Here is a 115,343-nt window from a genome sequence, read left to right as displayed (position 1 = left end):
CACCAAGCGCCAACTTCTCGACCATGTCATAACCGGTCGCCACTTTGCCGGAGCAGATGATCCGAATCTTGTCACGCACTCCGACACCGCGCAAACAGTTGCTGACAAAGATCAAGGCTTCGTTCAGGGGCATACCCAACCGGTTGGTAAATTCCACCGGGGCTGCGCCTGTGCCCCCTTCTGCCCCGTCAATCGTGATGAAATCCGGCAAGATACCCGTTTCAAGCATTGCTTTGCAGATCGCCATGAACTCGGACGGCCTGCCGATGCACAGTTTGAAACCGACAGGTTTGCCACCTGACATTTCCCGCAGGTGCTGGACAAAATGCATCAAACCCGTGGGCCCATCGAATGTGCTGTGGGTGGGCGGAGAAATCACATCCTGATGTTCTGGCACACCGCGTATCTCGGCAATCTCAGCATCAACTTTGGCAGCAGGCAGAACACCGCCGTGGGCGGGCTTTGCACCTTGTGACAGCTTGATCTCAATAGCCTTGACCACGTCCTTTCTTGCCTTTTCGGCAAACTTGTCCTTGTCAAATCCACCAGCCGGGGTCCGGCACCCGAAATAACCCGTCCCGATCTGCCAGATGATGTCTCCGCCTTCAGCCAGGTGATGCGGTGACAGACCGCCCTCTCCGGTGTTATGCGCGAACCCCCCATCCTTGGCTCCTCCGTTCAGCGCGCGGATGGCGTTGGCGCTGAGCGCGCCAAAGCTCATGGCAGACACATTAAGACGCGAGGCGCTATATGGTTGCGTACATTGTGGACCGCCCAGCAATATGCGTTCTTCACTTTTGTCTACATGTTTGGGGGCAAGTGAGTGGTTGGCGCGATGATACCCGGTTTCGGTAATGTCGTATTGCGTGCCGAACGCCTGTGTGTCCACCTGCCCCTTGGCCCGAGAATAAACCAGCCCTCGGACAATTCTGTTGAAAGGCCGTCCACTTTCGTTGGTTTCCACGAAGTACTGGCGAATTTCCGGACTTACAAATTCCAACATGTACCGGAAATGGCCAAGAACCGGATAGTTGTTCAGGACGTTGTGCCTGGTCGTCAAAACATCATAAAGACCGATGATCGCGTACGGCACCAAAATGATCAGAAGCCAATGGGCAGGCGACCAGAAGAACCCAAGGATCAGAACCACTGGCAGACAGACACAGCTTAGAAAAAAGAAAATTCTGCGTACAATCATGTTCCAAACTCCTTGTGTTTTTATCGGGCTGATGAGCCATGCTGTCAGAACTCAACGTGAAACAGATTGAAATTTTATTTCAAGTGTCAGCGGTAAAATGTCTGCTGAGGGACGCAAATGTGAAATCATGTTACGAACGGACCAACTGTTGAACCCAGTGCAACCAGCGGATAAATCACGCGAACCGGACGACAAAGGGCCGATCCTTGGCAAACACACACTCCCACCTCTGGCGTGAACGAAAAAGCGTGATGTTTCTGTCCGTCTTCGTCGGTGGGGCGCTTGGGTCGTTGATGCGTGAGGCGTTTGCACTAGAAATCCCCGGCCTCAGCTTTCTAACTTCGACTTTCGGCATCAACGTGACCGCCTGTTTTGTTCTGGGCTGGCTGTATTCCGTGCGCCATAAGGTGCACGCGCATGTTCTGCATCTTGGCGCCGTCGGATTTTGCGGCGGATTGTCGACCTTCTCATCTTTTGTTGCTGATCTTGAACGTATGGCCGAAGGCGGCCTATGGGTAACGTCCCTGGCAATCGGGCTGGAAGTTTCATTTGGCCTTGCGGCCGCGCTGATTGGCGAAAGCCTTGGTCGTCATTTTCACTCTGAAAAGTCGCCGTCATGAGCGAATTGTATCTTCATTCCATGTTCGCGTTGGGTGGGGGTCTGGGGGCCGTGATGCGCCATTGGCTGGCGCTGAAAATTCGGCACGACTTGCCACTAGCAACCTTGCTCGTAAATGTATTGGGCAGCTTGTTGCTGGGGATCTGGGTGGGGTATTTGGGAGGTCCTGTAGACATAGCCGAGGACCAAAAACGCCTTGTTTTCGGGTTTTGCGGCGGTTTTACAACCTTTTCCAGCTTTGCCTACCAATCGCTCGAGCTTCACCGCGAACGCACATTGTTTTTGGCAGCAGGCAATATTCTGTTCAGCCTTGCTCTGTGCTGGTTCGCTTTCTGGCTTGGCCTGCTGTTAACGCGCTGAAGCTTACCAAGCCGGGCAATAAACTCGAACACTGATTTGCTTTTCTTTCCGACCAACGTTGGGTCCCAAGCCACGCCAACGCTTTGACAAATAAAGAGTTTGAAAAGACTTATTGCATTAAGCTGAACTGCATCGAGTGTTCTGGTGTGTGAGCAATGGCCTGTGTCCTTGACCCGGACATGGGCCATTTCTTAATCGGATCAGACCCCATAACGGGCAAGAAACATATCCACGGCTTGTGTCGCCACTTCGGTGATTTCTTCTTTGCTGAACGAATTCTGAATTCCAAATGCGGCCCGGGTCCAGATTCTTACCTTGCAAAGCTCGGAGAACTGCTCAGCCGCGATATAAACATCTTCAATCGCCAACTCACCTTTGGCCACGGCTTTTTCAAGATATTCCGCCATTTGACGCTGGCCATTTTGCGGCCCCGCTTCATAAAATGCGCGGCCAAGTTCCGGAAACCGGTCCCGTTCGGCAACACAAATCCGAAAAACTTGCTGCGCGAAATCTGAAACCAGAAACGCCGTCAATTGCGTGGCCGCGATCATCAGCACTTCGCGGGCGGGTTTGGTCTCGTCAATCATCGCGATGATCCGTTCAGCCATCAGACAGCATTCCGTTTGCGCAACTTCCATGAACAAAAGACGCTTGTCCGGGAAATAGCTGTACAAGGTTGCTTTTGACACCCCAGCCGCGCGTGCAATATCATCCACGCTTGCGCCCTCGAATCCATCCGCCATGAAAACCTCTCGGGCCCCGCGCAAAACCTGATCGAACTTTCGGCCTGTGCGCAGGATGGTGGCGGTCTGGGTCATGTCATCTCCTTGAGCAATACCTGACACAGTTTATAAACCGTTCGGTTCAGGTACAAGGATTCTCGTATTTCGCTAATATCTGGCAATGCTCTAATTGTGCCGCAGGTCTCTTGCGACGGTTTCAAACCGTGTTAGGACTTGGCCCATGGCCGATATCTTTTTGCGTACACTTCCCTTTTTTGCGATCATCGGCCTTGGCTTTTGGGCTGGGCGCACACGGTTCTTTACGGCCGAAGCAACCGCATATCTGACCAAGTTCGTATTCTTCTTCGCACTATCGGCAATGCTTTTTCGATTTGCGGCGACCCTGCCCTTTGCAGAGATTTTTAACGCAAGACTGATCTTCGGTTACCTCATAGGCACCGCCGCTGTTTATGGCATAGCCACTTGCGTAGCGTGGATTCGCAGCCTTGATGTGCCGACTTCGGCGGTTGAAGCACAGTGCGCTGCCATTGGAAACGTTGGCTTTCTTGGCCTGCCAATGCTCGCGGTGCTGTTCACCGAAGCAGCTATTGGCCCGGTCATGCTGGTTCTGACCGTAGATCTGGTTGTATTCTCGTCTCTGATCGTGATCCTGATCAACGGTGGGCGTGACGGAAGGCTGACGCCAGCCACTTTCAAACTGATTGGAATGGGTCTGCTCAAGAACCCGATGATTGTCTCGATCTCTGCCGGGCTCGTCTGGTCATCCCTGCAAATCCCGGTTCCCGATCCGCTGAACAGCTTTCTGACCATTCTCGGTGGTGCCGCTACCCCCGGAGCGCTTTTTGCAATCGGCGCGTCCCTGGCTGGCAAATCCGCAGAAAGAATTCAGATCGCAGCCTGGTTGAGTTTCTGCAAGCTGGTGCTCCACCCGCTTTTCGTGGCAATAGCCCTGATCTGGCTGATCCCGGTCGAAACATTCCCGGCAAGCGTTGCAATTGCGGCGTCCGCTCTGCCCGTAGCAGGAAATGTCTATATGTTGGCCGCGCATTACGGCATTGCCCCACAGCGCGCCTCGGCTGCTATTTTGCTGTCGACGCTCGTCAGCATTGTCACAATACCGCTTGTTATTGCGACTCTAGGAACTCCCTGACTTTCACCTTTTTAAAAATACTCACTCCAAAGGCACTCGGACTTTACGCCGGGTCCGTGGATCGTTAGCCATGTTGCGACTCTAGAATAAGGACGATGCCTGATGGAAACCCTTTCGGAAAATGCCTGTTTCGGCGGAGTGCAAGGCGTGTATCGCCATGCTTCGTCGGCATGCCAATGCGACATGACCTTTGGCCTTTTTCTTCCGACCGAGGCGAAAGATGGCCCGGTTCCGATATTGTGGTATCTGTCTGGTCTGACCTGCACTCATGAAAACGCGATGACAAAAGCCGGCGCACAGGCGTGGGCTGCGGAACTGGGCATTGCAGTGGTGTTTCCCGACACTTCGCCACGCGGTGAAGGTGTTGTGGATCACGACGACTACGATTTGGGCCAGGGCGCTGGGTTCTACGTGAACGCCACGCAGGAGCCTTGGGCGCCGCATTTCAGGATGTGGGATTACATTTCCGACGAACTGCCCGCCTTGCTGTTCGAGAACTTTGCCATCGATAGCGAACGTCAGGCCATTACCGGTCATTCCATGGGCGGGCATGGTGCATTGACACTGGCCATGAACCTTCCGGGACGGTACCGCTCGGTTTCGGCCTTTGCGCCCATCTCGAACCCGACGGGTGCAGACTGGGGGCGCAAACAGCTTGGCGCGTATCTGGGGGATGATAAATCCCTTTGGGCCAAACACGATGCTTCCCTGTTGATGAAAGAAACCGGTTTCGACGGTCCCGTCCTGATCGATACGGGCAGCAATGATCAGTTCATGGACCTGCTGCGCCCCGAAACGCTTGCCCAAGCCATCGCTGAGCGTCGCCAGCAAGCAACCTTCCGCCTCCAGCCAGGGTATGACCATTCGTACTTCTTCGTATCCACCTTCATGGAAGACCACATCGTTTTTCACGCCGAAGCGCTGTACGGAGACTGAGGTATGAGCAAATACGACTATGATCTGGTCATCATCGGATCCGGGCCTTCGGGGCGTTCCGCTGCCATTCAGGCTGGCAAGCTCAAGCGACGGGTTCTGGTGATCGACCGCAAAGACCGTTTTGGCGGAGTATCCGTTCACACCGGAACTATCCCATCCAAGACATTGCGTGAAACGGTTCTGAATCTGTCGGGCTGGCGCGAGCGCAGCTTTTATGGCCGTTCCTATCGGGTCAAGGACCAGATCCGCGCCGAAGATCTCAAAGCCCGCCTGCACATGACCCTTGATCACGAGGTCGACGTGCTGGAACATCAATTCAACCGGAACCATGTCGATACGTTGAACGGTCTGGCAAGGTTCATTGGACCGCACGAAGTGGAAGTCGCCACTGATGCTGGCGAGACTACCCGAATAACAGCCGCCAAGTTTTTGATTGCGACAGGAACCAAGACTTATCGCCCCGATTACGTTCCGTTCAACGGCAAGACAGTGGTCGATGGCGACGAATTTCTGGAAATGGCAGAAATTCCGCGTTCACTGGTTGTTATCGGTGCCGGGGTCATTGGCGTCGAATACGCCACGATGTTCTCGGCGCTGGACGTTCGGGTTACGCTGATCGAGCCGCGGGATACGTTTCTGGATTTCATCGATAGCCGCTTGATCCATGATTTCACCCATCAAATCCGCGAAAACGGTGTTGATCTGCGGTTGGGATCGGCTGTCGAAAAGATTGAAGATGCGGGCGAGCACGTCGAAGTGACCCTAGAAAACGGGCGCCACGTGCGGGCGGAAATGCTGCTGTTTGCCGCCGGGCGCATGGGCGCAACATCGAAACTCAATCTGGATTCTGTCGGACTTGAAACCGATCACCGCAACCGGATCAAGGTAGACCGCAAGACATATCAGACCGCTGTTCCGCATATCTATGCGACCGGTGATGTGATCGGCCACCCTTCGCTGGCTTCTACTTCACTGCAGCAAGGGCGCGTGGCTGCCTGCCATGCGCTTGAGACACCTACACTGCCGGAAAGCCCATGGTACCCCTATGGCATCTACTCTGTTCCCGAAATTTCCACCTGCGGCATGTCAGAGGAAGAACTTCAGGAGCGCGGCATACCCTATGAGGTCGGCGTTGCCCGATTCCGCGAGACCTCACGCGGGCATATCATGGGTTTGGAACACGGCATGCTGAAGATGCTGTTTTCGCTGAAGACCCGCCGTGTCTTGGGCGTGCAGATTGTGGGCGAAGGTGCGACCGAACTGATCCACATTGCTCAGGCGGTGCTGAACCTGAAGGGCACTGTCGATTACTTCGTTCAAAACACGTTCAACTATCCAACTCTGGCCGAGGCTTACAAGATCGCCGGGCTGGATGCTTTCAACCGGATGCCGATCCCGGAGGAATTCAAGGTGCGGAAGAAACCTGCAGAACCGGAGAAAAAAGAGGCCAAAAAGGCGTGACAACGCTCTATGTCGATGGCGATGCCTGCCCTGTAAAGGCCGAGGCCGAACGGGTTGCTACGCGACACAAGGTGCCTATGGCACTGGTGTCGAATGGCGGTCTTCGACCGTCAGCAAACCCGCTTGTACAGGTCATCGTGGTCTCGGAAGGTGCTGATGAAGCGGACAAATGGATTGCAGAACGCTGTGGCGCAGGGGATGTAGTTGTTACCTCCGATATCCCTCTGGCCGCGAAATGCGTCGCAGCGGGTGCCCAAGTTTTGCGCCCGAACGGCGAAGCTTTTACGGCAGCGAACATAGGCCAGCAATTGGCAATGCGTGATTTGATGGCTGACCTGCGGGCCGCCAATCCGCTGGGGGCCGGAGGCGGCGGCCGACCATTCAGCAAAGCAGATCGTTCAAGGTTTCTGGATGCGTTAGAGCGGGAACTTCGCGCAGCGACCCGAGGATAAGTGCAATCATCTGCAAGCTAAAATGCGAGCCTGCAACCAGAAACGCCCGTTTACAAGCCCGCTGAAAGAACGCAGGCTGCGAAAGACTTCTGATCAGGCTATTCGCAAACGGAGACCGAATTATGAAAGTACAGGGTGCTCATTACCGGTCAATTTGGTGGGACAAATCGGCAGGTGAGGTTCGGATTATCGACCAGCGATGGCTGCCCCATGACTTTCGGGTGGTTACCCTGAAAACGCTGGGTGAATTTGCGACAGCGATCCGCGACATGTGGGTCAGGGGTGCGCCACTGATTGGTGCAACAGCCGCGTTTGGAATTGCCGAACAGATGTCCCGTGACAGCTCTGACGCTTCGTTCGACGCCGCATATGACGTATTGCACGCGACCCGGCCAACGGCTATCAACCTGCGATGGGCTTTAGACAGATGCCGCGACGCGCTGATGCCACTTGCCCCAAGTGATCGCGCTGAACGGGCCTGGGCACTGGCACAGGAAGTTGCAGACGAAGATGTCGAGATCAATGCATCGATAGGTCGCCATGGGCTGCAACTGATCAAAGATATTGCAGCCCGAAAGCTTGCAGGTGAACCGGTGCGGCTATTGACGCATTGCAACGCCGGATGGCTGGCAACGGTGGATTGGGGAACGGCGACAAGCCCAATGTATCATGCGCATGACGCGGGCATTCCGCTTCATGTCTGGGTGGATGAGACCCGACCGCGTAATCAGGGGGCGCTGACATCCTGGGAGCTTGGTGAACACAGCATTCCCCATCGTTACATCGTGGACAATGCAGGCGGTCACCTGATGCAACACGGTTTGGTTGACGCGGTCATCACCGGTACAGACCGGACCACGGCACAAGGCGATGTCTGCAATAAAATCGGTACCTACCTGAAAGCCTTGGCGGCGCGGGACAACGGGGTTCCGTTTTACGTCGCCCTGCCCTCACCTACGATTGACTGGACGGTTCGGGATGGAGTGTCGGAAATACCGATCGAAGAACGCGATACGAAAGAAGTGACCCATGTCATGGGTGTGGTTGGACAAGGGGGTATTGCCGACGTTCGCGTCACCCCGAACGGGACGGAAGGTGGCAATCCTGCCTTTGATGTCACACCAAACCGGCTGGTGACGGGGCTTATTACCGAGCGTGGCGTCTGTGCCGCCTCTGCCGAAGGCCTTGCCGGTTTGTTTCCGGACCGAGCCGGCTAGATTTACACCCCACGCGGCATGACCGCTGGCACGCTCACATAGTTCGAGAGCGAAACGTCACCTCAGGCAGGGACTGCCAGACGGTTCTCTCGGATCGGTAGATGAACGATGGCGCTGAAAGCCCCTATTGCCACACCGATCCACCAGACAAGGGCATAGTCACCATATTGGTCATACATACGTCCCCCCAGCCAGACGCCCAGGAAACTGCCAACCTGATGGCTGAAGAAGATTATGCCATAGAGTGTTCCCATGTAACGCAGACCATAGAGGTGCGCGACAAGACCCGACGTAAGCGGAACGGTGGCCAGCCAAAGTGACCCCATCACCAGCGAGAATGTAATAACGGACAACGGCGTTATCGGGAAAATGATGAACAACGCCGCAGCAAGCGTCCGACCGGCATAGACCGAGGCCAGCAAATATTTCTTGGGAAAATGATTGCCAGCCCAGCCCGCCAAAAGGGTCCCGGCGATATTGGCCAAACCAATCAGTGAAATCGATACCGCGCCAAGTGAGGACGTGGATGTGATGCCGATGGAATGCAGCACGCTGCCGGGTTGGATCGGGCCGCACATTTCGGTCACGAATGCGGGGAAGTGAGCCGTGATAAATCCCAGCTGGTAACCGCAGCTGAAAAATCCAATAAATATCAAAGCGTAAGAGGGGTCTCGGAACGCCTTGCCCAGAATTTCGCCCATGCTTTCTTGCAACGCTGCCTTTGAACCTAGCTGAGGCGCCCGCATGAAGGGCAAGGTCAATACAAGCGCTAGAATCGCAGCCGCAAACACGACGAAGACCTGTTGCCAGGGCAGGAATGACAGCAACCACTCAGCTGCCGGCGCGCCCAAAACCTGTCCGAAACTGCCCGCCGCTGTAACGACGGCCAGCGACATGGACCGATTTTCATCAGAGGACGCACGACCGACCACAGCCAAAACCACGCCGAACCCGGTTCCGGCAATGCCAAACCCCACCAGCCACGCATAAACCTGATGCCCAAGCGGTGTGACGGACCAGGCCGACAGAACCAGACCGGCAGCATAGGTCAAGGCACCGAGGACAATGGCCTTTCGGTCTCCTACTTTCTCAGCGATAGCTGCAAAGATCGGTTGACCGATGCCCCAAGCCAGATTCTGGATGGCGATCGCCAATGAGAAATCCGTGCGCAGCCAGCCAAATTCGCTGGCAATCGGAATCTGAAACACGCCGAAAGACGCGCGCACGGCAAAACTGACCGTTATGATGATGCATCCAACGATCAGGATCGGGTTCAACATGCGGGTGGATTGCGGCATAGCGACCTCGGGTAGTTTGGTCCGACGGACCGTACTGCATTTACGGATCGCGTCAATTCAACAGATTTGCGGTCACGAATAAGCAATTTTGATACGTCAGGGAAATGGCATCTTTTCAACGCGCTGGGTCACGGGTAAGGCTCTGGGTCATGACGGATCTGATTTCGCTTTACGAAGCCCGCGTTGCGGATGGAACTCTGACGCGCGACGACGCTCAAGAAGCCGTTTTGCCCCAGTTTGATCGCATCCGCGCGGCACTGGCCGAGCCGGTAAAACGAGGGTTTTTCCGCAAGGCTCCGCCAACGCCCAAAGGCCTGTACCTATGGGGCGGCGTCGGACGTGGTAAATCGATGCTGATGGACATGTTCGTCGACACGCTGGGTGAAGTCCCCGCACGGCGCGTTCACTTTCATGCCTTCATGCAGGAAATCCATGCCGGAATGCACAAGGCCCGAAAAGAGAACGTCGAAGATGCTCTGGCACCTGTGGCGAGAGAGGTTGTGAAATCCGTCCGCCTGCTGGCCTTCGACGAGATGCAGATCACTGACATTACGGATGCGATGATCGTTGGCCGCTTGTTTGACCTGCTGCACGAGGGTGGCGTTGTTGTTGTGACCACGTCGAACAGGCATCCGGACGAGCTGTATAAGGATGGGTTGAACCGGCAATTATTCTTGCCTTTTATTGCCCATATCAAAGACCAGTTGCAGGTATGGGAACTGGTATCGCCCACGGATTACCGTCAGAACAGACTAGAAGGTGCTCCGGTCTATTTTACACCCATCGGGCCCGAAGCGCGGCAGAAAATACGGGATGTCTGGAAAGATCTTGCAGGCGGTCCTGCCGATCCGTTGATATTGCAGGTCAAAGGCCGCGCTGTCGAACTGCCCGCATTTCGCAATGGTGTTGCACGGGCTTCGTTCTATGACCTGTGCGGCCGGATGCTGGGACCGGCAGACTATCTGGCTATCGCAGAAGCAATTAAAGTGCTGGTGCTTGAGGACATCCCCCGTCTGTCGAGAAATAACTTCAACGAAGCCAAGCGCTTTGTCATCCTGATTGATGCGCTCTACGAGGCAAAAGTTCGGTTGATCTGCTCGGCTGCGGCAGAGCCCGAGATGTTGTATGTCGAAGGTGAAGGCACCTTTGAGTTTGAGCGTACTGCGTCGCGCCTGCGGGAAATGCAGGACCAGAACTGGGGGAAGTAGGGGGCTCTGCCCCCGTCGCGCTGCGCACGCCTCCCCCGGAGTATTTGCGAAAAGATGAAGCTTAACCGTTTTCTCGCAGGATGTTTCCGGCAAGATAAAGGGAGCCGCAGATCAGGACACGCGCCTGTGGGTCTTGATCCGTGATTGCCTTCAACGCATCCGAAACGCTTGCAGCGACCGAAGAGGGCAAGCCAACTTTGGCGGCGGCGGCGGCGGTTTCATCGGCGCTGAGCGTGGCCGCCTCGCCCGGTATGGAGACGGCAGTCAGACTTGCAACCTGTCTGGACAGTGGCGCGAGATACCCAGTCACGTCTTTCGTGTTGAGCATACCGCAGATTAAATGCGTGGGACGTTGCGGCATTTTCGCCAGCACATCAGCCAGCGCGATACCTGCGGCCGCGTTATGCCCTCCATCCAGCCACAGTTCGACCTGAGGGGCTTGCTCGGTCAGCGGGCCGGTTTTGAGACGTTGCATACGCGCAGGCCAATCGGCATTGGATACGGCAGCCTCGTAGGCCGCGTCACCCATTGAAAGATGACGCAGAACCGCTAAGGCGGCACCGGCATTCTGGAACTGATGTGCACCCAGCAGGTTGGGTAGCGGCAGATCACGCAGCCCGGTTTCGTCCTGATAGATCAAGCGCCCGTTTTCTTCATGAACGTGCCAATGCTGGCCATGTACAAGCAGCGGTGCGCCCAACCGGGCGGCTGTGTACTCGATCACCTCCAGCGCCTCGTCTTCTTGCGGGCCGACGATGCATGGCACACCAGGTTTGATAATGCCCGCCTTTTCGGCGGCAATCTTTCCCAGGGTGTCGCCCAGATACTGTTCATGATCGATTGAAACCGGCGTAATGACTGTCACCGCCGGTTCATCAATCACATTTGTCGCGTCAAGCCGCCCGCCCAGACCGACCTCGAGCAGAGTGTAATCTGCTTTGCAGCGAGAGAAGGCCAGCAAGGCGGCGCAGGTTGTGATCTCGAAATACGTGATGTTCTCGCCGCCATTCGCCGCGTAGCACTCATCCAGAACCGCGGTCAGGCCGGGTTCCGAAATCAGTTCGCCCGCCAACCGGATACGTTCGTGAAATCGCGCCAGATGGGGCGAGGTATAGGCATGAACGGAACGCCCTGCCCCTTCCAAGCCCGCCCGGATCATGGCCTGGGTCGAGCCTTTACCGTTGGTTCCGGCAATATGGATAACCGGAGGCAGCTTGAGCTGCGGATTGTCCAAAGCGGCCAGCAATCGCCAGACGCGATCCAAGGTCAAATCAATGATCTTGGGGTGCAGCGCCATCATCCGGTCGAGGATGGCGTCAGATGTCTTGGTGTTCATTTTTTCCCGGTCTCTTCGGCCTGAGCGACCTTGGCCGTTTCATCCGGTGCCGGTGCCGGCAGATCACCTTTGATCGCCGGTGGTTGGTTCATCAGCATCCGGGTGATGGTGATCAGCTCATCACGCATCTCGGTGCGTTTGGTGACACGGTCCAGCATCCCGTGATCCAGCAGGTACTCGGCGCGCTGGAAGCCGTCGGGCAGCTTTTCGCGAATCGTCTGCTCGATAACTCGGGGACCGGCAAAGCAGATCAACGCGTTCGGTTCCGAGATGTGGACATCGCCCAACATCGCATATGACGCCGTCACACCTCCGGTGGTGGGATGAGTCAGCACAACGATATAGGGCAGATTTGCTTCTTTCAGCATTTCGACGGCTACGGTTGTGCGCGGCATTTGCATCAGGCTGAGAATGCCTTCCTGCATCCGCGCACCACCAGCTGCCGAGAACAGGATCAGTGGGCGCTTTAGCTTAACCGCTTCTTGAGCGGCCGCGATGATTGCGTTGCCCACATACATGCCCATTGATCCGCCCATGAAGGAGAAGTCTTGCGCTGCTGCAACGATAGGCGTGCGCCCGATTTCGCCTTTGGCAACCAGCATCGCCTCTTTTTCGCCGGTCTTTTTCTGCGCCGCTCGCATACGCTCGGGATATTTCTTCTGGTCGCGGAAATGCAAGGGATCGTCTTTGGGGGCTGGCACTGCAACCTCAGTGAAAATACCGCCGTCGAACAGGTGATTGAATCGCTCGCGTGGGGTAATCGCCATGTGATGGTCACATTGGGTACAGACGTTCTGATTTTCCGCAAGTTCACGATGAAACAGCATCGTTCCGCACTCGTCACATTTCTGCCAGAGGTTTTCGGGCACTTCGCGGCGAGAGAAGATCGAGTTGATCCGGGGGCGGACGTAGTTTGTGATCCAGTTCATGTCGGAACCTTGGCTTGTGCGGTGTTGACGTCAAATAAGACGCCACGGGAAGAATTGCAATCAACGCCTGAGCGCAAGCCGCGCTGCCAGCCAGCATACGAACATCACAGCCAAATCCACCATCAGCCAGGGACGAAGCTGTTCGGCGTCAGATGCATCGAACGGAAGCGAGAAAAGCGCCAGCCCACTCAAGTTATCTGGCAAAGAAATGAACAATAATGCGATGATGTTATTGAAGAAATGCAAGGCGATAGCTGGCCCCAATGTGCCTGAGCGCGCTGTGAGATCGGATGCAAACAACCCAAATATTAATGCCCAAAGCACAAACAGAATTGCATTTTCTCCTGCCAGTTCCGGTGTGTAGTGGCCGGCGGCAAACAAAACAGACGGAACCCCCATCCAAATGACGGGCGATTGAAACCTGGCTGCAAGAGCTTGCTGAATGTACCCTCGAAACAGAACTTCTTCGGCGCTGGTCTGAATCAGGACAACCAACATCGAGACCGGAAGCAACAAGAGCCAAGTTGAAAATGGCAGATTCTTTGACAGAGATTCCCCCAAGCCGTAGGGCGGCAGCAAGACACCGACGGCGCCCAAGATAAGCAGGGCTTTCAGCACTTTCAGAAATTGGGCCGCAACCAGACCCCGTTGGCCAAAAATTGATCGCAAAGATCGGTGCTGAAGCTGACGCGCGGCCACTGCCACGCCAAGAATGATGAACCCGAAACTGGCCAGCATCAGAAGCAGCGCCAAAGGTGTGTTGCCTTGTAAAAGTTCCTGAGACCACTTCGCTGGGCCCAACCCCGCGATCACGGTAAAAAACACCAGGTTCAAAACGCTGACCAGCGCGGCGATCAATGCCAGCCCCAGCAAAAGACGCCAGAGTTCGGGTCTGGCGCGGGCTGTTTCGACCAAACGCGCATGAGCCGAATACGCTCTAGGCATTCTTACCAATACCTTCCTGCGCCGTTTCATCTGTCACGGGCGGAAACATGTCTTCGGCGTTCTGGGCCACGCTGATCCTGTTCGAGAGCGTCGTCAGATACCCTGCAACCGTCTGCAGCAACTGCATAGCGACCGAAGCATCGCTTTCAACAACGGCACGCAGCTCTTCTGCGCCGATACGCAAGAAGCTGCTATCTTCCGTCGCGACCAGATCCAGCTGCCGTGGTTCCCCGGTAATGATGGACAGGTCGCCGATGAGCCGTCCGGGTTCAATGATCGAGATTGTCCGTTTCGTTCCATCCTCGTTGGACCAATCCAGTTTGGCCTGTCCTGAAATGCACAAATAGGCCGCATCCGGCGCCTGACCGCGGGAAAAGATGACTTGTCCGGCGCTGGCCTCGTACCATTGCGCCGAAAACGCCAGCAGCCGCTGGTTTCTGCCATCCAAGCCAGAAAACAGCTGCGTTGCTGACAGGATCTCGAGTTTCCGGCTCAGATCGTCCGAAGTGCTGTCCTCATGCGCTGGCCTGCTCCGCGAGACGCCGTCGATCCGTCCATCCTTTATTTCTACAAACAAGTCATAGGCTTCGGGGTGCGCAAAATGATCCTCCATGAAAATCATGATGGAATCGGGCAGCAACTCCCGCAGTTTCAGGCGCGTGCGCAACCGGCTTTCCGAGTCGTGGCTGGCCAACGCCTTGTCCAGGATCAGAATGTCGGGGCGTTTGATGCCTGCGCGCGAAAAAGCGGCACGCTCCTGAAACACGGTTGGAAGGTTGTTGCCGCCCAGCCCGGACGGAAGGTCATAAATAATGGCCGCTGCTCGACGGCGCAGACCGGCTTCGTTCATGGCCTCTGCAACGATGTCTTCGATATCTTCGGCATGGGCACCTGCCATCAAAGATATCCGGCCATAGATCGCGTTTTCCATCACGGTCAGGCGCGGCACATAGATGTCAGGCGCCACAGACATGAACAAACCGTCCATTGCACCACGCAACCGTTCAGCCTGGGTCTTGCGGATAGCAAGGATTTTTTCCTTGTATTCCTCTGGGAAATCAGGACCGATCTGTTCTGCGGTCAGAAGGAAAGGCACTGTCAGTAGCAAGGCGCGCTCCTGATCGCTCAGCGCAGCATTCCCTTTGGCTTTGCGCCGGTCCTGGATGTCAAGCAGCCGATGATACATGTCCTTGGACATGCCAAGCCGCAGAAACAGGGGATGGTCAGCCCCATCCCGCCCAAATGTCTTGCCAAGAGTATCCATGACGGCATTCGATATGCTGATCGCGTCATCTGCAAGATCATGGGTGCTGAGCAATTGTACAAACCGCGCGTCGCCAGCCAGAATGTCTGGAGAGATGTCGCGCGACGGTGCCGCGAACAACAGGTTTCCCCCAAGCGGGACAGCCGGGTTGAACTGGTTGGGATCGAACCGATAAACATACCGATCCAGTCCTTTTGCCTTCAGCCGTTCAGCGATGGAGTCTCTCAGCCTGACTATTTCCTGTGCCAGTATCGGGTGTATCTCTGGATCAAACTGGGTGCGCAGAGTGCGCCGGAACATGAACTCGTCAATCCCCATGGCTTCCACCAGTTGGAACCACCAATCACGTATTCCATCAATATCGTCCAGACCGGCCAGTCCCGGATCGATCCACTCATCTTCCAGCGAGTCTGGTGGGTTACCGGCCCGAACAGACTCGATCTGACGACGGGACGGGGTTCTTATGGCATCTGCCTCGTGCTGTGGATGGGTGCGCAATGACATCATGAGGTTATCGCCCAAAGTCCCGTCAAACAGATACGGGCGAGAATAGGCATAACCGATCCGGGCCGCGATAACTGATTGGTGCAATTCGTCCAGCCTGTGGCCAGCTATGATCACATCGCCCTGAACAGGCAGAACCTCGCGGGTCAGTAACTGGCCCAATGCACTGCGTTCCGATGCATGGGTGGATTGAATCGCCACACGCGCGCCACGTGGGATAGTCAGATCAATATCCTCTAGAATGGTTTTGCCATCGCCATCGCGTACGGTCACATTGCGCAATTCGATATCACCGGTCAGATGCGGAATGGTTTCCGGCTCACCGATGAACAGCTCTTCGGGAATCATGTTGTCCGGGGCAAATCTTTCAGTAACCACTTCCCATCGCAGGGACATATCCTGTACCTGGTTGTAGTAGGTCAGAAGGTCTTTCCAGGGCCCGCTAAGGTCTTTGTACGCACCCAACGCGGCAACCAATGCACCTACTGTCACCTCGCCCGTGATCGCCAGGTATCCGCCCACCGAATAAAACAAAAAAGGCGTCATCTGAGTGATCAGATTGTTCAGGAACTTCATAAAGAATTTCTTTTTGTAGATCTTGAACCGGATCTCGAACAAGGTTCCCAGCCTGTGGCTGAACTGTGCCAGACGATACCGCCAGCCGCCATTCGTGCGCAGGTCGCTGATGCCCGCCGCGCTTTCCCCGATTTCCGAGCTCAGGCGCCGAACCTCCTGAATACGGTCCTTGTTCAGCAAATTGATCTGGCGTTGCAACTTGGGGATCAACCAGGCCTGAAGCGGGATCAGCGCGATGCTTGCCAGACCGAACCAGAGGCTTTGCATGAACAGAAAGGTGACGATTGTCATCATTTGGCCGAACTGAAACACCGGTTGCGCAATCGCATCCCCCATCAAGCCGCCCATCGGCTCGGCCTCGGATGTGATCATCGAGACCAGCTCTCCTTGGCTGGTGGTCGCGAAATAGGACTTTGGGAACCGCATCGAGCGTTGAATCAGGGTATAGCGAAGACGGCGCAGCATACGTTCGGACAAGATGCCTTTCATCGTATTGATGCGCATCTTCATCAAACCACTGGCGATCACAGTGGCCAGAAATAGAAAGCACAGCATCATCAGATACTGAACTTGAGACACTGTGATGCCCCAGACTGTCACCGTGTCGCCCGGCGCACCAATAGCGTCATTGATGATTTGTTTCGGCAGCTCCAGCGACGCATATAGAAAAGGGAAGGACAGGACCGTTAGCAGCAACAGGACAAGTTGCTGTTTTTTCGAATACTTCCAAATAAAAGAAAATAATGTGGGCTCCATAGCCTGGCCTTATCGATAGCTGAACTGATGTTTGGCTTTTCTGGGGTAACCCATTTTTAGGAAACAGACGGTAAGCACTGACCTGACGTATTGCAAGAATTGACGGCATCAGCCCCCCAATCCGGCACCTATCTTTTTTACGCTTACCCACCAACCTGAAAACGTAGCGCTCAAGTAGTGTTTTTGTGATTGCGGGTTTATTCCTACTCATTTCTTTGACTAAAGAAGGACATTATCGGACGAAGAGACCATGCGCAGGATTCTGGATCGCTATATTCATCGCCGGACGCTCGGCCGCTGGAGCCGGGCTGTGCGGCAGGCGCCAGATTCGGCGCAAGCCGAGTTGCGATTGAAACGCGATCAGGCACGCAGTCTGCGTGGGCAACTGGATCGCCTGATCCAACTGGCGGATGCGCGCCTGCTCCGTCCGAAAATAGGATCAACTCAGTTTCACCGGCCTGTCGGCACCGACTGGAGCTGGCGGCCCGGACTTTGGCGCGCGCCGTTGTTGCAATCCGGCATGGCCTCTGTTCCCCGTAAAACGGTTATGGACGATCAGGTCAGCTTGTTTCACGACTGCCCATTGACCGAAATCGTCGTGCGGCAAATCCGCAACCGGGGAGCAAGTGATCTGGCTCCGTTCAGTCTGGAGGTCGAGGTCTTTGGTTTCGAGGGGTCGTTCCTGTCGGTTTCGATCGACTTGCCGCGTGAGGCCGCCCGCGACCTGACACGCGAGCATCTGATCCGGTTGGAAACCCTGATTGACTGCGAAAAACCATCGGGTGTGTTCGCACGTCTCAATGTTCAGCACGGACCCAACATGGAGCAGGTTTTGCGGCAACTGAACCCTTCTGACGCCGTGAACGCAGTTGAGTTTGACTTGGCTCACCTGCCCCTGAATGAACGCAGGATCGAAAAGATCTGGCTGGATCTAATTTTTGAAAAACCGGAAATGAACCGTATGAGTGTACGAGACCTTACGTTTTGCCGTTTCCATCGCGCCGACTTGTGAGACGATCAAAGATGACACAAACATCCCTGACCTTCATTCGGTTCGAAAACGGTATTTGGCACGGTCATGTTGAGGCCGAGCGGCAACCGGGATTGGAGGTTCGATATCTGGGGAAAGCACTGGAGGGAGTTGAGCTTTCGCCCGCAGACAACGGATGGGACCTGAATGTTCCGGTACCCGTGACAGCCCTGTCCGAAGGCGTGCACAGCTTCGTCATAGTCGACGCAGACGGCGTTGAGAAACTTGGGAGTTTCTCCATTATTGCAGGTGAACCAGCCGCCGATGATCTCAGGGCTGAAGTGGATCTTTTGCGCGCGGAGCTGGATATGCTGAAACGCGCTTTCCGACGGGTAAGCCGAGGAGACGGCTGAAACGCTTGCGAAGTCCGATGATCCATTCAGTTATGTGCACTAAGCGCGGTGCCTGCGTATTGCGCTGCTGGATGATGAAATAATATCCCGCGAGCCAGAAAGAAAAGGGCCGCGTTGTACGCGGCCCATTGGTTTGGTTATTGGGACGGCCCGTGCGGGGTGAACGCTGACAAGCCTTTAAGGATGTCTATGGCATATGCTAGTTGATAATCCTCTTTCCGCAGCTCCGCCGTGGCTTCGGCCCTAGCGCGATCTTCCTCAATCTGGCGAACTTCATCCTCGCTCAGGCTGTCATTGTTCAGGCTGCCGCGCAGGTCAGCTTCGGACCGGGTCCGCACATTACTCTCATCCTCTTCTTGTGCAGGTGCCGGGCGAGGCTGCTCAACAATGATGTCTGGACTGACGCCAAGGGCCTGGATCGAGCGTCCTGATGGCGTGTAATAGCGCGATGTGGTAAGGCGCATGGCACCGTCACCGCGCAGTGGCATGACCGTCTGCACGGATCCTTTACCAAAGCTCTTGGTGCCAACGACGATAGCGCGGCGATGATCCTGCAACGCACCGGCCACAATCTCGGACGCCGAGGCCGAGCCGCCATTGATCAGCACCACAATCGGCTTGCCTTCGGCCAGATCCCCGGGGGTTGCATTGAACCGCTCACCTTCGTTCGGATCGCGGCCGCGCGTAGAAACGATTTCGCCTTCGTTCAGGAACGCGTCCGACACTTTGATCGCCTGAGTCAACAGGCCGCCTGGGTTGTTGCGCAGGTCCAGAACAAAGCCGTTCACCTTGTCGATGCCACCTGCTTCGGCAATCTGCTCCTGCAAGCCTTCTTTCAGGTTCGGGAAGGTCTGGTCGTTGAACGTGGTTACACGCAGCACGACACTGGTGCCTTCGGTCCGTGCGCGCACAGCGGTCAACTTGATTGTGTCACGGATAATAGTGACGTCGAAGGGATCAGGTTCACCCTCACGTACGACGGTGATGATAATTTCGGACCCGACCGGGCCGCGCATCAGGTCAACCGCTTTGTCCAGCGTCAGGCCCAGAATGCTTTCACCGTCCACATGGGTAATGAAATCCCCGGCTTCGATTCCGGCTGCGTCGGCGGGGGTATCGTCAATGGGTGAGACGACTTTTACAAAGCCTTCTTCCTGCGTGACTTCGATACCCAACCCACCAAACTCGCCCCGGGTCTGCACGCGCATTTGTTCGGCATCGTCAGGAGAAAGATAACTCGAATGCGGATCAAGTGATGTCAACATGCCGTCAATCGCCGCCTCGATCAGTTCTTCGGGCTCAACCTCTTCGACATACTGTGCACGGATACGTTCAAAAATGTCGCCGAACAAATCCAGCTGTTCATAGACGCTTGCCTTGTTCTCGGCCTCCTGCGCCAGCAGGGGTCCTGCGATCTGAGTTGTTGCAAGAATACCTGCCACAGTTCCAGCCAGACCGGCCACCACAAATTTCTTCATACGCGTTTATCCATCCTTGTCGGTCCGAAACCACGATTCCGGGTCCACGGGGCGATTATCTTCTCTTACCTCTATATAGAGCGTTTCTGAGCGGTCAGTTCCAGTGCCATCACTGCTTGTTGACAAAATTGCGCCGATTTCCGGCATTTCACCGGGCATCAGGCCAACCGGTGTGCCCTCCGGGATCACCTGACCTGGCTGGCCATAGACCTCCTGCAAACCGGAAAATACGAACAAAAGACCCGATTGAGGCTCAAGGATGATTAGGTTCCCCAGGTCCAGCAGCGGCCCGCGATAGCGAATTGTCGCCGCGGTGGGCGAGGTGACCAAGGCGCGCGGGCGTGTACCCACAATCAGGCCGGGGCGCGTGACACCGGCGGCGTCCGTTTCACCGGCCTTGTGCAGCAAGATTCCCTGTACCGGCATTGATATCCGGCCTTTCCTGTCCAAGACACTGGCATTGCTGTCGAGGATCTCTCCCTCCGAGATCTCGGACAGACCACTTGCAAAGCCATCCAGTGTTTCGGTCGACGAGATCAAAATGGCCGTACGCACCGGGTCTTCCACGAAACGGCGGGGCAAATCCGTGCGGTCGGCGATTGCCTCGCTCAGACGGGTACGGGCCTCCTGAACGCCCGTTAGACCCTCTGTCAAAGTTTCCGAGGCCTTTTTCTGCAAGACACGCAATGTCTGCACTTCATTCAGGTCCTGCGCCAGTTCCTGCGCGCTGGCGTTCAGGCCAGGGGTGACCTCGGACAGTATAATACCTGCACGGGCCGCCCCCAACGGGCCGGACGGATGTAACATCAAGACGGGTGGTTCGGTCGTTTCAATGGTTTGCAGAACACCAAGCAATCGCCGGATTTCCTTTTCGCGCGCCCTCAATTCGGCACTCAATTGCGCCTCGCGGGTTGCCGCTTGGCGCAATCCCACCCGCATCGCGCCCAACCCGGCCTCATAGGCATGGATCGTCTCCGTAAGAGCATGGACCCGGTCCCGGGCGCTTTCGGCCTCGGATAACGCGATGGACGCCTGTTCGAGCATCTGCGCTGCGTCCAAAGCGGCCTTGGAGGCGTCTGGCTGGGCCAGTGCCGGCAAGGCTAAAAACAGACACACTGCCAGAGCAGCCATTTTCATGACAGCAGGCTTTCCCCGGTCATTTCCGGCGGTTTCGGCAATCCCATCAGCTCAAGCAGGGTCGGGGCAAGATCGGACAAACGTCCTTGGCGCAATTTCGCACCTTCAGGCCCGCCAAACAGCGCCACGGGAACAGGATTGAGCGTATGGGCCGTGTGCGGGCCGCCGGTCACAGGATCGACCATGACTTCGCAATTACCGTGATCGGCCGTGATAATCATCGCTCCCTTGACCTTTTCAAGAGCCGCAATGACTTGCGCCAACCCCTGATCGACGGCTTCACACGCTTTGATCGCAGCATTCAAATCACCTGTATGACCAACCATATCGGGATTGGCATAATTTGTAACAATCAAGTCATACCCTCCTTCGATGGCTTCGATAAATTTCGCCGTAACCTCTGCGGCCGACATTTCGGGCTGTAGATCGTAGGTCGCCACTTTCGGCGAGCTCGGCATAAAGCGATCCTCGCCTAGTTCGGGCGTCTCCTTACCGCCATTCAGAAAGAACGTAACATGCGGGTACTTCTCGGTTTCAGCCAGTCTAAACTGCCGAAGCCCTTGCTTGGCGACCCATTCGCCCAGCGTATTCACAATCGAGCGCTTTGGAAAAACCGTGGTCATGTAAGCATTATGTCCATCGGAGTATTCGACCATGCCCAGCAGAGCTGAAAGCTTCGGGCGCGGTCCTGTCGCAAACTCGGAAAATCCTGGCTCTCCGATGGCGCGCAGAATTTCACGGGCACGGTCGGCGCGAAAGTTCAGGCAAAAGAAACCATCGCCATCGTTAATACCGTCATACCCCGTTAATACGGTTGGTGTGACGAACTCGTCAGATTCGGACTGGTTATAGGCGTGATCAACCGCGCCATGGGCACTGCTGGCCATTCGGCCCTGCCGGTTGACCATTGCACTATATGCTTCACTGACACGCTCCCAGCGATTGTCGCGATCCATGGCAAAGTACCGCCCGCTTACGGTGACGATGCGTGCGTTGTCGGGCAAGCGTTCTTCCAACTCAGCGATGTAAGTCAGAGCTGACCTTGGCGCGACATCACGCCCGTCCGTCACTGCGTGTAGTGCAACCGGGACACCGGCATCCGTTATGGCAGTGGTTGCGGCAACGATATGGTTCAGATGACCATGCACCCCACCATCCGAGATCAACCCCATCAGATGCGCAGTGCCGCCAGCGGATTTGACGCTGGCGATGAAAGCTTGCAGCGCTTCGTTTTCGAAGAAAGTCCGGTCTTCAATGGAAAGATCAATCTGGCCCAGATCCATGGCGACCACACGCCCTGCACCGATATTGGTGTGCCCGACCTCTGAATTTCCCATCTGTCCGCTTGGCAGACCCACATCGGGGCCGTGGGTGATCAGGGTTGAATGCGGACACTCAGACAGGATCGCGTCAAACGTCGGCGTGTTTGCCAGATAGGGTGCGTTGGCTTTTGTGTCCTCGGACAGGCCCCAACCATCAAGAATGCACAGGACAACAGGTTTGGGGGTGGCCATTGATGTACTCCGTTTTCTGCTCTTGGGTCACCTTCTATCCTTTGGACTTCAACGGGTGAACCACCTTTGCAATGATGAACAATTTTAACCGACACAGAGTGTGTTAGTCTTTTAGATAGCACCGGAATGGGCGCGCCTTGCGATTGCGGTATTTGACGGTCAGGTCCAACGGCGCATCGTTTTCATCATAAACGCCCAGAACAACACCCCTGCCCCGACTTTTGGTTCGCATTTCAATCAATTGCTGCTCGGACCGGGTTGTGCGCTGTGACGCCCGCCGCGTCCAGGCGAACAGGTGCTCGTACATTTCAGCGATTACACCGGCATGTTCCGCGCTGTCACCCAGATCGTTCAACTCATCAGGGTCGTTTTCCAGATCGAACAGGATTGGCCGGTACCCACCTTCACAATGGATCAGTTTCCATTTCTTGCTTGCGGCCATGAACATCACCGCATCGCGGACCGACACGTCCAAAACATTTGCGATTGGTGAAGCCGAGTAGTCATATTCGCAGATCACCACATCGCGTGGCAATGCGTCCTTCTCCCCATAGAGAATAGGCAACAGGGAGTGACCTACCAGAATATGCGTCGCCACTTCCCCACCAGCCGCATCGACAAAGGTCGGTGCAAGGTCGATGGATTCCACAAGCGCATCGCTGACGGTACCGCGTGTCGCGTCCGCCTCGGGCGACGGGTCATAGATGATCAACGGCACCCTGGTGGAGGCGTTGTGGAAGAAGGTCTTTTCCCCCATCCAGTGATCGCCCAGAAAATCACCATGGTCTGATGTCAACACGATCATCGTGTTTTCCATCCGCCCGGTTCTCTCCATCCAGTCCAACAGGCGGCCCATCTGGTCATCTGCTTGCTTGATCAGCCCCATATAGGCTGGGATAACCGCCTCACGCACGTCCTGCCGCGAAAAGGTCTGGCCGATCTTTGTGTCCATGAAGGCTTTAAGCACGGGATGCGCATTCTGACGTTCCGCCTCGGATCGCACCACAGGCAGCACATGTTCCGGTCCATACATCGAGGCGTATGGGTCCGGTACGATGTACGGCCAATGCGGCTTGATAAAACTCAGATGACAGCACCACGGGCCATCATGCGTTTCCATGAACTCTATCCCGCGACCGGTCAGATAGGGCGTTTCGCTGTCTTCCTCGGCAATATTAGCGGCTTCGGGTGAATTCTTCAGAAACCAGCCTGACAGAACGTTGCCATTCGCATCCAGCCCGGAATTGGCAAAGTCATGCCAGGGATTGTCGCTCTCATACCCTTTGGCCTTTAGGAATTTGTTGTATTCCTTTGCCCCTTCCGGGTCATAATACCCATCCGGACCTTCGGGCAGCATACCGTCATCCCGTTCGTACACGTCGAACCCACATTCGGCGACGCGGGCCCCGATCAGGCTGTCAGGCTCCAAGCCCAACCTCGCCATCCCTTCGGCATCTGCACGCATATGAGTTTTGCCAACCAGCCAGCAATCCATCCCCGCCTTACGCAGGTGATCGCCCATTGTAATCTCACCGACTTTCAACGGAATTCCGTTCCACGACGCCCCGTGAGAATGCACATAGCGCCCGGTATAAGTGGACATGCGGGAGCTGCCGCAGATCGGTGATTGGATATAGGCGCGGTTGAAGCGCACGCCTTTGGCTGCCAGACGATCGATATTTGGGGTATGCAGATGCGGATGGCCGTAACAGCTCAGATAATCCCATCGCAGCTGGTCGAACATGATGAACAGGATGTTTCTTGCCTTGGCCAAGTTGACGCCCTTCCCCACAAGTCACGAGGACCTAGTTAGCCATTTCTATCCGCAGAGCGAAGCAAAACCTGCGTCAGGCCTGGCGGTCCATTTGCTCCAGCATCTTCTTGGCACGTTTGCATTGCAGCTTGTCGCGCAGTGGGCTGTCGGGGTCGATGTCTTTTTGGCAAACAACGCATTTATCCGCGCCCGAGATCGCGTTTAGACCACCGCAGCTGCCTTTGATGGTCTTGCCCATCAGCATGACACCCAATGACATGCCCACCATGACGAGAGCGAGAAGAATGAAGGCCAGAATAAAGGTACTCATCTCAGCTCCAACAGTCAGTTCGATCCCAGCGCGTCTTTGAACGCTGTGCTATGGGCAGTGATATAGGCATCTTCGCCGCCTGTCACATCCCGCGAGATGAAATACACTGCAAGTTTATGCTCCTCTGCCAGAGCTAGCCCTTTTTCCTGCCCCAAGGCCAGCATGGCTGTTGCCCAGGCATCGGCCATCATCGCGTTTTCGGCCAGCACGGTGACCGAAGTGGTGCGGTGCGTGATCGGACGGCCTGTTGTCGGATCGATGATATGCGAATATCGCACACCATCTTTTTCAAAGAAATTCCTGTAATCGCCCGAACTGGCCATGCCCCTGTCATCCAAAGAAATGATCAACTGGATGGTTTGCGAACCCGTTTCAGGTTTCTCGATACCAATGAGCCACGCTTCGCCCTTGTCATTCTTACCTTTGGCCACAAGATCGCCGCCAATTTCAACCAGATAGTTTTCGATGCCAGCGGCCTGCAAGGTTTCCGCAACAGCGTCAATTCCATAGCCTTTTGCAATCGCGGACAGGTTAATGCCTACACTGGCGTTTGACTTGGCAAGCGTACCAGCATCCGTATCGAGCGCTAGCAGGCGTTCTTGACCTACACCATTCAGCGCGGCGTTGATATCCGCATCTGATGGCACCGGGTCTTCGGGCTTGCGTGGGCCAAAACCCCAAAGTTCGATCAGAGGGCCGAGGGTTACGTCGAAAATGCCACCGGATTTCGAGTGCACTTCGTTCGCTGCCGAAAGAACCAGCGCGAGTTCGTTGGACACAGGCATCGGATCTGTGCTGGTCGATGCGGAAAAAACAGAAACTTCCGAGTTCGGATCCCAGTTGGACATCTTGGCATTCACTGCTGCCAACTTATCACTGACGGCCGCGGCCAGTGCGTCTTTGTCAAGGTCCTCGCCAATTGCGGTGATATTGTAGGTCGTGCCCATTGTCTCGCCGGACAGACGAACTTCTTCGGGTTCCTTGTCAAAAAGACAGCCTGAAAGAAGGGTGAAAAAGGCCAGTACGGGCAAAAGACGCATTGGGCGTTCTCCGGGACATTCTTTGCCCGGCATATGACAGCGGTCCCCGCCAGAGTCAAATTGGCATTACAGTTTCAATGGAAGGAAACCCAACAGCAGAAGACCAGTTCCAGCCGGAATTCCGAACAACCACGCGCGTTTCCGCCACCCGGGCTTCTGTTGCTTCCACGCCATACGAAAGTTGTGACCGCACACAACAGCCGCAAAGAAGATCAGCGCGGCAACCGGGGGCGTAAGATAGAGTTCATTCAAAGGCTTAAGCTCCCTCTGCTGACCTGCGTTTGGCCAACTCGTGCAATTGCACCCTATACAGGTCGTTTAGCTGCGCTAAAGTGAAAGGGAAAGACTTTGCAAGAACCATAAGGAGATTGCTCATGGCCCCAACTTCTTATCAGTCGCCGTCGCGCGGTGACAAGGCTGACAAGACAACCTACAGCCAATCAGCGGAATCAAACCTGTCGCATTCGCAGACGACCGTGGCCAAACTGCTTGAGGGTAAAGGGGATGCGGTGTTCTCGGTGCGACCTAATGATACCATCCATTCGGTAGTGAACACGCTCAAGGACAAGCGAATTGGTGCTGTTCTAGTGACCGATCAGAACGGGGCATTGAAAGGAATTTTGTCGGAACGCGACATCGTGAGGCGCATGGCCGATACGCCGGGACAGACCCTGCCACAGTCGGTCGAAGACCTGATGACCAGGGATGTAAAAGCCTGCATGCCCGAGGATACGCTGAATGACGTGCTGAAGACCATGACCGAGGGACGTTTCCGCCATATGCCGGTTCTGCGTGATGGCAATTTGTGCGGTGTCATCACTATCGGTGACGTAGTGCATTTCCGCCTGAGGGAATTGGAGTATGAAGCGCTTCGCATGAAGCAGATGATCGTAGGCTAGTTTCAACCGGTGGAAAGAAACCCGATGCTACCGCTGTCTAATTCAACGGCAGTTAATCTGCCCGAGGCAAAGGCACCGGTATCAATCGACACAACCCGGTTTTTAACCCGGGGTTGGTTTACAATTGTATGACCGTGTACAACCCATTGCGCGTCGCTGCGTGCAAGCCGTGGAAACATCGGATGACCCCATAGACAGATTTGGCGATCCTGGGATTGAATGGATTGCCGCGGATCAAGCGCCGCGTGGACAAAGGTGACGTTGCCGCTGGTCCAGGTCAGCGGCAGATTTGCAAGCCAGTCCAGCAAGCTGTCGCCCATCTTGTGCCGCAGACGCTCTGCCAGTTCAGGCAGATGCTTGCCACTGTGCAACTCGTCGGGACATACGAGGCCGAAAGATGCCAGAGTTTCCGCTCCACCGTTATGAAACCAAAGCCTGGCGTAGCGTTCCGGGTCGTTTACAAATTGCAGCAGCATCTCTTCGTGATTGCCAAGCAAGCATTGCACCCGCCCGTCTGACGCTTCACTCAGGTGATGCAAATGCCGCAGTACCTGCGCGCTGTATGCCCCCCGGTCGATGTAATCGCCCAGAAAAACCAGCGGGCTTTGATCGTCGAGTCGTGGCAAAACCGCCTGAAGCAGATCAAGACGACCGTGAATATCGCCGACAGCTGTCACTTTTTCTGCTGGTGCCACGTCGCATGGCATCGCATTGGAGCTTTCCCTCGCCGCGGATTGGAACCGCCGTCTGATCCAGTCTTTCATCATGGCATTTGATCCCTACCCGCCCCGCTCGGTGGTCGCAATCAACAACTGTTTGAATAGGCAAAGTGTTGACCACGAGCCTTAGATTGTCCGATATGCCCGCAGGATGTTCGCAAGCAGTTGATCTGATGATTGGATCAGCCTTCCAGCCAGCGATGAATTTGCAGTGAGTTCTGAGGGTTTTATGAAACGAGTATTGATTACAGGTTCTGCCGGGTTCATCGGATTCCATCTGGCCAAGTTGCTTTTGGCAGAAGGGTTTCAGGTACACGGCTACGACGGGATGACCGACTATTATGATGTGACCCTGAAACAGCGTCGACATCAGATACTGCTTCAAACCTCAGGATTTACGGCAACTGAAGACCGTTTGGAAAACTTTGATCGGCTTGTGCAGGTCGCTGAGGAGTTTCAGCCCGATGTCATCGTACATCTGGCCGCGCAGGCTGGCGTGCGGCACAGCCTTGAATATCCCCGCAGCTATATCGAGTCGAACGTTGTGGGCACGTTCAATGTGATGGAAATTGCGCGTCAGCATAAGGTGGAACATCTTTTGATGGCGTCGACCTCATCGATCTACGGTGCAAACGAAGACATGCCGTTCATCGAAACAGAAAAAGCCGACACCCAACTGACGATCTATTCCGCCACCAAAAAGGCGAATGAGGCGATGGGGCATTCCTATGCCCATCTGTGGGATTTGCCGACCACGATGTTTCGGTTTTTCACCGTTTACGGCACTTGGGGGCGCCCCGATCTGGCCTATTTCAAGTTCGTCGCTGCGATACTGGATGGCAGACCAATAGACATCTACAATCATGGCGATATGTATCGCGACTTCACGCATGTAGAAGACCTTGTGCGCGGGATCAGGTTGCTGATCGATGTTCCACCGGTTCGCCCGATCAGCCGCGCGGATATCGAAGACGGTGACAGCTTGTCGCCAGTTGCACCGTACCGCATCGTCAACATTGGCAACGGAGACAAGGTGCGTCTGATGGATTTCATAGAAGCCATCGAAGAGGCTGTTGGCCAGAAAGCGGTCAAAAACTTCATGCCAATGCAGATGGGCGATGTTCATGCCACCTGGGCTGACAATCGGCTGTTGCAGCAGCTGACGAATTATCGCCCGCAGACCGACTTGAAGGACGGCATTGCCCAATTCGTCGCCTGGTATCGGGACTATTACGGAAAATAGGTCGACCTGGTGCCGGAATGAAAAAACCGGCGCACTCAGCGCCGGTTTCATTATTTACCCGCCAAAATCGTCGAGCATGATATCTTCTCGATCCACGCCCAGATCCAGCAGCATGTTGATAACCGACTGGTTCATGATTGGCGGTCCACACATGTAGTATTCGCAATCCTCAGGTGCCGGGTGGTTCTTGAGGTATTCTTCGAACAGAACGTTGTGGATGAAGCCGGTATAGCCTTTCCATTCATCCTCGGGCTGGGCGTCTGACAGAGCGACGTGCCATTCGAAATTGTCGAACTCTTCCGCCAGCTGATCGAAGTCCTCGACAAAGAACATCTCTTTCTTGGATCGTGCGCCGTACCAAAAACTGATCTTGCGGTCACGGTTCTCAAGGCGTTTGAGCTGGTCAAAGATGTGGCTGCGCATCGGTGCCATGCCGGCGCCACCACCGATGAAGACCATTTCCTTCTTGGTTTCACGCGCGAAAAACTCGCCAAATGGACCCGAAATAGTAACTTTATCGCCCGGCTTCAGGTTGAAGATGTAGGACGACATCTGGCCCGGCGGAATTCCTTCTGAGCCCGGAGGCGGTGAAGCTACCCGGACGTTAAGCATGATCATGCCCTTTTCATCCGGATAGTTGGCCATCGAATAGGCGCGTTCGATCGGTTGTGTCACAACCGACTCATATTGCCACAGATTGAAGCGATCCCAATCCTCGCGGTATTCTTCCTGCACGTCGAAATCGGTGTATTTCAACTGATGAGCGGGCGCTTCGATCTGGATGTAGCCCCCGGCACGGAATTTCACGTCCTCTCCTTCGGGCAGGTCCAGAGTAAGGGCCTTAATAAAGGTCGCAACGTTGTCGTTCGAGCGAACGGTGCATTCCCATTTCTTGACGCCGAAGACCTCTTCTGGAACTTCGATTTCCATGTCCTGCTTGACCGCCACCTGACAGGACAGACGGTCGCCACAGGAGGCTTCGCGCTTTGTAATGTGACTTTCTTCGGTCGGCAGGATCGAACCGCCACCCGAATGCACTTTCACGCGGCACTGGGCACAGGTACCACCACCACCGCAGGCTGACGGAACAAACAGTTTTTCGGCCGCCAATGTTTGCAGCAGTTTGCCACCCGCCGGAACCGAGATAGTCTTTTCACCGTTGATGGTGATGTTGACGTTGCCGGTTGACACCAACTTTGACCGAGCAGCCATAATGATGGCCACCAGCGCCAGAACAATCAGGGTGAACAGGACAACGCCGAGCGAAAAGGTTTCCATTCTCTCGCCCCCCTTACAGTTTCACGCCTGAGAAGGACATAAAGGCCATCGCCATCAGCCCGGCGGTGATAAAGGTGATGCCCAGCCCCTGAAGCCCGTCCGGCACATCCGAGTATTTGAGCTTTTCGCGCACGCCCGCCATCGCGGTGATCGCCAACGCCCAACCGAAGCCGGATGAGATGCCATAGGTGGTCGCCTCGGCAAAGTTATAATCCCGTTCGACCATGAACAGCGAACCACCTAGAATGGCACAGTTCACAGTGATCAAAGGCAGGAAGATCCCCAGCGCGTTGTAGAGCGGCGGGAAATACTTATCGAGAATCATTTCGAGGATCTGAACCATCGCTGCGATCACGCCGATATAGGAAATCAGCCCGAGAAAGGTCAGATCCACATCCGGGAACCCGGCCCATGCCAATGCGCCCGGTTTCAGCAGGAAGGACAGCAACAGGTTGTTGGCGGGCACGGTGATGGCCTGCACCACCATGACCGATATTCCCAGGCCGATGGCAGTCGAAATCTTTTTCGACACGGCGATGAAGGTACACATGCCAAGGAAAAAGCTGAGCGCAAGGTTTTCGATAAAGACGGCCTTCACGGCCAGAGAGATAAGCCCTTCCATCAGTGCGCCTCTACCTGCTGGATTTTGTATTCACGTTCTTCGACCTGGTTCGGCTTCCACGTGCGGAAAGCCCAGATCAGCAGGCCGATCACGAAAAACGCCGAAGGTGGCAGCAGCAACAGGCCGTTGGGTACGTACCAACCGCCATTATTGACCGTTTGCAGGATTGTCACGCCAAACAGGCTGCCCGATCCAAACAACTCCCGGATAATGCCCACCAGCATCAGGATCAGGCCATAGCCCATGCCGTTGCCAAAACCGTCGATGAACGACGCTACCGGCGGGTTTTTCATGGCGAATGCCTCGGCTCGGCCCATAACGATACAGTTGGTGATAATCAGGCCGACAAACACCGACAGGGTCTTGGAAATCTGAAAGGCATAAGCCTTGAGGATCTGATCCACCAAAATCACTAGCGAGGCGATGATCACCATCTGCACGATGATTCGGATCGAACCGGGAATCTGATTGCGCAAAATCGAAATGAACATCGACGAAAACGCAGTCACAAAGGTCACCGCCAGCGCCATGACAAAGGCCACCTGCAACGACGAAGTCACCGCCAAAGCTGAACAGATGCCCAGCACCTGCAGGGTGATCGGGTTGTTGTCGACAAGGGGGTCGACCAACAGCTCTTTCTTGGTCTGCGACATCAGATCTCTCCTGCTTGCAGTTTGGCCAGGAACGGCGCGTAACCCGCATCGCCCATCCAGAATCTCACCAGGTTGTCGACACCGACAGTGGTCAGGGTCGCACCTGCCAGGGCGTCGATGTAATAGTCGGGCCCGGCCGCAGGCTGCGACTTGGCGACGGTGATCTGCAACACTCCCGCGTCGTCGCGCAGCTTCTTGCCGTTCCACAATGTCTTCCAGCGCGGGTTGTCCACCTCAGCACCCAAACCCGGTGTCTCACCATGCTGATAGAATTGCAGGCCGAAAATGTCGTTGCCGTTCTTTTCCAGCGCGATGAAGCCGTAGAGCGTAGACCACAACCCATAGCCATGCAGCGGCAGGATCACCTTGTCCAACGCTCCGCTGTCGTCGCGCAGCAGATAGATGACCCGATACTTTGCCTTGCGACCAATGCCTGCGGGATCGTCGTCAAGCGCGACGCTCAGGTCCGGATCGCCGGCAGCGGCCAAATCGTCAAAGGTGGCCGGCTCGAACTGATCGTCCACAAAATCGCCCGTTGCCAGGTCCAGCACATGCGGCTCGAATGCGGCAAATGCTTCGGTGACATTGACGCCGGGTTCATACACCCCCGCCACCTGCAGGATATTGACCTGCTTGTCCTTCAGCTTGTTGGCCTCCTGCACCGGGCGCAGGCTGACCGCGGCGGCCGACACGATCATCGAGGCAACGAGACAGACCGCAACAGCAATAAAGATCGTTTTGCCAACTGAATCTGGTGAGGCCGCCAGAAACCGGGCAATCGCGCCCTTGCGTTCAGGGGATTGCGTATCAGACATGGCGACGCGCCCTCCGTTTGATGTTGGCCTGAACGACAAAATAATCGATCAGCGGTGCAAAGACGTTGCCGAACAGTATGGCCAGCATCATACCTTCGGGAAAGGCTGGGTTGATCACACGTATTAACACAACCATGACACCAATCAGGGCGCCATAGACATAGCGACCGGCATTGGTGTGGCTGGCCGAGACCGGCTCGGTCACCATGAAAGCCAGACCAAAGGCGTAACCACCCAATACGACATGCCAGTACCAGGGCATAGCGAACATCGGGTTCGTCTCGGACCCGATCAGGTTCAGCAGCCAGGTGAACGCAATTGTGCCTGCCAGACATCCCACAATCAGCCGATAGTTGGCGATCTTGGTGATCAGCAGGAAGGCTAGACCGATGATGCAGGCCAGCGTCGAGGTTTCCCCTATACTGCCTTGGATGGTGCCATAAAACGCGCTCCACCAGGTGATACCGTCAGCGGCCAGCGCCTGATAGCCTTCGGCAGCCGACACAGCCAGAGCCGTCGCACCGGAAAACCCGTCGACCGGGGTCCACACGGCATCGCCCGACATCTGCGCGGGATAGGCAAAATACAAAAACGCCCGCCCCACCAAGGCAGGGTTGAGGAAGTTCTTACCAGTGCCACCGAAAACCTCTTTGCCGATCACGACACCAAAAATAATTCCCAGGGCAACCTGCCACAGAGGCGTAGTTGCTGGCATGATCAGGGCGTAAAGCATCGAAGTGACAAGAAAGCCTTCATTCACCTCATGCCCGCGGACCGTTGCGAAAATGACCTCGAAAATACCGCCTGCCACCAACGTGACGACATAGATCGGCAGGAAGTACATGAGCCCGTGCATGACATTGGCAAAGATGCTGTCCGGACTAAGCGAAATGCCAAAAACCTGAAGAATTGCAATTCGCCAGCCGGTTGCCGACTCTGGGCCAAGCGCGGCAATGGCCGAATTTGCCTGATAACCGGTGTTCCACATTCCCCACAGGATGCAAGGAATAGTGGCAATCACGACATATGTCATGATCCGCTTCATATCTACATAAGACCGCGCATGAGGAGCAACGGTGGTTACGGTTTTCGGAGTGTAGATGAAGCTTTCCACCATCTCGTAGATCGGAAAAAGCTTCTCGTACTTGCCGCCCTTGGTAAAGTTCGGCTCGATCCGGTCAAAGAAGTTACGCAATCCCATTCGGATCAGCCCTCCTTTTCAATCTTGTTCAGGCAGTCGCGCAGTGCCAGCCCGTATTCGTATTTCGCCGGACAGGCAAAGCCCACAAGGCCCAGATCCTCTTCGTCCAGTTCAAGCGCACCCAGTGCCTGAGCCGTATCCGTATCCATCACCAGCAAGGCCCGAAGCAATTGTGTGGGCAGGTAATCCTGCGGCATCAACTCTTCGAACACGCCTGTTGGCACCATTGCACGGCGGCCACCGTTCAGGTTGGACGTAAAAGCATAGAGTTTCCTGGAAAAGGACGAGCCCAATACAGGCTGGACGGAATACTTGGAAGGCATTGGTCGGATCCAGCCCATCGGAATCTGATCGTGATCCTCTCGGATGATACAGATTTGACGGGCAAACCTCCCCAGATATGCGGTTGGTCCGTCGGCATGTTTACCCGACAGGATCGAACCCGAGATAATGCGGGGCGTTCCGTCCACATTTACCTCATCCCGTGTCAAGTCGTCCGTGGAGGCGCCCATCACGGTGCGGATCAAGCGCGGCTGACGCGCACCGGGTCCGGTCAAGGCGATCACAACACTCGGGTCCAGATGCCCGGTCTGCATTAAGCGACCAATCGCGATGACGTCTTGATAACCGATGGTCCAGACCTGCTTTTCCCCTGCAATCGGTTCGAGGAAGTGAATATGGGTTCCTGCCAGGCCCGATGGATGTGGACCGGAAAACGCTGCGGCCTCGACACCAGCAACATCCGCGCCGGGGATCGTGTCGCCTTGTTTCTGGCAAAGATAGGTCTTGCCTTCGGCCAGCTTGCTGACCGCTGCCATTCCAGCGGCAAAGGCTTCGGGTGCCTCGGCAATGATCGTGGCGGCATCAGCCGCCAAAGGGTCACTGTCCATAGCTGTCACGAAAATCGCGTTCGGTTTGGCACCGGGTTCCGGCATTTTCGAATAAGGTCGCGTGCGGAATGAGGTCCACAGTCCAGCGGCGCACAGTTTTGCAGTCACGCCTTCGGCGCTATGCGCATCGCCCACGCTCGAAAAAACCAAGCCCGTGTCATTGGCGTCGGACACTTCGATGACGACGCTCTGCAACACCCTGCGGGCACCCCGGTTGATGGCAACAATCTTGCCAGTCACCGGTGCGACCATCATCGCGTCAGGCGCATCTTTGTGACAAAAGAGCGGTGTACCCCGCTCGACACTATCACCTTCCTGCACCAGCATCTTAGGTTTCAGGCCAATGTAATCCCCACCCAGAACGCCAACGGTCGAGTATTCCGGACCCGGATGAATGGTTTGGTCGGGAGCGCCTTCTACCGGCAGGTCCAACCCTTTTTTCAGTTTGAAAGTTTGCATGCCGCTACGTTCTTCCAAGCCTCTTTCCTGCGCCAGCCTTGCTGACACCCTTACGGGGTCATGCAATAACGCGGTTTTTTCAGGTGCCCATCGCAAAAGCGTCAGATTGGGTCCAAATTCCGCAGGCGTAATTCTGATCACGGACCCTTTACGCGCGGATGCCCGTAAACGCAAACCTGTTACCGCCAAAAGTTAAGTTCAAACCGCAAAATCTTGGAGTTTTTCCATTAAGCTGGCTAAAAAAACTGCCCAAAATTGCGTGTCGCGCTCGCTGAGCTTCCAGTGTAAGCAACCGGAATGGAAAAAGACACAGACTTCGAAATCTTTCTTGTAGCCACTCCGGGTCTTGAAGCCCCCCTCGGTGCCGAGGCGCAATCCAACGGATTCGCTCAGGTCAAAACGATGCCTGGGGGTGTCACCTGCCGTGGCTCATGGACCGAGGTCTGGCGCGCCAACCTGACCTTGCGCGGCGCAAATAAGGTCCTGGTGCGTCTGGGCAGTTTTCCAGCCGTGCATCTGGCCCAATTGGACAAACGCGCGCGCAAATTTCCGTGGGGCGAGTTCCTGCGGCCCAATGTTCCGGTCAAAGTCGAGGCCACCAGCCGCAAATCCAGAATTTATCACGCCGGTGCTGCGCGGCAGAGAATTGAGCATGCGATATCAGAAACTCTGGGTGTTCCGATATCTTCCGACGCCGAAATCAGGATCTTGCTGAGAATCGAAAAAGACATCTGCACCATATCGGTCGACAGTTCGGGAGAGCTTTTGCACAAGCGCGGCCACAAAGAGGCAATTGCCAAAGCGCCAATGCGCGAAACGATGGCAGCCATGTTTCTACGAGACTGCGGGTTTAGCGGCACTGAACCGGTGTTGGACCCGATGTGCGGCTCGGGTACTTTCGTGATCGAAGCCGCCGAGATTGCCCTAGGGCTGCACCCCGGTCGGACCCGCAGCTTTGCGTTCGAAAATCTGGCGGGCTTCGACCCTGACCGCTGGCAAGACATGCGCAGCGAGTCAAACGTCGCTGAATGTTCTCTTACATTCTGCGGCTCAGACCGCAACGCCGGAGCAATCGAAGCCGCGACAGCCAATGCAGAGAGAGCGCAGGTAAACGCCAATACTCGATTTCAACAGCTTTCCGTCAGTGACATCAAACCCCCTGCGGGACCCGCCGGGCTGGTCATTGTGAACCCTCCCTACGGGGCGCGAATTGGAGATGAAAAGCGTCTGCGCTCTGTCTACGGCGTCTTGGGTAAGTCTCTGATGACCCGGTTTCGCGGATGGCGTGTCGGGGTGGTCACCAGCGCCCCGGCCCTGGCTCGGGCGACCCGTCTGCCTTTTCTGGCACCCGGTCCGGTGGTAGACCACGGAGGCACCAAGATCCGTCTGTACAAAACGAATCCGCTGCCATGAGAGTCGCGTGGCCTGCTTAGCCCATCCGATACCGGTTCAAAGACGGAAGATTCAGAAGACCGCTTCTCAAAATCCTCTTGCGCATCGGAAAAGCCCCGTATAGATCACCCGCCACGGTCGGAGTGTAGCTCAGCCTGGTAGAGCACTGTCTTCGGGAGGCAGGGGCCGGAGGTTCGAATCCTCTCACTCCGACCAGTAAAACAAGGCGCCCGAGGGCGTCTTTTTTAGCAGATCGACCGCAACAATATCCGCAACGCTTCGTCTGCTGGATGTACTTGGCTCTGTCGCAATCTACATCCACAACATACGGCAGAAGCAACTCGTATCTTCCAGTCTTGATCCCTGCGATATTCTTAACCTCTTCTGGACATATTGACCGATAAGGAAAGCCCGATTCACCAGTGGAAAAGATGCACACCTTTGAGGGCGCCAGAGGTGCGCGATTGGATCGAAGGCAGGGAATCCAGCAGCGATTGAACATGGGGGCCAACTGGGGGCCAACTGGGGGCTAAAGCCTAATAGAATTTATAAATACTTATATTTTCAAAACTTTAGTTGATCAAAATGGTGCGGGTGGAGGGACTTGAACCCCCACGCCTTGCGGCGCCAGAACCTAAATCTGGTGCGTCTACCAATTTCGCCACACCCGCAACTCAGCGCCGCAGCGCTGGAATGAAGCGGTCAATAACAAAGCTTGCTTCCGAGCGCGAGAGGTAAAATACACGTATCGCCAAGTTTGTAGATCCTCTGATGAGATATTGAGCAACCACGGTACCTCATGAAAATGTATAGCCCTAAGAGACTTGTCAGTGGAAAACTGATGGGAACATCAGTGGCCGTGAAACCCGATTTCCTGAGGGACAAAGACCACGCAATTTTGGAAGAGCTGTTCATTCCTGCCGAAGTTTAGATTTCGGCCAAGTTAGCCTGCGAAATATCTCGTTTACGTTGACCAAAGGCCAAAAAGACAAGCTGACAGCCTGTTGCCAGATCACCAATAGCGAATATAGAAATCATCCTTCACTGCCCTCACATGCTCATGGTTGAATCCTTGGGACGAAGCGCGGGATTACCCACCCCAACACCCCAGGAAACGCATCTGCGACCCTTTCCAACTCAGAGAGAGACTTCAGGTTTCTGAAATAACAAGAATGGCTTACTCGGCTGTGGTGCCCTTCACGGCCACACAGATTATCGAATGACCTGTACCGTCAAGTGCAAGCAATTGTGTTCCGCCGGTCCCCGCTCGGTTTCACACTGTAGGTGCCGAGTGGCGCTTGCGTCATAGGCATTCCCGCGCAGGTTGAGGCATTCTCAAGAGTGCTCCACCACAAAGCTGCCACATTTCAAACGCCAAAAAATCTTATTCACGTCAAAATAAGACCGCCTTGAAGGGTCTTGTTGTTTAGCAGGAGTTAATGAGTCTTTTTTGCCACTTTGGCGCCGGTACGAGTTTCCTGCTCAACTCCAGTACAAGGTTTACTGCTGTGACCGATCTGAATTCCTCCGCTACTGCCGAGCAAGAGGCTGTCTTCTTTGCTCGTGAAAGCTTTCTTGGCGAACTCAAGATCCTGAACCGGGACCATCCGAACACGGGCTTTGGGATTTCGCTCCGAACTCATTCCGGCGACCACTACCTGCTGGCCAATGCGCGTATGCCATTGCCCGCGGTCAAATCCGAAGGTTTCCCGACCGGACGCCGCGTTGCGTGCCTTGAAAACGGCGATCGCTTCAGCTCGATCGAGGTGCTGGCTGATGCCAAGGCTTACGAAACCATCAGCCCGCGCGCCGAGGCTGACATTTTGGGCAACGCTTTGGACCTGATCGCACGTATCGACACCCTGACAGGAATTCCAACGGGCCGTCCTTCGCTTGAACCCCGCATCGCTGCTACGGGAACCGGAGGTTAAGCATGGCGCGCAATGATCACCTGTTGTCTGTAGGCAACGAAGCTCTGGCGCCGATGACTTCGGCAATGTCATCACTGACGGCGCAGATTGATCAATTGACTGAGGTGGCTGATGCGCGCTCCTCGGCACGTCTGGCAACACTCAAGACCCGGATGGAAAACTTCACCGCCAGCATCACCATGGTCGGTCAGGTAAAAGCGGGCAAATCATCGATTGTAAACATTCTCGCAGGGCGCCCATCTTTGCTTCCGTCGGATGTGAACCCGTGGACGTCGGTCGTCACAACCCTGAACATCAACACGCGCCCGCCGGGCGATACCAAGGCCAAGTTCACCTTCTTTGAGCAGGAAGAATGGGACAACCTGATGGTCGGGGGTGGCCGGTTGGGCGAGTTGGCCAACCGTGCCGGTGCAGATGACGAGATGGAGGACATTCGCCGTCAGATTGGCGAGATGAAAGCAAAGTCCGAAGAGCGTCTTGGAAAGCACTTTGACCTGATACTTGGCCAAAGCCACCAATACGACCACTTCGATGAAGAACTGATCCAAAGATATGTGTGCCTGGGCGATGAGGACGACCCGGATATCAATCCAAAAACCGGCCGGTTTGCAGATGTGACCAAGTCGGCCGAGTTGTACATGGATATCCCTCAGTACCCGATTGCGCTGAAACTCTGTGATACGCCGGGTGTCAACGATACCTTCATGGTGCGTGAACAGATTACCCTGCGCAGCCTGCGCGGGTCCGAGGTCTGTGTTGTGGTGCTTGCCGCAAGCCAAGCCCTGACCACCATGGACATGGCCTTGATGCGGATCATCGCCCAATTTGAGAACCGTCAGATCGTCTTGTTTGTGAACCGGATTGACGAGTTGTCAGACCCGGTTAACCAGGTCCCCGAAATCCGCGACCGGATTCTGGACACTCTGAAACAGAACAACATCGACGCAAAGACTAGTGTCGTGTTCGGCAGTGCCTTGTGGGCTGAGGCAGCGCTGACCGGGAACCCCGAGATTCTGAACGAGGAATCCCGCGAAGCACTCAATACTTTTTATCTCGCTGCTGGATTCGGTGATCAGGCACCCTCGCTTGACAAAATCTGGGCATTGTCCGGATTGCCTGACCTGCTGCTGGCGATAAACGAGCGTATTGCAGAAGGTGCCGGAGCGCGACTGATAGACCGGGTTCGCCATCGCGCCCGCAACATTGCCAGCCAGATTCGTGCCACCGCCGTGGCAAAGACTCTGTCAGAGGGTGAAGGCGTCGCGCGTGATCTTGATGGTGTTTCGCCGGAAGATGCGATTGCGAAGGTTTCTGCGGAATATGAAAAGAAAGCGGCCGAACTGACCAACGCATTACGCGACAAAGTACTGGAGCGCCTGAACTCGGCCGAGGCAAGTTTTGTGAAGCGCGCAACAGATTCCCTGATCGCGCATCTTGAGATGAATGGCGAGCAAGGCACCTGGCAATACGACCCGGCTGGCTTGAGGACGCTGCAAAAAGCTGCCTATTTCAGTTTTGCCCGCGCAATGCGTAAGGATGCCGGGGCGCTCTACTCAACTGCGGCTGCAGATGTCGAAGCGCTGTATCACAAAATTCTTGGCAACCATCTGGGCGAGTTCAGCATCGAAGCACCTATCGTGCCGCGTGTTCCACCACCATTGGGGATTGGCCGGACGATTGCCCTGGACTTGCAAAGTACCTGGTGGCGACGCTGGTGGCAAAAGCGCAAAGGCTTTGAGGCATACGCTGCCGATTACACACGCCTGATCGCGTCCGAGGCAAATTCGATCACCAAGGATATCGAGGAAAACCAGATAGCGGCAGTGTTGGAAAACGTCCGCGCTATTCTGGCGGACTTCATGCGGGAACAGAAGGAAACGCTGCTGAGCATCTCATCATCAGCGGACAAAAACTCCGGCCAGGCCTCGGCAGCGATGGCGGGCCTGCAACCTCAGAAATCGCGAGACGAAATTCTGGGTGACATCCTGAAAGACCTAAGCAACGAAGCGGCATAAGTAGAAAAATGGCAAAAGATTCACAAACACGCTTTGTTTCACCGAAAGCATGGGAACGTATCGAGCAGTGGTCCCGTCGCAAACCGGTTTTCGCTTTGATGGGTGAATTCAGCGCTGGCAAGTCCACACTGATGAACTTTTTACTGCGAACGCAAACCTTGCCGACGCAGGTTACCGCGACCCAGTTACCACCGGTCTGGTTTAGCTGGGGCAGTGAAACACCATACATCAAGCGGCATGACGGAAGCATCGAACCCATCGAACTGGATCAGCTTGAGACTGTTGGCGTCAACGACGCGCAGTTCGTTCGTATCTTCCTTGAGGCGGATATTCTGGAAGCCGTCGATCTGATTGACACCCCCGGAATTTCGGACCCCAAGATCTCGACAGATGTCTGGCAGCGGGCAGTTGGACAGGCAAACGGGGTCATTTGGTGCACCCACGCGACCCAAGCCTGGCGCGAAACCGAACGCGCGACATGGGTTTCTCTGCCGGACCGCTTGCAACACAACTCGCTGCTGTTGGTGACGCGGGCCGACGCACTAAACCTTAAGGATCGTCAAAAGGTTCTGCGCCGCGTCAATCGCGAAGCCGGACACCTCTTCAACCGGTCCATTCTGTTTTCCGCCCGCGATGCGATCAATGCCCGTGACAAGACGGGCGACGCCGAAATGTGGTCGCGCAGCGGTGGCGGCAAGATGATCGACAGTTTTCTGGAAATCACAGAACAGATCATGGACAATCGCGCCGATCAGCTGGCGCGGTATCAGATCGACAAAAGCCAGTCCGGCGCATTCAGGGTTCAACCGCTGCGCCCTGCCAGCAAACCAGACGACCGAGAGGCGCTGGCGGACGTCACCGAAGCTACTCCTCTGCGGCTGGTCAATCCTTTGGAAAACGAACAGCGACCAGGAGCCGACGATCATAATGTCGTAACAAGTTTCCCCATCCGGCCAGCCCGTGTAGAGCGACGCCTTGACGAAGGCGAACGGGTTCGGATCAACCCGGAAGACGCTGAACGGCTGCGGGCTGAAATGGTATCAGACCCCGAGCAGATGCTCGATGAAACCGATACCAGCGACGAGTTGCGTGCCTTCTTCAAGGATACTGCGAACGATCCGCTTGAATTGAAGAATGTCGCCGGTCTGGAAGAAGACGTGGATGAGTTCGACCTGTCCGGTGAATTCGACGATGCTGATGATGCGGACGATCTGCTGGATGAAGCTCCAGATGCTGAAACGGGCGACAAGTCCGTTGATGACGTGCTGACCTCCTTAAACACGACGTTGCGGGAAGCCTCGGTCGAAGCGGATGAAATTGAAGTTTTCACGCCGGAAGTTGAATCGCGTGATGATCGGGGTATCGAAGTCTCGGTATCCTCCATTGCGGCGCTGATGGCGGCTCAGCCAGAGAACAACGCCGAGGATTACGAACCTGAGCCTGAGACAAACGGTTTAATAGAAGTCGTGGCCTCAGTCGAGGAAGAAGCCCGCAATATCAGTCACGAACCGCGCATTAATCTTCCGGAATCCGCAATCGAGTCGCCCCTTAGCGCGTCGGATATGTGGCGGGAAATCACAAACAACGAAGAGCTGCCAAAGGACGCAGACGGGCTTCAGAACGTATTCAAGGCCTTTCTTGCCGAATTTGACCAGATCGCAGTTGAATATAGTGCGAAACATTCCAAACACGCCCTGCAAGCCATTCCAAAGTCAAAAGAAAACAGCAGTGCAGAATGGCATGTTTTGTAAGGATGCCTTAATCAAGGCGCTGAGAAAAAGGACGATAAAGAGTTAAATGTCCATTCAGGATGCATTGAACACCGCGATTGAAACAATACCCGACTGCATCGCAGCCGGGTATATCGACATGGAGACCGGCATGCTTTTGGGCAGCAGTGTCTCTGATTCCGGTTGCGCTGAATCGCTGGACACTTTGGCAATCGCAGTGGCCAATCTGTTTCAGGGGCGTGGTGTCGCTGCATTTGAAGCGCTCTTGCACGAGGCCGGAAACACTGATGAGGAAAACGCCGGGTTCGGGGAAATCGCGGTGTTTTCAAAAGACCGATTGAACATCTTTTTGCGGACCCAGGAATATCCTGATCATGTGGTCTGCTATATCTGCCGCAACAGCGCGAATGTGGGACTGGCACTCACGAAATCGCATCTCAGCCTCAAGCCGGTTGCGGCCGCAGTCTGAACGGGACCAGAGGGGGTCACGGTATGATGGACACAGACATTCTCGACATGCTCGAAGATATCGGGCGGTCTTCGGTTGCGCGCCTGTCTCCGACGGTGATTGTCCCCGGTGAAACTGCAACAGCCCGTCGCGCGGCTGTACTGCGTTTCATTCGCGGAACAATATTACCCCGGCGACTGGAGCTGACCGCGGCAAACGGAAGCTGCCTGAAGATCGAAGTGAACAGCTCCCGGATCACGGATGTGTTTCAGGTGCCGTCCGGGCAGATCCCAGGTTTCGAAACGGAATCACGTACCGCGCTGGTCGACAAACTGGCCCAACTGATTTCAGACATTTCAGCCGCCCCTGCCCCACTGGAACTGATGTCTGGAAAACCCGCCTCGTCGCTGGAGGCTGATGATGTTGGTATCACCTTGAGTGAGATCGAGAATGCCTGCGCCGGAATTGAGCTTTCCTCTGAGCCCATCGTGTCTGTCGTTCCCGATGTTGAAAAATCTTCAGACAACAGCCCTGCCCCGGTAGCAGAGTCGGGCAACTCCTTGGCACAACAGTTTTTTGACGGGGCTGCACGCTTTGCCACAGGTCGTGTCCTTGTGGATAGTATGGAAAACACTGCGCTGGCTTTCGAAGGAACCTGCAAACCTTCCGAGGGAATGCACCCCAATCAAGAGATTTTGACACGTTTTGTTTCGGATCTTGCTGGTTGGAACAACGACACCCGGGACGAATTCGAAGGCCCACATCTGATCGTCATACGGCCATCGGGTGGTAAGGGTGCGGGCATGGCAGTTCTGAGCGATAACGAGCAGATTGCTGTGGCCATCCACGATGCCCGCAAACTTGGGGTGGTCATTAATCTGTGGACATCTTTGGGGGAGGTTGAGGAATGACTACCCCTAAAGCATTCAAATTTTCGACTAATTCAATGCGTTGTCTTTTTGTAGTCAGGGTAAAGAGTAATGAGTGAAACACATCGTCGCGAGCTTATTCGCATCGCAGAAGACATGAACGGGACGAGCAACGACGAAACACGTCAGTTCATATCGCGCATCATTGGTGATCTGGGGAAACTGAAACCGTCAGTTGCCTTTGTAGGACAAATCAAAGCAGGAAAGTCGCGCTTGATCAACGGCTTCACTGGTCAGGCAGAATACCTGCCGTCGGACGTGAACCCCTGGACGACCGTGATCACCGACATGCATTTCGGGCACCCGAACGGTCGAACCGAAGGAGCCGAGTTCCATTTCTTCGACAACTATCAGTGGCAATCACTGATCGCCGAAGGCGAAGAGTTGCGCAACATGTTCCCGGATGACGAGGACAGCTACAAGCGCGAGATGATCGAAGAGCAGGTCGAAGCCATGAAGACCCGGGCGCGTCGGCGATTGGGGGACAGTTATGAACAGCTGTTGGGTCAACATCACGATCTGGATCAACTGACATCCGATGATCTGGCGCGTTACGTGTGCGCTGGGGACGACCCCGCAGAAGATGGGACAGTTGACCCCGGCAGTGATCGCGGACTTTACAGCGACATCACGCGCAAGGCCGAGGTCTATTTTGACATCGGACATTTCCCATTCCCTCTGACCGTCACCGATACGCCCGGAGTAAATGACCCCCTGCTTATCCGTGAGGAGATTTCCCGCCAGTATCTCAAAGAATCCGATTTCTTTGTGGTGGTTCTTTCAGCGCATCAGGCGTTGTCGCGTGCGGACCTGAAACTGTTCCGGCTGATGCAGGCACTGGAACTTGGACAGATCGTTGTCTTCATCAACCGTGTCGATGAATTGGGCGGCGGGGCCGAAGATGCGGCAAAGGTGCGTCTGGATGTTGTAGACGGGCTGGAAAAAGCTTTGGGTACTTCGAATATCGATGTCCTGATGGGCAGCGCACAATGGGCGCATTATGCGCTGACCGGCGATGAAACCGGTGTGAATCACGATCATATTCTGGCGTGGTTGCGGGCGCACCCGGAACAGATGCAACAATACCTGAACGGTGTGGCAGAGATCAAACAAGGACCGGGGCCCATCAGCCGTGAGGCTGTCTTGCGGTTTGCCGCTATGATCGCGTCAGGCTTGCCCGACTTACGACGCCATGTCACTCAGGCGTTGACGGAGGGGCCGATAAACGAACAGTTGCGGATGGCGTGGCAGCATCTCGACAGCTTCGCGCGTGGCGAACTGGAGCGATCCCAGGTACATCTTCGTGCTCTGCAAGATGAAGGCAGCGCGGGTGCGCACAGCGCTGAGGACAGCGACAAGACGCTGGGCAATCTGCGCAAACTGATTGCGGACAAAACGCAGGACATTGTCAGGGACATGGACGACGTTCTGTCAAACCTGCGTGGGGTTATGGATGACACGGTGTCCGAGTCTGTCTTTGTTGTGGTGCGCGGGCCTGAAGGACAATCCCCATTGCTTGCCAAAGGTGGCGCGACCGAGTTGAATTTCTCACCACTGCGCGAACACATGCGCGAGCTGGTGCAAGGCGCCTCGCAAGTGGTTCGCCAACGCATGCTAAGCGAACTTTACGCGATCGACATGCAATGCAACGCCGCTTTACGGGCACTGCCGGGGTGGCAGGAGCCGGTCGACAATCGCATGAACACAAGTGCGGTACGTTGGTTCCGCCCGGACACCACTGCGCTAACCCGTGGCATTACGGTTGAGCTGCGTGTAAACTGGTTGTCGCGTCTGATATCGCGCAACAGTGTTGTGACGCGGGCCGAGCGCATGATCGTGCAGGAATTCGAGTTGATTGGCGATGACCTGATCGACACAACACGCGAAAACCTGCTGGACCGGTTGAAAACCGTTCTGGATCATTACTTGGCTCTTTTGGCAGGCCATCTTGAGCACCGTTCCGGGGCGGGTGAGTTGAATGCTCAGGCGAAAGCACAAGCTGCGTTCGAGCGGGCGCGCCGTATTACCGACGAGTTGGAAAGTGTCTTTGGAACAAACAACGTGGACGAACGACAGGCAGAGGCTGCGGAATGATTGAGTTTCCCGGAACCGAACAGGAAGTGCGGCAGCTGGAGCGCTTTCTGACAGCGACAGAAAAATTGTCGTCGGACCCGAAATTGGAGGATATGCGCACGCGGGCCCTCGCCCACGCAGAACGCCTGTCCAACGCGGTCAACATCGGTTTCGCCGGGGAGTTCGGAGCAGGCAAGTCAAGCCTTGCGAATATGCTGGCAGGGGCGGATATCCTTCCAACCGGGCCGCAGCATCTGAAGCTGCCGCTTGTCATCGTTGCCTACGCGGATACGCCCGAGACGACTGTCGGCTGGTGGAACAGGGAACCCAAGACATACTCTGGCATCGCGCTGGAAAAGGCCGCTGCGGATGAGCCGGATTTTATTTCGGTTGGATTGAACACACCTGCTCTCAAAGAGATATCGCTGTTCGATCTTCCCGGCTCTGGCGCATTGGATGATACATATAAACAGACGCTGGACCTGCTGAAATTCGTCGACTGTGCCATCTGGTGCACCAATGGCACAAGCGCATGGCGCGAAACCGAACGGCATTTGTGGGCGCAGGTGCCGCCCGAGCTAAGAGCCAACAGCCTGCTGGCGGTCACACATGCTGATCTGCCCCCGGTGCAGGCCGCTCTGGATCGGGTACTGGCCCGATTGAACAAAGAGAAAGAGGGACTGTTTCGCGCTGTGGTCCCAATTGGCACGCCCGTCGCGGTGCGCGCCATGGCTCAAGAGCCGGAGCCTGATTTCGATCTTTGGGAAAACTGTGGTGGCCAGGAACTCGCGGAAAAGGTCCTTGATGCGGCGTCTGACCGGCGGCGCAGTGACCTTGACGCTGCCCGGAAGGATCTGAAGCACGAGTTTCTGCCATTCCTGGAAGCATTGAAAGGGCCAGAGCCGGAACCGGCCGTCAACGATGCTGCGTCAATGCAGTCAACGCTGGGGTCTGCCCTTCCGCCACTGAACAACCCCATTCTTGAAGACTGGCTGGCAGCTATTGCCAGCATTTATGAAGATCTGCGTGACACCGCTGCCATCGAACCCGCGGCCTTTTTGCAAAGCTGCCAGGAAATCGTCGAAGATTTCGCGGAACGGTTGGACCAAGGTGGCGAAATCGATCCGGATGCTGACTGGATTCCGGCCGAGTTTGAAAAAGCGACTGACTTGTTATTGTTGCTTCAGTTTGAAAGCGGCGATGCGCCTTTGAAAGACGCAATCAACATACTTGTGCAGCTTGGTGATAACCTTGCCTGGGCTGGCAGTACCGTTGCCGCAGCACAATCCAAAACCGGGACCTAGCACTTTCCATCAGGATTGAAGCGATTCGAAGGGCCGAAGAATCGGCCCTTTATTGTTTCGAATTCGTAGACCAACAGACCTGTTTGGGGTCATCAGTTTTCGTTTTCCCCACCCCTTTGGCCAATATGTAGTATTTGCATGTAGTAGACATACTATATATGCCAAATTCAAAAAAACGATCCTTAGTGAAGCCATCAGGCGGCCCCATTAAAGTCAAATTTGAAACGTCTAACCGTTCTTAAGTGTCCTGCGGTTGTTTTTTGGTTGTGAGTTCGTGGGCTGCCGGCCCTGTTAAATAAAGCCGCAAAATGAGTAGAACGGGCGGATTGAAATGAGCCACAACCAGGCTGTCGGTGCAACGCACGACGAACCAAAGATTGAAGGACTGCAACCGGGCGCAAAGCTGTTGCGCGGTCAGTACGAGATTATCCGGTATCTCAGCAATGGCGGATTTGGGATCACCTATCTTGCGCGCGACAGCCTTGAGCGCGATGTCGTGATCAAGGAATGCTTCCCCGGTGCATTGTGCCGTCGCAACGGGGACCAGGTTGAGCCGAACGACCCGTCTTACAAAGACGATCTGCGCGCCATTATCGACCTGTTTATTCAGGAAGCCCGCAATCATGCACGTCTGGTGCACCCGAATATTGTCGACGTGCATCAAGTGTTCGAAGACAACGATACCGCCTATATCGCGATGGATCTGATCCGCGGTTGCGACCTGCTGGACTATGTTGAAAATCCGGAAAACGTCGGCGGCCCTGACTTTATAGTGCAGGTAACGGAAAAGATGCTGTCCGCGGTGTCGTTCATCCACCAAAGCGGGATGCTGCACCGAGACATTTCTCCCGACAACATCCTGATTGACGAGAACGGAAACCCGGTTCTGATCGATTTCGGTGCCGCGCGTGAGCAAGCCGCAAACAAGTCGGCCGCATTGTTGACCCTACGCGTCATAAAAGACGGGTATTCGCCGCACGAGTTTTACGTCCGTGGTGCCGAACAAGGGCCCAGCAGTGACCTCTATGTTTTGGCTGCAACCCTTTACCATGCGATCAGTGGCGAACGCCCGGTCGACGGTCAAAGCCGCCTGAATGCGTTCAACAACGGGCAGGACGACCCTTATGCACCCTTGGCGGGCCGCTTTGACGGATACCCCGATGGATTCCTCGAAGCAATCGACAAGGCAATGGAAGTGCACGCAACGGACCGTTTGCAGACAGCCTTGGATTGGCTGCGCATGTTCCGCGGACCTGGCGTGATGTTCGATACATTCGCCTATCGCCCGGTTTCTGTGATTGTCGGCATGGATCGCATGGACAAGGAAGAAGAAAAGGCGCGGATCAAGGCCGAAAGCGAAAATGCCGAAGCGGTTGTGACGGCTCTGCTCGCCGGGAACTCGGACATTGTTCGCGAAAACGAAAAAAAGAATGAACCCGAGATGGCAAAGATTTCTGCAAAAGCGGAAACACCGGTCGCAGTTGATACCGTGGTTCAGAGCGGATCCGGTGGCAGCGGCAAGATGATCGCTGGTGCAGCAGTGCTTGTGGCAGCGTTGGCTGCAGGCGGTTTCTTCGTGATGTCCGGCGACAAAGGTGAAGAACAAGCTGAGGTTACGGCGACGCTACCTGAAGCAACCACACAAACTGCCGAAGCAGAACCGCCCGCGGTGGAAGAACCCGTGGCGGAAACACCTGAACCCGAAGTCGCGGTCGCTTCAGAGCAACAACCTGAACCAGAAGAGCCTGTCGAGCAGGCGCAAGTTGAACCTGCGGAACCAACCGCCACAGAAATAGCGTCCGAATCTACCGAGACGGCCGGTGTTCAGGAGCAGCCTGCAGAACAAGAGATTGCGGCGGCTGTTGCCGAACCAGATGCTGACGTTGCTTCCGGCACTCCAGCCGAACAACAGGTATCTTTTCACCATTGGGATGTTGAAATCCCCTTCCAGACGTCCCGCCGCCGCACCGCAACAGGTGCAACTATTGCGGTTACCGGTGTGGACGCCAATCAGGACATGAGCGTTATCGGCGAGTGGGTGGAAACCGGAGTTGTGATCTTTACTCTGAACGGCAACCCGGTTCGTCAGGACATCTCTTTCGCAGCGCAAGTCCTGGACAAGCTGAGCGTCGACCCAGATGGCTTTACACGGGTTGCAGCCCGCTACCGGCCGCTTGGAAAGACCCGCGCGCAGAATGGCCTGCTGGCATTGCCTGTGCTGCGCTCGGTAGGATTGGAGAACGGTTACTCGTTCACAGTCAGCAACTCGGGAAGTGAAGGGTGGCAAACAAAAGTGAGCTCGGTTCCGGCCGAGGCGACGGTTAGCCTGCGAAAAGGCGATGTTCTGTTGAGCGAAAGCCAGACCGGCATGACATTGGATGAGTCCGAAAGCATTGATGGCATGCTGGCTGCGCTGGTTTCCGACAGTCAGCCAGAGGCAAAGCTGACCGTGTTGCGCAACGGTGCTGAAGTAGCTGCGACCATGCAGCTAGCGCAGGAGTGATCTGACCGGTTCATTTTTGATCTGCCAGTGTGTGTTTACTGAGGGCGGCGTTCAGTTTGCCGCCCGGCGGGAACCGGCCCGCCGCAGAGAGTACCAGTTTCCATGTTTCAATTGAGTGTCTCTGCGTTGTTCCACGCAGGGTTAGGTAGCAGCCCCATGGCACAAAAGGTCCGTGCCAACAATTCGAAGGTGTCGACACCATGTTCAAATACAAAAGCCCTCTGAGCCGGCTTCTCGAAGGTGCCGGCAAATCCAAAGAAGATGATGTAGCTGAAAATGCTCATGCAGCAGACAGCGCTGTGCCTGAAACGGTAAAGCAGGAGCCTATCGCGGACTTCAACGCGCTGCGCGCCGCACTGGCCGGTGGAAACATGACGTCTGACTCTTACGAAGAAACAGACGAGCTTATCCCTGAAGAGAAGATGCCGGAATTCGACGAAGTTGCGGCTGAAAACGCGGAAGAACCGGTTGAAGTGTCCATCTTCGTTGAAGATGCAATTGACGAGGACGACCAAGATACCAAGAACTTGATGGCCGACCCCGACGATGACGAAATCTCGGACGATCATATCATCACTTTGCATGTAGCCGACGAACCTGCCGAAACACCGGATGAAGATACGCTGCCTCTGGATGTAGTGGAAATGAGCGCGCCGGAAGCGGTGGAAGCTGAGGTTGCAGCCCCATCCGTGCAAGAACCGGCATTGGTAGAAGAGGTTGCCGTACAGACTCAACCCACGCCTGCCGCCCCGGCCGAAGACCGTCGCTCGCGGGTCAAAACAACGTTCCTTGGGTTTGAGCGTGCGGACACGCATGTTCAGGAATTGATTGAAACATCAGAACCCGTCTCAAAAACCGAAGCCGCTCAGGAAACATTCCCGGTTGGTTGGCTGGTGGTGACGGCAGGTCCCGGACGGGGCGCCAGCATCACCCTGACCGAAGGCCTGATGCAAATCGGTCGAAACGATGACCAGGCGATCCAACTGGATTTCGGCGACACAGGTATTTCACGTTCGAACCACGCCGTTATTGCTTATGACCCCGAAGATCGAAAATGCTATCTGGGGCATGGCGGAAAAGCCAACCTTGTTCGCCTGAATGGTAAACCCGTTCTGAGCACAATCGCGCTCTCCAGCGGTGATCTGATCCGCATCAGTGAAACCTCAATCCGATTTATGGCCTTCTGCGATGAAGGTTTTGATTGGCGGGATTCCTGATAGATGCTGGCGACTCCGGCATATGATGTTGCACTGATCCTGAACCAGGGTCAGCGGGAAACGCAGGAAGACGCGATTGCTGCGCGCATGTTCGATGCATCGGACGCGGGCTATATTGCGATCGCTGACGGTATGGGTGGCCACGAGGCGGGCGAAGTGGCTTCAGAAATGGTGATTACCGCCTGGCGGAACGCGCTGGATAGCGAGCTAGAAGCCGATACCTTAAACGAAGGAGCCGCAATTGACGCGCTGCCGTTGGCAGCCATGCAAGCCAATGCAGCGATATCCGACCATAACGAGGCACAGGGCCAGGGTTTCAACATGGGCTCCACCTTGTTGGGTGTCCTCTTTCTGGGTCAGCGTGTGTTCAGGATATCGATCGGAGACAGCCCCCTTTACCTGTTCCGCGAAGGCAGGTTGACACAGGTGAACGAAGACCACTCGATGGCCCCCGTGATCGACGCAAAACTGGCCGCGGGTGAGCTTTCGGAAGCTGAAGCACGGGGATTGGACAGAAACCAACTGACGTCGGTGATCATGGGGGGTGCCATTCCAAAAGTGGATTGCCCAGAAGACCCACTGATCGTGTCACCCGCTGATATTCTGATCCTTGGCAGTGACGGGCTTCAGTATCTCAGCGACGCTGAGATTCAGGAAATTCTGCGTGAACACCAGCAAGATCTGGCACAGGAAATCGCCGAAGCCTTGCAACTGGCTGTCCAGGCCAAGGACGATCCCGATCAAGACAATCTGTCGATCGCAGTCGCGAAACTTACCAGAAAATAACCAGGCAAAGCAACAGGACCCATGAGAAAACACCTTATCATATCAAGCCTTGCCCTTGCCGCCGCCACCGGCGCGGCGTCAGCGCAAGAGGCATGTTCAAGCTACGAGATTCAGCGCGGCGACAGCCTGCGGGAATTGGCAATCCGAGTTTACGCGACCGAAGATTTTCGGCCAATCTACGATGCGAACCGGGATGTTATCGGCACAAACCCCAATATCATTCGTATTGGTGACGTTTTAAATCTGCCATGTCTGGAAGATGTCGGGCGCGCACCTGAGCTGCCAGACACGGAAGCCGGACGCCTGGCAGCGGAAATGGCCTCGGAACTGGTAAAAGCTGCCGAAGAACGCGCGGAAAAAGCCGTGGCCGAAGCGGAAGCGCGCGTTGCAGCGGCAGAAGCTGAGGCAAAGAAGGCGAGTGAAGATGCGGTCGTGGCTGCACGTGCCGCAGCAAAAGAAGAGATTGAGGCAGCCCGCTCGGAAGCCGCCGCACTGATCAGAAATGCTAACGCTGAAACGCGCCCTGAAATTCGTGATCGTCAGTTGCTGTTGATCACCGGCGGCAATTACGCTCCGTTTACAGACGAAGCGCTGCCCAACCGGGGGCTTTATACGCAACTGGTTGAGACAGCGATGCTGCGGGCCGCGCCAGAACAAGCGTATAAAATTCAGTTCGTGAACGATTGGTCGTCGCATCTGGATCTGTTGATGCCAACACTTGCTTTTGATGGCACTTTCCCCTGGTCGCGCCCAAATTGCGAAGATGCAGAAGCGCTGTCCGAAAGCGACCGCAACCGGTGTGAGACCTACAATTTCTCGAACCCGTTCTACGAGGTCGTGGATACATTCTTTGCTCGCGACGGATCGGGGTACGAACAAACGTTGACATATGCAGACTTTGCCGGAACAACGATCTGCCGCCCGGAAGGCTGGTCGCTGTCTCATATGGACGCGGTGAGCCTTTACGAACCCGTCATCAAGTTGCTGCGGCCCACGTCGCCCGACGACTGCTTTCACGCTGTGATGAACGGAACCGCCGATATCGTGGCAATCGAGGCGCATCTGGCCGAGGAAGCCATCGCGCGGCTTGGCTATAAACACCGGATTATCGAAAACCCCAACCTGGCGGCGATCAAGTCGCTTAATGTCATGACCCATAAAGATAATCCTGATGGGGAAGCGATCTTGGAGACGCTGAATCAGGGTCTGGCAATCATGCAGCAGTCTGGCGAATGGCGCGACATCGTTTCGACCGCCCTGCGCCATCAAATGGAAAATGGATAAGGCCATGTTTGGCCTGACAAACAAAAGTCTGGAGGAAGTGGAAATGTTTAACGAGAAGATTAAGAAACTAGTGCTGTCGGCAACCGCCATCACAGCTCTGAGCGCGGGTGCTGCCGCTGCACAGGAAGCGTGTACAAACTATACAGTGCAAGACGGCGACACGTTGGCAACCATCGCCATCGCCGCCTATGGCACCTCGAACTACCAGCCGATCTTCAACGCGAACAGGAACGCTATCACAAACCCAGGGTCTCTTAATCCTGGGCTGGTGCTGGCCCTACCCTGTGAAGACGGCAGCCTGCCGAACGGCCAAAGCGCGCAGGAAATCATCGCTGCTGAAGAAAAGCGCGCAGCCAGCGTCAAGCGCTCGAATGTCTATGCGCCGCCGATCAAGATGGTGGCGGGTAACGGATGGGAACCGTTCACAACCGAATCTCTGAACGGCGGGGGCATCATGACCCGCCTGGCAACGACCAGCCTTCAGCGGGCCGGAAACAGCCGTGAGTATTCAGTCAGCTTTGTCGACGACTGGAGTTCGCATCTGGATACACTGTTGCCGCTTGGTGCCTTCGATATTTCAATTGCATGGACCGTTCCGGATTGTACCAATCGTACATACGAATGGTCCCCGGAAACCGAAGCTCGCTGCACTCAATTCGTAGCTTCCGTCCCGGTTTACGATATCGTCGGTGGCTTCTTCACACTGCCGGAAAGCGAATACGCAAGCGCGACCAGCTTCAAGGACCTAGAAGGTTCGACTATTTGCCGTATGGCAGGCTGGAGCATGGTTGTTCTGGAAGAACAGGGACTGAACCGCGAGAACACGACTGTGGTTCAACCGAGCTCGGCCCGTGATTGCCTTGACGCTGTATTGACCGGAACCGCAGATGTTGCGGCATTCGAAGTTGATCTGTTCGCATCGACAATGAAAGACATGGGTTTGACTTCGGCTGACATCGTTGAGAACCCCTATGTGTCTACACTGTCGTCGATGAGCTTCCTTGCGCATCGCACCAACCCGTTCGCGCGCGAATACATCGCGATGATGAACAAGGGTCTGATCGAAATGCGTCAATCCGGTGAATGGTACGCGATCATCTCGGATACGCTGCGTGAGCAAAACGCAAAGTTGAACGCGGCTTCGAACTGATCCCTTGGTTCAGCTGAAACTTTGGGGCCGGTACTTGAACCGGCCCATTTTTTTTGAATTATCAGGGCGTTTCAATCGGATGCCAAAATTCGGCCATTTATCTGCTTCAGAAATGCCTCATGCGCGCAGCATCTTGGGAATGAAGTGCAATTTTCCTTCAAATGACACACCCGAGCGAGCTTGAGTTACGTATGATACAGGCTGCCTTGAAATTAAGAAACGGATCTCTGACACGGGCGTCATTGCCGGGGCTGGAGGTTGCTGTTATCTTACCGTGTTACAATGAGGCGATTGCCATTGGTGAAACTGTCAAGCAGTTCCGCGCCGCCCTGCCGGAGGCGGTAATCTACGTATTCGACAACAATTCCACGGACGGCTCAGCCAGAATGGCGCAAGACGCTGGCGCGCTGGTCTATTCTGAAACATATCAGGGTAAAGGCAACGTTGTCCGTAGGATGTTTGCTGACGTAGATGCGGATGTCTACGTTATGGCAGACGGGGATGCGACCTACGACAGTATGGCAGCACCTGACATGATTAATCTGCTGGTCTCGCAAAACCTTGATATGGTTAACGGCGCGCGTGTTAACGAGGACATTCAAGCCTATCGTAGGGGTCATAAGTTTGGAAACGCCTTGTTCAGCGGACTGGTGAAATTCTTCTTTAACAGCAAAATCAACGACCTGCTGTCCGGTTATCGTGTTTTCAGCAGACGCTTTGTCAAAAGCTTTCCAGCGGTTTCCAACGGTTTCGAAATTGAAACTGAACTTACAGTGCACGCGATGCAGATGCGTATGCCGATTGGAGAAGTAGAGACAAAATATGTCTCACGGCTTCCGGATTCGAACTCCAAACTGGCCACATATTCAGATGGGTGGCGAATTCTCAAAATGATTGGCCTTTTGATCAAAGACGAAAAGCCAATCGCGTTCTTCCTGTCTTTGGCATTGTTGATATTCTTACCTTCGCTGTTCGTGTTCGTATCGGTTTTCCGCGAGTTTTTGGAAACTGGCTTAGTTGACCGAATTCCGTCCTTGGTTGTCGCGGTATCCGGTTTTGTCGGAACCATGCTGTCAATCGTGTGCGCGCTGATCCTGGAATCTCTGGCACTTGCCCGGCGTGAGGCGCGTCGCCTGTCTTATCTGCGACACAAAGGTGTTGCAGCGTACGGAACGAAAAGAACACAGACGCCGATTGCCAACCCAGAACCCCGGCGCGTTGGCTAAGACCCAGTCTCCAGTATTTTTGTGAGCACTCGATATAGTGTTCGTGTTCAACCATGGTTGAACTGCTTGGCTGCCCAGCAAATTCTGAGAACCAAAATGAAATGACCAGCACCCCAAATGCTGGTCATTCTCTGAGTGAGTGATAAGGCCCTGAGGCATCACCAGTGAAATTCTGTGTTATCCAAGGTTTAAAACAGTCAGAGCTGCCGTGCTATTAGGGGAATCCCGTAAGTACAAACAAATTCATTATAAAGCATTGTAAATGCATAATACTTTTCTCAGCCCACTTTCCGTGACAGTGTCGACGATACAAAAAAGGGACCGCACAACTGTGCCGGTCCCTTTCCGTGTTTTGAACAGGCAAAGGATCACCTGTTTTGCCGTTAGCGATTAGCCGATGATTGCGTTCAACGTTGTGCTGGGCCGCATAACCGCTGCCGTTTTGGCCGGATCGGTGTGATAGTAACCGCCCAAATCCGCAGCTTGACCTTGCGCTGCGGCCAACTCCGACAGGATTTGCCCTTCGTTGACGGCCAGATCCTTGGCCAGTGATGCAAACTCGGCAGCCAGTTCCGTATCTTCGGACTGGGCGGCCAAAGCCTCAGCCCAGTAGCGTGCAAACCAATAGTGGCTGTCGCGATTGTCCGGCTGACCAACTTTGCGGCTGGGTGAGCGGTTGTTGTCCAGAATACCCTGCGTCGCCGCTTCGGCCGCTGCACCCAGAATGCCCGCTTTTTCGTTGCCTTTGCTATCGGCAAGGAAGTTCAGAGATTCACCCAACGCACAGAACTCACCCATCGAATCCCAGCGCAGATGGTTTTCCTCGACCAACTGCTGCACGTGTTTGGGCGCCGAACCACCAGCTCCAGTTTCGAACAAACCGCCACCGTTCATCAGTTTGACGATGGAGAGCATCTTGGCCGAAGTACCCAATTCCAGGATAGGGAACAGGTCAGTCAAATAATCCCGCAGCACGTTGCCGGTGATGGCAATCGAGTCATTACCTGCTGTGATCGTCTCCAACGACTGACGGGTCGCTTCGCGCGGGGCCATGATCAGGAACTTGTCGGCCACGCCAGCGGCCTCAAGCGCCGGTTTGACATATTTGATAAGCTCTGCGTCATGGGCCCGGTTTGCGTCCAACCAGAAAATCGCCTCGGAACCTGTCAGACGCTGACGGTCCATGGCCAACTGAATCCAGTTCTCGATTGGCGCCTTTTTGACGGTGCAGGCGCGCCAGATATCGCCGGCCTCAACACCGTGGCTGTGCAACGTTTCACCATTGGCCAGAACGATGCGGATTGTACCATCCGCCGGTGCCTCGAAAGTTGTCGGGTGCGAACCGTATTCCTCGGCTTTCTGAGCCATCAGGCCCACGTTCGCCACGGCTCCGGCAGTGGACGGGTTCAACGCGCCATTGGCTTTGAAGAACTTAATGGCCTCATCATAGACGGTCGCGTAGCAGCGATCAGGGATCACACAGTTGGTGTCACCTTTGGCACCCGTCTCATCCCAGCCCTTACCCCCGGCGCGGATCACTGCAGGCATTGAGGCATCAATGATTACATCCGATGGGACATGCAGGTTCGTGATTCCGCGGTCCGAATCCACCATATACATGGACGGGCGGTCCGCCTTGAGCGCGTCGATGGCCGTCATGATGTCGGCGTGACCCTGTACGCGCTCCAGCAGAGCGCCCAGACCTGAATTTGGGTTCACACCCAACGCATCCAGTTCCGCGCCAAACTTTTCGAACACGGGGGCCAGCCAGGCTTTGACCGCATATCCAAAGATGATCGGGTCTGAAACCTTCATCATCGTGGCTTTCATATGCAGCGAGAACATGGTCCCGTCTTTCTTGGTGTCCTCAATGGCATCTGCAAGGAACGTAGACAGTGCCTTGACCGACATGAAAGTCGCGTCGGCTATGGTTCCTTCTTCCAGCGACCAGCCGTCTTTCAGAACGGTGACGTCACCATCCTTGCCCACAAATTCAATTTTAGCATCGCCTGCTTGTGCTGCGGTAATGGTGGCCGAAATCTCGTTTGCATAGAAATCATTGGCCGACATTGACGACACTTTGGTCTTGCTGTCCGACGCCCATTCGCCCATCGAATGCGGGTTGTTCTGAGCATAGTTTTTCACCGCACGCGCCGCACGGCGGTCGCTGTTCCCTTCGCGCAGAACCGGGTTAACAGCAGAACCTTTGATCGCGTCATAACGGGCGCGGATCGCCTTTTCCTCATCCGTTGCAGGTTCTGCGGGGTAGGTCGGAATGTCGTAACCCTGCGATTGCAGTTCTTCGACGGCCGCAACCAACTGTGGAACCGAGGCAGAGATATTCGGCAGCTTGATGACATTGGCATCAGGTGTCTTCACCAAGTCGCCCAAATCAGCCAGATCGTCGCTTACACGCTGATCGTCGGTAAGGTTCTCGGGGAATGCTGCCAGAATACGTCCCGCCAGAGAAATATCTTTGGTGCCAACGCGGACGCCCGCAGCAGATGCGAACTTGCGGATGATGGGCAGGAACGAGGCGCTGGCCAGCTCTGGCGCTTCGTCTACAATGGTATACAATATGTCGAAGTTCGATTTATCTGCCATATTCTTTTACCTTTTTTAAGCCTTTCGGGGCGTGCGATCCAAGAGTTGCAACCACAATTGCGTGGCGTGAGAGGGGCTAAACCACGATACAGCCCCTGGGTGACTCTGTTTTGACAGGGCTTCCCTTAAATCACGTTTGACTTGGAATCAATCGCATCTGCCCGCGCGTTTTGCCACGGGTCAGATAAAGTGTCGTGTAACTCTTGGGGCGGGGAAGACTGTCCATGGGCTGGAAAGCCTTGATTAACGATACCGTTGCCCGGTCTCTGGATCAAAAAACATCACACGCTCTGGCTGTATGGCGATGCCGATCCGATCTCCGGTTCTGCTTCTCTGATCGTCCCGTTCCTCAACGATAAGTTTGTCATCATTTGGTGTCCGTAAATAGGAATAGGAAACACCACCCAAGGCTTCGGTCAGGTCCACGGTGCAGGCATCGGCCGAACGGTCAATCTGAATATGTTCGGGCCGCATGCCCAATGTCACCTTGGTCCGACCGGAGGGGATAGTCGCAGAAACGGGCAACGGCTTGCCTAGCGCGGGATGGGAGACATGGCCATCCCCATAATCACATTCCAGAAAGTTCATTGCAGGCGAACCGATGAAGCCTGCGACAAACCGGTTGTCGGGATCACGGTACAAATCCATCGGAGCCCCGACCTGTTCAATACGACCATCTCGCAGCACGACGATCTTGTCGGCCATGGTCATGGCTTCGACCTGATCATGGGTCACGTAAATCATTGTCGCGCCGATTTCCTGATGAAGGCGCGCGATCTCAACACGCATTTCCACGCGCAACTCGGCGTCCAGATTGGACAAGGGTTCGTCAAACAGGAAAACGTCAGGGCCCCGAACGATGGCACGGCCAATCGCAACCCGCTGCCGTTGCCCACCAGACAGAGCCTTGGGTTTGCGTTTGAGATATTGGTCTAGCTTCAGAATGTTCGAGGCTTCCTGCACTTTTCTGGTGATCTCGGCCTTTGGGACACCGTTCATGCGCAACCCAAAGCCCATATTTTCCGCCACGGTCATATGCGGATAAAGCGCATAGGTCTGGAAGACCATCGCCACACCGCGTTTGGCCGGGTCCATATGGGTAACGTCCCGCGCTCCAATGTGGATCTTGCCTTCCGACGTTTCTTCCAAACCTGCGATCATCCGTAGCAATGTGGATTTGCCACATCCCGAAGGGCCAACGAAAACACAGAACTCACCATCTTCGATCTGCAAGTCGATTCCGTGAATGACTTGCGTCTGGCCGTACCGCTTTATTGCTTGGTTCAGGGTTACACCTGTCATGTCGCTTGCATCCTGTCATTGCCGAGGTCTGGTCGCGTTTCAGGGAAACGCCATGCCTGCGCCTCGGTGCTGATTTGTTCAGCCACCCGCCGCACACGAGGCACCCATGCCTCGAGTTGTTCAAAATCCATTCGCTGGGTCGAGCCGGTTACTGAGATTGCGCCCAGGACACGGCCGTTTGTTGTAAGAACAGGGCAGGCGACGCAAATAATTCCGGGTTCATGTTCTTCGTCATCAACGGCAAAACCCTTGCTGCGAATTCGATCAAGATCCGTGCGCAGGTCATTGTCGGACGTCAGGGTCTTGTCGGTAAAGCGATGAAAACTCTGCTGCGAAATTGCCCGGTTAAGGTCACTTTCATTCAGAAAGGCAAGCATCGCCTTGCCGACACCCGTGCAGTAGGCCGGGCCCACCTTACCCGCCTGAGAATACATCTCAATCGGTTGCGCTGCGTTGCGTTTGTCTACGTATAGAACCTGACCAGCATCGAGCTGCGCCAAATGCACAGTCTCTCCAGTTTCCTGGCTTAGAATATCGAGGAACGGACGTGCGATAGGGGCCAGTGAGCTTTGGGTCCAGGCTGCATGCGCAAGCCGTACCAAACGCATACCCGGCGCGTAGGTTTGGCGCTCGGGGTCGTAACATAGCATTCCCTGATTGGTTAATGATTGCAAAAACCGATACAATGTTGCTTTCGGAAAATCGCTGCCGTCCAGCAACTCCGAAAATCGCACAGGGCGCTGAAATGCGGCGACCTGATCCAGCACGTCACATGCTTTGCCAATAGTTCCGTCACCTGACACGGGCGTCCGTTCTCCTCCGCTTGCCCATCGCAGTTCGCACGAGGGTCTTGACAAGACTAACCGAGTCGATGTGTAGTTTTCAATATATAAAACATTGTTTCATTATTTGGAACTTTTGTGGAAACAACAGGGAGGAAACCATGTATTCCACTTTCAAGCGCACAACCGCTGCGCTGGCACTTGGCGTTGCTATGGCGGCACCGGTGGCTGCTGACCTAAATGGAGAGCTTCGGATATTCCTGGACACGTCTAACCCGGCCCCGCGCGCAACGATGGAAGCGATGATCGAGCGGTTTGCAGCGCAGCACCCCGGCCTAGAGATCGAAACCACGGTTATCGACCGCGAAGCGTATAAGACCCAGATCCGCAACTTTCTGACGGCTGACACACCTGACGTGGCCACTTGGTACGCCGCCAACCGTATGAAACCATATGTTGAGGCCGGTCTGTTCGAAGACGTCTCGGATCTTTGGGCGGAACCTGAAATTGCTGAAAACCTGGCATCAACCAAAGGCGCGATGACCATCGATGGCAAACAATGGGGCGTCCCCTACACTTACTACCAGTGGGGCGTTTACTATCGTAAAGATATCTTTGACGAATTAGGCCTCAGCGAACCGACTACCTGGGAAGAAGAGCTGGCAAATTGCCAGAAGATCGTCGATTCAGGCCGTGCTTGCTATACCATCGGGACCAAGTTCCTGTGGACCGCTGGCGGTTGGTTTGACTACCTGAACATGCGCACCAACGGGTTCGACTTCCACAATCAACTGGCCAATGGTGAAATCAGCTGGGAAGATGACCGGGTCAAGCAGACCTTTGCAAACTGGAAGCAGTTGATCGACATGGGGGCTTTCATTGACAACCATCAGACCTACAGCTGGCAGGAGGCTTTGCCGTTCATGGTCAATGGAGAAGCCGCTGCGTATCTGATGGGAAATTTTGCAGTCGCGCCTTTGCGTGAAGCAGGGCTGACAGATGATCAGCTGGATTTCTACCAATTCGTGTCAATCAACCCTGATGTCGAATTGGCTGAAGACGCACCGACCGATACGTTCCACATCCCGGCGAACGCCTCGAACAAAGAAGCCGCACGAGAGTTCCTGCGCTTTGTTGTCTCGTCGGATGAACAGACCGAGATCAACAACGGATCGAACCTCGGTCAGTTGCCGGTGAACGCGCAATCCTCAGTAGACGATGACAAATTCCTGCAGCAGGGCTTTTCGATGCTCTCGACCAACAGCCCCGGCGGAGTGGCTCAGTTCTGGGACCGCGACGCACCGGCTGAAATGGCCAAAGTGTCAATGGAAGGTTTCCAGGAATTCATGGTTAAACCAGACAATGCTGACCGTATTCTGGCCAAGCTGGAACGCGCGCGAGAGCGTATCTACGACAACTAATCAGGCTCGGGCCGGGCTCGAGCCCGGCCTACCTCGCCACAGAATGTAAGGTGGTTTCAACCCGCCTTACCCAAACAAACCCAGGACACCCATGACCACTGCCGCTGACGCCCCTGATCAGGAGAACTGGTTCCACAGAAACCAACAACGCATCGCCCCGTGGCTATTCCTTGCTCCGGGCCTGCTGTTCTTCATGGTCTATGTGATCATTCCGGTCTTCCAGTCCTTCAACCTGTCACTGTACGAGTGGGATGGGTTGGGTGCCGCCGAATATGTCGGCATGCGTAACTATGAAGATTTGTATTGGGAATGGGTTGACCGGGACGCATTCTATATCTCGCTCAAGAACAACCTGATCTGGCTGATCCTGTATCTTCTGGCCATTCCGGCGGGCCTTTTCATCGCTTTGTTTCTGAACCAGACGGTCTGGGGTATCCGCCTTTACAAATCGCTGTTTTTCTTTCCATTTGTCATCTCTCAGGTTGTTGTTGGCCTTGTATTCACGTGGTTTTATGACCCGACATTTGGTCTTCTGAATGAGTTTCTCGGCTTTCTCGGAATGGGTCCATTGAACGTGCTGGGCGACGAGCGTTTGGTCACCTACGGCATCATCGTCGCGGGCCTTTGGCCGCAAACCGCCTATTGCATGATCCTCTACCTCACCGGTCTGAATGCCGTCGACCCCGAACAGATCGAGGCCGGACGCCTGGACGGTGCCAAAGGCTTGAGAATGCTGTGGCACATCATTCTGCCACAGTTGCGCCCGGCCACTTTCATTGCATTCGTCGTGACAATCATCGGGGCGCTGCGCAGTTTCGACCTGATTTCGATCATGACACAGGGCGGGCCATTCGGATCATCCCGAGTCCTGGCCTATTACATGTTCGAGGTCGCCCTGTCTGAATACGGTTTCCGCATGGGGTATGGCGCGGCTATCGCTGTGGTGCTGTTCCTGATCATGCTCGGCTTCATAGCCTATTTCCTCTGGTCGATGTATCGCGAAGAACGGGGGCACTGAGATGTTTCCCAAACCCATCGAAAAACAATCTCGCGCCGCGCAGATCACCTATCAGGCGATGCTGCCACTTGCCTTGTTGCTGTGGCTGGGGCCCCTCCTGGCGGTGGCTCTGTTTTCGGTCAAACCAGCGGCGGATTTCACCAACGCCAACTATTGGGGCCTGCCATCCAGTTTCGAGGGCGCAGTCAACTACGGGCTGGTATTCTTCAACTCTGACATGCCGCGATACTTGCTGAACTCTTTCATGATCACCATTCCTACGGTGATCGGTGCCGTTGCCCTCAGTTCCATGACCGGCTTTGCTTTGGGCATCTACAAATTCAAATCGAACCTGTGGATCTTCTTCATGTTCGTTGCCGGCAACTTCGTGCCATTCCAGATCCTGATGGTGCCTGTGCGCGACCTGACACTTGATATGGGCCTCTACAACACAAAAACCGGCCTCGTCTTGTTCCACATCGCCTTCCAGACCGGCTTTTGCACATTGTTCATGCGCAACTTTATCCGGGCCCTGCCCTTTGAATTAATCGAGGCCGCGCGGGTCGAGGGTATCAGCGAATGGCGCATCTTCTGGTATGTGGTCTTGCCGTTGATGAAACCCGCAATTGCCGCACTCAGCGTGCTGATCTTCACTTTCATCTGGAACGACTATTTCTGGGCGGTCGTCCTAACTCAGGGCGCGGAAAGCCAGCCTGTCACAGCAGGCATAACCAGTTTCAACGCCCAGTTCCGCGCCGCCTACCAACTGATGAGCGCGGGCTCGATCGTAGCAGCGCTGCCGCCGGTTGCCATGTTCTTCCTGATGCAAAAGCACTTTATCGCGGGCCTGACCCTCGGAGCTGTAAAATGACAAAGATAACTTTCATCGGAGCAGGTTCGACAATTTTCATGAAGAACATCGTGGGGGATGCTTTGCTGACCCTCGCTTTGGCGGACAGTCACTTTGCGCTGATGGATATCGACCCCGTACGCCTGACAGAAAGCGAAGCTGTAGCCCGCGCCATGATCCGTTCGGTCCGGTCAAACGCGACAGTATCCACACATACAGACCGACGCGCGGCACTCGATGGTGCCGATTTCGTTATTACCGCCTTTCAGATTGGCGGGTACCAGCCCTGTACCGTCACAGATTTTGAGATCCCCAAGCAATACGGGCTGCGCCAGACCATCGCGGATACGCTGGGCGTCGGCGGCATCATGCGTGGGCTGCGCACTGTGCCGGTCTTGTGGGACGTGGCGCATGACATGATGCAGCTATGCCCTGATGCGACACTGCTACAATACGTCAATCCAATGGCCATGAACACCTGGGCACTGGCCGAGAAATACCCATCATTGAAGCAGGTCGGTCTGTGTCACTCGGTGCAGAACACGGTCGCGGAACTGGCACATGATCTGGACCTGCCAAAAGACGACATTCGCTACAAAGTCGCGGGCGTCAATCACGTCGCCTTCTTCCTGCGGCTTGAGCATCAGGGCCATGATCTTTACCCCGCCCTTAGGCAAGGTTATGTCAGCGGCAGAATGCCCAAGGCCCCGCTGCTGATGCCGCGTTGCCCCAACAAGGTGCGCTACGAAGTGATGGACCACCTTGGCTATTTCTGCACCGAAAGTTCTGAGCATTTGGCAGAATACGTGCCATGGTTCATCAAAGACGGGCGGGCGGACCTGATCGAGAATTTCTCAATCCCACTCGATGAATACCCGACCCGCTGTGTGGAACAGATGAGCAACTGGAAAGAGCAGGCCAAAACCCTGACTGACGGGCGCGACATAGCCGTCACTCGCAGCCATGAGTTTGCGGCAGACATAATGAACGCAATCATCTCTGACACCCCCTACGTGGCATATGGCAATCTGCCAAACACCGGCCAGATACCTCAGCTGCCGATGGGGGCTGCTGTCGAAACACCGTGTCTGGTTGATGCAAATGGCATTCAACCTTCTGTCATCGCAGACATCCCACCGCAGCTGATAGCCCTGATGCGTACCCAGATCAACGTTCAGGAACTCACAGTCAGGGCATTGGTCGACCAGAACCCCGAGCATATCTATCATGCAGCCATGATGGACCCGCACACCGCCGCCGAACTGGACCTGCGCCAAATTCGAAATCTGGTGAACGACCTTCTGTCTGCCCATGCCGACTGGCTGCCAGATTGGTGTTGCCCGCCTCGCGCCGCTTAAATTTCATCTTTCTACAAATACTCAAATCCACCCAGATCTCGAAAAGCATCACAGAACAATGTCAAAACGCCGCTCACAGCACTGGTACGGGAAACTCGACAAGGATGGGTTCATCCATCGATCCTGGATGAAAAATCAGGGTTTTCCTGATCACGCCTTCGATGGGCGGCCGATCATCGGAATCTGCAATACATGGTCCGAGCTGACCCCTTGCAATTCCGGCCTCCGCGATCTGGCCGAAGGGGTAAAGCGCGGAGTGTGGGAGGCAGGGGGCTTTCCCGTCGAATTCCCGGTCATGTCGCTGGGCGAGACCCAGATGAAACCCACAGCCATGCTGTTTCGCAACCTTCTGGCCATGGATGTCGAAGAGTCGATCCGCGCATATGGCATTGACGGTGTGGTTCTGCTGGGCGGGTGCGACAAGACCACGCCGGGCCAACTCATGGGCGCGGCCTCGGTCGACCTGCCGTCGATCGTTGTCAGCTCCGGCCCAATGCTGAACGGAAAATATCGCGGTCAGGATATTGGCTCAGGAACCGATGTGTGGAAGTTTTCCGAAGCTGTGCGCGCCGGAGAGATGACCCTTCAGCAGTTCATGAGCGCCGAATCCGGGATGTCTCGCAGTGCCGGGGTCTGCATGACCATGGGAACCGCCAGCACCATGGCGTCTCTGGTCGAAGCGATGGGCATGAGCCTGCCCACCAATGCCGCCCTGCCCGCCGTTGACGCCCGCCGCATGGCCCTCGCCCATTTGACAGGCAAGCGGATTGTCGAAATGGTCGACGAAGACCTGAAACCATCGAACATTCTGACCAGAGAAGCCTTCGAGAATGCAATCCTCGCCAATGCAGCCGTTGGGGGATCGACCAATGCCGTTGTTCATCTACTGGCGCTCGCAGGTCGCGTAGGCGTTGACCTGACGCTCAGGGACTTTGAAATCGGATCAGAGATTCCCCTTCTGGTGAACTGCATGCCCTCGGGCACATACCTGATGGAAGATTTCTGTTACGCGGGCGGTGTTCCGGCTGTGCTGAGCGAACTCAAGCCTTTCCTGCGCCCGGCCAGAACCGTTCTGAACAAGGACATTTCCGCCCATTACGAAGGCGCCGAATGTTTCAACCGCGACGTTATCCGCCCCTTCAACGATCCGGTGAAACCCGCTGCTGGCCTTCGTGTTTTGCGCGGCAATCTTGCGCCGAACGGGGCCATCGTCAAGCCTTCTGCCGCAACAGATGCCCTTCTTGAAACCGAGGGTGAGGCGTTTGTTTTCGAAAATATCGAAGACCTGAAAGCCAATATCGACCGGGTTGATCTGCCGGTCACATCCAAGAGCATTCTGGTGCTCAAGGGATGTGGACCCAAGGGTTATCCCGGGATGCCCGAGGTAGGAAACATGCCGATTCCGGCCAGATTGGTGAAGGAAGGTGTTCGCGACATGATCCGTATCTCGGATGCCCGTATGTCCGGCACTGCCTATGGCACCGTCATCCTACATGTCAGCCCCGAGGCACAGGCGGGCGGCACACTGGCGCTGGTGAAAACCGGCGACCGCATCCGCGTATCTGCCAGCGCTGGAAAGCTTGAGCTGTTGGTGGACGAAAAAGAACTGGACGCGCGCCGAGCCCAATGGAAACCAGATAAGCCACATTATTCCCGCGGGTATGCCAAACTTTATGTCGATCACGTGTTGCAGGCCGATCAGGGGGCCGACCTGGATTTCCTCGTCGGCAAAGACACCCGCCTTGTGACCAGAGAGAGCCACTGATGACCCAACCAGCGACATTTCATGACCTGAACGGGTCATCCGTCTATATTACCGGCGGAGGCTCGGGCGTGGGCGCAGCATTAACGGATGGGTTTTTGGCTCAGGGGGCCAATGTGGCTTTTATCGGCAGATCGGATGCCAGCGGTTTTGTCGAAGAGATGCGCAACAAACACGGGCGCGCACCTCTGTTCATGCAGGGTGATATGACCGAAACCCAGTTTCTTCACACAACAATGGCCAAAGCCGCGGAAGCCCACGGACCCCTAAACGTTTTGGTCAACAACGCGGCCAATGACCAGCGCCATACACTTGAGGAAACTACGACCGAATTCTGGGACTGGATGATCGACGTAAACCTGAAAGCCTATTATTTCGCCTGTCAGGAAGCGGCCCGGCAAATGAAGGAAGGCGGCGTTATCATTAACTTCAGCTCGATCAGCTACATGATGGGCAATGCAGGCTATCCGATCTATACGACGTCAAATGCGGGCATTACAGGGATGACGCGGTCTTTGGCCCGCGAACTGGGGCCAAAGAACATACGTGTGAATGCGCTGGCTCCCGGTTGGGTTTTGACGCAAAAACAGCTGGATAAGTGGGCCACGCCCGAAGATTTGGCCGCGCATTTGGATCGACAATGCCTGAAAGAACATTTGACGCCCGAAGACATGGTTGCACCGACATTGTTTCTTGCATCCAACGCCAGCCGGGCGATGACCGGTCAGTGTATGGCGGTTGATGGCGGCGTAGTGGTTTCAGGGTGACACAATGAATACTGACTGGATCGCCGTTGATTGGGGCACATCTCACCTGCGGGTCTGGGCCATGCGGGGGGCAACGGTGCTGGACTGCGCGCAGTCCGACAAAGGTATGGCGCGTCTCGGAGCCGACGGGTTCCAGACCGCCCTGTTGGAACTTGTTGAAAACTGGCTGAAGGATGGCCCCATCGATGTGATCGCCTGCGGTATGGTCGGTGCACGCCAAGGCTGGGTCGAAGCACCTTATTCTACCGTTCCGTCGCAACCCTTGCCGCAAACCCCGGTCCGTGTTCCCAGCACAGACCCGCGCATCCGGGCCTTCGTCATACCCGGATTAAAGCAACTGAGCCCACCAGATGTGATGCGGGGGGAAGAAACACAGATCGCAGGGTTTTTGGGGGCTCGCCAGAACTGGGATGGTGTCCTCTGTCTTCCAGGAACCCATACGAAATGGGTTCAGGTCAGCGCAGGTGAAATCGTGAGCTTTCGGACGCTCATGACCGGAGAGCTTTTTGATTTGTTAAGTGCGCAATCTGTTCTGCGGCATTCTATAGGTGAAGGATGGGATGAAGATGCCTTTGCCGAGGCTGTGGCGGATACATTGTCCAAGCCCGAACAATTGGCTGCACGCCTGTTCGGCTTGCGGGCTGCGGACCTGCTGCACAATCAGGACAAAGACATCGCGCGCGCGCGGCTGTCGGGACTGCTTATCGGTGCTGAATTGGCCGCCACCCGTCCATATTGGCTGGGTCAACAACTGGCTATCATTGGTGCAGATGCCGTATCGCGGGTCTATGCGGCAGCGCTAAGACAACAGGGCGCTTTCTTTGAGACTGCAAACGCCACCGAAGCAACGCTGGCCGGGCTGGCGCTGGCGCGCAATATGACAAGGCAAATCGCATGAGCCGCCCCATCATCGCCATTCTGCGCGGTCTGCAACCACAGGAAGCCGAGGCCGTTGGCAGAGTTATCATCGATGCAGGGATCGACCGGATCGAAGTTCCACTCAATTCGCCTGACCCGCTCGACAGCATTTCCATTCTGGCCGAAGCTTTCAAAGATCACGCCCTGATAGGCGCTGGTACTGTATTGACGGTTGATCAGGTGGACGCAGTTCGGAATGCCGGCGGCAGGCTGATTGTGTCACCCAACTATGATGCTGACGTGATCAAACGGTCTGTAGCGTTGGGGATGCAAAGCTGGCCGGGCGTTTACACGCCGACCGAAGCCTTTGCCGCTCTCGAAGCCGGGGCCACAGGATTAAAGCTGTTTCCTGGCGTCATGGCAGGCCCTGTTGGGCTCGCAGCACTTCGACCCGTTTTACCCAAGGAAACACGTATCTTTGCTGTCGGTGGTGCCGGGCCTGAAAACTTCGAGCAATGGATCAAAGCCGGTGCGGATGGATTCGGGATTGGATCAGCGCTGTACAAACCCGGCATGGACGCAGTCGAAATCGCAGCACGCGCGAAGCAGATCGTAACAGCCTTTGACAAGGCGGCAAGATGAGCACGATTTTTGACGACCGCCCCTGCGCGTTGGGCGAAGGTCCGCTTTGGCACCCTGCTCGGCAACAGCTATTCTGGTTCGACATTCTCAACAAACGACTGATGACGCGCGAAAGTGAAAATCAGATAAGCTGGGAATTCGATGAACATGTCTCCGCCGCAGGCTGGGTGGATCGCGACACACTGCTTTTGGCGTCGGAAACGGGTCTTTGGCAGTTTGAATTGACGTCCGGGCATCGAGCGCTGGTTACGCCGCTCGAGGCAGACAACCCAATCACCCGCTCGAATGACGGTCGCGCTGATCCTTGGGGTGGTTTCTGGATCGGTACGATGGGCAAACAGGCTGAAGCCGGGGCCGGATCAATCTATCGGTTCTGGAAAGGTACACTCAGACGTCTCGTGCCGGATGTGACGATTTCCAATGCAATCTGTTTTGCCCCGGATCGATCCGTGGCCTATTTCTGTGACACGAAAACGAGGCAGGTCAAGCGCTGGAGCTTGAATGCAGTAAGCGGATGGCCCGAAGGGGAAAGCACCGTATTTCTGGACTTTCGTAAAGAAGGCCTGAACCCGGATGGTGCGGTGGTTGATGCTGACGGGAACATCTGGATCGCGCAATGGGGGATTGGACGTGTTGCGGCCTACACGCCCGAAGGTCATTTCCTGAAGGCCACTTCTTTCGAAGCGTCACATACGTCCTGCCCGGCCTTTGGTGGCGACAGCTTAGGCACGCTGTTCTGCACCTCAGCAAGGCAGGGGTTGAGCAACGCGGATATTGAATCCCAACCCACCAATGGCATGACGTTTGCAATGCCAAACGCGGGACGAGGGCAGGCAGAACACAGGATCATTTTATGAAGCCGGAACTTGGTGTGTGTTACTACCCTGAACACTGGCCCGAAGCGATGTGGGCGGAAGACGCCGCGCGCATGGTGGACACCGGCATCTCGTGGGTACGCATTGGAGAGTTCGCGTGGAACCGGCTGGAGCCTTACCCCGGAACCCTGCAATTTGAATGGCTGGATCGCGCGGTTAAAACACTTGGCGAGGCGGGAGTGAAAGTCGTGCTTGGCACACCGACAGCAACGCCACCGCGTTGGATGCTGGACAAACATCCGGACATGCTGGCCGTGGATACGTATGGAAACACGCGCAAATTCGGATCACGGCGGCATTACTGCTTTAGCCACCAGGGCTATGTCGATGAATGTGGCCGCATCGCACGGGTCTTGGGAGAGCGCTATGGTCATAACCCGTATGTGGCGGCTTGGCAGATCGACAATGAGTATGGGTGTCACGACACAACAGTCAGCTACAGCACCCCGGCACTGAATGCATTCAGGCGCTGGCTGGCTGTTCGATACGGCTCAATTGAACAACTGAACAAGGCCTGGGGAAACGTGTTCTGGTCGATGGAGTACCGCAACTTCGATGAGATTGAACTACCCAATCAAACTGTGACCGAGCCAAACCCCGCTCATGTACTGGCATTCCGTCGGTTCAGCTCAGATCAGGTTGTGGCATTCAACAAAGCTCAGGTCGATGTATTGCGAGCTTTGACCGATGCGCCGCTGTTGCATAACTACATGGGCCGTATTCTGGATTTCGACCATTTCGAGGTTGGCGCAGATCTGGATATTGCGACTTGGGACAGTTATCCGATCGGATTTCTATCGGACCGATTGGAAGATGACGAAGCCCACAAGACCGCCTTTCTACACCAAGGCGATCCGGACATGCAGGCGTTTCACCATGATCTTTACCGGGCAGTAGGCCGCGGCCGATGGTGGGTGATGGAACAACAACCTGGTCCGGTGAATTGGGCGCCCTATAACCCGGCACCCTTGCCCGGAATGGTGCGGTTGTGGTCGCTTGAGGCTGTCGCCCACGGTGCTGAGGTTGTGAGCTATTTTCGATGGCGGCAAGCCCCCTTTGCGCAGGAACAGATGCACGCGGGTTTGCTGACACCGGACAATCGCCCCGCCCCTGCCTTACACGAGGCCCGTCAGACAGCGGAAGAGCTATCCACATTGGGCGAGGTGCATCAGGTGCAATCCAAGGTTGCGATACTGTTTGATTACCCCTCGGACTGGGCTTGGACATCGCTACCGCAAGGAGCAGGCTTTGACTATTTCCGGTTGGTCTTCTCAGCTTATCGTGCATTGCGCCGCGTGGGGCTGTCGATTGATTTTGTTTCGCCCAATGACCTGTCCACGCACTATGTGCTGATCCTTGCCCCCGGACTGGCAACGATTGACCCGGATTTGGAGCGTAGGTTAGCGGACAACTCGGATCTTGCAATCCTCGGCCCACGCAGCGGCGCAATTACCCGTGATTTCCAGATCCCCGCCGCCGGTCGACCTGGCCTGAAAGGGTTGGACTGCGACGTCGATTTGGTCGAAACACTGCCCCCTGCTGTCAACCGGGCTGTCCGTGGCGGCGGCGCGGCACAGCATTGGATCGATCGCCTTTCAGGATCAGCCGAAGAAATTCTGAGTTTTGAAGATGGAGCGCCTGCGCTAATGGCAGGGGACGGGTTCTGGTATCTTGCCGGCTTCCCAAACGAAGCATTATGGGATCGCGTCATCGGCTTGGCTGCGGAAGAAAGCGGTTTGGGCCTGAAACCGATGCCGCCAGGACTTCGACTGCGTGAGACAGCCGACCACATGTTCCTGATCAACTATAACGCTGAACCGGTGGTCTGGAACGGGTCGACCATCGGCGACTGTGACGTGAAGATCCTGAAGCGCAATCTGCCCGGACAGACTTGAATCCTATCCGGGCAGATGCGTTGGTTGCCGCTTGGCACAGCGATTAGTCGCTTTTTAGGCTGTTGGGGTCAAACACCCCTCCGAAACCGCCGTTGTTGGATGGCTCACCCTCGGTTTGAGATGCACCTTCGTTGCTTTCATTCTCGCTGCCATCCAGCGAGTTCGGAGCGAAGACATTACCAAAACCGCTGTTATTTGACGGCTTTGGCGCGGTTTGGGCATCACCCTGCCCGGCTTTTTCCGCTTGTTGCTGTTTGCGGCGCTCCTCACGCTGCTGACGCAGTTCCTGAATGCGTTGTTCCGCTTCCAACTGCTTTTGCTCGCGAACGTCGGCAATGCACTGCGCCGGACTGTAGGTCGCCGCTGTGCCTATGACGGTGATCGTTACAACCGCAAATGCGACCAGCAACACGGCGGCCATATTACCGGCAAAGAAACTCGGCAGCTTGATCTTGCCAGCCAGTTCCTCGACCGTTGCGTTTTTACGCGCCGCGGCTACCAGTTCCTGACGTTTCAGCTTGGCTTCGTTCAGCAGAGCGAAGAAAACCGTCAGCGCAACGATGATAAACGCCAGCGCCGAGATCGCGGGCGTGATGCCGTAGCGAACCTTCTGAGCCAGCTCAATCGTCAGCGTCGGGTATTCGCCAAAAGTGAAAGTGGTGGTGTTGTAGTTCTCGAAAGAAGCGAGGAATGCCAAAACCGCCGCCGAGGCAATCGCCGGGCGCATGAACGGCAGCAGGATTTTGCGGAAAGCCTGAGCGTGGCTGGCCCCAAGGTCCAGTGCCGCCTCAGTCAGGGCGACATCATAACGCTGCAACCGCGCCACCAGCACCAGCATACAGTAACTGGCAATAAAGGTGGACTGGCCGATCACTGTCAGGAAGATGCCGTTTGACAGGAAACTGTCGGCCCCCAGCCCCAGCATCCGGTTGATCCGGTCCCAGAAGACCAGCGTCGAGATACCAAGAACCACACCGGGGATCAGGATCGGTGCGATAATGACCGTATAGTAGGTCGCGCGAAGCTTCGGCCAGATCTGGGTCAGCATCAGCGCGCCTGCCAAACCCATCGCCACGGACAGGATGACTGTGCCGATTCCGATGATCAGCGAGTTCTTGATCCCGTTCAGGATACGCTGATCTTGAAACAGCTCGCCAAACCATTGGAATGTCAGACATTCCCATGGGCTCATTCGGGGGAACCCGGACGAGTTGAACGCGGTGACGGACATGATCACCAGCGGGCCCAGCAGATACAGGAAGAAGATCGCCAGATAGACCCAGATGCTTATGCGGAGGAAGGAATTGTTCATTTCCCTATATCCCCCATGTTCACTTTGAACAGGCGCATCATGGCCAGCACGAACAGAATACAAGTGACCAGCAGAACGATTGCGTAGGCGGCGCCCTGTGGCCAGTCGTTGTTGTCATTGAACTGCTGATAGATCAGTTGGGTGAACCACAGACTGGACGGCCCGCCCAGAATTTGCGGCGCAGCCAACGCACCGGCGGACAACATGAAGACCATAGTACAGCCCGAACTGATCCCCGGCTTGGCATAAGGAATGACCACTCGCCAATGTATCCGCCACCAAGGCGCCCCAAGGTCGCGTGCTGCTTCGATCTGGTTTTTGTCCAGACTTTCAATCACGTTATACATCGGGAAAATCATCAGCAGGATATAGGCGTATCCCAGACCCGCATAGAGCGCGATGTCATTGCGAATGAAGTCGAACGGTGTATCCCAGATGCCCAGACCCGTGAACAACGTGTTCAACACACCTGTTTCCCCAAAGATGATGCGCAGCGCAAAGGCGCGCAGGATCTCGTTGATCCAGTAAGGGATGATTAGCATGATCGCGAAGATACGAATATGGCTGCCCTCGGCCTGACCCAGGTAATAGGCAATCGGATAGCAGATGATCAGGTTGAAAACCGTCACAAAAACCGCGGCCACAAGAGTTCGGAAAAACACCCTCAGATCAACAGTGTTGTAGTCCTGACTGCCGCCTTCGGGGCCGTAGACCAGATATTTGTAGTTCTCGAGCGTATATATGTCTTTGGGTCCGCCAATCTCTGGCGGTGGCAGATTCGGACGGAATGAGAAGTCCAACATCGACAGCTGCGGAAGGATGATCAGGCCGATGGTCCAGAACAGAACCAGACCCAGGATCGCCACTCCCATGCCGGTGCCGTTGCGATTGAAGAAGTCTTTCAGAAACTGGGGCATGAGTTAATCCCCTTATTCTGCAGCCAGTTCACCCGCAGGAACGATGACGGCGTTATGCGTCTTGTATTCCAACGTGATGTTCTGTCCGGTGTGGTCCTCGAAGGATTGTCCATGGTTCGGGATCGACACTTTGATCTCTTTTCCGCCTTCACCTTCGGTAAAGATGTTGAAGACGTTGCCTTCAAATTCTTCGTGGTTTACCCGCGCGGTAACAAAATGGTCACCCGAAGCCCCCTCGGGCGCAATGGCGAAGGCTTCGGGGCGAATGAACATCATCGCACTATCGCCTTCTTTCATTTTGCCTTGGTTGGCGGTCGATATCCGTGCAACCAGATCGCCCGAGCGGTTGGTCGAGATCAGCGCCTCGTTGCCCATGACCTGTTTGATCTTGCCACGGAATACATTGTTTTCGCCGACAAATGAGGCCGCGAAAGCCGTGTTAGGATCATTGTAGATGGTTTTCCCATCGGCAATCTGGTCAATCACACCTGCACGCATGACGGCGATATTATCTGACATGGTCAGCGCCTCGCCCTGGTCATGGGTAATGTAGATAAAAGTAATGCCCACACGCTGTTGTATCTCACGCAGTTCCGTTCGCATGTGCTGGCGCAGTTTGAGGTCAAGTGCTGACAGAGGCTCATCAAGAAGCAATACATCCGGCTCGGCGCAAAGGGCACGAGCGATGGCCACTCGCTGACGTTGGCCACCAGACAATTCGCTGGGAAGTTTGTCGCCTTGCTCCGGGAGCGCGATCATGTCCAAAAGCTCGTCAGCGCGCTTGCGGCGCTCGGCAGCACTGGCGCCTTTGATTTCCATCGAGAACGTGATGTTCTCCCAAACCTTCATCAAGGGAAACAACGCTAGGTTCTGAAAGATCAGAGCTGTGGGGCGTTTGTTGGGCCCAATCCCGCGCATGTTTTTGCCGCCGATCAGAACATTGCCTTCGCTGGGCTCGAGAAAGCCGGAAACAGCCCTTAAGATCGTTGTTTTGCCGCAACCCGAGGGTCCGAGGAATGAAAAGAAATCTCCCCCGTTAATTGTGACGTTTGCATCGCGCACGGCGACGAAGTCACCGAAACGGATCCACAGGTTTTCCAGATCGACTCCGACCCCTGCACTCATTTTTGGTATCTCCCTGAGGTGTGCACTGTCACCACACCACATAGCTTTCCGTTACGCCGGAGCGGCGCACAGATTGTGGCCCCTCGCAGAACGCGAGGGGCATGGTTTCAGATCGCTTATGCGCTCTTGAACTTGTTGACGAACTCGGTCCGCGTTTCAGCATACCATGGGGCTTCGGCCGGCCACGGATTGAGGTTGGCCAGCGAGTCGCCCGGATAGGCCTCGGCAAAGTTCTTCTTGTAGGTGTCGCCTGAATACTGATCCGCCCCCAGAACAGGAGAGTTGTACCCATGGCTGTCGATGGCAACACCGGCAGGTTTGGCCTGATAGGCGAAGTCGATGAAGGCATAGATCTGGTCGATATTCGCCGCGCCAGACGGAATCGACATTCCGTCAACCCATGCCATCGCCCCTTCGATGGGCGCTTGATAGTGCACTGGTTCACCAGCCGATTTCAGTGCCAGTGGCGGGCCGTCCCAGGTCTGACCGACAACAACACCTTCATTCAGAAGACCGTTCTTCTGTGTATCGGCATCGTTCCAGATCAGCTTGATGCGATTCTTACGTGCAATGCACCAGTCAGTGATCTGACCCCAGACCTTGCGCATGGTTTCTTCGTCACCATAAGCGGCCCAGACCGAACCCGGCTCCATCTCGCCGGAACGCTCCATGTAGAGACCAGCGCCAAGCATCATCGAATGCGCGCGGCCCATGGTCTTGCCTGCGTTTTCTTCCGACCAGACGTCGCCATAGGATGGTGCGTCCCCAGCTGGCAGCCACAAGTCGGTGCGGTATGCAATACCTTCGGTGCCCCAGATATGCGGCAACCAGTGGACCCCGGCGCCGCCAAAGTTCCAAGCATCCGTACCGATTTTGGCCATGGCAGGGTTCACCAAGTCGACCGGAACCTTGTTCATGTCAAAGGGCTGCAACAGCTCCAGAGGCTCCCACTGCAACGAGCGGTTGTTGGTCGGTGAGACGATGTCAAAGCCCTGACCTTTGGTTGCCTTCATCTTGTTGATGATTTCTTCGTTTGAGCCGATCCCGGTGTAGTTCACCTTGATGCCAGTAAGGGTCTCAAACTCTTCGATAAAGCTGGGCGGCAGGTAATCCGACCACATCAGGATGTTGATTTCACCGGACGACGCCAGTGCGCTCTTGCTATAAAGAGGCGCGGCAAGTGCCGCGGCACCCGCTCCTTTCAAAACAGTGCGTCTGGAAAGTGATGACTTGGTAACCATTAGTGTTCTCCCGTTGTTGGACTCGATTTTTTTGTTTTCTATTCATAGGACTTTCTGCGCCCATCCGTCAGTCCAAAAGTGACAGTTTTCGAAATTCTTATGTCCAGTTTCACGATTTGACACGTCTAAGCTGAATTATGAGGCGCCGCATTCTCCCGCCAAACGGTAACGTCCCTTGGTTTGACCGGATCTGAACCAAGCAGAATTTGACGTGCACGACCAACAGGCAAAGGCTTTGAAACGTCACTGAAGTTGAACGCGTAGTAGGTCGAGCCGCGTTGGGTTATGCGCAAATCGGGATCACAAGGCGTTGCATTTATCCCAGCCCAGTTCAGTACTTCACCGACAATCGCTTGCAAAAGCTCATTACGCGGAACCATTGCCAGATAGGTCGTGCGGTCAGAACGGATGACCGCCGGGCTGGCATCGCAATAAGCGCTCTTGAAGCGGGCCAAAACGTGCTCTTTGGTTTCGACGATTTCACGCCAGCCCGTGAATTCGAATTGCCGACCATCGGGAAGAATCACAGCCTCCTGCGCAAGTGAAGGGAGTGATTCGACGCGCGTGACACGGATACCTGTTAACTTTGCCAATTCGCCCGGAGCCAGATTTGAAGGCGTGTTCATCCCGGACGTCTTGCTGCCGGAACGGGCGCCTATCAGTATCTTGGCTCCCGAAGCGTCAAGCTTGTCTGCAAGGTCAGCCGTCACGATCATGCTTTGCGGTAACACGATGAGGGCGTAGTCGCTCAGTTCATCTTCAGGGCCAACAAAATCAAGATCGACCCCAAAACCACGAATTGCAGTGTACCACTCGCGAAAAATCTGAGCATTGGGGAAATCCTTGTCGTGCGGCAGAATATCCGCCGCCCAGATCGAGGTATAATCCAGCAGCATTGCAACCCGTGCTTTTGCCCGTCTCTCGGGCGGCAACGTTGCGCGATCCTTCACGATCTGGGCCAATTCAACAGCGGCCTGATCCAGGCTGCCATCCGACCGCAATATCGCAGTATGGTATTGCTCTTGCGCAGATTTTGCCTGCCTCCAGCGAAAAAACATCACGGCTTGCGCGCCGTGTGCATAGGCCGCCCAAGTCCAAAGCCGAACCATCCCCTCTGCCGGAGACGGATTCTTATCGGCCCAATCTACCGGACCCGGCTGCTGTTCCAACACCCACATCCGACCGCGCCCCTGACTGCGATATAAATCACAATGAAAACCCTGATAATCCGGTGCGCCGGTGCGCAAATAACGGCGCTTTTCTTCATCCGAAAGGGTAGAGCCCAAAAGGTTCCCCAGTGGGTAGCTGTCGAACCCGATAATATCCAGATCAGCAGCCACGGCGTGGTGATCGAATTCGAAACTGCTTGCCATGAAGTTATGGGTGATATCCCGCCCCGGCGCATATTTGCGCAGAACATCCATCTGCGTTTTGTTGAACAGACGAACTCGATCGGAAGAATAGCGCGCGAATTCCAGAGCATGGGCTGGATTGGGCGTGGCGACCAGCCCGTTGGGCAGTTCGATCTGACCAAACTGAGAGTAGAGCGACCCCCAGAAAACGGTTCCCCACGCGTCATTCAACGCATCGATTGCCCCGTATCGTTCCTCCAACCAGTTCTGAAAACCTGTTCGCGCGGCATCGGAATAGCTGAGAACTGTATCGTGGTCGTTGTACTCATTGTCGATCTGCCACGCTTGGACATACGAATTCTGACCATATCTGCGGGCATATTCAGTTGCGATCCTTTGCGCCTCGGCCAGATAAACCTCACTGGAAAAACAATAATGCCTGCGCGAACCGTACCCTCTGACCCGACCATCCGGCCCAACGGGCAGGATTTCGGGATACTCATCGATCAACCATTTGGGGGGGGCGGCTGTTGGGGTGGACATCATGACCCGCAGACCAGCCTGACCCAGTATCTCGATCACTTCATCCAGCCAGTCCCAGTGGAACTGACCGCGCGCGGGTTCGATCAGACCCCAGGTGAATTCAGCAATCCGCACCCAATCCAACCCCATGTCTGCCATTTGGGCGGCATCGTCTCGCCATTGCGAAGGGTCCCACTGTTCGGGGTAGTAACAAACCCCAAGTTCCAGCGCGCTCATCGTGTGTCCTTTGCTGTGCGTCGTTCGATCCACTTCAGGAAACTGGCACAGCCGAGTGTGAGAACGACATACAGGATTGCCGCCGTATTGAAGGGTGCAAAGGGCAGAAAGCTAGCCGCCTGAAATTCTCGCATCCTCTGGGTCATGTCGCGGACGGACAGGATAGACAGCAATGACGTGTCCTTGATCATCGCGATAAACTCATTGCCAAGCGGTGGAGTGACAATCCGCAGGGCCTGCGGCAGAACGATAAGCCGCGCCGTATGCCAGCGCGACAAACCCAGAGAGCTGCCCGCCTCCAATTGGCCTTTCGGTATCGCCTCGATCCCGGATCGGAAAATTTCGGCCATATAGGCGGAATAACCAACTGAGATCGCGATGATCCCGCGGGTCATATTGGTCATGTCGATACCGCCGCCGGTGGCGTCTTTGACTGCGCCCGCCAGTGGCAGTCCAATATAAAGAATGATCACCAGCATCGGAATGCCGCGTATCGTATCCACGAAAAACTCGGCCCCGACCGCCAGAGGATGCAGCTTATGCTGAGCCCCGCCAATGGTCAGTGTCAGCAACAAAAACCCGAACACGGCAAATGCCAGGGCCGGATTGCGGTATTTGTCGGGTAGAAATCTTGTTTGCCACAGGACCGGATAACCTTGTGTATGGGCATCGGCCGGGACAAAAGCGCCCGAGACACTGTCGACCGTTTCGATCTGTTCAAGCGCGGCAGTGGCATCGGTTGCGCTGCGGATGCGATATTGCTGACCGTCGGCCCCTTCGAACTCACCAAACCGGATAACGTCAGCCTGCGCCTGCGGCGTGCCGCGCACAACCGCGATACGCCCTTCGGTGCTGCCCACCAGAACAAAGCTGACCTGCGGCTGCATGAAGAAAAAGGCTGAGGCTGCAAGCAATGCCAAACTGATCGAACCATAGACGACCGTCGTACGCGCCTTTGGTTTAAACGATTGCAACCCGACCCAGACCAAACCAAGAATGGCCGCGAAGATATAGGCAAATATGGCCGCGCGGAATGTAATGGCCACCCCGGTCGCGAACTGCCAATGAGCCATGAACATGAGATAAAACAGAACCGCGCCTGTGAGACACTCCAACCCCAACAAGACGCGCCCGCGCCAGGGCGGCTGCAAACGTGCCGAAATTAGGCATAGTGCGACGACAGCCGCGTAAACCGCCAGGAAAACTTGTAATCCCGTCTGAACCTTGGCGATCACGCCCGGAAACAGTACCCAGGTCTGACTGGATCGATCGATAAGGGGTGATGTGTTTTCGCTGAGCGCATGGAAGAAGACCGACTCGGCAAATGGCATCAGAAGCAGCGGAGAAACAAAGCTGATGACCAAAAGCGCCGCAGAAGCTGGGAACGCGGCAAGCGCGCAGAATCGCAACCAGCCGGGGGAGTTTTGTGAAAACCGCACGTAGCGTGCGCAAAGATATCCAAGGATCGCAACGGTCGCAATCAGCAGAAATCCAACAAAGATGGGCCCCGCGTCGGTGCCGATCCCCAGAATTGCGACCAGAGACCGCAAGTATTTTGAGGATGTGGCGAACAGGTAGATAATAAAGGGCGCTGCTGCGAGCAACACCAGGTTACTCGGGCGGATCGTGCTGAGGCGCAACATGGAACTTCTCCGCTAAGACAAGGCCCGGCAGCGCTGGCCGCCGGACCGGAAGGGCGCTAATGGATCAATTGGTGCCCCAGTATTTGGCTGTCAGTTCGTCCAGCGTTCCATCCTCCTGAATGGCTTTCAGACCAGCGTTAATTGCATCCACTGTCGGATCGCCTTCCTGAAACACGATGCCTAACGGGTCGGATTGCAGGCCTGTGATGCCAACAGTCAACTCGCCCGCAAATTCCTGTTCATAGGCCGCCGCTGAAGTGCCATCGATGATCACGCCCTGAACGTCCGCGTTCTGAAGCGCCAAAATGGCGGCCGAGAAGTTGTCGTAAAGGCTGACATTCTCGCGCCCAACAAGCTCTTCCGCCAATTGGGCGTTGGTCGTCGCAGTTTGCGCGGCCAGTTTCTGGCCACCGGCTTTGAAATCCTCAAGTGTCATGTCAGCATTATCGACCTGCAACAGAATGGCCTGGCTGACAACGATGTAAGGCTCGGAAAAGTCCATGGTTTCTTCGCGTTCCGGTGTGATCGACACGCCCGAGATAACCAGATCGAACTCACCCTGCTGAAGGGCCGCAAAGATACCATCCCAGGCGGTGTTTACGAAATTGGGGACGCAATTGACCTTCGCGCAGATTGCATTCATCACATCGACGTCAAAGCCCACGATCTCACCGGTTGTTTCATCCACGGTTTCCATCGGTGGGTATGTCGCATCGGTTCCGATTTTCAGAACACGACCTTCCAGGTCGGCAGCAAAGGCCGCTGGAGCCATCAGTGTTGTGAGTGTTGCAGCGGCAAGTAGGTTTTTAAACATTTTCAGGTACTCCTTTGTTGGATCAGGTGGTTTGCGCCGCATCCGGCGCCGGGGTGTCAGGTTGCCGCTCGATCAATGAGGCCCTGATCTTTTTCTGAATCTCGGACGGATCGACCCCGTCCAAAGCTTTCAACATGAACTCACCCAGCAGACGGCTTGTTTCAGCAATCGGCAAGTAATAAGTGCTGGGTGGCGGTACAAAATACTGGCTGAGCTTCAAGTCGTCGTTCGAGATGACCACAACGTCCCTTCCAACCTGCACTCCGGCTTTATCGGCAGCTGACAGCGCCCCAAGGGTTATGGCCTCATTAGCGCAGATGATGGCGCTCGGCGGTTTCGGCAACTCCATAAGCGTAGCAAATTTCTGCTGACCGGATTCCGCGGTGGTCGGGCCGGTGGAAACCAGTGTCGGGTCGAACTCCACACCGCATTCTGACAGCGCATCAGCATAACCCCTGCGGCGTTGCTGCGCATAGATCAGGTCATCCGGCGGGTTTATCAAAGCGATGCGGCGATGCCCCAGCCCAAGCAGCCTGGCGGTGGCATCATAAGCCGCTGCCTGACTGTCGAGATCCACATAAGGATGCGGTTGGGGGCTGTCGCTCATGCCGTATGTGACAAAAGGAAAGCCCTGCCCCTGCAGATACGCGACGCGTTCATCATGAACACGCGTGCCGGAAAAGATCACGCCATCAGCCTGCCCTTCCTGCACGATGGACTTCAACGTCTGCACCGCGGCCTCGCCATCACATGTGCTGAATACGCTCAACTGATAGCGCGTTCCTATTAGCGCATTGGATATTCCGGCCAGAATACGCGTAAACTCTACACCTTCCCACTCTTCCGCAGCATCGTTCGAAACACTGACCATGACCCCGATTCTATAGGATTTATTGGTGCGTAGCTTCAGGCCATCCAGATTCACCCGGTATCCCAGATCCGACGCAACTTTCTGAATCTCTTCCCGGGTTTCCCGTTTCACCGATACGGAATCCCGCAAAGCATTCGAGACTGTGCCAACGGAATACCCAGTACTTCTGGCAATCGATTTTATCGTCGCTCGCGCCATCACCCAAACCCTGCCAATTGTTCCGTCAAAAATGACCGACCCGTTTGCAGGGTGCGCACGTGATCATCGGTTTCGTCATGTTCGACAAACAGGTCCGTGCAGTTGGTCGAGGCAAGCGCACGCAGGGTTGCGTTCCAGTCAACTACGCCTTCGCCCAAATCGCGCCAGCGCGCGTCACCTGTTCCGCCTGCTGGGTCGATATCCTTTGCATGCACGGACAGGATTCGATTGGCGTGGCGGCGGATCGCGTCCGCCGGATCCAGACCAGCCGCAACCAGCCAACCGATATCTGGTTGCCAAAAGACATCTCCGCCGGCAAGGATCAGGTCAAGAGGTGTGTCACCAGCCTCACCGATAAGATCAAAATCATGATTGTGATACGCTAGGCTGATATCATGATCTGTCAGCTGATTTGCCCATTTGGACAACTGGCCCGACACCGCCCTCCATCCCTCGGCAGTGTCGGGCCGCACCTGGGGCGCCAGCCAAGGCATGACAGCCACCCGGCATTCCATTAGGTTTAATACTTCGACGATATCCGAAAATCGCCCTTCGAACTCTTCCCAATCAAAATGTGCAGACCGAACATTAAGGCCTGACCCGTAAATAGTGCCCGCCATCTGAGCAGGGGTCAGGCCGTGCAAGCCAGTGGTTTCGACATCTGAAAAACCGCAGGCCGCAACCAATTGCAGCCGATCTGCAAGATCACCGCATTGCCGCACTGTGTAGAGTTGGGCAGAAACTCGCATCCCTCACCTTTGAAACGTTTCAAATATGGTGAATTACGAGCTGTATCCTTGTCAAGCGCCGTATTGATTCGATCCGTACGCCAGCTTTGAATAAGGCTCCGAGCCTTTGCCTAAAACCCAGATGGGGTGGGAAATCGAGCCATTTTCCGCAACCGATTTCTGATCCGAACAATGAAGGGCTATACGAGCGAGCCACCAATCTGTATCACCAAAAACGGTATGGCGCGCGCAGAGGGTCTTCAGAATGATAATCGCATGGATTATCTCGACCGACACCTGGCTGCCGTAAGGGACGCTTTTGCACAAAATGTTCCGGTAAAGGGCTGTTTTGTTTGGTCACTACTGCGACAAATGCGAATGGGCCTTCGAATGTGGAAAAAGGTTTGGACTGGTGAACGTGAATTTTGAAACGCTTGAGAGAACACCCAAAGCGTCTTTCATGGCGCTAAAGTCTGCCCATTCCGGGGGTCAGAACGTCTCTCAGCCGTTAGCGCAACCATTCGGTGCGGTGCATGAGCATTGGAATCTGGTTGCTGACATAGGGGGCACCAACACGCGGCTGGGCGTGGTTACGAACGGAGAGCTGACAGCCCTGCGCAAGCGCCCAACGGGGACACTGGAAGATCTGCTGGAAGCGTTTCACGCGCTTCGGGATGAAATCGGAACAAATCCACAGGCGGTCGTGGCGGCGGGTGCAGGCCCTGTCCGGAATGGCACGATTCGGCTGACAAATGCCAATCTGGACCTGTCCGAGGCCGAATTGGCAAAAGCCACCGGCGCCAGTCATACGTTTGTAATCAATGATTTCACCGCTGCCGCGTGGTCGGTGGCAGAAGTAACCCAGAAAGATGTTGCCGTCTTGCAAGGTCACGCGACACCGCCCGCAGGCACGCGATTGGTGGTGGGTCCTGGCACCGGGCTTGGCGTGGGAGCGTTGCTGTTTTCCGAGGGCCACTATCACACAGTCTCCGGAGAAGGTGGTCATGTGGGTCTGTATCCGCGTCACCGCGACGAAGTTGACATCTTTGAAGCAGCCCGCAGCATTGCGCCTGAGTGTTTTTTTGGTGACAGCCTCGCACTGGAAGCTGAGATGTTCCTGAGCGGTACGGGCTTGCCTATCCTATATCAGGCGATCGGGCTGGCGGCAGGCCATATACAGACACCAACGCGCTCGGCGAAAGACATTCTGCTCGATGCCCGCGACCGTTCTGACCCCATCGCGGTACAAGCCGCTCGGATGTTCAACACCCATCTGGGGGCTTTGATGGGCGACATGGCTGTCACACTGATGCCTTCGGGCGGAGTGTTTCTTGTTGGCGGCGTCGCGGAAAAGAATCGCTGGTTATTCGGCGAAGAGTTCCGGGAAGCGTTCAACGGCGGTGGCCGTTTCAGCGAGCTGCGCCGCTCGTTGAACCTGTATGTCTCCGAGCAAGCAGAGTTCGGCATTATCGGGGCGAACAATTTCTGCAAGAACGCTTTGATGCGATAACAAGTCTCCCTGACAAAATACTCTGAAAAGGACTACGAAATGATCCTGTGCTGTGGTGAAGCCCTGATCGACATGATTTCCGAGCCGACAGTGTCGGGCGAACAAGGATTTGTACCGCACACAGGTGGGGCGATATTGAACACGGCGGTCGCAGTCGGTCGTCTGGGTGTTTCCGTCGGAATGCTAACCGGCGTGTCGTCTGACATGTTTGGCCAACAAATTACAAAGACGCTGAATTCAAGCCATGTTGACACGTCACATGTGATTATCTCTGACCGCCCCACGACCCTTGCCTTCGTACAGCTAAAAGACGGTCACGCCACTTACAGCTTTGTCGATGAAAACACCGCCGGACGAATGCTGCAACCCGAGGACATGCCGGACCAGCTAACAGCCGTGTCCGCCCTGTATCTTGGGGGTATCAGCCTGGCATGTGAACCCTGCGCGGATGCCTATGCCTCACTTCTGAATCGCCACGGAGCGGATCGCGCAGTGATGTTGGACCCGAATATCCGACCGGGATTCATCAAGGACCAGACCCGGTATCGGACCCGCCTGAACCGCATGATCGCACAGTCCGATATTGTGAAGGTTTCAGACGAGGATCTTGACTGGATCATCCCGGGAGCCGAACCCGAGGGTGCCAAAGCGTCTCTTTTGTTGCAAACCGGCCCGTCAGCCCTCATCGTGACCAGGGGTGGCGACGGAGCGAATGGGTACCTGGCCGATGGTTCCAAGGTTTCGGTTCCGGTGAAACCTGTTCAGGTTGTCGACACAATCGGCGCGGGCGACACGTTTAATGCTGGGGTTTTGACCGAACTCAACCGCGCAGGGAATTTGACAAAGCAGGGGCTGCGCAATCTGACCTCCGAAAGCTTGCGGGCGGCCATGACGTTGGGCGCAACTGTTGCCGCAGTAACAGTATCACGCGCCGGGGCAGAACCGCCCTGGGCACACGAAATTTGATTGTCGGCAAAAACCCGAAAAATCGAACTGGTGACAATCGCATCAAGTCCGAGGGCCGTGGCTGCGGAGTTTGCGACCGCCTGGCAGGCTCACAAATTACGTTAGGCCACGGCAGAAAAGTATCTATCGCTTCCGGGCAATGATCCACACGGGATGATATGTCAGCGAGACCCCGCGATCCGTGCCGAACTCCTTAGCGTATACGTTTTCGAACCGAGCCAGCGTGGACTTGGTCCATGTTCCTTGCGCCCTGCCGTTTACACCTGTTCTTCGCAAATACCTAAGAACCTCGCGAGGCGTATCGAAGTAGGTTCGCCTCAGACTTTCACCAACGGCCAATTTCTGCATCGGGCCGTCGACAGCAGCGGCAAGAGCAGCCGGAGTAGTAAGACCCGGTGCACGCGCAGCTGATCCGATCGCGCTAAGCTCTCGATATTGCTGAGGGCCAAAACCCGAAACCGCCAACCACCCGCCGGGCTCCAGCGCGTCCATCGCTCTGTGAAGCAATTGCAACGGGCTTTCCATCCATTGGATCATCGAAGCCGAGACGATCAGATCAATCCGGGAGGGCCAGTGAACTTCACGCGCATCACCGGCAATGAACGTGGCCTTTTCCGCATCCGCTGTTGCCTGAGCCTGTGGTGCGATGTCGTTCAATATGAAGTTTGGCAGGTGAAAGCTTTGTCGCATCAGACGGGTCAGATGCCCTGTGCCACATCCCAGCTCGAAGACAGTTTCAAAGCGGTCCGGAGCTCCGGCACGACGCAGTTCAGACACCAGCTTGCCTGCGACCCAGGCTTGTTGACTTGCTGTGTCGTGGTAGGTTTGAAAGCTTCTGCTAAAGCTCCGCTGCACCCTGTCTGCCAGTTGCGCTGTCATGATACCCAACTCGCCCAACTTTGCTCCGGTAGGAATGGTACGTGCGGCGCCGCCACACGCTCGACGCGGGCCGAGGTTGAGGCCCATGCGGCTTCTTGGGCCGTAGTCGGAATGATCCGGTCGTTTGTGGGTATCCACACCCTGTCAAAACCCGGATCAGGGGCAGGCCCGCGCTGGATCACGGAAAAAAGCTCTTGCTTCGCCGCGACTATATCGAGTTCCGGGGGCTCACTTGGCAAACCTGCACGGCGGCAGAACTTGGCGAAGCTGCGCTCGGAAAGCTGAGCCGCTGTTGCCTTGATCATGTCGGGCGCAATACCACGTTCCGGGCACGCAGGGTGCAAAGTGCCGCTGATGGCGATCAATCGGTCGGGACGAAAGCCCGAGCACGCCAGCCAATGCGCAGCCGACGAGACACCGAAGGAAAAGGCCAGCATATCAATGTGATCGAAACGGGCGAGATCAGGCAGGGGATCATCGAGACTGATGTAGCCTTCCACCAACAGAGTATTTCCGCCCCCCGTAAGACCCCGGAACGGAGCATCGCCCAGTGCCCATCCACCAAACACAAGGGTCAGAGTACTGTCATCTGATTGCGCCAGCCAACGGCTTTTCATTCCTGCCCCCCAGCCAGAGCAAGCATCGCGGACGTTACCCTGCTCAGTTCGTCAGGTGAAATAACATAGGGAGGCATGCAATAAATATTGCGAGCAAACGGGCGCAACCACACACCGGTTTCCGTAGCCAACCCATGTGCGATGGAGGGGTCGACCCGCTCATCCATCTCGATGACGCCAATTGCGCCGAGCACACGCACATCTGTAACACCGGGCAAATTGCGTGCGGGCGCGAGTTCGGCCTTCATCTGCTGCGAGATTGATGCAACTTCCTGCTTCCAGTTTCGCTGTTGCAACTGGTCGAGGCTCGCCACCCCTGCCGAACAAGCCAGAGGGTTGGCCATGTAGGTGGGACCGTGCATCAAAACTCCGGCCTCACTTTCACCGATCCCGCGAGCGACGGCCTCAGTCGCGATAGTGGCGGCCAAGGTGATATGCCCACCGGTCAGCGCCTTGCCAAGACACAGGATATCCGGAACCACCCCGGAGTGATCCATTGCAAACATCTCGCCACTGCGTCCGAAACCGGTCGCGATCTCATCGAAGATCAGCAAAACGTCATGCGCATCACACAAGGCACGCGCCCCACGTAACCAGGCGGGGTGATAGAAATACATCCCACCTGCGCCCTGCACCACCGGTTCAAGGATCAGTGCGGCTATTCTGTTCCCTTTGTCGTGCAGCAGCGCCTCCAGCGCCTCCAACCCGTTCTCGGAAGGATCGTCGAGCCAGACATCGCCAAATTGAATGTGAGGGCGTGGCAGAAAGTGCTGGATCGACAACGCACCGCGAAACAGGCCATGCATCCCGTTGACGGGATCACAAACGCTCATCGCCTTCCATGTGTCGCCATGATAGCCACCACGGATCGTGGCAAATTCAGACCGTTCGCCCCGGCCTTTGGCAATCTGGTACTGGACTGCCATCTTCAACGCGACTTCGATCGCGACCGAGCCGCTGTCACTGTAGAAAATGCGATCCAGCCCAACTGGCAGAAGGTCGACCAACCTGCGGCCAAGTTCCACGGCGGGTTCGTGGGTCAGACCGCCAAACATCACATGCGGCAGTGTATTCAGCTGCTTTTGCATCGCATCGATGATGGCCGGGTGCCTGTGCCCATGCACCGTACACCACCAGGACGACATTGCGTCGATCATTCTGACGCCATCAGCACGCGTCAGCCAGACACCTTCTGCCCCGGTAATCAGGTGCATCGGGCCAGGTTCAAGCACATGTGTATAAGGGTGCCACAGATGGCGCGCATCAAATTCCAACGGGGTCACAGGAACCTCCGAATGGTCGCCACATCGATTGCCGAAAATGCACTGTTCAGGCTCCGCGGTGTCAGGTCGCTCAGAAATGGCAGGCGTCCCAGATGATGCACTTTACACATCTCGACGATGGTTTGCTCTACGTCCGGCACGGGGTCACCCACGAATGCGACGCCGACTACCTCGCAGCCAACAGCCCGAAGCGCCATCAGAGACAATGTGGTGTGGTTGATCGTTCCCAAGGCGGTGCGCGCAACAAGAACAACCGGAGCCTGCCATCCGGCAATCAGGTCCAGAAAGAACGACTGGCGGTTCAGCGGCACCATAAGGCCCCCTGCGCCTTCGACAACAAGAGGCCCGTCCACTTTCGGAATTTCAAGACGCGAGAAGTCAATCTCAATACCCATGTCTTCGGCAGACAGATGCGGTGAAGCGGGCATGTTCAGCCGGTACGCTTCGGGCAGGACCTCGGCACCGCTCAGCGCGCTGACGGTTTCAGTGTCCGTAGCATCCTCAAGACCAGACTGAACAGGCTTCCAGTACCGGGCCTGCAAAGCTGCCGCCAGACCAGCTGAAAACACGGTTTTTCCAACACCTGTGTCGGTTCCGGTAACGATCAGCGCGCTCATGCGGCCTCCGACTGACAGATTGCGATGGTTGATAACAGGGTCGAGATATCCTGAAGGGTGACATTTCCGGTAATCGAGACGCGCAACCGGGATGTGCCTTTTGGGACAGTGGGCGGGCGGATGCCCCGAACGTCAAAACCCTGCTGCTGCAAAGTGGCCGCCATCGCCATTGTGCGCTCGTCATCTCCCAGTACAACCGGAATGATCTGGCTGTTCAACGCGGCTGCGGGCAACCCCAGTTGCCGTGCGGCGTCATGGGCATGGCGCATACGTTCATGCGCGCCTTCAATCAGGCTGACATCCTCGGCCAGTTCCCGTAGCGCAGCACGAACCAGAGAAGCGTTCAAAGGCGACGGAGCGGTCGCAAAGATGAAGGGACGAGCGCGGTTGATCAGGGTATCAATCATCACGCGCGGACCGCAGATCAGCCCGCCTGAGACACCAAGCCCTTTACCGCAGGTATGCAATGTCAGCAGATCAGCGTTCAGGTCATGCGCAAGACCCCTGCCTCGCTCTCCGAAAACGCCGGTTGCGTGGGCCTCATCAACAACCAAAACCGCATCAGCTTCGCGCGCAAGTACGGACAGGTCTTCCAGCGGCGCCAGATCACCTTCCATGGAATACACGCTTTCGACGGCAATCCAGACCTGACCCGAACCGCCTGTAGATTGCCAGTCGCGCAATACGTTGCGTGCATCCGCAACGTCATTGTGGCGGAAGGTACGCAGGTCTGCACGGCTGGCCCGCATACCTTCATGGGCGCTCGCGTGAACCAGCGCGTCATAAAGGACCAAGTCCTCAGCCGCAGGCAACGTGGAGAAGATCGCCTGATTGGCCTGGAACCCGCCTCCCATGAACAGCGCGGCCTCAGCTCCGAAGAATGCGGCCGCTTCCCGCTCCAGCACTTCATGTTCAGGGTGGTTGCCCCGCAACAGACGTGAACCTCCCGAACCTACAGGTACACCCCGCGACAGCGCGTCATGCGCCGCGCGCTGTAACACTTGAGATCCAGCAAGACCCAGATAGTCATTTGACGCGAAATCCAGCCCTTGCGTCGGGATCAAGGCCCGGCGGCGGTGCCGGGCTTGAAGCGCATCAAGCATCGATTCCAATCGGTTGACTGCTTTCATTCGGCAGCTTCCGTGCAGTTTCGCGTTTCGGCTTTTTCGGCCTGAAGACCAAGTTTCGCAAACAGGACCGCGTCGGTGTCTTCTTCGGGGTTTTCTGCTGTCAGAAGCGTTTCGCCAACAAAGATCGAGTTGGCACCGGCGAAAAAGCACATCGCCTGCATCTCGTCACTCATGTCGCTGCGCCCGGCCGAAAGCCGCACATAGGACTTGGGCATCAATATGCGGGCCGTTGCTATGATCCGCACAAAGTCGATCGGGTCAATCGGCTCGGCGTCGGCAAGTGGGGTATCGGCCTGCGGCATCAACATATTGATCGGCACCGAGTCAGGTGGAGGCGTCATGTTGGCCAATGTCAGCAACATGTCGATACGGTCGCCAGTATGTTCACCCATCCCCAGAATGCCGCCTGAGCAAACCTTGATCCCTGCTTCCTGCACCCGGTTCATCGTATCAATCCTATCCGCAAAGGTACGGGTGGTGATGACTTCGGAGTAATAGCGTTCCGAGGTGTCAATGTTGTGATTGTAATAGTCCAAACCGGCATCGCGCAGCTGCACCACCTGGGTGTCGTCGAGCATACCCAGCGTCATGCAGGTTTCCATGCCCAGTTCCTTGACGCCCTCGACCATCGCGACCAGCGCATCCATGTCACGCGCCTTTGGCTCGCGCCACGCCGCCCCCATGCAGAACCGGGTCGCGCCACCATCGCGGGCTTTCTTGGCCTCGGTCAGAACGCGCTGAACCTCGATCAGCTTCGATGCTGGCAAGGTTGATCCATTACGGGCTGATTGCGAGCAATAGGCGCAATCCTCGGCGCAGCCACCCGTCTTGATCGACAATAGCTTCGAGGTCTGGATCTGGTTCGGATCAAAGTTTTCGCGATGCACGGTCTGCGCACGAAACAAAAGATCCATCAGCGGAAGATCGTGAATAGCTTGCGCAGTTTTACGGGTCCAGCCGGAGTGTGGGATGATCATTTTATCTATAAAACTCTCTGCAGCTTGCGTTGCTGTGAATTTATTATCGATAAAACTTGAATACGCAACTGTGTTGGCGCAAACGATCTTAAATCAAGCGGAAATGCCGCGCCTTCAGAAATCGAGCCCCAGATCGACGGTGCGGGCAGAATGCGTCAAGGCACCGGACGAGATGTAATCCACCCCTGTCGCCGCGATCGATGCGACCCGTTCCAAGGTCACGTTGCCGCTGGCTTCGGTCTTCAACCGCCCGCCCACCATGGCAACCGCTTCGCGCAGCATATCATTGTCCATGTTGTCCAGTAAAACAACCGAAGCCCCGCCAACGTCCAGCACTTCGGAAAGCTGGTCCAGTCGATCAACCTCAATCTCGACCGCCATCATGTGACTGGCCTTTGCCTTAGCGGCTTCAAGAACCTTACGGATGCCGCCTGCCGCAGCAATGTGGTTGTCCTTGATCAGGATCGCATCTGACAAGGAATAGCGGTGGTTGAAACCGCCACCGTGCAGCACGGCCTGTTTTTCCACGATGCGCAGACCTGGCGTTGTCTTGCGTGTACAGGTCATACGGGCTGTTGTGCCGTTGGTCTGCTCCACAAATGCGGCTGTCATTGTGGCAATACCCGTCAGGCGACCGGCAAAGTTCAGAGCGACACGTTCGCCGGACAGGATCGATGCGGCAGAGCCCTTGATGGTCATCAGCGTATCACCGCGTGCGCAACGCGAACCATCCTTGATCCGCACGTCAACCTCAAGCGACGGATCCACAAGCCGGAACGCGATTGCAGCAACTTGCATCCCCGACACGACAGCGTTTTCGCGTGCGTTCAGGCTGGCTGTATAGGTTGTTTCCTGTGAGATCACGGCGCGGGTTGTCACATCACCGTAGCTTCCCAGATCCTCCATCAGCGCAGCGCGGACCACGGGTTCCAGAATCAGATCCGGCAGGATTGCATATGTCATGACAGTTCCTCGCAGGCTTTGGCCCGAATGCTCATTGCTTCGGACAAATACATCCGGGACCGCTCTCCGGGCCCATCATTGGCTTTTGGAAAGTCGGATCGCTTGTGCGCACCGCGGCTTTCTTCGCGCTGCAAGGCTGCGGCAGCGATCAAGGTCGCGGTTGCACACATGTTGCGAAATGACGGGCAGGCATCGTGCTGCGCCTCCAACTGCGCAATAGATTGCAGAGCACGGATTAGGCCCGCCCGGTCCCGGACAACGCCCACGTCGCGCGTCATGGTTTCGCGCAACTCCTGGATAGATTTTGTTGTGTCCGGGGACATTACCTGAACAAACTGCAATGCAACAGGGTCGGCATTTGACACCACCGGAACGGATGCCCCGATACTTTCGGCGCAGATGCGTGCAAAGACAAGCGCCTCAAGCAACCCGTTCGAGGCCAACCGGTTGGCACCGTGAAGGCCTGTCGAAGATGCCTCGCCGCAGACCCAAAGCCCGTCAAGTGTCGCGCGACCGTCAGTGTCGGTGGCAATACCGCCCATGTGATAATGCGCTGCCGGTGCGACCGGAATCGGTTCGTTGACCGGGTCGACGCCATTGCGCGCGCAGTATTCAGCAACTGCCGGGAACAGGTCCGTTATCTTCGAGCCCAATGCGGTGCGGGTGTCCAGCTTGGGTCGGTTACCTGCCTGCACTTCGGCAAAAATTGCACGCGCGACGACGTCTCGCGGGGCGAGTTCTGCGTCCGGATGAACAGATAACATGAACCGCTCACCCTTATTGTTGATCAGGGTTGCCCCTTCGCCGCGCAACGCTTCGGTTGCCAGCGGTGCCGGATCTTCGCCAACATCCATTGCCGTCGGATGAAACTGAACGAATTCGGCGTCAGCAATAAGTGCACCAGCACGCGCGGCCATCCCGATGACCTGCCCGCGAATGCGCGCCGGGTTGGTCGTCAAGGCATACAACCCGCCAGAGCCACCCCCGGCAAGCAACACAGCAGGCCCGCAGAGCGTAACGGGCTCGGACCCCGTTTCTGATGCGTCCTGAACCGTGACACCAGTCACCCGACCGTTGGATACGTCCAGCGCCGTGGCAAGGACACCTTCCAACACCTGAACCGAGGACGTTTCATGCACCCGTTCGATCAGGGCAGCCATGATTTCACTACCTGCCTGATCCCCTTTCACCCGTACGACACGCGCGAAGCTATGCGCCGCTTCGCGTGACAACACATAACTGCCATCCTTGGTGCGATCGAATGGCGTGCCCAATGTCGTCAGGTCGAGGATATATTGACGCGCCTCGCGCGTGACCAGATCGGCAACAGCCGGAACGACTATGCCAGCGCCAGCCATTACGGTGTCCAGGCTGTGGCTTTCCGGGCTGTCCGACAAATCCATTGCTGCGGCCACACCGCCTTGCGCCCATGAGGAACTTGCACCTTCACCCAAAGCATCCGGTGAGATTACAACCACTGGTCGCGGCGCGAGCTTCAATGCTGCATAAAGCGCACCGATGCCAGCCCCCACAATAATGACGCGATCCGTGGTGACTTTGGTCATTTCAGATCAAATGCCGAGCTTGCGGGACAGATCAATCATCGCCTGAACGGATTTGCGCGCCTTTTCAGCCACATCTTCGGCGACCTCGACCTGCCCTTCCATCGTGTGCAGGGCGTAGAGGATCTTTTCAAGCGTGATCTTCTTCATATACGGGCACATGTTGCATGGCCCGACAAATTCGACCTCGGGCAATTCATCGGCAATGTTGGATGCCATCGAACACTCGGTGATCAGCATCGCCTTTTTCGGCTTTTCATCATGCACGTATTTGATGATGCCGCTGGTCGAGCCGGAATAGTCTGCCTCGGCCACCACATCCGGCGGGCATTCAGGATGCGCGATCAGCCGTGTTCCCGGGTTCCATTCGCGGAAGTCGCGCAAGTCCTGTGCGGTGTATTGTTCATGCACGATGCAAGAGCCGGGCCAATACACCACGTTCTTGTGGCTTTGATTGGCAACATTCTGCGCCAGATACTGATCCGGTGTCATGATGACCGTATCGCTTACCATGGCGTTCACGATCTGAAGTGCGTTCGAAGAGGTGCAGCAGATATCCGAGGCTGCTTTTACCTCAGCAGTGGTGTTTACATAGGACACAACCGGCGCGCCGGGGTATTTGGCGCGCATTTCATCGATTCCCTCAGCGGTAATCGATTCTGCCAATGAACAACCGGCTTCCATGTCGGGCATCAGAACAGTCTTCTGAGGGCTGAGGATCTTCGACGTCTCGGCCATGAAATGAACACCGGCCTGAACGATCACATCTTCTTCGACCTCACTAGCCTTGATCGCAAGCTGCAAACTGTCCCCAACGAAATCGGACACACCGTGAAAAATCTCGGGCGTCATGTAATTGTGCCCAAGGATCACGGCGTTACGTTCTTTCTTGAGCGTATTGATGGCCCGCACGTAAGGCGCGTAGATCGCCCAATCCGGTGGGCTGACCACGCGATCCATGCGGGCAAACGTGTCTTTCATCTCATTGGCCAGAGAGGCCGATGGGGCAAGGTCATAAACGTCCGAAATCACCGAGCGGACATGTGCAATATCGAGCAACGGGTAGCCACCTTTGTCAGTTGCCTTCAACCCCTCGGGGCTGCTGAACGGCTTAGCCCTAGCCGAAACAGTACCGGTTCGAAACCGGAAAATGTGACGTTAGCGCTAAGGCAAACCGACAAAACAAAGGTTGGCGTGGTAGTCAGCCCAAAATGCCCGGCAATCGCAGCCCATGTTCACGCGCGCAGGCTTTCGCGTCCTCGTACCCTGCGTCCGCGTGACGCCAGACACCTGACGCGGGATCATTCCAGAGCACCCGTTCCAGTCGCTTGGCCGCGGCATCTGTTCCGTCTGCACAGATGACGACGCCCGCATGCTGGCTGAAGCCCATACCAACCCCGCCACCATGATGCAGCGAAACCCAGGTCGCACCCGACGCCGTATTGACAAGCGCGTTCAGCAGCGGCCAGTCCGAAACAGCATCCGAACCGTCCTTCATCGCCTCGGTCTCGCGGTTGGGTGAGGCAACAGAGCCACTGTCGAGATGGTCTCGGCCGATGACGACCGGAGCTTTCAATTCGCCGTTTCTAACCATCTCGTTGAACGCCAGCCCAGCCTTGTGGCGATCTCCCAGCCCGATCCAGCAGATCCGCGCTGGCAAGCCCTGAAACGCAATACGCTCCTGCGCCATGTCCAACCAGTTGTGCAGATGGGTATTGTCGGGGAACAGTTCCTTCATTTTGGCGTCGGTCTTGTAGATATCTTCAGGGTCGCCGGACAACGCACACCAGCGGAAGGGTCCGATACCCCGACAAAACAGCGGGCGAATATAGGCGGGCACGAAGCCGGGGAAGGCAAAGGCGTTCTCCAACCCTTCATCCTGCGCAACCTGTCGGATGTTGTTACCGTAATCCAACGTCGGCACGCCCGCGTTCCAGAAGTCCACCATTGCAGCGACGTGCTGCTTCATCGAAGCACGTGCAGCCTTTTCGACCGCCTTCGGGTCACTTTCGCGCTTGTCTTTCCATTGCGCCATGGTCCAACCAAGCGGCAGGTAGCCATTTACCGGATCGTGGGCACTGGTCTGATCCGTGACAATATCGGGGCGCATCCCGCCAGCTTGCATCCGAGCGCAAATTTCCGGGAAGATTTCAGCGGCATTTCCCAACAGACCAACAGATTTCGCTTCGCCCGCCTTGGTCCAGCGATCAATCAATGCCAGCGCTTCATCCAGCGTCTCGGCTTTCTCGTCCAGATATTTGGTGCGCAAGCGAAAGTCGATGCTGTCCGGGTTGCATTCCACGGCCAGACAACAAGCCCCTGCAAAGACAGCGGCCAGAGGCTGCGCGCCGCCCATTCCACCCAGCCCCCCGGTCAGGATCCACTTACCTGTCAGGTCACCGCCATAGTGCTGACGTCCGGCCTCGGCAAAGGTTTCATATGTGCCCTGCACGATGCCCTGTGTACCAATATAGATCCACGAGCCAGCGGTCATCTGGCCGTACATCATCAGACCTTTCTTATCGAGCTCGTTGAAGTGGTCCCAATTGGCCCAGTGCGGCACAAGGTTCGAGTTTGCAATCAATACGCGGGGTGCATCGCTATGGGTGCGAACAATGGCAACCGGCTTGCCGGACTGGACGACCAGAGTTTCATCCTCTTCCAGATCTTTCAGGCTGGCAACGATGGTGTCAAAATCCTTCCACGTCCGCGCCGCGCGGCCAATCCCGCCATAGACCACCAGCTCATGCGGGTTTTCGGCCACGTCAGGATGCAGGTTATTCATCATCATCCGCAACGGCGCTTCGGTCATCCAGCTTTTGGCGTTCAGTTCAGGTCCGGTGGGTGGAAAGATGTCACGGGTGTTTTTGCGAGGATCGGTCATCGGGCAAGCTCCAATGCTGTGTCATTGAGGACGTCTAGAATGTCTTTCAACCAACGCCGGAGACGGGTGGCTTTGGCGGTGTCAAAAGTCCAGGGTGGCGTTTCTGATGTCAGGTAGGTCGACTGCGCCAACTCCATCTGGATCGCGTGAATACCGTTATCCGGGCGTCCGTAGTGCCGTGTCGTCCACCCGCCTTTGAAGCGCCCGTTCAAAACGGTGCTGAAAGGGGATGAAGAGGCGAATTCATGTGCAATTGTTTCGATTTCCGGTGCACAGGTCATCCCGTTATTTGTTCCAATGTTCATGTCGGGCAAAACGCCGTCGAACAGAAAAGGAATGTGACTGCGGATTGAGTGGCAATCATACAGCACAGCGATTCCGTGGATCGCCTTCACCCTCTCCAGTTCGGCCAGCAAAGCGGCATGATATGGCGCATGAAATGCGTCACGTCGTTCAATGGTATCTTTTTCAGTTGGAAGGATGTCCCAGATATCCTGCCCGTCGAAATCCGTAAGCGGCACCAAGGTCGTCGTGTTTTGGCCAGGGTAAAGAGAAGTACCGCCTGGGTCACGATTGGCATCGATCACATAGCGATGAAAGGTGGCCCGCACCGTGGTAGCACCGGGCAAAAGCCCGTCGTAGAGCATGTGGATGTGCCAATCCGTATCTGTCAGCGCCCGACCCCGAGCATTCAGTTTGGCATCAATCGCCGCAGGCACATAAGTGCCCGTGTGAGGCAGGCCCAAAACAATTGGACTACCACCCCGAACTACCTCGACCGGATCAGTCATGCGCCAAGCTCCGGCATGGCGACACCGGTGCTTTCGGCAATCTCACCGCTTGCAATAAGGGCCGAGGCTGCTTCTATGTCATTTGCCATGTATCTGTCATCTTCTAACGCCGGTACAACCGAACGCAGGCGCGCCATGACACCTTGAAGGCTTTCACTGGTTGGCAGCGGCGCGCGATATTCAACCCCTTGCGTTGCACACAGCAACTCGACCCCAAGGATACGCTCCAGATTGGTCACCATTTGCCCCAGCCGCCGCGCACCATGGGCGGCCATTGACACGTGATCCTCCTGATTGGCCGAAGTTGGTGTTGAATCTGTGACGCAAGGATTGGCCAGATGCTTGTTTTCGCTCATCAGCGCGGCTGTCGTGACTTCGGCAATCATCAGGCCAGAATTCAATCCGGGGTTGGGTGTCAAAAAGGGAGGCAAATCAAAGCTGAGTACCGGATCGACGATCAGCGCGATACGCCGCTGCGCAATCGCCCCGATCTCGGCCACTGCCAGAGCAATCATGTCGGCGGCAAATCCGACCGGTTCTGCATGAAAGTTTCCGCCTGATACGATCAACCCGGCCTCGGCCAGAACCAGAGGGTTATCGGTGGCGGCGTTGGCCTCGGTTTCCAGGGTTACTGAAGCCTGACGCAGCACATCCATCGCGGCGCCAACAACCTGCGGTTGGCAGCGGATGCAGTACGGGTCCTGAACCCGCGTATCACCGTCCCGGTGGCTCTCGCGAATGACCGACCCAGCCAGTAGCGCGCGCATGGTTGCGCCCGCTTCGATCTGGCCTCGGTGACCACGCAAGGCGTGAATTTCGGGTTGCAAAGGCGCGGTAGACCCCATGATCGCATCCGTTGTCAGGGCTGAAGTGACCAAAGCGCTTTGCGCCGCCCGCCACGCGCCGAAAAGCCCCGCCAGCGCAAACGCCGTGGAAAACTGAGTGCCGTTGATCAGTGCCAACCCTTCCTTGGGGCCAAGTTCGACCGGGGTCAAACCTGCCGCTGCCAGTGCGTCGCCGCCAGGCATGGCTGTACCGCCAAACTCAGCTTCACCCTCGCCCATCATGACGGCTGCCATGTGCGACAGTGGTGCCAGATCGCCCGAAGCACCAACAGACCCCTGTGCCGGGATCACCGGTGTCACGCCTGCGACAAGCATCGCTTCCAGCAGGTCAATCAGCTCCAACCGCACACCCGACGCGCCACGTCCGAGGCTGAGCAGTTTGAGCGCCATCATGAGCCGCGCAACAGCACGCGGGATCGCTGGTCCAACGCCACAGCAATGGGACAAGATCAGGTTGCGTTGCAGCGTCGCGGTATCCTCGGCCGCGATCTTGACGCTTGCCAGTTTTCCAAAACCCGTATTAACCCCGTAAACGGCGGCTTGGCCAGTCGCCGCCTCAATAATGCGAGCGTGCGCCGAGGCTATGGCAGGCCTGCAAACCGGGTCCAGCCGAACGGCGCATTCCTGGCGGAATACCTGTTCCAGCTGCGCCAGAGATACAGCACCGGGAGTTAACGTCAGAGTGGTCAAAATGCGCCTCCGAATATGCGGGCGTGAAGGGGATTAAAACCGATGCGGTAGGCTAGCTCGGCCGGGTGGGTGACATTCCAGACGGCCAGATCCGCCCGCAGGCCCTGAAAGATCCTGCCGCAGTCTCTCAGGCCCAGTGCACGCGCGGCATTCACAGTGACACCTTTCAAAGCTTCCTCAGGTGTCATTCGAAACAAGGTGCACCCCATGTTCATTGCAAGCAAAAGCGATGTCATCGGAGCCGAACCTGGGTTGCAGTCGGTCGCAAGGGCCATTGGCACTTCGTACATGCGCAACAGGTCAACAGGCGGTTGTTGCGTCTCGCGCAGGGTGTAGAAAGCCCCAGGCAGGATCACGGCCACCGTTCCTGCCGCTTCTATGGCTTTAACACCGCTTTCGTCCAAATACTCGATATGGTCGGCAGAAAGCGCGCCATAGCTTGCAGCAAGTTTCGCGCCACCCAGGTTGGACAGTTGTTCGGCATGCAACTTGACCGGCAGTCCTAGTTCCTTGGCAACGTCAAACAGTGGCACCAGTTGGTCGGGCAGGAAGGCAATCCCTTCGCAAAATGCGTCAACTGCGTCTACCAAACCCTCGGCATGAGCCGCGCGAAGCGTCGGAATGCAAATCTCAGCAATGTACGCCTCGGGCCAGTCTTTATACTCGGCGGGTACAGCATGAGCGCCCAGAAAGCTGGTCGCTATGCGCACCGGGCGGCTTTCCTGCAGGGCCCGCGCGGCGCGCAGCATGGTCAACTCAGTTTCTTGATCCAGCCCATAGCCCGATTTGACTTCGATCACCGAGACCCCTTCGGCGATCATCGCGTCCACGCGCGGCAGAGCCTGCGCGATCAAATCCTCTTTACTGGCCGCACGTGTGGCTTTCACGGTCGAAATGATCCCTCCGCCTGCGCGGGCCACCTCTTCATAGCTGGCACCGTTAAGGCGCATCTCGAACTCAGCCGCGCGGTCGCCGCCATGCACCACATGGGTATGGCAATCGATCAGAGCCGGCGTCACCAGCCGCCCGTCCAGCGAGGTTTGAGAGAACGTCGCGTATTCTTCCGGTAACTGCGTCTTCGGACCGACCCATGAAATCCGGTCGCCACGCACGACAATCGCCGCGTCTTCGATCAATCCGTATGCATCCGCACCAACCATTGTAGCGGCGTGCAGATCTGTGAACAGATGATCGTGGGTTTGCATTCGAATCCCTCTTCGGTGCAATTCTCTCTTTTCTGGTACAGGTCTTTATGGCATATGTCTATTCATAAAACCGGAGGTAGGAATGACGGTCATATTCGCAAAACGGGCCTTTCTGGCAGCCGGCTGGGCAGAAAACCTGCGAGTCGAGATCAAGAATGGTCGTATCGCGCATCTGACAACCGACGCGGTCGCGCAAAACGGCGACACCTGCGTTGACACTCTCCTGCCCGCTTTGGGCAACCTTCACAGCCATGCCTTTCAGCGCGCCATGGCGGGAATGACCGAATATCGGCTGGCTGGCCGTGACAGTTTCTGGACTTGGCGCGATCTGATGTATCGTTTCACAGCCCACCTGAGCCCTGACCAAATTCAGGCCATCGCCGCGCAAGTCTATGTCGAGATGCAGGAGGCCGGGTACGCGTCGGTCGGGGAATTCCATTATCTGCACCACCAACCGGACGGGCAACCCTATGACAGACTTTGCGAACTCAGCGACCGGATCATGGCCGCCGCCGCCGAGACCGGAATTGGCCTGACCCATCTGCCCGTGCTCTACAGCTATGCAGGAGTTGGAGAAAAACCGCTGGAGGCCGGGCAGCGACGCTTTGGCAATGATGTGGGCAGTTTTTGCGAACTTGTCGCTCAGGCGCGGGAAGCGCTCGGCAATCTTCCCGACGACTGTCGCGTCGGCATCGCGCCACATTCACTGCGCGCCACGTGTCCGCGCGATATGGCGCAGGTGGTGGCATCACAAAATTCCGGTCCGATCCATATCCACATTGCTGAACAACCCAGAGAGGTTGAGGAAGTGCAGGCTGGCCTTGGCGCGCGTCCGGTCGAATGGCTGCTGGATAATGCCCCGGTTGATTCCAACTGGTGCCTGATCCACGCAACCCATATGACCGACGAAGAGACTCGCGCCATGGCCCACAGCAATGCCGTTGCCGGTCTGTGCCCGGTGACAGAAGCCAACCTGGGCGATGGGCCTTTCAATGGCCCTGTCTATTTGAATGCAGGCGGCGCTTTTGGCGTGGGATCAGACTCCAACGTGTTGATTTCCATGACCGAAGAGCTCCGCACACTCGAATATTCGCAACGACTGCGCGACCTGTCACGTAACGTGCTGGTGGTTGGTGAAGGTTCTGTCGGACAAACCCTTTACCGCGGCGCAGCTATTGGCGGCGCGCAGGCGCTAGGCCGCAATGCGGGGCAAATTGCCGAAGGAATGCTGGCTGATCTTGTCGCCATTGACAGCCAAGCCCCTGCCCTTTGCGCATTTCAGCCCCAGCAGTTGCTGGATGGTCTTGTCTTTGCCGCCAAAGATAATGTCGTTACTGATCTTTGGTCCGCAGGCCGACATCAGGTTCAAAACGGGCGTCACTTCCTGCGGGACAAGGTCGCGCGTAACTACAAACGGGCAATAGGTGAGCTTCTGGCTGAGCTTTAGCTGGGGGCCTTATTGAAACTCACGCGAAGGATCTTGGCACCAGCAGCGGGCCTGACCGTAACGGCGGCGTTCAGCGTCATTGCGTCTCCGGCCACCAGAGGCGTTTTGTCTGACATATGGGCCATTCCCGAGGCGACAAAGATAAACTCGCCCGCCGCCCCCTCGAATTCCTGATCATTTGCAAAAACGTTCACTACCACAACGACGTCCTTTGGATCGTAGATCACATTGAACGCACGACACGGCCCGTCCAACAGCCGCGCATTCAGCGCGAGCGCCCCGTCGAACGAAAGCGGCAGCAAAGGGCGTGCCGTTAAAACGCCGCTATCGCCGAGCAAATCAAGCCCTGCCCCTTCGATGATCGTGTGTACGCGCGACATCCCTGGAAATCGGGAAAATGGCCCATCCCGATCGATCCGGGCCACACTAATACGCCAGGCGACGTGCTCGCCGACCCGCTTCGCGGCAAGTTCGGTAGTTACACCGCCACCATTGGCCCATGGCGTAACCGCGCAATCCTGCAATCTGATAAGGTTCTGGGTCAAATTCTTTGCATCTCACCGTTAACCTAGACATAATACTAATAAGTTCAAAAAATATAGTGAGCACAATGTGAACGAGCAGAAAAACGTCGGCTTCCAGGATGTCCGCGATGAAGTTTTGAATCGCATCCAGACCAGAATCTGGCCGCAAGGCAGCTTGCTGCCTACCGAACTGGAGCTTGCCGCCGAGTTCGGTTGTGCTCGTGCAACTGTCAATCGCGCTCTGCGTGAACTTGCTGATCAGGGTATTGTCACACGGAAACGCAAAGGCGGCACGCGTGTGGTCACAACACCGGTCAAACAAGCCCGACTGCCTATTGCGGTAGTCCGGCAAACCATTGAAGATATGAATGCCGAATACCGATATGCGTTGGTCAACCGTACGCTGATAGATTGTCCGGCATGGCTGCAAGCCAAACTCGGACTGCCCGAGGGTACGCAAATTCTGCATTTGCGCTGTATGCACCATGCCGACAACCGCCCCTTCCAGTACGAGGAACGATGGATCAATACCGCCGCAGTACCGCACGTCATGGATGAAGACTTTCTGACCACCGGTCCTAACGAATGGTTGCTGGCCGAGGTTCCTTTTTCGAACGCGGAAATTGCATTCTCAGCTGTTCCGGCAACCGGTCCGCTTCAGGATTTTCTTTCCGTTCCGCCCGGCACCCCTTTGTTCCAGTTGGAGCGGACAACGTGGTTTCGAAAAACCCCGGTCACCTTTGTGCGCATGACCTTTCATCAGGGTTATCAAATGCGGACTACGTACTGAGGCCGTATTCGTTATTGGTGATCCCGCCGAATGCCAAAATCTCGATCCGCTACCCCCGCTTGTTTCAAGTACGCACTACATCAAGTGCATATGCATTCGGGTGGCCAGACTGCCCAGAACCCAGATGGTGCCAAGGATCATGATCATCAGAACCAATGTCGAAAACAGCACCAGGTGCAGATCTTCGCGGCTGCTGCGCCGACGGTCGATATGTAGGAAGTAGACAAGCTGCAACACAAGCTGTGCCAATCCAAGCAACCCGATGGTCAGGTAAACACCAACCGTTTCAATCCCATAAACCTGCGCCACGCCAAACATCGCCAAGGTCAGCAACAGCGAGCCACCATACCCGATCACATAGCGCCGACGCTCGCGACGATGCATTTCAGAGCGCTTATCCATAGGTCAGACCTCCGAAATACACGATGGTAATGATCCCAATCCAGATCAGATCGAGAAAATGCCAGAACAACGCCAGTCGCACCACGCGCGAGATAACCACATCCGTCATACCCTTGACGCGCAGCTGGATACCCAAAACGATCAACCAAAGGCATCCAGTCGCAACGTGCAGACCATGCAGTGGGACCAACCCGAAAAAAGCCGACAGAAAACCGCTGCGCTGCGGAATGCCGCCTTTATCCGCCATAGCCATGAAGTCACGCACTTCAAGCACCAGAAAACCAAGCCCAAGCGCAAGAGTGACGCCAAACCATAAGACAATGCGACCGCGCGGCAGATTGTACTTCAACGCCAGCATGGCAAGACCCACTGTCAGGCTGCTGGTCAGCAGTATCATGGTCTGCGCAAAGACACTTTTCAGATCAAACAACTCGTGCGGGCCGGGGCCACCTGCCTGCGCATCGATCATCGTTATGTAAATCGCAAACATCAGGCCAAAATAGACCAGATCGCTCATCAAGAAGACCCAGAACCCAAAGGTGACAACCTCGGTTGCCTTGTGGGCACTGGCGTGATGTTCCCCTAGATTGATACCGGGATAGCTGTGAGTGGGCGCGCGCTTCATGTCGCCACCTCCAGATCCGGGCGGGCAAGGCCGCGGTTTTCCGGAGAAGTTTCATAATCGCGATCAACCGCCGCTTCGCTGTGGACCAATGCCAGCCAGGCTTCGTGGTCCCTTCGCACCTCTTCCGCTGGGATGGTGAGTTCTGTACTGTCATCGAATGTCCAGATGATCACCACAAGGATCATCAAAACCGTCATTAACGCCGCAAGCCACCAGATCCACCAGACCAGCGCAAACATCCATATGCCACTGAGAACGCACAGAACAAAGCCAATTCCCGTGTTTCGGGGCAGTTCGATATCTTCATAAGCGTCTGGTGTTGGATAGGCCGTTCCTTTTGCCTTCTGTGCCGTGAACTCATCCCGATCCGAAACCTTGGGGATGATCGCAAAGTTATAAGCGGGAGGCGGTGAAGGGATAGACCATTCCAATGTGCGACCATCCCAGGGATCCCCAACCGGAACACGGGTTTGGTCGCGGTCACGAATGCTGACCCATAGCTGGATCAGGATCGAGAACAATCCACAAGTAATAACAATCGCTCCGATGATGGCCACGATCATGAAAGGGTGGAAAGACGGATCGCTATAGCTGAAAGATCGGCGCGGCATGCCCAACAGCCCGACGAAGTAGAGAGGCATGAATGTCAGCAAAAACCCCCCGGTCCAGCAATAAACAGAAACCCGGCCCCAGAATTCGTTCAGTCGGAATCCAAAGGCCTTGGGGAACCAGTAATTGTATGCCGCCAACAATCCGAACAACACGCCAGGCAATAACGCGTTGTGGAAATGAGCTACCAAAAACAGCGTATTGTGAACCTGGTAGTCTACGGTTGGATTTGCCAGGATCACGCCGCTCAGCCCGCCGATGGCAAACAGCATCAAAAATGACAACCCATAAAGCATCGGCACCGAGAACCGAATGCGTCCCCGCCACAACGTCGCCATCCAGTCATAGACTTTCACGCCGGTTGGGATGGCAATCAGCATGGTCGCGATACCAAACACCGCGTTGATCAGCGCGCTTTGACCCATGGTGAAAAAGTGGTGCAGCCAGACTGTGAACGACAACACGGCGATCGACATGGTCGCGATGACAAGCGAGTTGTAGCCATAAAGCCGTTTGGCCGAGAAGGTCGCAAACACCTCGGAATAGATGCCATAAGCAGGCAAAACCAGCAGGTAAACCTCGGGGTGGCCGAACAGCCAAAACAGATTGGCATAGTTCATCATGTTGCCACCGAGGTCGTTTGTGAAAAAGTGGAAATCAAGATAGCGATCAGCGGCAAGCATCAGCGCGGCGACACTCAAAGGCGGCATAGCAAAGACGATCAAGATCGAACTGCAAATGATTGTCCAGCAATACATCGGCAGCCGCATGAACGTCATGCCCGGCGCGCGCAACTTGTAGATCGTTACAGCAAAATTGATACCGGTCAGTGAGGTGCCAATGCCCGAAACAACGATTGCCCAGATCCAGTAATCCGGTCCAACACCGGGATTGAACGTTGCGCCGGTATACGGTGGATAGGCTGTCCAGCCGCCGGTCGAAAACTCTCCAATCACCAGCGACACCATCAGCATCATGCCTGACGAAACCGTAAGGCCCAGACTAATCTGGTTTAGTTGCGGGAATGCCACATCGCGCGCGCCGATCATCAGCGGGACAATGTAATTCGCAACACCAAAGACAAAGGGAACGGCAACAAAGAAGACCATGATTGTGCCGTGAGTGCTGAAAAGCTCGGCAAAATGTTCGGCTTCGAGGAAACCGTCGCCGGGCCCGGAAGCCTGCTGCGCGCGCATGACAACGCCTTCAAGCACACCGCGTGCCAGCATCACGATGGCAAAGACGATATACATGACACCGATCTTCTTGTGATCGACGCTGGTCAGCCAATCGCGCCACAGGGGTGTCCACAGACGAAACCAGCTCAGCAATCCTACGACAACAACAACGCCAATAATCACAACAGCTGCGGCTGTATTGGCCACGATCTCATTAGTATTTGGGTTCTGGATCAACCCGGCAATCGGAAGAGCGTCCCAACTCAGACGCCCGAAGAAACCCGTCTCGGTCGGCGTCATTTTTGCGCCTCCTGCCCAAATGATGCAGTTCCAGGCTGTAGCTCGATCGGTAAAGGCTGACCGCTGTGGTAGCGGCTCAGGATATTCCGGAACAGGTCGTCTTCTATTGTGAAGTAGAGCGCATCATCCGGCATCCGAGATGTTCCCAAAGCGGCCTGAACTTCATCCCTGTCAGTCCGCATGGCCAGTTTCCGATAGTTTGCCTTATCTAGTTGGATGCTGTTGTTACGCACTTTTTCGACCCAAGCGTCGAAATCCTCACCACTCATTGCGATAGTGCGGAACTTCTGCTTGGTAAAGCCCCGTCCGTTGTACTGAGTGTTTTCGCCCTGCATCACTTCCGGCGCATCCGCGACAAGATGTAACTGGGTGGTCATGCCCGGCATCGCATAAATCTGCCCAGCCAGCGCGGGTATCATAAAAGACTGCATTACGGTATCGGTCGTCAGCGACAATGCAATTTGCCGCTTTGTCGGAATTCCAAACTCTCCCACTGTGGCGATCCCGAGATCGGGGTACAGAAACAGCCATTTCCAATCCAGACCGACAACCTGAACCCGCAGCGCCGGATCCTCACCAAACGGTGCCGAATACGGGTCAAGCCGATGCGTCGCCTGCCAAAGATAAAAGGACAGCAGGGCCACGATTATTACAGGCACGCCCCACATGACAAATTCCAGCTTGGCCGAGAAATCCCAATTCGGTGCGTAAGGCGCAATGCGGTTGCTTCGGCGGCGATACCGAAACGCTATTATCGGGACCAGCACCAGTACCGGGATAACGGCCAACAGGATCAATACGGTCGCGCGAAGCAAATGCGTTTTCTGAACTACCGCTATCGGGCCTTGCGGGTCCATAAAGCTGTCGCTGGCCAAAGCTGGTTGCACCGAAGCGATCAACAGGAACACAGCGGCAAGTCTGAGCAAGGATGGATTGGACGAAACGACTTGTGCCACAGCTGACTGTCCTCTCCTCATCTCGATCCCATCCAACTATCGGCAAGTGGGTGAAATTTCTCAAGAGTTTTCCGAACCACAAATTGCCATCCTCAGCTTTCTTTCAACTTTGGGTATAAACAGCGACGGGTCGCGCGGCATCTTCCCGTTGACTTGCAAGGCCAGTCGGGACAGAAAAATCGTCAATGCGTACTTTGCTTGTCACTCTAGGATTGATCCTTCTGTCCCAGACCGCACTGGCACAGGATCGTGCAGCAATTGAACGCCAGTTTCAGTCGTGGCTGTTGGAGACGATCTGGCCCAAGGCGCAGGCCAAAGGTGTTTCACGCAACACACTGCAACAGGCGTTTTCCGGTGTTACTCTGAACTGGGGCCTGCCGGATCTGGTTCCGCCCGGGCATAAACGCAAAACGCCCAAGGCGCAAAAACAAGCCGAATTTGGCTCGCCCAGCCGGTATTTCAATACGGGGTCAATTCAGGGTGCAACGTCTGTCGGGCGCAGGATGGCAAAGCAACACTCTGCGATTCTTGCCAAAGTCGAAAGCAATACTGGCGTTCCTGCTCGTATCATTCTGGCAATCTGGGGCAGAGAAAGCGGCTATGGGCAGGTGCCAATCCGCCATGATGCGTTCAGGGTTCTGTCGACCAAGGCATTCATGAGCACACGCGCGGAATACTTCACGGCCGAGCTTATCGCAGCTCTGCAAATCGCAGAAGCGGGGCCCCTGCCAGCCCGGCAAATGAAAAGCAGTTGGGCAGGCGCGTTAGGGCAACCCCAGTTCATGCCATCAAGCTATTTGGATTACGCCGCAGATGGCAACGGCGATGGACAGGTCGATATCTGGGGGTCATCCGATGATACAATCACTTCGATTGGCAACTACCTGAAAAAGCACGGCTGGATCGCCGGGCGTGACTGGGGTTTCGAAGTGTCTGTGCCGGCAACCGTTTCATGTACATTGGAAGGACCCGACCAGGGGCAGTCAATTCAGCAGTGGGAAGCGATGGGCATAAACCGGGTCTCTGGCAAACCTTTTCCAGCCCACGAGATGAAGGGGGTAGGTTACCTGATGATGCCAGCAGGACGATTTGGTCCTGCTTTTCTTGTCACTCCAAATTTTTACGTTCTGAAGGAATACAACAAAAGCGATCTGTATGCTTTGTTCGTCGGCCATGTCGGTGACAGAATCCAATTTGAAAGCGACGATTTTGCAGGGCGGTGGGGCAAGGTCGGCGGTTTTTACCGTTCTGACATCGCAAAGATGCAGGGCGCGCTGGAAAGCTTGGGGTACGATGTCGGAGGCGTTGACGGCTTGCCAGGTTTCAAAACCCGCCGATCAATAGGCAGATGGCAGGAAACGATGGGTGTTGCACCTACCTGCTTTCCTGAAGCCTCGATGACAACGAAACTGGCCCGATAAGGCACCAAGCATGCGTTGAACGGTCGCTCTCGACTTGCTTAAGCATCTTATCGCCGGTCGCAACAGACCGCATTTATCATCAATCTTAATGATTTCGACCATATTGTTGCTCTTTCAAAAACGGACTTGATGCGTCAGATCATGTATTTCCAAGAAGCTCGGATGTTTGCCGACGGGTTACTTGTGCCCTTAAGACACGTTACTTGACGCAACTTGCGACTAAGTGAGCCGTGTTAATTCCAGTTACGCAATCCCTTCCATCTGAGTTCTTTTTGACCGCGCAGTCCAAAACTACTTGTCATAACAAGGCGATATGCCCATCCAAAGAAAGGCACGCGGAACTCCGTTCGGGGGCTTTTCAAGTCAAGTGATGCTGCTCCAAAATATCAACTTTCCGTGATCGACAAATCGTCGCCAGATTTTGGCACAGAGTTGTAAGGGAAGGGTCGCTGGGAACTGTCGTTCGGGCCTTGTATACAGGAAACAACGGAGTCGGCTTTTGACTCGTCTGGACCAAGGTGGCACGATTTGGTCAATAACAGCCGGCACACTGGGCATGATTGATTGACACGGTTTTGAAGACTAAGAGGACATTCCGGATGTTTTCTGTTTTACTGGCCAAGTTTTGATTTGAGAGGCACCATGACACGCAAAGTCACCAAAGCAGTTTTTCCAGTGGCGGGAATGGGAACCCGGTTTTTGCCGGCAACCAAGTCCGTTCCGAAAGAGATAATGACGTTGGTGGACCGCCCCCTGGTGCAATATGCAATCGATGAAGCCCGCGCCGCTGGGATCAAAGAGTTCATCTTTGTGACGTCTCGCGGGAAATCCGCGCTTGAAGATTACTTTGACCATAACCTCGTCCTCGAACAGGAACTAATGGCCAAAGGGAAAAACAAGCTTCTCGATATCCTGAACAAGACCAATATGGAAAGCGGCGCGATCGCCTATATCCGCCAACACAAAGCCTTGGGTCTGGGCCACGCCGTTTGGTGCGCGCGCCGCTTGATAGGCGATGAACCTTTTGCCGTTATGTTGCCTGACGATGTGATTGCTGCAGACAAACCATGTCTGCAACAAATGGTCGAAGCCTATGAGGAAACGGGCGGCAACATGGTGGCAACGATGGAGGTTCCGCCAGAAAAGACAAGTTCGTATGGCGTGCTGGATGTTGTCGACAGTATCGGCCCGGTCATTCCGGCCAAGAGCATGGTTGAAAAGCCTGAACCATCGAAAGCGCCATCCAATTTGGCCGTTATCGGGCGCTATATTCTTCGACCTTCCGTGTTGAACAACCTGAACGCAATGAAAACCGGAAGCGGCGGTGAAATCCAACTGACTGATGCAATCGCCGAAGATATCGCATCCGGCGTGCCCGTTTTTGGCTACAAGTTCGACGGGCAGCGTTTCGACTGCGGCTCAAAATCCGGTTTTCTGCAAGCAACCGTTTCCTTTGCCCTTGCCCGTGACGACCTGCGTGATGACCTGAGCCAGTATCTGAATGACATCGTTGCAACTGGAAAAGCGGCCCAGTAGCCAAGGGATCACTCATTCCACAAAAAGAACTGAAAAATATCGTTGGTCATCAGCAATTCAGGGGCACGCGTATGAACAGAACGGTCTATCCAGTCATCCTGTGTGGTGGTTCAGGAACGCGTTTATGGCCCCTGTCGCGCAAAAGCTATCCCAAGCAATTCGTCCCACTTGTCGGCAAAACCAGTCTTTTACAAGATTGTGCCGACCGGATGCTTGGGCCCTCGCATGCGCCCTATGCCAAACCACTGGTTCTAACCAACGATGCCTTTCGGTTTATTGTCCCTGAACAGTTGACAGCTGTGGGGATCGCCCCCGGCCCGATCCTGATTGAGCCTGAAGGGCGCAACACGGCCCCTGCCGTACTGGCGGCTGCGTTGTACCTTGCCTTACGTGATCCGGATGCCATCATGCTGGTTGCACCTTCAGATCATGTGCTTCCAAACAAGGCGGCTTTTCATCAGGCAGTCGACATAGGCGTGCGCGCAATTGCCGAACGAGGCGATCTGGTGACATTTGGCATCACGCCCACTCGGCCCGAAACCGGGTATGGTTACTTAAAGCTGAACGACGCCCCAGACGCGTCCGAGGGTGCAGTTCGCCTGGATCGGTTCGTGGAGAAACCGGATCTGGAAGCGGCGCAGGCGATGGTGAAAGATGGCAGTTACCTGTGGAATTCCGGCATCTTCCTGTTTGCGGCACGTGACATCGTTGCCGCATATGAAAAGTACGCTAGCACCCTTGTTGCACCTGTCCAAAAGGCCGTCGACAGCGCCAAGACAGATTTGGGGTTCCTGAGATTGGATCCTTCAGCTTGGGCTGACGTCGATGACATATCGATCGACTATGCGGTCATGGAAAAAGCTCCCAACCTCAGCGTGGTTCCGTATTCCGCAGGTTGGTCGGATGTTGGAAGTTGGACGGCTGTTCAAGAATTGTCAAACCCTGATGAAAACGGCACCGCGACAAATGGGGAAGTAACCACAATCGACTGCTGCAACGTTCTGATACGATCAGAATCGCCAGCTCAGGAAGTGGTGGCAATGGGGCTTGAGAACATTATCGCAGTTGCGATGCCGGATGCTGTGCTGGTTGCTAGCATGGACAAAGCCCAGGACGTCAAGCAGGCTGTCGCTGCCTTAAAGGCTAAGGGGGCCAAACAGGCAGATACGCTTCCGGTCGATCACCGCCCCTGGGGCTGGTTTGAGAGCCTCGTGATCGGTGACAGATTTCAGGTCAAACGAATCCATGTACATCCTGGCGCTTCACTCAGCCTGCAGTCCCATCACCATCGGTCCGAGCATTGGATTGTGGTTGAGGGCACCGCCAAGGTCACAATCGATGATCAGGAACGGTTGGTCAGCGAAAACCAGTCTGTCTATATCCCGCTGGGTGCCGTGCACCGGATGGAGAACCCCGGCAAAGTTCCCATGGTTTTGATCGAAGTGCAGACCGGCACCTATTTAGGCGAAGATGACATCATTCGATATGAAGACATCTATGCCCGGGACTAAGCGGCGACATAGTTTTCCATAGGCCATACTCGGGTCGGCTTGTCCCCGGGGACACTCAAGTTAACAGATTATTTCCTGTGCGGTCGGCCAGGTCAGACGGGATTGACGCGCCTTACGGCAGAGTGGCGCGCAACCAACTTTCGGACCGACAGCCACAGGAGGACCCTCGTGTCAATGACCTCACCCAGATTGCGCCTGCCTTTTCTACAACCTTCGCAGGCTCAAAAGCACGTCACCCACAACGAGGCACTGCGACAGCTTGATTTGGTCGTTCAGCTAACAGTTCAGACGACCAATGCCAGCACCCCGCCCGTTGTCCCCGAGCAGGGTGATATCCATGCTCTGGGCGTCACCCCCACCGGGGACTGGGCCGGACATGCAGGAGAGCTTGCCGCATGGCTGGACAACGCCTGGCATTTCTTGACCCCGTATGCGGGCTGGCGCGCCTGGGACGAGGCCACTGGTGAACTGAAGTTCTGGAATGGGTCTGACTGGCTGCCCTTGCCCGTCAATACTCAAAACCTGAATGGTGTTGGGGTGGCAACAAGTTCGGACGCTACGAATCGCTTGTCTGTCCGAAGCCCGGCCACGCTTCTGAGCCATGAGGGCGGCGGGCATCAGCTGAAGATCAACAAGGCGGGTGCCAGCGATACAGCATCGCTGGTGTTTCAGTCGAACTGGACCGGTCACGCTGAAATGGGGTTATCCGGAAGTACGGGGTTTTCAATCAAAGTGTCCCCTGACGGAGGTACCTGGACGGAAGCTCTGACTTTTGACCCCGCGACCGGAACAGCGGCTGGTGCGGCTGTTCAGGGCGATGCGACGGATACCACTTCGGGTCGCTTGATGCGTGCCGACTACGGTTATGGGCCGGGTAACCTTCTGGGGTCGGTATCAGAAGTTGGCGGTATACCAACCGGTGCGGTCATAGAGCGCGGAAGTAACACCAATGGCGAATTTACACGTTTTGCCGATGGAACCCTGATCTGCACCGCCGCGTTGCTTCCTGTCGCATGCACGGCCGTTGAAGGCGTATTGTTCGCAAGCACTGCAATGACGTGGAACTACCCAGCGCCATTTTCCTCTGCGCCAAGCGTTAGTGGCAGCGCTGGAGCAAATAATCGTTTCATCGGGTTTGATGTGCCCGGAAACACTCAAGCCACGTGCAAAGCCCTCTCTGTAACTTCGGATACAGCGGCTTTTTCACCAAGTGTCATCGCCATAGGGCGCTGGTTCTGAGCACAGCTGCCGCCTGAACTGTGGTTCGGGCGGTTTTTTTGCGTCGTCGGTCTATTTCTATAGCAATCGCCAATTCCATTGGACCCGCTACAGCCGCCTTGCTCCGGGCGAAAAGTGGGCGGCGCAACACCGCCCGCTTACTGGCTGTTTATTACTGGTCCATGCCCAGAATTGTATCTTTTCAGCTGACAATGGACGTGATTCAACAAGTTCTGCGCAGCACGACGGATTGTAAAAACTCTGTTCCCGCGCATATTGCCTCAAAAACAACAAGAAAACATGGGAACTCAGCAACCATACCTGTAAATCATTGAAACCGGCGCTGGATTCTTCGATTGTGCCCGCGCCGTTGATAGTAATTGGTACAAAAGGATTTGGCAGATGCGCATTGCAATGATCGGCACCGGGTATGTGGGGCTTGTTTCCGGTGTGTGTTTCTCGGACTTCGGTCATGATGTGATTTGCGTTGATAAGGCTGAGCAGAAGATCGATATGCTCAAAGCCGGACAGGTGCCAATTTATGAACCGGGTCTGGACGTGCTGATGGCGCGAAACGTCGCGGCTGGCCGCCTGAGCTTCACTACCGATCTTGCAGCCGCAGTGGACGGCGCGGATGCTATCTTTATTGCGGTTGGAACGCCAACCCGGCGTGGAGACGGCCATGCGGATCTGACCTATGTGATGGCAGCGGCGGAAGAAATCGCTCAGGCTGTCACCGGGTATACCGTTATCGTCACAAAATCGACTGTGCCCGTCGGAACAAACCGAAAAGTGCAGGAAACAGTCAAGGCCGCTAACCCCCTGGCCGAATTTGACGTGGCTTCGAACCCTGAATTCCTTCGCGAAGGCGCGGCAATAGACGATTTCATGCGCCCGGACCGCGTTGTGGTCGGCGTCGAAAATGACCGCGCTGCCGAGGTGATGGCAGAAATTTACCGCCCTCTGTATCTGCGCGACTTCCCGATCCTGACCACCGATCTGGAAAGTGCCGAGATGATTAAATACGCCGCCAACGCGTTTTTGGCGACCAAGATCACCTTCATCAATGAAATCGCAGGACTGTGCGAAAAAGTTGGCGCGGATGTTAAAGAAGTTGCGCGCGGCATCGGCCTTGACGGGCGGATCGGCAACAAATTTCTGCATGCAGGACCCGGCTACGGTGGTTCATGTTTTCCAAAAGACACGGCCGCGTTGGCGCGGATCGGGCAGGACCACGCGCATCCAATGCAGATCACCGAGACCGTCATCCGCGTTAATGACGAAATCAAGAAGCGGATGATCGAGAAAATTCGTGACGCATGTGACGATCATTTCAACGGCAAGACCGTGGCAGTTCTGGGTGTTACGTTCAAACCAAACACAGACGATATGCGCGACGCACCATCACTGTCCATCGTCCCCGCCCTAATAGGCGGAGGCGCAAAGGTGCGTGTTGTTGACCCACAGGGAAAATCTGAAGGGGAGGCGCTCTTGCCGGGCGTCGAATGGTGCGACGATCCGTATATCGCCGCGCGGGGCGCGGATGTTGTTGTGCTGCTGACGGAATGGAATGAATTCCGCGCGCTGAACCTTTCCGAAATTGCGGCGTCAATGAAATCAGCCAGGATGGTTGACCTGCGCAACATCTACTCGAAAACTACGGCGCTGAAGTCAGGATTTGACACCTATGTCGGCGTTGGGCGCTGAAAGCGTGCTTCCCGCCGCACGCATCTTCAAGTGGTTGACGGATCATAGTGCGGCAGTCCAGACCCGGTAACGGCCTTGGCCGGTGACTTCACGCACCAGACCTCTCCGGGTGAACAGGTCAAAATTCCGCTGAACCGCCGCGCGCGAAGAAATGGTAAGTTCTTCCGCAAGCGGGGCCGAGACCATGGGCCACGCCGCCAGAGCATCAATCAGACGCGGGGGGGTGCGACCGCTCAAATCATGCGTTGCGTCGCGCGCCTTGCCCTCCCAGGCACTGATCCGGTCGAGGTGCAGCAAGGCCGCAAGAACGGCTTGCCCGGCGCCCTGTATCCAAGACCCTAACTTTTCCGTCGGCCCACCCGTTCCGCGCAACGCACCCGGACCAGACAGCGCCAGTGGCATGAACGTTGCGCCGCCGCGCCCCATCGAAGCCGCGTGCCGCGCTGCGATGATTGCCGCCTCGGTGTCGTGTCCGACGCCCTGCGATATAGCTCGCCAAGCATGAAACGCGATCGCCGATTGTGTTACTGGGTGCAACCTTTCAGCATTCTGCATGACTTCGGCCAGATCAACGATCGCTTCGGGCGTCGCACCAGAGCCCTGAGCCAGACGGTCGAGAAACGCTGTCAACCCGCTTTCCCACCCGCCTGTAGCCGGGCCTGCGCCTGAGCTCAGACGGCGCACGGCCCAACCTGCCCGAAACAGCGCCTGCACGTCATCGTGGGTCGCGCCGATCCTCAGACCCGTCCACAAAGCCAGGCGGTCTACGCTGACCCGATCCCCTGTCCACCACCCCAGATCGGACGTTTCCATAAGTGCCAAACGGTGCGTCCACCCCTCAGGCCCCGAACGCAGCCGCTCATCCAGAGCGCCAAAGGTCAGGGCAAGATCAGCAAGCTCTGCCGACAATTCTGATTGTGCCGAATGCCAATCGCGCGGATCGAACAACGGGCGCTGATCTGATCGGGGACCAGGCAGAAAGAAATCTTCCTCCACGTCCTGGTCCGGGGGCAAAAACCAAGGGTCGTCCTCTTCTGCCGGATCGCCGTCATAGATACTGGCTGGGCCAAGATCATCGACCTCGTCTTCTGGAAGGGGCATGGTTTTCTTCGACGTCATACCCGGCATTCTTCGGGCATTTGCAACTGTTCACAAGGGTTTTCCATCAGCCCGAGAATGTACGGGTCAACACTTCCAGTTCAGCGCTTAAATCCGTATGCGGGGAACTGCCCAACAGCATATATCCATAACCGCCTTGCTCCCACTTTGCAGTTGCCAAACCGCTCAAGACCGATAGTTGGACGTCGGTACTTGGGGCATTCGGTCCTTGGCGAATAACACAGAAGGCAAGTGGTCGACCCTGATCATCAGCAAAAACCACTTGGATCAAGGGCTTGCCTTTGAATGAAAGAACCTGCGCACGCTTCAGCTCCAACCCTGGCAGTGCTTCCAGTATGTCCTGATTCAGCGATCGTCCTAACTCAGCTTCGGCCATTGCAAATTGCTTGGCCAGCGACGCGTCCGAACTGTCCAGCGATGCAATCGTTTCCGGCACGTAAAGTGATTGATAGATCGCGGCCTGCTGGGCCCAGCTTAAATCTGCTGGCCGGGTGGCCCAGAATGTTACGGCGACGGCTGCAAACGCCGCGCTGGCAGCCACCGCAACAAGACGCAGAAACCCGTTAATGCCGGGCCGCGTCGTTTTTTCCGGCAGGTCCACCTTCGGCGCTTCAGCGGGCAGGTTCTCAAAAACGCCCCGAACAACTAGCGCAAACGGATCCAGCGCCATCAGACGATGTTCCAACGTAGCGTCATCTTCAACCGCAGCCTCAATAGCGCGGGTCTGAGCCTCGTCCAGGCTGCCTTCCAGATACGCTAGAAGCGTCTCGTCGGAAAACGTCATTTGCCACTCCGTCGCGCGGTGTCCGCTGCATCAATCTGCATCACGGTTTTAAGTTTCTGCCGGGCATTCGAAAGCCGGCTCATGATCGTGCCAATTGGAACCTCCAACAAGGCAGCTGCTTCGCGATAACTGTACCCCTCAACGAAGACGAGCATTACCGCTTCGCGCTGTGCCTCAGGCAACTGCATCACTTGATTAAACACTTCAGCCGCGAAAATATTCGTTTCTGTGTCTGGTCCCGTTGCAACCAGATCCGCTTCGGGGGTCACCGACAGCGCCTGCGCGTTCCGAACCGACCGCGAACGCAGCTCATTCAGCCAGATCGACCGGCAGATTGTCATCAACCAGCTGTCCAGACGGTTATGCGACGTCACCTGATGATGTCGTTCAAGCGCGCGCAAACATGTGGCCTGCAACAAATCGTCGGCTACATCCGAGGCACCCGATAATGCCAGCGCAAACCGCCAGACACGCTTCGAATGCGTCTGAACCGCATCGCGGACGGCTTGTTCAGAAGTCATCTCAGCTCTCATCGAATGATCGCGACCTGCTTGTGTTTCTCAATCGCGGATCGGACCCGCAAGGGCAGAATTGCCATATTTAGCAGTGAAATGAAACGAAACTCCTGCTCCAAGCAGTCACGTTTGCGTCTGTAATTGTTGCAGCGCCTGTTTCTGCAACCAACTGGGTGTTGGATACTGGCCATTTGCGGCAGTTGTATTGGTTTCGACCAAAGGCATGGTGTTCCAAAGCACATAAGCCGTTCGATTGCGGTTATGGATTGCTTGAGTATTTGGTATTGGTTGCGGGTTTGGTGGTTAGGTCTTATTTAGCGTGTTTGGATGTTGGGATGGGTTGGTCTGCCGCAG

99 protein-coding genes and 2 tRNA genes (1 of these 101 running past the window's edge) are annotated in these 115,343 nt (G+C 55.7%); 47 read left to right on the top strand and 54 right to left on the bottom strand.

The genetic code is table 11. The annotated features are described in order from the left end of the window. Positions 1-1,198 carry the 5' portion of an FMN-binding glutamate synthase family protein gene (locus tag ACR0BF_RS14255; protein ID WP_480625154.1) on the bottom strand. It extends 383 nt beyond the left edge of the window, so only the first 1,198 of its 1,581 coding nucleotides appear in the window; its start codon is at positions 1,196-1,198; its stop codon lies off the left edge, out of view. 251 nt (positions 1,199-1,449) lie between these two features. On the opposite strand from ACR0BF_RS14255, the gene ACR0BF_RS14250 reads away from it, so the two are divergent. Both ACR0BF_RS14250 and crcB read left to right on the top strand, forming a co-directional pair. Next, entirely contained in the window at positions 1,450-1,818 is a 369-nt protein-coding gene (locus ACR0BF_RS14250; RefSeq protein WP_480519926.1) for a fluoride efflux transporter FluC, read from the top strand. Beyond that, positions 1,815-2,177, top strand: coding sequence for a fluoride efflux transporter CrcB (gene crcB / locus ACR0BF_RS14245; protein ID WP_480519924.1), 363 nt, complete (start codon positions 1,815-1,817; stop codon positions 2,175-2,177). The genes ACR0BF_RS14250 and crcB overlap by 4 nt, the downstream gene beginning before the upstream one ends. Positions 2,178-2,377: 200 nt before the next feature. Here crcB and ACR0BF_RS14240 read toward each other — a convergent pair whose 3' ends face one another. Continuing rightward, positions 2,378-2,995, bottom strand: a complete 618-nt coding sequence (locus tag ACR0BF_RS14240) for a TetR/AcrR family transcriptional regulator (RefSeq protein ID WP_480554930.1) — start codon at positions 2,993-2,995, stop codon at positions 2,378-2,380. Between the two features lie 145 nt (positions 2,996-3,140). On the opposite strand from ACR0BF_RS14240, the gene ACR0BF_RS14235 reads away from it, so the two are divergent. The 5 genes from ACR0BF_RS14235 (at position 3,141) to mtnA (ending at position 8,136) form a co-directional block, all read left to right on the top strand. After that, the gene (locus ACR0BF_RS14235; protein WP_480519920.1) at positions 3,141-4,070 is read left to right on the top strand and encodes an AEC family transporter; all 930 of its coding nucleotides are present in this window, start codon (positions 3,141-3,143) and stop codon (positions 4,068-4,070) included. A 102-nt stretch (positions 4,071-4,172) separates the two neighbouring features. Next, a complete protein-coding gene (gene fghA / locus ACR0BF_RS14230; RefSeq protein WP_480625153.1) occupies positions 4,173-5,006 on the top strand; it encodes an S-formylglutathione hydrolase in 834 nt (277 codons plus the stop codon). A 3-nt stretch (positions 5,007-5,009) separates the two neighbouring features. Next, the gene (gene sthA, locus ACR0BF_RS14225; RefSeq protein WP_480519916.1) at positions 5,010-6,467 is read left to right on the top strand and encodes a Si-specific NAD(P)(+) transhydrogenase; all 1,458 of its coding nucleotides are present in this window, start codon (positions 5,010-5,012) and stop codon (positions 6,465-6,467) included. Then, positions 6,464-6,919 carry a YaiI/YqxD family protein gene (locus ACR0BF_RS14220; RefSeq protein ID WP_480554928.1) on the top strand — a complete coding sequence of 152 codons (456 nt, stop codon included), beginning with the start codon at positions 6,464-6,466 and terminating at the stop codon, positions 6,917-6,919. Before sthA ends, ACR0BF_RS14220 begins: the two co-directional genes overlap by 4 nt. A 122-nt stretch (positions 6,920-7,041) precedes the next feature. After that, positions 7,042-8,136 carry an S-methyl-5-thioribose-1-phosphate isomerase gene (gene mtnA, locus ACR0BF_RS14215; RefSeq protein ID WP_480625152.1) on the top strand — a complete coding sequence of 365 codons (1,095 nt, stop codon included), beginning with the start codon at positions 7,042-7,044 and terminating at the stop codon, positions 8,134-8,136. A gap of 62 nt (positions 8,137-8,198) precedes the next feature. On the opposite strand, the gene ACR0BF_RS14210 is transcribed toward mtnA, so the two are convergent. Then, complete coding sequence (locus tag ACR0BF_RS14210) at positions 8,199-9,434, bottom strand: MFS transporter (RefSeq protein WP_480625151.1); 1,236 nt, start codon at positions 9,432-9,434, stop codon at positions 8,199-8,201. A gap of 149 nt (positions 9,435-9,583) precedes the next feature. Here ACR0BF_RS14210 and zapE point away from each other — a divergent pair, with 149 nt between their 5' ends. Then, positions 9,584-10,642 (top strand): cell division protein ZapE, encoded by a 1,059-nt coding sequence (gene zapE, locus ACR0BF_RS14205; protein WP_480519910.1) that lies wholly within the window; start codon positions 9,584-9,586, stop codon positions 10,640-10,642. A 61-nt stretch (positions 10,643-10,703) separates the two neighbouring features. Here zapE and ACR0BF_RS14200 read toward each other — a convergent pair whose 3' ends face one another. The 4 genes from ACR0BF_RS14200 to ACR0BF_RS14185 are packed head-to-tail and all read right to left on the bottom strand — an operon-like array spanning position 10,704 to position 16,952. After that, on the bottom strand, positions 10,704-11,978 hold the full coding sequence (locus ACR0BF_RS14200; protein ID WP_480519908.1) for a bifunctional folylpolyglutamate synthase/dihydrofolate synthase: 1,275 nt from the start codon (positions 11,976-11,978) through the stop codon (positions 10,704-10,706). After that, complete coding sequence (accD, locus tag ACR0BF_RS14195) at positions 11,975-12,907, bottom strand: acetyl-CoA carboxylase, carboxyltransferase subunit beta (protein WP_480625150.1); 933 nt, start codon at positions 12,905-12,907, stop codon at positions 11,975-11,977. Before accD ends, ACR0BF_RS14200 begins: the two co-directional genes overlap by 4 nt. 60 nt (positions 12,908-12,967) lie before the next feature. After that, positions 12,968-13,852: a CPBP family intramembrane glutamic endopeptidase gene (locus ACR0BF_RS14190; RefSeq protein ID WP_480625149.1), complete on the bottom strand. Its 885-nt coding sequence runs from the start codon at positions 13,850-13,852 to the stop codon at positions 12,968-12,970. Beyond that, on the bottom strand, positions 13,845-16,952 hold the full coding sequence (locus ACR0BF_RS14185; RefSeq protein ID WP_480625148.1) for an ABC transporter transmembrane domain-containing protein: 3,108 nt from the start codon (positions 16,950-16,952) through the stop codon (positions 13,845-13,847). Before ACR0BF_RS14185 ends, ACR0BF_RS14190 begins: the two co-directional genes overlap by 8 nt. A 250-nt stretch (positions 16,953-17,202) precedes the next feature. On the opposite strand from ACR0BF_RS14185, the gene ACR0BF_RS14180 reads away from it, so the two are divergent. Both ACR0BF_RS14180 and ACR0BF_RS14175 read left to right on the top strand, forming a co-directional pair. Continuing rightward, positions 17,203-17,964 (top strand): DUF6478 family protein, encoded by a 762-nt coding sequence (locus ACR0BF_RS14180; RefSeq protein ID WP_480623182.1) that lies wholly within the window; start codon positions 17,203-17,205, stop codon positions 17,962-17,964. Between the two features lie 11 nt (positions 17,965-17,975). Further along, positions 17,976-18,335 carry a hypothetical protein gene (locus ACR0BF_RS14175; protein WP_480623183.1) on the top strand — a complete coding sequence of 120 codons (360 nt, stop codon included), beginning with the start codon at positions 17,976-17,978 and terminating at the stop codon, positions 18,333-18,335. Positions 18,336-18,472: 137 nt separating this feature from the next. Here ACR0BF_RS14175 and ACR0BF_RS14170 read toward each other — a convergent pair whose 3' ends face one another. The 6 genes from ACR0BF_RS14170 to ACR0BF_RS14145 all read right to left on the bottom strand — a co-directional run bounded on the left by ACR0BF_RS14170 (position 18,473) and on the right by ACR0BF_RS14145 (position 25,588). Then, positions 18,473-19,813: a S41 family peptidase gene (locus ACR0BF_RS14170; protein ID WP_480494176.1), complete on the bottom strand. Its 1,341-nt coding sequence runs from the start codon at positions 19,811-19,813 to the stop codon at positions 18,473-18,475. 6 nt (positions 19,814-19,819) lie between these two features. Next, on the bottom strand, positions 19,820-20,950 hold the full coding sequence (locus tag ACR0BF_RS14165) for a murein hydrolase activator EnvC family protein (protein WP_480554919.1): 1,131 nt from the start codon (positions 20,948-20,950) through the stop codon (positions 19,820-19,822). Beyond that, entirely contained in the window at positions 20,947-22,464 is a 1,518-nt protein-coding gene (gene gpmI, locus ACR0BF_RS14160; protein WP_480625147.1) for a 2,3-bisphosphoglycerate-independent phosphoglycerate mutase, read from the bottom strand. Before gpmI ends, ACR0BF_RS14165 begins: the two co-directional genes overlap by 4 nt. A 103-nt stretch (positions 22,465-22,567) precedes the next feature. Continuing rightward, positions 22,568-24,238, bottom strand: coding sequence for a sulfatase-like hydrolase/transferase (locus ACR0BF_RS14155; protein ID WP_480625146.1), 1,671 nt, complete (start codon positions 24,236-24,238; stop codon positions 22,568-22,570). A 73-nt stretch (positions 24,239-24,311) separates the two neighbouring features. Continuing rightward, a complete protein-coding gene (gene nqrM / locus ACR0BF_RS14150) occupies positions 24,312-24,548 on the bottom strand; it encodes a (Na+)-NQR maturation NqrM (RefSeq protein ID WP_267366293.1) in 237 nt (78 codons plus the stop codon). A gap of 14 nt (positions 24,549-24,562) precedes the next feature. Beyond that, on the bottom strand, positions 24,563-25,588 hold the full coding sequence (locus ACR0BF_RS14145) for an FAD:protein FMN transferase (protein ID WP_480554915.1): 1,026 nt from the start codon (positions 25,586-25,588) through the stop codon (positions 24,563-24,565). 374 nt (positions 25,589-25,962) lie between these two features. Between ACR0BF_RS14145 and ACR0BF_RS14140 the strand changes: the two genes are divergently transcribed. Then, a complete protein-coding gene (locus ACR0BF_RS14140; protein WP_480477180.1) occupies positions 25,963-26,487 on the top strand; it encodes a CBS domain-containing protein in 525 nt (174 codons plus the stop codon). Positions 26,488-26,489: 2 nt separating this feature from the next. On the opposite strand, the gene ACR0BF_RS14135 is transcribed toward ACR0BF_RS14140, so the two are convergent. Beyond that, a complete protein-coding gene (locus ACR0BF_RS14135; RefSeq protein ID WP_480477178.1) occupies positions 26,490-27,254 on the bottom strand; it encodes a metallophosphoesterase family protein in 765 nt (254 codons plus the stop codon). Positions 27,255-27,435: 181 nt separating this feature from the next. On the opposite strand from ACR0BF_RS14135, the gene ACR0BF_RS14130 reads away from it, so the two are divergent. Then, positions 27,436-28,449, top strand: a complete 1,014-nt coding sequence (locus ACR0BF_RS14130) for an NAD-dependent epimerase/dehydratase family protein (protein ID WP_480519886.1) — start codon at positions 27,436-27,438, stop codon at positions 28,447-28,449. Between the two features lie 54 nt (positions 28,450-28,503). Here the strand turns inward: ACR0BF_RS14130 and nqrF are convergent, their stop codons facing one another. From nqrF to ACR0BF_RS14100, 6 genes are read right to left on the bottom strand one after another with little or no spacing between them, the layout of a single operon-like run. After that, positions 28,504-29,727, bottom strand: a complete 1,224-nt coding sequence (nqrF, locus tag ACR0BF_RS14125; RefSeq protein ID WP_480477174.1) for an NADH:ubiquinone reductase (Na(+)-transporting) subunit F — start codon at positions 29,725-29,727, stop codon at positions 28,504-28,506. Positions 29,728-29,740: 13 nt separating this feature from the next. Beyond that, positions 29,741-30,349, bottom strand: coding sequence for an NADH:ubiquinone reductase (Na(+)-transporting) subunit E (gene nqrE / locus ACR0BF_RS14120; protein ID WP_209507136.1), 609 nt, complete (start codon positions 30,347-30,349; stop codon positions 29,741-29,743). After that, positions 30,349-31,002, bottom strand: coding sequence for an NADH:ubiquinone reductase (Na(+)-transporting) subunit D (locus ACR0BF_RS14115; protein ID WP_480477172.1), 654 nt, complete (start codon positions 31,000-31,002; stop codon positions 30,349-30,351). The genes nqrE and ACR0BF_RS14115 overlap by 1 nt, the downstream gene beginning before the upstream one ends. Continuing rightward, complete coding sequence (locus ACR0BF_RS14110; protein ID WP_480519882.1) at positions 31,002-31,817, bottom strand: Na(+)-translocating NADH-quinone reductase subunit C; 816 nt, start codon at positions 31,815-31,817, stop codon at positions 31,002-31,004. The genes ACR0BF_RS14115 and ACR0BF_RS14110 overlap by 1 nt, the downstream gene beginning before the upstream one ends. After that, positions 31,810-33,018, bottom strand: a complete 1,209-nt coding sequence (locus tag ACR0BF_RS14105; protein ID WP_480477168.1) for an NADH:ubiquinone reductase (Na(+)-transporting) subunit B — start codon at positions 33,016-33,018, stop codon at positions 31,810-31,812. Before ACR0BF_RS14105 ends, ACR0BF_RS14110 begins: the two co-directional genes overlap by 8 nt. Positions 33,019-33,023: 5 nt before the next feature. Next, positions 33,024-34,367, bottom strand: coding sequence for a Na(+)-translocating NADH-quinone reductase subunit A (locus ACR0BF_RS14100; RefSeq protein WP_480605687.1), 1,344 nt, complete (start codon positions 34,365-34,367; stop codon positions 33,024-33,026). A 297-nt stretch (positions 34,368-34,664) separates the two neighbouring features. Here ACR0BF_RS14100 and ACR0BF_RS14095 point away from each other — a divergent pair, with 297 nt between their 5' ends. After that, positions 34,665-35,780 carry a THUMP domain-containing class I SAM-dependent RNA methyltransferase gene (locus ACR0BF_RS14095; protein ID WP_480519878.1) on the top strand — a complete coding sequence of 372 codons (1,116 nt, stop codon included), beginning with the start codon at positions 34,665-34,667 and terminating at the stop codon, positions 35,778-35,780. A gap of 118 nt (positions 35,781-35,898) precedes the next feature. Further along, positions 35,899-35,975: transfer RNA gene (locus tag ACR0BF_RS14090), tRNA-Pro, on the top strand. 370 nt (positions 35,976-36,345) lie between these two features. On the opposite strand, the gene ACR0BF_RS14085 is transcribed toward ACR0BF_RS14090, so the two are convergent. Beyond that, a tRNA-Leu gene (locus tag ACR0BF_RS14085) sits at positions 36,346-36,430 on the bottom strand. A gap of 768 nt (positions 36,431-37,198) precedes the next feature. Between ACR0BF_RS14085 and ACR0BF_RS14080 the strand changes: the two genes are divergently transcribed. The 13 genes from ACR0BF_RS14080 (at position 37,199) to ACR0BF_RS14020 (ending at position 54,355) form a co-directional block, all read left to right on the top strand. Then, complete coding sequence (locus tag ACR0BF_RS14080) at positions 37,199-37,690, top strand: hypothetical protein (protein WP_480494206.1); 492 nt, start codon at positions 37,199-37,201, stop codon at positions 37,688-37,690. Positions 37,691-37,692: 2 nt separating this feature from the next. Beyond that, complete coding sequence (locus ACR0BF_RS14075; RefSeq protein WP_480519860.1) at positions 37,693-39,705, top strand: dynamin family protein; 2,013 nt, start codon at positions 37,693-37,695, stop codon at positions 39,703-39,705. Between the two features lie 8 nt (positions 39,706-39,713). Continuing rightward, positions 39,714-41,456 carry a dynamin family protein gene (locus ACR0BF_RS14070; RefSeq protein WP_480554907.1) on the top strand — a complete coding sequence of 581 codons (1,743 nt, stop codon included), beginning with the start codon at positions 39,714-39,716 and terminating at the stop codon, positions 41,454-41,456. Positions 41,457-41,502: 46 nt separating this feature from the next. Next, positions 41,503-41,904, top strand: coding sequence for a hypothetical protein (locus ACR0BF_RS14065; protein ID WP_480605683.1), 402 nt, complete (start codon positions 41,503-41,505; stop codon positions 41,902-41,904). 23 nt (positions 41,905-41,927) lie between these two features. Further along, positions 41,928-42,794, top strand: a complete 867-nt coding sequence (locus ACR0BF_RS14060; RefSeq protein ID WP_480625145.1) for a hypothetical protein — start codon at positions 41,928-41,930, stop codon at positions 42,792-42,794. Positions 42,795-42,863: 69 nt separating this feature from the next. Beyond that, positions 42,864-44,906, top strand: a complete 2,043-nt coding sequence (locus tag ACR0BF_RS14055) for a dynamin family protein (RefSeq protein WP_480605678.1) — start codon at positions 42,864-42,866, stop codon at positions 44,904-44,906. Continuing rightward, a complete protein-coding gene (locus ACR0BF_RS14050) occupies positions 44,903-46,189 on the top strand; it encodes a dynamin family protein (protein WP_480625144.1) in 1,287 nt (428 codons plus the stop codon). The genes ACR0BF_RS14055 and ACR0BF_RS14050 overlap by 4 nt, the downstream gene beginning before the upstream one ends. A 331-nt stretch (positions 46,190-46,520) precedes the next feature. Further along, positions 46,521-48,692 (top strand): serine/threonine-protein kinase, encoded by a 2,172-nt coding sequence (locus ACR0BF_RS14045; RefSeq protein ID WP_480625143.1) that lies wholly within the window; start codon positions 46,521-46,523, stop codon positions 48,690-48,692. 200 nt (positions 48,693-48,892) lie between these two features. Next, positions 48,893-49,909: an FHA domain-containing protein gene (locus ACR0BF_RS14040; RefSeq protein WP_480519846.1), complete on the top strand. Its 1,017-nt coding sequence runs from the start codon at positions 48,893-48,895 to the stop codon at positions 49,907-49,909. 3 nt (positions 49,910-49,912) lie between these two features. Beyond that, positions 49,913-50,695: a PP2C family protein-serine/threonine phosphatase gene (locus tag ACR0BF_RS14035; protein ID WP_480477124.1), complete on the top strand. Its 783-nt coding sequence runs from the start codon at positions 49,913-49,915 to the stop codon at positions 50,693-50,695. A gap of 21 nt (positions 50,696-50,716) precedes the next feature. Then, positions 50,717-51,979: a type 2 periplasmic-binding domain-containing protein gene (locus ACR0BF_RS14030; protein WP_480477122.1), complete on the top strand. Its 1,263-nt coding sequence runs from the start codon at positions 50,717-50,719 to the stop codon at positions 51,977-51,979. Positions 51,980-52,022: 43 nt separating this feature from the next. Continuing rightward, complete coding sequence (locus ACR0BF_RS14025) at positions 52,023-53,129, top strand: peptidoglycan-binding protein LysM (protein ID WP_480494212.1); 1,107 nt, start codon at positions 52,023-52,025, stop codon at positions 53,127-53,129. Between the two features lie 206 nt (positions 53,130-53,335). Further along, positions 53,336-54,355, top strand: coding sequence for a glycosyltransferase family 2 protein (locus ACR0BF_RS14020; RefSeq protein ID WP_480625142.1), 1,020 nt, complete (start codon positions 53,336-53,338; stop codon positions 54,353-54,355). Between the two features lie 390 nt (positions 54,356-54,745). Here ACR0BF_RS14020 and ACR0BF_RS14015 read toward each other — a convergent pair whose 3' ends face one another. From ACR0BF_RS14015 to ACR0BF_RS14005, 3 genes are all read right to left on the bottom strand, one after another. Next, positions 54,746-56,959, bottom strand: coding sequence for an NADP-dependent isocitrate dehydrogenase (locus ACR0BF_RS14015; RefSeq protein WP_480605666.1), 2,214 nt, complete (start codon positions 56,957-56,959; stop codon positions 54,746-54,748). A 243-nt stretch (positions 56,960-57,202) separates the two neighbouring features. After that, positions 57,203-58,261: an ABC transporter ATP-binding protein gene (locus ACR0BF_RS14010; protein WP_480605663.1), complete on the bottom strand. Its 1,059-nt coding sequence runs from the start codon at positions 58,259-58,261 to the stop codon at positions 57,203-57,205. Next, on the bottom strand, positions 58,258-59,064 hold the full coding sequence (locus ACR0BF_RS14005; protein ID WP_480519836.1) for an IclR family transcriptional regulator: 807 nt from the start codon (positions 59,062-59,064) through the stop codon (positions 58,258-58,260). Before ACR0BF_RS14005 ends, ACR0BF_RS14010 begins: the two co-directional genes overlap by 4 nt. Positions 59,065-59,204: 140 nt before the next feature. Here ACR0BF_RS14005 and ACR0BF_RS14000 point away from each other — a divergent pair, with 140 nt between their 5' ends. The 10 genes from ACR0BF_RS14000 (at position 59,205) to ACR0BF_RS13955 (ending at position 70,468) form a co-directional block, all read left to right on the top strand. Beyond that, positions 59,205-60,464, top strand: a complete 1,260-nt coding sequence (locus tag ACR0BF_RS14000; protein ID WP_480519834.1) for an ABC transporter substrate-binding protein — start codon at positions 59,205-59,207, stop codon at positions 60,462-60,464. A 91-nt stretch (positions 60,465-60,555) separates the two neighbouring features. Next, positions 60,556-61,482 (top strand): carbohydrate ABC transporter permease, encoded by a 927-nt coding sequence (locus tag ACR0BF_RS13995; protein ID WP_480605659.1) that lies wholly within the window; start codon positions 60,556-60,558, stop codon positions 61,480-61,482. A 1-nt stretch (position 61,483) separates the two neighbouring features. Continuing rightward, positions 61,484-62,332 carry a carbohydrate ABC transporter permease gene (locus ACR0BF_RS13990; RefSeq protein ID WP_480477108.1) on the top strand — a complete coding sequence of 283 codons (849 nt, stop codon included), beginning with the start codon at positions 61,484-61,486 and terminating at the stop codon, positions 62,330-62,332. Next, positions 62,329-63,669, top strand: a complete 1,341-nt coding sequence (gene melA / locus ACR0BF_RS13985) for an alpha-galactosidase (RefSeq protein ID WP_480605654.1) — start codon at positions 62,329-62,331, stop codon at positions 63,667-63,669. The genes ACR0BF_RS13990 and melA overlap by 4 nt, the downstream gene beginning before the upstream one ends. Positions 63,670-63,727: 58 nt before the next feature. Continuing rightward, complete coding sequence (locus ACR0BF_RS13980) at positions 63,728-65,434, top strand: IlvD/Edd family dehydratase (RefSeq protein WP_480605651.1); 1,707 nt, start codon at positions 63,728-63,730, stop codon at positions 65,432-65,434. Next, a complete protein-coding gene (locus tag ACR0BF_RS13975; RefSeq protein ID WP_480605648.1) occupies positions 65,434-66,198 on the top strand; it encodes an SDR family NAD(P)-dependent oxidoreductase in 765 nt (254 codons plus the stop codon). Before ACR0BF_RS13980 ends, ACR0BF_RS13975 begins: the two co-directional genes overlap by 1 nt. 4 nt (positions 66,199-66,202) lie before the next feature. Beyond that, on the top strand, positions 66,203-67,096 hold the full coding sequence (locus ACR0BF_RS13970; RefSeq protein ID WP_480605645.1) for a 2-dehydro-3-deoxygalactonokinase: 894 nt from the start codon (positions 66,203-66,205) through the stop codon (positions 67,094-67,096). Beyond that, positions 67,093-67,698: a 2-dehydro-3-deoxy-6-phosphogalactonate aldolase gene (locus tag ACR0BF_RS13965; RefSeq protein ID WP_480477098.1), complete on the top strand. Its 606-nt coding sequence runs from the start codon at positions 67,093-67,095 to the stop codon at positions 67,696-67,698. Before ACR0BF_RS13970 ends, ACR0BF_RS13965 begins: the two co-directional genes overlap by 4 nt. Next, complete coding sequence (locus ACR0BF_RS13960; protein ID WP_480605643.1) at positions 67,695-68,555, top strand: SMP-30/gluconolactonase/LRE family protein; 861 nt, start codon at positions 67,695-67,697, stop codon at positions 68,553-68,555. The genes ACR0BF_RS13965 and ACR0BF_RS13960 overlap by 4 nt, the downstream gene beginning before the upstream one ends. Next, positions 68,552-70,468: a beta-galactosidase gene (locus ACR0BF_RS13955; protein ID WP_480625141.1), complete on the top strand. Its 1,917-nt coding sequence runs from the start codon at positions 68,552-68,554 to the stop codon at positions 70,466-70,468. The genes ACR0BF_RS13960 and ACR0BF_RS13955 overlap by 4 nt, the downstream gene beginning before the upstream one ends. A gap of 43 nt (positions 70,469-70,511) precedes the next feature. On the opposite strand, the gene ACR0BF_RS13950 is transcribed toward ACR0BF_RS13955, so the two are convergent. From ACR0BF_RS13950 to ACR0BF_RS13910, 9 genes are all read right to left on the bottom strand, one after another. Beyond that, on the bottom strand, positions 70,512-71,780 hold the full coding sequence (locus ACR0BF_RS13950; RefSeq protein ID WP_480625140.1) for an ABC transporter permease: 1,269 nt from the start codon (positions 71,778-71,780) through the stop codon (positions 70,512-70,514). Then, positions 71,777-72,697, bottom strand: coding sequence for an ABC transporter permease (locus ACR0BF_RS13945; RefSeq protein WP_480554884.1), 921 nt, complete (start codon positions 72,695-72,697; stop codon positions 71,777-71,779). Before ACR0BF_RS13945 ends, ACR0BF_RS13950 begins: the two co-directional genes overlap by 4 nt. Before the next feature lie 12 nt (positions 72,698-72,709). After that, positions 72,710-73,822 (bottom strand): ABC transporter ATP-binding protein, encoded by a 1,113-nt coding sequence (locus tag ACR0BF_RS13940; RefSeq protein ID WP_480625139.1) that lies wholly within the window; start codon positions 73,820-73,822, stop codon positions 72,710-72,712. 116 nt (positions 73,823-73,938) lie between these two features. After that, the gene (locus tag ACR0BF_RS13935; RefSeq protein ID WP_480477085.1) at positions 73,939-75,063 is read right to left on the bottom strand and encodes an extracellular solute-binding protein; all 1,125 of its coding nucleotides are present in this window, start codon (positions 75,061-75,063) and stop codon (positions 73,939-73,941) included. Positions 75,064-75,188: 125 nt separating this feature from the next. After that, positions 75,189-77,174 carry a beta-galactosidase gene (locus tag ACR0BF_RS13930; RefSeq protein ID WP_480625138.1) on the bottom strand — a complete coding sequence of 662 codons (1,986 nt, stop codon included), beginning with the start codon at positions 77,172-77,174 and terminating at the stop codon, positions 75,189-75,191. Then, complete coding sequence (locus tag ACR0BF_RS13925; protein ID WP_480494225.1) at positions 77,171-78,817, bottom strand: amino acid ABC transporter permease; 1,647 nt, start codon at positions 78,815-78,817, stop codon at positions 77,171-77,173. Before ACR0BF_RS13925 ends, ACR0BF_RS13930 begins: the two co-directional genes overlap by 4 nt. 64 nt (positions 78,818-78,881) lie before the next feature. After that, on the bottom strand, positions 78,882-79,631 hold the full coding sequence (locus tag ACR0BF_RS13920; protein WP_480483651.1) for a basic amino acid ABC transporter substrate-binding protein: 750 nt from the start codon (positions 79,629-79,631) through the stop codon (positions 78,882-78,884). 22 nt (positions 79,632-79,653) lie between these two features. Continuing rightward, entirely contained in the window at positions 79,654-80,700 is a 1,047-nt protein-coding gene (locus ACR0BF_RS13915) for a LacI family transcriptional regulator (RefSeq protein WP_480605626.1), read from the bottom strand. Then, a complete protein-coding gene (locus ACR0BF_RS13910; protein WP_480625137.1) occupies positions 80,700-81,449 on the bottom strand; it encodes a sugar phosphate isomerase/epimerase family protein in 750 nt (249 codons plus the stop codon). Before ACR0BF_RS13910 ends, ACR0BF_RS13915 begins: the two co-directional genes overlap by 1 nt. Before the next feature lie 171 nt (positions 81,450-81,620). On the opposite strand from ACR0BF_RS13910, the gene ACR0BF_RS13905 reads away from it, so the two are divergent. From ACR0BF_RS13905 to ACR0BF_RS13895, 3 genes are read left to right on the top strand one after another with little or no spacing between them, the layout of a single operon-like run. Beyond that, entirely contained in the window at positions 81,621-81,857 is a 237-nt protein-coding gene (locus tag ACR0BF_RS13905; RefSeq protein WP_480625136.1) for a family 1 glycosylhydrolase, read from the top strand. After that, the gene (locus tag ACR0BF_RS13900; protein ID WP_480483647.1) at positions 81,841-82,938 is read left to right on the top strand and encodes a glucokinase; all 1,098 of its coding nucleotides are present in this window, start codon (positions 81,841-81,843) and stop codon (positions 82,936-82,938) included. The genes ACR0BF_RS13905 and ACR0BF_RS13900 overlap by 17 nt, the downstream gene beginning before the upstream one ends. Positions 82,939-82,977: 39 nt before the next feature. Continuing rightward, the gene (locus ACR0BF_RS13895) at positions 82,978-83,904 is read left to right on the top strand and encodes a carbohydrate kinase family protein (protein WP_480519802.1); all 927 of its coding nucleotides are present in this window, start codon (positions 82,978-82,980) and stop codon (positions 83,902-83,904) included. A gap of 123 nt (positions 83,905-84,027) precedes the next feature. Here ACR0BF_RS13895 and ACR0BF_RS13890 read toward each other — a convergent pair whose 3' ends face one another. The 13 genes from ACR0BF_RS13890 to hutI all read right to left on the bottom strand — a co-directional run bounded on the left by ACR0BF_RS13890 (position 84,028) and on the right by hutI (position 98,347). Continuing rightward, positions 84,028-84,783, bottom strand: coding sequence for a methyltransferase domain-containing protein (locus ACR0BF_RS13890; RefSeq protein WP_480519800.1), 756 nt, complete (start codon positions 84,781-84,783; stop codon positions 84,028-84,030). Continuing rightward, complete coding sequence (locus ACR0BF_RS13885; RefSeq protein WP_480554877.1) at positions 84,780-85,400, bottom strand: pimeloyl-ACP methyl esterase BioG family protein; 621 nt, start codon at positions 85,398-85,400, stop codon at positions 84,780-84,782. Before ACR0BF_RS13885 ends, ACR0BF_RS13890 begins: the two co-directional genes overlap by 4 nt. After that, positions 85,397-86,683, bottom strand: a complete 1,287-nt coding sequence (gene bioA / locus ACR0BF_RS13880; RefSeq protein ID WP_480625135.1) for an adenosylmethionine--8-amino-7-oxononanoate transaminase — start codon at positions 86,681-86,683, stop codon at positions 85,397-85,399. Before bioA ends, ACR0BF_RS13885 begins: the two co-directional genes overlap by 4 nt. Further along, positions 86,680-87,300: a dethiobiotin synthase gene (gene bioD, locus ACR0BF_RS13875; protein WP_480625134.1), complete on the bottom strand. Its 621-nt coding sequence runs from the start codon at positions 87,298-87,300 to the stop codon at positions 86,680-86,682. Before bioD ends, bioA begins: the two co-directional genes overlap by 4 nt. Further along, on the bottom strand, positions 87,297-88,430 hold the full coding sequence (locus ACR0BF_RS13870; RefSeq protein WP_480625133.1) for an 8-amino-7-oxononanoate synthase: 1,134 nt from the start codon (positions 88,428-88,430) through the stop codon (positions 87,297-87,299). The genes bioD and ACR0BF_RS13870 overlap by 4 nt, the downstream gene beginning before the upstream one ends. Continuing rightward, entirely contained in the window at positions 88,427-89,407 is a 981-nt protein-coding gene (bioB, locus tag ACR0BF_RS13865) for a biotin synthase BioB (protein ID WP_209507670.1), read from the bottom strand. The genes ACR0BF_RS13870 and bioB overlap by 4 nt, the downstream gene beginning before the upstream one ends. 114 nt (positions 89,408-89,521) lie before the next feature. Next, positions 89,522-90,370 (bottom strand): carboxylating nicotinate-nucleotide diphosphorylase, encoded by an 849-nt coding sequence (gene nadC / locus ACR0BF_RS13860; protein WP_480625132.1) that lies wholly within the window; start codon positions 90,368-90,370, stop codon positions 89,522-89,524. Next, on the bottom strand, positions 90,367-91,935 hold the full coding sequence (locus ACR0BF_RS13855; protein ID WP_480605602.1) for an L-aspartate oxidase: 1,569 nt from the start codon (positions 91,933-91,935) through the stop codon (positions 90,367-90,369). Before ACR0BF_RS13855 ends, nadC begins: the two co-directional genes overlap by 4 nt. A gap of 6 nt (positions 91,936-91,941) precedes the next feature. Next, the gene (nadA, locus tag ACR0BF_RS13850; RefSeq protein WP_480605599.1) at positions 91,942-92,991 is read right to left on the bottom strand and encodes a quinolinate synthase NadA; all 1,050 of its coding nucleotides are present in this window, start codon (positions 92,989-92,991) and stop codon (positions 91,942-91,944) included. A gap of 142 nt (positions 92,992-93,133) precedes the next feature. Beyond that, positions 93,134-94,816 carry a urocanate hydratase gene (gene hutU, locus ACR0BF_RS13845; RefSeq protein ID WP_480625131.1) on the bottom strand — a complete coding sequence of 561 codons (1,683 nt, stop codon included), beginning with the start codon at positions 94,814-94,816 and terminating at the stop codon, positions 93,134-93,136. Next, positions 94,813-95,607, bottom strand: coding sequence for an N-formylglutamate deformylase (gene hutG / locus ACR0BF_RS13840; protein WP_480554869.1), 795 nt, complete (start codon positions 95,605-95,607; stop codon positions 94,813-94,815). Before hutG ends, hutU begins: the two co-directional genes overlap by 4 nt. Continuing rightward, a complete protein-coding gene (gene hutH / locus ACR0BF_RS13835; RefSeq protein WP_480554868.1) occupies positions 95,604-97,142 on the bottom strand; it encodes a histidine ammonia-lyase in 1,539 nt (512 codons plus the stop codon). Before hutH ends, hutG begins: the two co-directional genes overlap by 4 nt. Further along, positions 97,139-98,347 carry an imidazolonepropionase gene (gene hutI, locus ACR0BF_RS13830; protein ID WP_480625130.1) on the bottom strand — a complete coding sequence of 403 codons (1,209 nt, stop codon included), beginning with the start codon at positions 98,345-98,347 and terminating at the stop codon, positions 97,139-97,141. Before hutI ends, hutH begins: the two co-directional genes overlap by 4 nt. A gap of 82 nt (positions 98,348-98,429) precedes the next feature. Between hutI and ACR0BF_RS13825 the strand changes: the two genes are divergently transcribed. Then, positions 98,430-99,794: a formimidoylglutamate deiminase gene (locus tag ACR0BF_RS13825; RefSeq protein ID WP_480625129.1), complete on the top strand. Its 1,365-nt coding sequence runs from the start codon at positions 98,430-98,432 to the stop codon at positions 99,792-99,794. On the opposite strand, the gene ACR0BF_RS13820 is transcribed toward ACR0BF_RS13825, so the two are convergent. Then, the gene (locus tag ACR0BF_RS13820; RefSeq protein ID WP_480625128.1) at positions 99,791-100,339 is read right to left on the bottom strand and encodes a HutD/Ves family protein; all 549 of its coding nucleotides are present in this window, start codon (positions 100,337-100,339) and stop codon (positions 99,791-99,793) included. The genes ACR0BF_RS13825 and ACR0BF_RS13820 overlap by 4 nt on opposite strands. Positions 100,340-100,406: 67 nt before the next feature. On the opposite strand from ACR0BF_RS13820, the gene ACR0BF_RS13815 reads away from it, so the two are divergent. Next, positions 100,407-101,108 carry a GntR family transcriptional regulator gene (locus tag ACR0BF_RS13815; protein WP_480519774.1) on the top strand — a complete coding sequence of 234 codons (702 nt, stop codon included), beginning with the start codon at positions 100,407-100,409 and terminating at the stop codon, positions 101,106-101,108. A gap of 75 nt (positions 101,109-101,183) precedes the next feature. Here the strand turns inward: ACR0BF_RS13815 and ACR0BF_RS13810 are convergent, their stop codons facing one another. Genes ACR0BF_RS13810 through ACR0BF_RS13795 form a run of 4 tightly spaced genes read right to left on the bottom strand, consistent with a single transcriptional unit; the run spans position 101,184 to position 105,178 of the window. After that, positions 101,184-101,510: a cytochrome o ubiquinol oxidase subunit IV gene (locus tag ACR0BF_RS13810; protein WP_480554864.1), complete on the bottom strand. Its 327-nt coding sequence runs from the start codon at positions 101,508-101,510 to the stop codon at positions 101,184-101,186. After that, positions 101,503-102,135 carry a cytochrome c oxidase subunit 3 gene (locus ACR0BF_RS13805; RefSeq protein ID WP_480554863.1) on the bottom strand — a complete coding sequence of 211 codons (633 nt, stop codon included), beginning with the start codon at positions 102,133-102,135 and terminating at the stop codon, positions 101,503-101,505. The genes ACR0BF_RS13810 and ACR0BF_RS13805 overlap by 8 nt, the downstream gene beginning before the upstream one ends. Next, the gene (locus tag ACR0BF_RS13800; RefSeq protein ID WP_480625127.1) at positions 102,132-104,222 is read right to left on the bottom strand and encodes a cbb3-type cytochrome c oxidase subunit I; all 2,091 of its coding nucleotides are present in this window, start codon (positions 104,220-104,222) and stop codon (positions 102,132-102,134) included. The genes ACR0BF_RS13805 and ACR0BF_RS13800 overlap by 4 nt, the downstream gene beginning before the upstream one ends. Next, a complete protein-coding gene (locus tag ACR0BF_RS13795; RefSeq protein WP_480605574.1) occupies positions 104,219-105,178 on the bottom strand; it encodes a cytochrome ubiquinol oxidase subunit II family protein in 960 nt (319 codons plus the stop codon). Before ACR0BF_RS13795 ends, ACR0BF_RS13800 begins: the two co-directional genes overlap by 4 nt. Before the next feature lie 185 nt (positions 105,179-105,363). Here ACR0BF_RS13795 and ACR0BF_RS13790 point away from each other — a divergent pair, with 185 nt between their 5' ends. The 5 genes from ACR0BF_RS13790 (at position 105,364) to ACR0BF_RS13770 (ending at position 112,571) form a co-directional block, all read left to right on the top strand. Continuing rightward, entirely contained in the window at positions 105,364-106,599 is a 1,236-nt protein-coding gene (locus tag ACR0BF_RS13790; protein ID WP_480625126.1) for a lytic murein transglycosylase, read from the top strand. 642 nt (positions 106,600-107,241) lie between these two features. Continuing rightward, the gene (gene galU / locus ACR0BF_RS13785) at positions 107,242-108,135 is read left to right on the top strand and encodes a UTP--glucose-1-phosphate uridylyltransferase GalU (protein ID WP_480519762.1); all 894 of its coding nucleotides are present in this window, start codon (positions 107,242-107,244) and stop codon (positions 108,133-108,135) included. A gap of 71 nt (positions 108,136-108,206) precedes the next feature. After that, positions 108,207-109,646: a mannose-1-phosphate guanylyltransferase/mannose-6-phosphate isomerase gene (locus ACR0BF_RS13780; RefSeq protein ID WP_480625125.1), complete on the top strand. Its 1,440-nt coding sequence runs from the start codon at positions 108,207-108,209 to the stop codon at positions 109,644-109,646. Positions 109,647-109,820: 174 nt separating this feature from the next. After that, positions 109,821-110,885, top strand: coding sequence for a DUF2793 domain-containing protein (locus tag ACR0BF_RS13775; protein WP_480625124.1), 1,065 nt, complete (start codon positions 109,821-109,823; stop codon positions 110,883-110,885). 381 nt (positions 110,886-111,266) lie between these two features. Continuing rightward, positions 111,267-112,571, top strand: a complete 1,305-nt coding sequence (locus tag ACR0BF_RS13770) for a UDP-glucose dehydrogenase family protein (RefSeq protein WP_480625123.1) — start codon at positions 111,267-111,269, stop codon at positions 112,569-112,571. Positions 112,572-112,613: 42 nt separating this feature from the next. Here ACR0BF_RS13770 and ACR0BF_RS13765 read toward each other — a convergent pair whose 3' ends face one another. The 3 genes from ACR0BF_RS13765 to ACR0BF_RS13755 all read right to left on the bottom strand — a co-directional run bounded on the left by ACR0BF_RS13765 (position 112,614) and on the right by ACR0BF_RS13755 (position 114,995). Beyond that, entirely contained in the window at positions 112,614-113,672 is a 1,059-nt protein-coding gene (locus tag ACR0BF_RS13765; protein ID WP_480625122.1) for a helix-turn-helix domain-containing protein, read from the bottom strand. A gap of 64 nt (positions 113,673-113,736) precedes the next feature. Beyond that, entirely contained in the window at positions 113,737-114,474 is a 738-nt protein-coding gene (locus ACR0BF_RS13760) for an anti-sigma factor (protein WP_480605561.1), read from the bottom strand. Next, on the bottom strand, positions 114,471-114,995 hold the full coding sequence (locus tag ACR0BF_RS13755) for an RNA polymerase sigma factor (RefSeq protein WP_480554851.1): 525 nt from the start codon (positions 114,993-114,995) through the stop codon (positions 114,471-114,473). The genes ACR0BF_RS13760 and ACR0BF_RS13755 overlap by 4 nt, the downstream gene beginning before the upstream one ends. Between the last annotated feature and the right edge of the window lie 348 nt (positions 114,996-115,343).

It is taken from the genome of Ruegeria sp. AG7 (assembly GCF_056541545.1).
This window is presented reverse-complemented; position numbering and strand designations above follow the sequence as displayed.

Coding starts and splice junctions, on each gene's coding strand:
- ACR0BF_RS14250 (WP_480519926.1), top strand. CDS start 1,450: ATGTTTCTGTCCGTCTTCGTCGGTGGGGCGCTTGGGTCGTTGATGCGT.
- ACR0BF_RS13955 (WP_480625141.1), top strand. CDS start 68,552: ATGAAGCCGGAACTTGGTGTGTGTTACTACCCTGAACACTGGCCCGAA.
- ACR0BF_RS13805 (WP_480554863.1), bottom strand. CDS start 102,135: ATGAAGCGCGCGCCCACTCACAGCTATCCCGGTATCAATCTAGGGGAA.
- ACR0BF_RS14075 (WP_480519860.1), top strand. CDS start 37,693: ATGGCGCGCAATGATCACCTGTTGTCTGTAGGCAACGAAGCTCTGGCG.
- hutU (WP_480625131.1), bottom strand. CDS start 94,816: ATGACCGATCCTCGCAAAAACACCCGTGACATCTTTCCACCCACCGGA.
- ACR0BF_RS13915 (WP_480605626.1), bottom strand. CDS start 80,700: ATGGCGCGAGCGACGATAAAATCGATTGCCAGAAGTACTGGGTATTCC.
- accD (WP_480625150.1), bottom strand. CDS start 12,907: ATGAACTGGATCACAAACTACGTCCGCCCCCGGATCAACTCGATCTTC.
- ACR0BF_RS13780 (WP_480625125.1), top strand. CDS start 108,207: ATGAACAGAACGGTCTATCCAGTCATCCTGTGTGGTGGTTCAGGAACG.
- nqrM (WP_267366293.1), bottom strand. CDS start 24,548: ATGAGTACCTTTATTCTGGCCTTCATTCTTCTCGCTCTCGTCATGGTG.
- ACR0BF_RS13925 (WP_480494225.1), bottom strand. CDS start 78,817: ATGTTGCGCCTCAGCACGATCCGCCCGAGTAACCTGGTGTTGCTCGCA.
- sthA (WP_480519916.1), top strand. CDS start 5,010: ATGAGCAAATACGACTATGATCTGGTCATCATCGGATCCGGGCCTTCG.
- nqrE (WP_209507136.1), bottom strand. CDS start 30,349: ATGGAAGGGCTTATCTCTCTGGCCGTGAAGGCCGTCTTTATCGAAAAC.
- ACR0BF_RS14110 (WP_480519882.1), bottom strand. CDS start 31,817: ATGTCTGATACGCAATCCCCTGAACGCAAGGGCGCGATTGCCCGGTTT.
- ACR0BF_RS13960 (WP_480605643.1), top strand. CDS start 67,695: ATGAGCACGATTTTTGACGACCGCCCCTGCGCGTTGGGCGAAGGTCCG.
- ACR0BF_RS13940 (WP_480625139.1), bottom strand. CDS start 73,822: ATGAGTGCAGGGGTCGGAGTCGATCTGGAAAACCTGTGGATCCGTTTC.
- ACR0BF_RS14055 (WP_480605678.1), top strand. CDS start 42,864: ATGAGTGAAACACATCGTCGCGAGCTTATTCGCATCGCAGAAGACATG.
- ACR0BF_RS14035 (WP_480477124.1), top strand. CDS start 49,913: ATGCTGGCGACTCCGGCATATGATGTTGCACTGATCCTGAACCAGGGT.
- ACR0BF_RS13920 (WP_480483651.1), bottom strand. CDS start 79,631: ATGTTTAAAAACCTACTTGCCGCTGCAACACTCACAACACTGATGGCT.
- ACR0BF_RS14190 (WP_480625149.1), bottom strand. CDS start 13,852: ATGCCTAGAGCGTATTCGGCTCATGCGCGTTTGGTCGAAACAGCCCGC.
- hutG (WP_480554869.1), bottom strand. CDS start 95,607: ATGACTGATCCGGTCGAGGTAGTTCGGGGTGGTAGTCCAATTGTTTTG.
- hutI (WP_480625130.1), bottom strand. CDS start 98,347: ATGCAAACCCACGATCATCTGTTCACAGATCTGCACGCCGCTACAATG.
- nadC (WP_480625132.1), bottom strand. CDS start 90,370: ATGACATATGCAATCCTGCCGGATCTGATTCTGGAACCCGTGGTCCGC.
- ACR0BF_RS13950 (WP_480625140.1), bottom strand. CDS start 71,780: ATGAACAATTCCTTCCTCCGCATAAGCATCTGGGTCTATCTGGCGATC.
- ACR0BF_RS13965 (WP_480477098.1), top strand. CDS start 67,093: ATGAGCCGCCCCATCATCGCCATTCTGCGCGGTCTGCAACCACAGGAA.
- melA (WP_480605654.1), top strand. CDS start 62,329: ATGACAAAGATAACTTTCATCGGAGCAGGTTCGACAATTTTCATGAAG.
- ACR0BF_RS14045 (WP_480625143.1), top strand. CDS start 46,521: ATGAGCCACAACCAGGCTGTCGGTGCAACGCACGACGAACCAAAGATT.
- ACR0BF_RS14050 (WP_480625144.1), top strand. CDS start 44,903: ATGATTGAGTTTCCCGGAACCGAACAGGAAGTGCGGCAGCTGGAGCGC.
- ACR0BF_RS14095 (WP_480519878.1), top strand. CDS start 34,665: ATGGAAAAAGACACAGACTTCGAAATCTTTCTTGTAGCCACTCCGGGT.
- ACR0BF_RS13790 (WP_480625126.1), top strand. CDS start 105,364: ATGCGTACTTTGCTTGTCACTCTAGGATTGATCCTTCTGTCCCAGACC.
- ACR0BF_RS13755 (WP_480554851.1), bottom strand. CDS start 114,995: ATGACTTCTGAACAAGCCGTCCGCGATGCGGTTCAGACGCATTCGAAG.
- ACR0BF_RS13885 (WP_480554877.1), bottom strand. CDS start 85,400: ATGAAAAGCCGTTGGCTGGCGCAATCAGATGACAGTACTCTGACCCTT.
- zapE (WP_480519910.1), top strand. CDS start 9,584: ATGACGGATCTGATTTCGCTTTACGAAGCCCGCGTTGCGGATGGAACT.
- ACR0BF_RS14115 (WP_480477172.1), bottom strand. CDS start 31,002: ATGTCGCAGACCAAGAAAGAGCTGTTGGTCGACCCCCTTGTCGACAAC.
- ACR0BF_RS14060 (WP_480625145.1), top strand. CDS start 41,928: ATGATGGACACAGACATTCTCGACATGCTCGAAGATATCGGGCGGTCT.
- ACR0BF_RS14240 (WP_480554930.1), bottom strand. CDS start 2,995: ATGACCCAGACCGCCACCATCCTGCGCACAGGCCGAAAGTTCGATCAG.
- ACR0BF_RS13905 (WP_480625136.1), top strand. CDS start 81,621: ATGAAGGGCTATACGAGCGAGCCACCAATCTGTATCACCAAAAACGGT.
- ACR0BF_RS13775 (WP_480625124.1), top strand. CDS start 109,821: ATGACCTCACCCAGATTGCGCCTGCCTTTTCTACAACCTTCGCAGGCT.
- ACR0BF_RS14180 (WP_480623182.1), top strand. CDS start 17,203: ATGCGCAGGATTCTGGATCGCTATATTCATCGCCGGACGCTCGGCCGC.
- ACR0BF_RS14100 (WP_480605687.1), bottom strand. CDS start 34,367: ATGCAAACTTTCAAACTGAAAAAAGGGTTGGACCTGCCGGTAGAAGGC.
- ACR0BF_RS13970 (WP_480605645.1), top strand. CDS start 66,203: ATGAATACTGACTGGATCGCCGTTGATTGGGGCACATCTCACCTGCGG.
- ACR0BF_RS13930 (WP_480625138.1), bottom strand. CDS start 77,174: ATGAGCGCGCTGGAACTTGGGGTTTGTTACTACCCCGAACAGTGGGAC.
- ACR0BF_RS13825 (WP_480625129.1), top strand. CDS start 98,430: ATGACGGTCATATTCGCAAAACGGGCCTTTCTGGCAGCCGGCTGGGCA.
- ACR0BF_RS14235 (WP_480519920.1), top strand. CDS start 3,141: ATGGCCGATATCTTTTTGCGTACACTTCCCTTTTTTGCGATCATCGGC.
- gpmI (WP_480625147.1), bottom strand. CDS start 22,464: ATGGCCACCCCCAAACCTGTTGTCCTGTGCATTCTTGATGGTTGGGGC.
- ACR0BF_RS13935 (WP_480477085.1), bottom strand. CDS start 75,063: ATGGTTACCAAGTCATCACTTTCCAGACGCACTGTTTTGAAAGGAGCG.
- ACR0BF_RS14030 (WP_480477122.1), top strand. CDS start 50,717: ATGAGAAAACACCTTATCATATCAAGCCTTGCCCTTGCCGCCGCCACC.
- ACR0BF_RS14010 (WP_480605663.1), bottom strand. CDS start 58,261: ATGACAGGTGTAACCCTGAACCAAGCAATAAAGCGGTACGGCCAGACG.
- ACR0BF_RS13870 (WP_480625133.1), bottom strand. CDS start 88,430: ATGAAAGCAGTCAACCGATTGGAATCGATGCTTGATGCGCTTCAAGCC.
- ACR0BF_RS13945 (WP_480554884.1), bottom strand. CDS start 72,697: ATGCCCCAGTTTCTGAAAGACTTCTTCAATCGCAACGGCACCGGCATG.
- galU (WP_480519762.1), top strand. CDS start 107,242: ATGACACGCAAAGTCACCAAAGCAGTTTTTCCAGTGGCGGGAATGGGA.
- ACR0BF_RS13810 (WP_480554864.1), bottom strand. CDS start 101,510: ATGGATAAGCGCTCTGAAATGCATCGTCGCGAGCGTCGGCGCTATGTG.
- bioD (WP_480625134.1), bottom strand. CDS start 87,300: ATGAGCGCGCTGATCGTTACCGGAACCGACACAGGTGTTGGAAAAACC.
- ACR0BF_RS14140 (WP_480477180.1), top strand. CDS start 25,963: ATGGCCCCAACTTCTTATCAGTCGCCGTCGCGCGGTGACAAGGCTGAC.
- ACR0BF_RS14135 (WP_480477178.1), bottom strand. CDS start 27,254: ATGATGAAAGACTGGATCAGACGGCGGTTCCAATCCGCGGCGAGGGAA.
- bioB (WP_209507670.1), bottom strand. CDS start 89,407: ATGATCATCCCACACTCCGGCTGGACCCGTAAAACTGCGCAAGCTATT.
- crcB (WP_480519924.1), top strand. CDS start 1,815: ATGAGCGAATTGTATCTTCATTCCATGTTCGCGTTGGGTGGGGGTCTG.
- ACR0BF_RS14200 (WP_480519908.1), bottom strand. CDS start 11,978: ATGAACACCAAGACATCTGACGCCATCCTCGACCGGATGATGGCGCTG.
- mtnA (WP_480625152.1), top strand. CDS start 7,042: ATGAAAGTACAGGGTGCTCATTACCGGTCAATTTGGTGGGACAAATCG.
- ACR0BF_RS13760 (WP_480605561.1), bottom strand. CDS start 114,474: ATGACGTTTTCCGACGAGACGCTTCTAGCGTATCTGGAAGGCAGCCTG.
- ACR0BF_RS14145 (WP_480554915.1), bottom strand. CDS start 25,588: ATGCGTCTTTTGCCCGTACTGGCCTTTTTCACCCTTCTTTCAGGCTGT.
- ACR0BF_RS14165 (WP_480554919.1), bottom strand. CDS start 20,950: ATGAAAATGGCTGCTCTGGCAGTGTGTCTGTTTTTAGCCTTGCCGGCA.
- nqrF (WP_480477174.1), bottom strand. CDS start 29,727: ATGGAAACCTTTTCGCTCGGCGTTGTCCTGTTCACCCTGATTGTTCTG.
- ACR0BF_RS13895 (WP_480519802.1), top strand. CDS start 82,978: ATGATCCTGTGCTGTGGTGAAGCCCTGATCGACATGATTTCCGAGCCG.
- ACR0BF_RS14040 (WP_480519846.1), top strand. CDS start 48,893: ATGTTCAAATACAAAAGCCCTCTGAGCCGGCTTCTCGAAGGTGCCGGC.
- ACR0BF_RS13890 (WP_480519800.1), bottom strand. CDS start 84,783: ATGACAGCGCAACTGGCAGACAGGGTGCAGCGGAGCTTTAGCAGAAGC.
- ACR0BF_RS13990 (WP_480477108.1), top strand. CDS start 61,484: ATGTTTCCCAAACCCATCGAAAAACAATCTCGCGCCGCGCAGATCACC.
- ACR0BF_RS14185 (WP_480625148.1), bottom strand. CDS start 16,952: ATGGAGCCCACATTATTTTCTTTTATTTGGAAGTATTCGAAAAAACAG.
- ACR0BF_RS14015 (WP_480605666.1), bottom strand. CDS start 56,959: ATGGCAGATAAATCGAACTTCGACATATTGTATACCATTGTAGACGAA.
- ACR0BF_RS13765 (WP_480625122.1), bottom strand. CDS start 113,672: ATGCCCCTTCCAGAAGACGAGGTCGATGATCTTGGCCCAGCCAGTATC.
- ACR0BF_RS13855 (WP_480605602.1), bottom strand. CDS start 91,935: ATGACCAAAGTCACCACGGATCGCGTCATTATTGTGGGGGCTGGCATC.
- ACR0BF_RS13770 (WP_480625123.1), top strand. CDS start 111,267: ATGCGCATTGCAATGATCGGCACCGGGTATGTGGGGCTTGTTTCCGGT.
- ACR0BF_RS14175 (WP_480623183.1), top strand. CDS start 17,976: ATGACACAAACATCCCTGACCTTCATTCGGTTCGAAAACGGTATTTGG.
- ACR0BF_RS14170 (WP_480494176.1), bottom strand. CDS start 19,813: ATGAAGAAATTTGTGGTGGCCGGTCTGGCTGGAACTGTGGCAGGTATT.
- ACR0BF_RS13975 (WP_480605648.1), top strand. CDS start 65,434: ATGACCCAACCAGCGACATTTCATGACCTGAACGGGTCATCCGTCTAT.
- ACR0BF_RS14105 (WP_480477168.1), bottom strand. CDS start 33,018: ATGGGATTGCGTAACTTCTTTGACCGGATCGAGCCGAACTTTACCAAG.
- ACR0BF_RS13995 (WP_480605659.1), top strand. CDS start 60,556: ATGACCACTGCCGCTGACGCCCCTGATCAGGAGAACTGGTTCCACAGA.
- ACR0BF_RS14070 (WP_480554907.1), top strand. CDS start 39,714: ATGGCAAAAGATTCACAAACACGCTTTGTTTCACCGAAAGCATGGGAA.
- ACR0BF_RS14130 (WP_480519886.1), top strand. CDS start 27,436: ATGAAACGAGTATTGATTACAGGTTCTGCCGGGTTCATCGGATTCCAT.
- ACR0BF_RS13800 (WP_480625127.1), bottom strand. CDS start 104,222: ATGACGCCGACCGAGACGGGTTTCTTCGGGCGTCTGAGTTGGGACGCT.
- ACR0BF_RS13910 (WP_480625137.1), bottom strand. CDS start 81,449: ATGCGAGTTTCTGCCCAACTCTACACAGTGCGGCAATGCGGTGATCTT.
- ACR0BF_RS14000 (WP_480519834.1), top strand. CDS start 59,205: ATGTATTCCACTTTCAAGCGCACAACCGCTGCGCTGGCACTTGGCGTT.
- ACR0BF_RS14025 (WP_480494212.1), top strand. CDS start 52,023: ATGTTTAACGAGAAGATTAAGAAACTAGTGCTGTCGGCAACCGCCATC.
- ACR0BF_RS13980 (WP_480605651.1), top strand. CDS start 63,728: ATGTCAAAACGCCGCTCACAGCACTGGTACGGGAAACTCGACAAGGAT.
- ACR0BF_RS14065 (WP_480605683.1), top strand. CDS start 41,503: ATGTCCATTCAGGATGCATTGAACACCGCGATTGAAACAATACCCGAC.
- ACR0BF_RS14080 (WP_480494206.1), top strand. CDS start 37,199: ATGAGTCTTTTTTGCCACTTTGGCGCCGGTACGAGTTTCCTGCTCAAC.
- fghA (WP_480625153.1), top strand. CDS start 4,173: ATGGAAACCCTTTCGGAAAATGCCTGTTTCGGCGGAGTGCAAGGCGTG.
- ACR0BF_RS14210 (WP_480625151.1), bottom strand. CDS start 9,434: ATGCCGCAATCCACCCGCATGTTGAACCCGATCCTGATCGTTGGATGC.